Source organism: Parapedobacter tibetensis, from assembly GCF_024704835.1.
GTDB lineage: Bacteria > Bacteroidota > Bacteroidia > Sphingobacteriales > Sphingobacteriaceae > Parapedobacter > Parapedobacter tibetensis.
In genome coordinates, this window is record NZ_JAMXBE010000001.1 from 403,701 (window position 1) to 519,043 (window position 115,343).

Genomic DNA, 115,343 nt, shown 5'->3' on the forward strand with positions numbered 1-115,343 from the left:
CGGTCAGTTTGTCGGGCTCAACGAAAACAGGGAAAGACCAGTTGCCCGGTTCAATGGTGAGTGTAAGCAACTCGGGCTGCGTGATGGTGCCCTGCAGCGTAAATCGGCCACCTTCAAAGGCCACGCTGTCTACGGTATGGCTGCTGCGGTCCGTGGGGTCCGAGCGGATCAGTTTGACGCTTCCTTCGGGAATGCCCTCCAGCTTGCCGGTCAGTATGTATGTGTCATTCGGTGTGTTTGACGCGCAGCCATAGCCTAGCCATAGCACCAGTGCGCAGTAAAATGGGGTATTCTTCATTTGTCTAAAATTTCTGCAAGTGTTTCTTCCAATGCTTCGCCTCGAAGGTTTTTTGCAACGATCTTACCGTTGGGATCGACCAGGAAGTTGGCCGGGATCGATCCCACGGCGTATTGCTTGGACACAGCATTGTTCCATCCCTGCAGGTCGGATACCTGCGTCCAGGGCAAGCCGTCCTTTTCGATGGCTGCCAGCCAGTCGGCTTTCTTGCCGGGATTGTCGAGCGAAACACCAAGCACCGTGAAGTTCTTGTCCTGGAATTTTTTGTAAGCGGCCACTACATGCGGATTTTCCTTGCGGCAGGGTACGCACCAACTCGCCCAGAAGTCGATCAGCACGTATTGGCCGCGGAAGTCGCGCAGGGATACCGGCTTGCCGTCGGGATCGTTTTGCGTGAAATCGGGTGCGGACTGGCCTACGGCAGTCGCTTTAATGCCCGCGATGCGTTGGGCCAGGTCCCTGGCAGGCGTGTTGTTTTTGGCCGTCTCATCCAGCCCATCCAGTAGCTTTTCCTGCTCATCGATATCCAGCTGCCGGAGTTCCATGCGGATAGCCCATGCGCTGATGGGAGACGCGGGATGGCCTTTAATCCATTGAATGGTTTTTTCCTGCCGCTTGGCCGAGAAGCGATCAAGCTCGGGCTGGAGGGCTTTCAGCGCTACTGTGTCCTGCTCGCTGTATAGTTCATTCGCCTTCTGGTATATTGCCTCGGCTTCTTTGTCGCGGGTGGTGGCAACGAAATCGCTATACGCTTCCACCCAAGGACTTCCGGACAGTGCTGCGTCCTTAAACAACGGGCCGTCGCCGTTGATGCTCAGGTTGCCCGGATCCAGGTAAAGGCTGAGCGTTGAATTCGGGTCTCGGTAGTTGCGCCCGATGCTGAACAAGTACATATTGCCTTCGCCGGGGGCGATCGGGATGGACAGAGAAAATCCGCCCAGTTCGGTTTTCACCGAATCGCGCCGATCGTTGCCGCCCTGTTCGCGGTAGTACACCCATTGGTCTGCGGGCAGGTTTTTAATGTGCGCCGTGACGGTAAGGCCCGGCTGCTGCCCCGAACCCGATAGGGCTACGGCGAGCAACGTGATTGATAGGATTGTCTTTTTCATGGTATCGATCAATTAAAAAGTTCTGCTAGTTTTTTCTGGAGCATTTCCCCCCGTAGGTTCTTTGCAATGATTTTTCCCTCGGGATTGACCAGCAACGTGCTGGGGATGCCCTGTATCCCATAATAGGTAGACACTTCGTTACGGAAGCCTTTCAGGTCAGAGACCTGCGCCCAGGGCATGCCGTCCTCCTGGATGGCTTTTTTCCATTTTTCACCATCTTCGTCCAAAGATATGCCAACCACGGTGAAGTTCTTGTCCTTATACCGGTCATAGGCTTTCAGGACGTTGGGATTTTCAGCACGGCAAGGCCCACACCAGCTGGCCCAGAAATCCACCAGCACATACTTGCCCTTGAAGTCCGAAAAGCGTACGGGTTCACCTGAGGTATCGGGCAGGGTAAAATCGAGCATCGTGGAACCTATCGAGCTGCGCTTCAGTACGTCCAGTCGTTCGGTAAGCTGCTTGCCGGCCGCCGTCTGGATGGCGGAAGCGTCCAAGAGACCGTACATTGATTTTATATCTTCATAATCGCCCATCACTGCACGGTCTGCCACGAGACTAGTGCTGAAGGCGCTTTTCGGATGAGCCGCAATGTATTGTTGAGTCCTTTCACGCCGTTGGGCGCGGATGGCTTCCAATTTCTCCTCGATTGCAAGCTGTTCTTCCGGGCTGACCTTTCCGTACTGCCGGTAGAGCGGCGATTGCTGGTCGGTCAGGTCCTTCAGCGAACGCGCAAATGCATCGGCTTCGTCCTGTACGCTGGATCCACTGACTTTCAGTTCGTTGATCGCATCGGCCTTTCCTTTGATCTTGATTGCACCTTGCTCGGCGAAGAACTCGAAATACCGAGCAGGGAACTTCAGGTATACTTTCTGCGGCTCCGGCATTTCGGCCTGCCAGGTAAACCGCCCCCCCTTCGTGTATACCGTATCCGATTTGGTGGTATCACCTTGCCGGTAACTGACGGTAATCTGCGTGTCTTCCAGCCCGTCGATATTGCCTTTCACGCGGGTTTTCTGGGCATGGGCTCCAACTACTGCAAACAGCGAGAGCAGGACACAAAAAATCGATTTCTTATTGTTATACATCATCATGTTTTTGATTAGGGATATAAGTGAATATTTTAGTTAATTATCAAATTACGACCCGAATAGCTCGGCCAGTTTTTTGTCCATCGCTTCATCATCCTGGCTTCCGCTACCATATCGACCGATGATGATGCCATTGGGGTCTACCAGTATCTTAGTAGGCAGCGTGGAAATCCCATATCGGTCCGAAATCGATGCGCTGCGATCAAAACCACCATCCGAGGTCCTTTTCAAGCCACGCAGCACATGTTTCCACACGCCGATTTTATCTTCGTCTACGGCTTTTTTCCATGCCGCCTGGTTGCTGTCGTCATCCGATATACCGATGATCTCAAAGCCTTTGTCTTTGTATGTTGAATATAACTCCAACAGGTGTGGATTGCCCCTGCGGCAGGGGACACACCAGGAGGCCCAGAAGTCAAGCAGCACATACTTGCCGCGGTAGTCTGCAAGGCTCAGCTTCCCGCCGCTCAACTCCTCGGATGAAAATACATAGGCCTCGGCTCCCGGGGATCCAGCCTGTAGCTCATCCAACTCCTTTTTGATGTCTTTACCCAGCGCGCTATTCTTTACGCCGTCCGCCAGTTTGGCGTAACGATCCTTTCCCTCGTTTAAGGGCATACGGGCGATTTGGAAGCGCAATATGGAAGCGGTTACATAAGAAGAAGGGTATTTGTCCATAAACTCCCGCTCCACTTCGCTTAGTTGTGCAAAGTAGGGATTCATCGCTTCCCTTTCTCTTTCGGCGACCGCCTTCAGTGTCTCCAGCGTGGCTTCGTCCTTGCCGACTCTCCGGGCCTCGATATAGGCGCCGTTGGCTTTATCATAGGCTTCCCGCAGCGGTTTCAGTTTCGCCATGATGGGTGCTTTGGCCTTGTTGAGCATATCCGCTTCCACCTGTACGGAAGAGCCCGTAAGTACGATGCCCTCATCCGTGAAGTCGTTATAGTCCACCGAAACCTGCATCTTACTTGGCTCGATGTATAGCTGGGCATATTTGTCATAGCTACGACCGTTTTTGTCAATCATGACAGTAGCCTGAGCAGGCCCATCTAACATTCCATCGAACACAAACTCCCCATTTTTGATCAGTGCGCTATCTATAACGCGATTGCCTACATTTCCATACATCAGATAAATGTAAGTAGCTGTTTTTCCCGTGATATGTCCGTTGATAGTAAAAGGCTTTTCTTGTGCATTGAGCATGCAGGTGGCTGTCAAAAAGCCGATAGCGGCGATTAGTTTCTTTCTCATGACTGTGCAGAACCATTTGATGTTCATATTCGTTACTTTCTTCGTAAAAAATTCCATTCTTGTATTACAAGCGACAATTTCTAAAATTCCCGTTCATACCCCGGGTTTTGCTCGCCAAATTCCAGATTATACCGGAACTCATCAGGCGGAACCGGCAGGATGTACTGTATATCGCTCACGATACCGGGTCTTAGTTGCTGAACCGTTGCAAATGGCAGACGCAACAGGGCAAGCCATTCCTGCCCATCCTCGGCGAGGAGCGATTTGACGGTTTCATAATACGTATACAGCAACAGGTCTTCCGGATCATCCATGCTGTCCAACTCGCTGAAATCCGTCAGACCTGCATGTTGTCCAATCAGTCTGAGTATCGTCTTCGCGCTTTCCGGATCTCCACCCGAACGCAAAATTGCCTCGGCCTTCAGCAAGTACACCTCGGTGAGCCGCAGCGCGTAGCTTGTTTCTGAGACTTCCGTAGGCACGCCCTCTTCAGGGATATACTTGGTAAACCAATAATTGGCATTGGCTTCACGAAAAGAACCAACCATCCAATCCCTTGGGTCGTCTGCCAAAAGCTCATGAAAGGCTCCGGTAGCGCAGTACAATGCCGATGCGCCGGGATAGAACTGCCTGCTTCGGTTATAAGGATACTCCACCTGATTGGGTTGCGGCTGAATACCCAGGATCACCTCACTGCTGTTTAGCCCTTTGCTGCGGAAGAGGTCTTGTACTTGGGGTTCCAACACATAGGGGCTTGTGGTGATGATTTCATCGGCGAGTCGGATAGCTTCCTGATAGTCGCCCGCCTGTGCGCGGCACATCAATACCCGTATTTTCAGCGCCTTGGCTGCCCACTTATTGGCATAATAGGCCGCCAGTTCATCGGGCGCCTCAGCGGCCGCCGCATCCAGATCGGCAAGGATAAAAGCATAGCTATCCGCCACACTGCTGCGTGCTTTGGGTATATTGCCCAATAGGGTAGGCTCCTCGCGGATCAGCACCCCGTAGGGGCTGGCATGATCAAACCATTGTCCGTAATAGCTCAGCAACTTGAAATGCCCGTAAGCCCGCAGGAAGCGGGCTTCACCTGTGATAGACACCCGGGCATGCTGCTCAATCTGACCTCCCGCCAATTGTTCAACTCCTTGGATAACGGCGTTCGCAGTGTTGATGATCTGGTAGGCATAAGACCAATAGGTTGTGTAAGATCCCAGCATGTTGTTACCCTCAGGCGAACTGGCGCCTGTTCCGTATCCATAGATCAGGTAGCCCGCCAACTGACCGGGCAACCGTTCATTAACGGACCAGGTGGTGGTATTGGAACCGGCCACATTGGCAAACCGATAGTATGCACCATTCAGTGCTGCCCGGGCGGTAACTTCGTCCCTGACGGCATTGGCATCCACCAAGGCATTTTCGGGCAATGCGTTCAATTCCCTGTTGCAGGATTGGAGGCTCGATAAAAGTACCGATGCATTGAGTATGATGATGTAATGTAAACGCTTCATATGATTCATTAGTTTTAAAGTCCAAACCGAAAACCGATAGTATACTGACGTACAGCCGGATAGGTTCCCGGATCATTTGTTCCATTGATCAAGCTATACGGATCGTTGCTCACTTCCGGATCTGCACCGGGATAATTCGTGATGGTAAACACATTGGTGGCGGATCCATAAACCGTCGCATTTGGCAATCTCCACTGCTGCAGTATCCTGCTCGGAAGCTGATAAGTCAGGGTCATCGTCCGGAGTTTGAAGAACGAAGCATCGTACACCGCACTGCTACTGGTGTAGGTCGTCGAATTTCCACCGTAGATCAGGCGCGGACGGGTTGCCGACGGATTGTCGGGTGTCCAGCGTTTCAGGACGTCTGTGGTTTTGTTGGCACGGTTGCCCACACTCTGATTTTGGATATCTCCGAGGTACAATACATCACCACCATAGGCGAATGTAAAAAGGGTAATCAAGCTCAGCCCTTTATAGCGCAACGTATTGGAATAGCCACCATAAAACTTCGGTTCGGCATAGCCGATCACATTATTGTCGTGGAAATTTTCCCCCTCCGAAATCCGGTACATCGGGTCGCCGACTCCCAAATACGGATCGAAATAGGTATGAAGCACATATCGCTCACGATAATCTTCAGCTTGTTCTTCATTTTGAATGATCCCCTCAAACACTTTTCCATACAGCAGTCCTATTGGCTGTTCCTCGCGGATGATGGCGTTGCCTAGGTTGAACTCGTTCGCGTTTGCCGGATTGGTGAAATCGCGGTTGACATTCGTGACCAGCGACCGATTGAACGACATGTTGTAGGCGCCTATCCAGGAAAATGCCGGTTTGTCTACAAATGTGGTACGAAAATCGATTTCCAATCCCCGATTGCGGATACTCGCCAAATTGGCAATGACGCTGTTATATGCCGAACTCGGTGCCACATTCGTAGTGAAAAGGATATCATTGGTCTGCTTCTCGTAAAGCCCGACACTCAACATGAAGCGGGAGTGGAAGAGCGAAAGGTCGATACCGACATCCTTTTGTAAGGTAGACTCCCATTTGATATTGCTATTCCCCAGCTGGGTGGGAACCATGGCATTTGCGCCTCCGTAGGCGTAGGGGCTGAAAAGAGTATAGAACATGTAATCGCCGATGTTCTGTGTGCCGGTATAACCGGCACTGGCACGCAGTTTCAGTTCGTTCAGCCATTCGGCCGACTGCATGAACGGCTCATCCGATATGCGCCAGGCAATACCCCCCGAAGGGAAATACCCTGTACGGTTTTGCAGCGGAAACTTGGATGACGCGTCCGAACGTCCTGTAAACGTAAACAGGTAACGCTCCTTGAAGGCATAGTTGGCACGCAGGTAAAAACTGAGGAGCGAATTTTGACCGCTGACGCCTTCAGCTGCAGTCACCAAACTGGCAGACGACAGATTGTTCAGCACATTATCATCGGGATACCCTTGCGCAGTCACCCCAAAACGCTGCATTCGTGTCTTCTGCCACGTGGTACCTACTACTGCATTGATGCGATGCTCGGTGCCTAGCTCCTGTTCCCAAGTGAGTGTATTCTCGAAAAAAGCATCCGTATCTTCGGATTGCGCCTGGAAGCCGGTACCAAAGTTAGAACTCCCCACGCCGTTCGAAGCCGTGATCAGGACATCGCTGGGCGCATAGTTGCGCTGGTGCACGCTATTGTAGTTAATGGATGCGATGCTTCTGAACGTGAGGGAGGGAAGTATTCGATATTCAGCGGATACGGATCCCAACAATGCGTTTGTACGGGCTCGATTGATGCCATTGAGTAAAACCAACGGGTTTTGGAAACCTTGATAGTCGGATCCACCCAGCGTGCTTCCCGAATAACGGAAAATACCACCTTCCTCGTTGTAAGCCGGGTAGGTGGGCGGCGCAAACAGGGATTGGGTATACAAACCATTGGTGATATTATTAACGGTATAACCATAATTAAGTGTACCCAGAATACGTAGCTTATCAGTTATGTCGTTGTCTAAACTTATTTTTCCCGTCATCCGGGTAAAATCTGTGCCCTCCACCGTACCTTTGGTTCCGTTATAGCCCAGCGAGATGAAATACCGCGAGGCGTTGCCACCACCACGGATAGAAAGGTCAGCATTATCTGCCTGGCCGGTGCGGGTCACGTAGTCAAGCCAGCTTGTATTGGCCGTCCCGTAATAATTAGGGTCATTCAACCGGTTATTAAAGTCCTGATGCTGCTCCTCAGTGATTGGATTGCCGGAGGCGAGCATGGCATTATAAAGGTTTTGATTGGCCTCGCGCATCACCATCAGGTATTGATCGCGGCTGAGCACTTGCAGCGGCTGTTCCACGCTGAAGCCATGGTAGTAATTGGCTTCCAGCGTTGGTTTCTGGTCTTTCTTGCCCCGTTTGGTGGTGATGATCACCACACCATTAGCTGCCCGAGAACCATAGATGGCCGTTGCCGACGCATCTTTGAGGATATCGATCGACTCGATGTCGTTGATATTGAGTCCGGCGAGGCTATTCAATCCACGGGCAAATGACCCGGATACCGCACTGTTTCGGCTATCACTGCCAAAATTATCAATCGGGTTTACCAGTTCAGCCGAACTCTCCGCATACCGGTTTTGCACCGTTACCTGCACACCGTCGATAATATACAGCGGGTCGTTTCCTCCCATCAACGATGTGCCGCCCCGAATACGTATCTTCGCCACCCCTCCCGGAGAACCATCGGCCTGTACCACCTGTACGCCGGCCGCTTGTCCGGTAAGGGCCTGGTCAATACTGGTAAAAGGGACGTCCCTGACTTTTTCCATGTTTACTGAAGCCACAGAGCCCGTCAAGTCCCTGCGTTTAACGGTGCCGTAGCCAACAGCGACAACTTCTTCCAGCGTTTGATCCTGCGGTTCCAGGCGGATGATGATGCCGTCCGATGCAGCGAGTTCCTTGGTCTTGTAGCCGAGATAGGTGACCACCAGGGTCGCCGTTTGCTCATTTGGCGCGGTAAGCCGAAACCGGCCATCTGATGATGTCTTCGCGGCGATTTGCGTATGCTTTATACGCACTGAGGCACCTTCCAGCAGTGCTCCAGCTTCATTTAATACCGTTCCTGTCAGCATACGCTGCTGATTGCTGTTGCTTCTGCCTGCCGGATCGGTCTTGCCAGAAATGATAATGTCTTTGTCGGCCAGCTCATAGGTCAAAAGCGGTTGATCGGCAAAAATCAAGTCCAGTACTTCTTTAAGCGATTTACCTTCGCTCTTTATGGTAACAGGCCGAGATTTGGTCAAGAGGTCGCCGGTTAATATGAAATCATATCCTGTCTGCTTCTTGATTTCCCGCAGGACTCCAGCCAGGTTTGAGTTTTTGACATCAAGCTGAACGGTCTGTCCATAACCGGCGAACAGTTGAATATTGATGCAGAGCACGAATGTGCAAATTAGTTTAATCGGTTTGCCGATCAGACACAGCTTTCGTGGGCACCTTAACGGTTTGTAAGGTAAAATTCTGTACATTTGAATTCCTTTAATTGATCGGATTAGCGCCAACTAATCCGGCGGTTAATTAATAGCTTAATTTTAAGTTATTTACATTGTACTTGGAGTTATCCCATTCCATTGGGATAACTCTTTTTTGTTTTCATTTAGGTCATTACGATTACCCTCCTTCCCTCAATTTTGAACCTGAAAATGCCTGTTCTTTGTAACGTTTTCAGTGCATCCTCAATGTTTTTCTTCTTGGAAATAGTGCCAATTATTTTCTCTTGGCTGATGGTCCCGTCGTATTCCACCTCGCAGTCATACCACCGGCTCAGCTTTGCCATAACGTCTTGGATGGAACTGCCGTTGAATGTAAAATACCCGTCCTTCCAGGAAACAAATTCTTCCGTATCGACCCCCTCGATGGCGATGGCGCCTTCAGCATTGCGTGTGGATTGTTGGCCGGGATGTAGGATCGTGTCATCTATTTTGATAACGCCATGCACCAGCGTGGAAACTATGTTTTGATTTTCGGGGTAAGCCGATACGTTAAACCGGGTACCCAAAACCAACAACTCTTGGTGATTGCTGATGACCTTGAAGGGCTTGTCTTTGTTGGATGTGACATCGAAATACCCTTCGCCCGTGAGGTAGACTTCGCGGTACCCTTGGTTCAAAAAATCAGCATTGAACCGGATTTCAGACTCAGCATTGAGCCATACCCGCGAGCCGTCTGCTAATTCGATCATCAGCTCTTCACCTTTTTCTGTCCGGAAGACATTGAATTGAGCCGACGGACTCTCCTCAACAACCAAATAAACATCCCCTGTGGAATCCTTTTTGACAATGACTCCTTTTTCGGCGATGATTTCTGGATTCGGAAGCTCATCCAATATAATTTCGTCTCCACCATCCAATACAAACCGGCCGTTCTTCTTGCCGATGGTGATGGTGTTATCTCCTACGGTTGGATTGGGATGGTCCGCCGGGGTGGGGAAATAGTAGACGCCAATCGCCAAAAGGACCGATGCCGCGACGGCATAAGGGATAAACCGGATCAGGTTGTTGGTCCTGCGGCCGGAGGTCGCCCGATCAATCCGATCCCAGATATGAGATTGAAGCTCCTCCGTGGTTTCCTGCGTAGGTTCCGCGCTGTTTTTATTGGCATATTCCAGAAACCATGCTTCCACGAGCGCTTTCTCTACTTCTGTACAATGCCCGTTGTTGTATTTGTGAAGTAGCTCTTCGGCTTTTTTACGATTCATATCGTTCTTTTTCTTCTTATAAGAACGATACCGTAGTAAAAAGTAGTAGGTGGTAAGGAGATTTATAGAAAAATAGTGAAGAAGGAGCTTAATTTTGCTTTTAGTGTTCTCCTAGCATTGTTTAGCTGTTTGCGGACGGTATTCTCAGAAATGCTTAGTAGGTCGCTTATTTCTTTATATGAATATTCTTGCTCGCGAAGCGTATAAATTTCCCGCATTTTTTCCGGCAACAACGATTTTTCTTTTTCGAATGCTCGTTCCAGTTCATTGGCAAGAATTTCGAGGTCCAAGGAAGGTGTCGCTGTTTCAAGAAACGACGAAAAGCTGTCGATATAGTTCGTGCGGCTTTTAGATTTCTCAAAATACTTCAATATCCGATTGCGGGTGCATTTATATAGAAAGGCAGAAAGATTCAATATCTCCGATTCCAGGTTTTTTTTCCAGAGGATAATAAACACGTCCTGAATGATGTCTTCTGACTCCTGCTCATCGCAGACAAGTCGGAGCGAAAAGGAATATAAAGTAAGCCAGTACTTATCATAAATGAACTTGAAAGCAGACCTGTCACCCGACTTACACAAATCGAGTAATTCTTTATCGTTTAATGGACTGCTCACTTTAAAATCCATGTCTAGGGTAGGATAATGGATGGATATTAAATTATGTTAGTTATTAAGCAAATGTAAAAATTAAATTAATATTTAATGCGGACATTCAATATTCTGTAATTTTTTTGTTATTTAAGCTGCATGGCCGAATAAAAGTCGGTTATGCAGCCGTGGTTATGCTGAAATACGAACGATATTTGGGCGTGGGTTAGGGATACTCAACCATAGATTGGATGCATAAATAGGCAATCCATTATCCATTACCATCGTAGCATCGGCCATAAATTTAAAATCAGTTTAATAGTAAGTCAATGTGCAACGGGAATAAACTCGTTATTTAGGAACGGCTATAATCAAAATCGTTGGTAGGTATACAAGGGATGAATTAGTCAATAATCAACAACCGTTAATCTTTTTGATAAACCCTTACATAGTCGATTTCATAGCTTGCAGGCAATAAGCTATCATCGATAACACCACCATTTATGCCCCCCAATGCAAAATTCAGCAAGATGTAATGCGGCTGTTTGAATGGATTTATACCGGTTCCATCTTTATTGACCAAGTTGGCTAAAGGCGCCTTATTTAACAGCACGTCATCCATGTATAAGGCTATCGCCTCTTCATCCCAGTCCATCCGCCAAGTGTGAAACTGCGATGCCCATTCAGCCCCACCTAAATCAGCCACCGCCCTCGTTTCGCTATACCATGCTGCTTTCCACCGCTCTTGGGTACCACACGCAATATTGGCCAAAATCTTTCCATCATAATACTCCATGATGTCGATTTCCCCATTGGATGGCCATTGCCCATTAACCCCCAAGGTCCAAAAGGCCGGCCATAAGCCATCGCCTATGGGTATCCGCGCCCGCATTTCAAAACGCCCGTATTGCCAGCTGTGTTTGCCTCGCGTATTAATGGATGCCCCGGTATATGCTATATCCGGGCGTGAGCGCCCCCAATGGGCGCTACCTCGCTCATAAGTGGGGTTGGGCTTGCCTTCCTTCCTCGCTTCGATGATGAGCTGGCCGTCCTTGCAATATGCATTGTCCTCTTGGTACCATTGGTCTTCTTCGTTGCGTACGAAACCTTTTTCAAAACCCCAGCTTGATAGGTCAACTGGTCCATCGACATTGAATTCGTCGGACCATACCAATCGGTATCCTTCGTTCGTGTATTTTCTTACTTGATCACGTTGTTCGTGCTGGGCTGAAACGATTAAAACACATACTGTCAATACGCTTACTAAAAATGGAATGTCCTTGTTCATGGGCAATTTTTATATCCTTTATGGGTTAATTAAGGGTTGGCTCCGAAGCCAACTCCAAGCGGACTCGCGCACAGGGCGAAACTTATTAGCGATAAAAAGCAGCCTCTTTAAGGTATGTAAGTCCCGCTATGCGTCAACCCATCTTTACGCATGGCCTCAATGATTAAACAATTATATACAAAATCCCAACTAGAAGTTACTTCGGAATTTTGATTTAGGCCATAAGGCCACCAATGGTGGCTATCCCCGCTTAATATAGCGGCATCATCATTGGTAATGCGCTTCAACACTGCGTTGGCGTTAACCGGTTGATACTTCCCCGCTGAAATGGCCGTATTCCACCACCAACTGGTGGTGCCTGTGCCAAAGGTATGGTTCATCTCATGCAGCATGGTTCGCAGGTTTTGGAAACCGGCATTGGCGCCGAACCGCATCCAGCCTTCGTTGTTGGCATCGGCGGTCGGTACATTGGGGTCATAGTTGACCCATACATGCTTGGTAGCTGAGGTGTAATTGTTGGCATACCATACGGCACTATCGATGGCTATTTGCAATCGTGCATAGGCCTCCAGCTGCGCCGGTGTGGGATTAGCTGCCTGATTAAAGGTATAGGTCACATTTCCTTGACCGATAGTGCGAAACGGGATGTTATCGCTGTAGCTCACCCCGGCAGCGTCGATGGCATAGGCCCGGATGTAATAGTCGGTTCGTTCGGAAAGTCCGGTGATGTTACACCTATATTTGCCCATACCGGCCTGGCCATGTGTTATTTTTGGCCCGTCAACGGTCGGATCAGGTGCTTGCCCCCAACAGATGCCCCGCTCGGTAATGCTACCCCCACCATTGCCGGTAATCTCCACATCATACGAAGCCCGGGATGATCCAATGATGAATACAGGCTGGGTATCGAAAATGACCGACTGCATCGCCTCGGTTGTGAGGGTTGCGGCATTAAGGTGCGTTGTATCCACTAGCTCCGTGCTGTCTTGCTTGCTGCACGAAGCCAGGGAGAACGCGCCCAATAACAGGGCTCCAGCAATGGATTGATACTTCTTTTTTCTGTTCATGTTACATAGGGTTAAATGTTATTTAAAAAATTGATTAAATGACTTTACTCAAGTTCCTCCCGCGAGTAAGCGATCCCCCGTACGTTGAAAAATTGATCGGCATCACTAGCATAATTGCATACAAACCCAACAGACACCTGCTTCGTTTCTGTTATTGTGAACTCGAAACGCCTGATGCGGTACTGTGAGGGTTCCACAAAATTCAGCTCTTCAAAAGCAATGGATTCCGCAGGCACCTCCGCGGCATTAGGCAAGGTATCCCCTTCAGCTGCCAAGAAATACACCACGTTATTGGCAGGATTAGCCACGTCGCCGGCATTCCGGTTAAACTCGATATCGAAAATATATTTACCAGGAGGCAAAATTACCGTTTGATAGATTTTGCCATTGTGGATCTGCGGCGTACCCCAACCCGCCTCGAAAGAAAGGACCCCCGTGCCGGTATTGGTGTCGTGTCCGCCGTATCCATTGACGTTCTTTGCCGCATCATTGGTTATCCAGTCGGATAGGATACCCCAGCGACCGCTATTGGATGAACGCTGAAAAGGATACCCCAGGTTGCGAAAGAAATTGATATTGGGGCGCACTGTGGCGTATTCGGTATAAAACGTATCGATACATAGCGTATCGGGCAGAAACCAGCTCCGGTGTTTAAAGGGCGTCCCTATCTTGTAATCTGTGGTCAAGACGCTATCCCTGGAAATAGGCAATATAACGGTTTGTTCGGCATTATCCACGTCTGTATAGACCAACTCGGTGGCAAACACGCCACTGGTCAAGTCCATTTTGCCATATATGACCGAAAATACGGTATCCCAAGCAGTTAGCAAATGCTGGTTGATTGGCCGGTTGTATAGAGATGCTTGATAACGTTCCCCATATACCGTTCCAATCCTATTCACGGTAATCGATTTGTTGCCTTCGCGATCATAGGTCACGACTTCGAAATTGTGGACGTTTTCTTCTATGTTTTCAATCAACACCCGCAGCGTATCGATGTTTCCTGACCGGGTAATCGGTACAGATATCGAGTCATTCCGGCTGTTCCAAAAGATACGGCATTCGATTATTTTAGGGTCGGCGGACAACAAACCCTCCACTAGCACTCGGTTCTTGCCGGAATAGATTTTCAGCGAATCCACTTTGCCGGTATAGGAAACCTCTCCCTCTACCGTGTACTTCTTGTAATCATCCATTTTGGAGCAGGCTAGGAATCCGCCTGCTGCCATTGCCACCAGAATCGCCCAAACTGGAGCTATCCTTGTGATCAGTTTATATAAGTTCATAGTCTCTTGCTTAAATAAATCCATCATCTAATTATCTAGGGTCGCCATAGACCTGAATCTCCGAGATGGCCATATAGGTGGTACCACCCCAGTTTCTGGTGCTCCGAACACGTAGGTACCGCACTTTAGGCGCATCAACATCAAACTCCCAACTGAGACCGGCATTGGCTGTCTGGTAATCTTCGTCGTTCTGTATTCCAAAAGGCAACCCCGAGGGTTTGACGGCATTGTAACGACCCAATAGATGCCAGTTATTAAAGCTACCGTCGGTGGGTGGGTCATTCGATCCCCATATTTCGAACTCCTTGAGATTACCGAGATAGTAATACGTCCGACCATAACCTCCACTACTATAATATTCGGGATAATCCCAAACAACAATGCGACTAAGCTTGGCCAATTGCCCTACATCAAAAGTAATGACGTGGGGTCCGGGATGGGCATTCTGCGTCATGTATAGACCAGACCAGTTGATAAATTCGCCATCCCACATACCTGTCATCGCGGTGGAGGGATGGTGCGGTGCATCACCGGGGAGGTTTCTTCCTGCATAGCCCGACTTCGGAATGGTGGTCTCATACAACGGCTTGATGTTGGTATATAACGTATCGGTATAATTGAGCCAGCGATCACGCACGACAAAGGCAAATGGCCGATCTAACGTATCCATACCGCGGATGGTGTGGGCAATGGAATCTGTAGCCGTGTAGACGCTATTCTGATGGATTTCCCATTCGTCATATTCATTTTTTCCCATCACCAAAATCGCGACATCCTCGCGTGTCGGATTATCGGCATCCACGCGTATGCCGCCAAACGCGGGGCGCGTACTAACGCTCCGGAAAATTTCCCAAATGGGAGACTCCTGCGGCCTGATGGTCACTGTTATTGGTGCGGAAGCCACCTCACTCCGGTTCACGGCATACAAGGTGACCTCGTGCTCAGCTTCATCGGAAAAGCCTTCCACCAGTAGCGAACTGTTGTAATAGGATGCTCTGACCTCCATTTCCCTGCCTGTGGCGAGGGTGTAGGTGGCCTTCACATAGAGCAGATCCTGCTGGCCGGGCAACGTGTAGGATATGCGGGCTTTTCCCGGCAGGTTTTCTATGTGGACGTTGCTCACTGCATCCGGTGCCTCGGTATTGTGTTCCAAGGGTTGTCGCAGCCCGTCTTCCGCGCAGGAAACGAGGAGCATGGTGGCAACCGTTATAAAAAATATGTAGCTATATGTCTTCATGATCATATCATTATGTAAACTATTAATCGATTACCATCCCGGTGCTTGTACCAGATTCTGGTTCTGTATAACCGCGTTCTCGGACAATGGCCAGAAATAATCACGTGGAGCAACAAACTGCTGCTGGTATACTGTGCTGATTTGGTAGTACGACACCGCATTTTCGCCCAGCATATTCCAACCTGTAATAGGCGCATTCAGGTAGGCTGCGGCTTTTTTCCAACGGCGCAAGTCCCAAAACCGATGCCCTTCAAAAGCCAGCTCGATAAGCCGCTCCTGGTGGATAATTTCGCGAAAGCCATCTTTTGTCGCAAATTTGGATGGGTTATTGGAGAAATTCATCCACGACTCCTTCACTCCTTCCAAACCGGCCCGGGCGCGTACTTTATCGAGGTAAACAAATGCCTCGGCATTGTCCGGCCCATTTAACTCATTAAGGGCTTCTGCATACATCAGGTAGAGGTCGGCCAAGCGCACCTGTGGCCAAGCATAGGCTTTGTAGGTAGCTCCAGAGGAGCTCATCGTTTGGTTCCAATCGATTAGTTTCTTGATGAAATATCCGGTTACATTATGGTGGAATGCATGGGTACTGCCTGCATAGTCGATCCGTTTACTCCGTACCACAAACGTATTTTCGTCCGAATTGCCGGGACTGTCGTATTTATACCATACCGCCCCGTCAAAAGCCAGGCTGGAATAGAAACGCGGCTCCCGATCAAAATGCAGGCGCGAAGTCTGGAAACCCTCGGCGATATAGAAACGTTCCTCATAGGTGGCAGTGCGCAACTCCGTGTCATCCAAGAAGCTCATCGTCTTATCTTCATTGATAGGTACGCCATTACGCGTGTAGAATTGCCGAGCAATCTTCAATGGAGGGGATAATATCTTTCGGGCATTGTTGTGGTTATGATCAGCGGCCAGTGGAGGCATGGCTTGGAGCTGTAAGTCGACCGTTGTGCTGTTCGAATTGGCCCAGATTTGCTCGGGGTTCCATCGCTCGCATATCGCTTGGCGAAGGCCAAGCTCAATCATGGTCGTATCCGAAAGGCCAAATGAGGTCGTAGGCATAAAAAAGAGTGCATGTCCAGCCTGTTCTGCAACATCAATTGCCGCCTTGGCTGCTTGCGCTGCGTGTTCCCATTTGGCCTCATCATACGTAGGGTTAAACAGCTGCTCCCCATCCTTGTTGCGGAAGTTGGCATAATCGGTATTGCCATTGAAAAGCGGGCTGGCCGCCATCAATAACAATTTGGCCTTTATGGCCAATGCCGTAGGCCGGGTAATCCGCCCCATTTCCGTGGTCCGGTCAGCGATTTGAACTGGCAACTTTTCCGCAGCAACATCCAACAGGTCTGCGATATAATCCACACATTCATCCACCGGATCGCGCGGCACAGCGATTTCCTCTTTATTGGCATCAATGCCTAGGTTTTCACGGATAAGCGGGATCGGCCCATACATTCGCAGTAGGTAATAATGGAAATAGGCTTTAAGAAATTCAGCCTCGCCCAACCAACGCCTGCGCTCAGTGTCCTGCATGTCGCGCACTTTAGTCGGATCGCTTACGTTTTCCAAAAATATATTGCAGTGCCTGATACCTTGGTACATTCGCGTCCAAGATCCCATAAAAGGGTTTGTGACCTGCTGGCTACCCCGGGCGATATCAAAGCCTAGGTTAATTAGGCTGGTTCGGTAGGGTATCCAGATCTCATCGCCAGCCAACATGCCGATATTGCTGTTGGTCCCTTGCACACTTCCATCCGCGGGCAAATAAGAATACAGGGTAAAGAGGTATTTCTCTGCCTCATTGCGTAGCCTGAAGGCATGCTCAATCGTGGATACATTATCGGGCACCACATCTAAATAGCTATCACAGGATTGCCCGGCAAACATCGCCAATGCGATAAACACGGCCGCAGCTTTCCTTGTTATCTTTTGTTTCATCATCTTCGATTCTCCTTTATTTGTTTGAATCATCTGCTCCATTATAAATCTACCCGTACGCCCATGTTGTACACCGACTGTACGGGATATCCAATCCCTCTATCACCCATTTCCGGATCCCACATCTTAAATTTACTCCATACCCACAGGTTGGATCCACTCAGATACACCCGCAGCCTGCCCAATCCCCAGCGGGAAGCGGTTTTCGTAGGGATATTGTATCCTATCTCGACATTTTTCAGCCGCAGGAACGCTCCATCACGCATCCACCAGGTGGAGGTTAGGTAGTTATTTTCGATAAATCGATCGCTCAACCTCGGCCAAAAGGCATAAATATCCCGGTTCTCCTCGGACCAATGGCTATTGGCCACTACATCCAGTAAACCGTTTTGCGCCCTTCCATTGATGACAAAAGGCGAAATATTATCTGGCCTGATAAAGAATGAAGAACGGGCCGATCCCTGAAAAAATACACTGATGTCAAAGTCCTTGTAGCCTACTGTACCGCCAAAACCATAAGTGATTTCAGGTGTGGTAGGATACCCTAGGGCAACCATATCATTGGTAGTGATCACCCCATCGCCATTCATATCGCGGTATTTGATATCCCCACCCATATATTCTCCGAATTGCTGGGGAGCATTGGCCACCTCGATATCGTCCACAAACAAGCGCTCCGCAATAAGGCCGAAGACCTGCTTGACTGGATAACCTCTACGATAGAGATAGGACATGTGCTCTGGATAGTCGAGTTCATCTTTCTTAAGCATCTTACTGGTGGCATATGTAAAAGTGCCCCGCAGGGTGGTCCACCAATTGCTGGAAAAACTGTTGTTGTAATTGATGGAGGCATCCACCCCCCGGCTTTCGGCCTCGCCCGTATTGGCTTGGGGTATAGCCATTAGCCCCATGGTGGAGCTGATCTCCGAGCGCCATTCCAAGATGTTGTACCTCCGCTGCCGGAAGGCATCCACAATCAGCTCGGTCGATCTATTGAATAATGTCAAATCCATACCCAGGTTAATCTGCTCGGATTTTTCCCAGGTAATCAAAGGATTGGCATAGCGCGAGATGGATACCCCCGGACGGCCATAGCGAAACTCTTCACCAAATACTGCTCCATAGCCGCCATCATTGAGATTCACATTGGACAGGTAGAAAAAGCGGTCAGACCGCTCTCCAATCTGGTCGTTGCCCACCCAGCCAAAGGTAGCCCGTAGCTTGAAATCGTCAATGACATTACGTAGGGGCTCAAAATATTTTTCATTGGATATCCGGTAAGCTAAGCCAAACGATGGAAAAAAACCAAAACGGTAGCCACTGGCAAAACGCTCGGAACCGTTGTACCCAAAATTGGCCTCGACTAGGTAGCGATCGTCATATCCATAGGTGAAACGACCGGAAATCCCTTGGTTGCGCTGCTCCAGGGAAGATTGTACGCTCCCTGCATTGCCTGTTTGATAGCTTGAGAGGATGGTAATCAGCATACCCGATACATCATGCTTGTCGCCGAACCGCCGGGCATAATTGACGGCGGCCTCCATGTACAGCCGCGAATCCAGGTTCTTGTCGCCCTCACCGTAATTGAGATACTCCGACCCAGTAGCGCCTATGGAATTGGTACCGCCATCATTCAGTACCCGCAACTCTATTTCGTCGGATACCGGATTTCGAAAAGCCGAATAATAGAAGGGGTTATATTGCCGCACCACATTGAAATAGGAATATCGTTTCAGGTAACCCATGGCCCTAGCCGACAGCCCTTCCGTGAGGAAACCCAAGTCCTGCTTGATTTCCAGTTGGGGTTGTAGCGTGGAGGTCTTGTATACTTCGTACCCCCGCACCATTTCGGCATAGGGGTTGGACAGCAAGGTGGTACTACCATAACCGGTGATTGCCCCGCCAAAAAGTGGGTGCTCCGTATAAGGCGAAAAAGACGCCGGATAAACGGCTGGGAACATGACCGGATTGGACCATATCGCCCGCTCGAAAATATGCCTTCCCCCATGGATGCGGTTTCCGTCGTTGTCGTAACTTCCCACCGGTCCGCTGTAGTCGTCAAACTGTCCATACACCTTGATGCTGGCTTCCGTTGTACTGGTGAGTGTGAGATCGATGTTGGTACGGATGGAATAATTAAGCAACTTGATGTTGTTGTTAAAATTGTTCAGTCCATCTACCTTGAGTACGCCATTATCTACATTATAGGTGCCGGCAACGTAATACCGCGCCCGTTCCCCTCCTCCACTCGCACTGAGGTTGTAGCCCTGGTTGTATGTGTAATCCTTGATGAGCTGGTCAATCCAATTGTTGCTTGGATACAACAACGGATTATCGCCCATCGCGGTACGATCAATCTTAGTCTGCGTATAAGGCAACAGCGCATGCGGATTACGGGTCAAGGCGGCTTCGTTAGCCAAGTTCATGTACGTGATGTTGTCGGCAAATTTAAAATTACGGGTATTGGATGATACTCGGTTTTCGGCCCGGAAGCTAAACTTGGTTTTGCCTGCGGCACCTGATTTGGTGGTCACGAGAATGACCCCATTGGCTCCCCGCGCCCCATAGACCGCAGCGGCCGTGGCATCTTTCAACACGGAAAAAGCTGCAATGTCATCGGGCTGCAAGCGGGCCAGATCTGTAGGTGACGATTCGATGCCATCCATCAGGATCAATGGATCGACTTTACCCGCCCCGAACGAGCCGAGGCCTCGAATAAAAAATTCGGCGTTATCCGCTCCCGGCTCACCGCTTTGTTGGTAAGCTATCATCCCAGATATCCGCCCGGCCATCATGGTGGTCAGGTTGCTGGTTGGCCCTTTTAGTTCACCGGGGTTGACGGAGGTGATGGAGCTCACTAGACTGGCCTTGCGCTGGGTACCAAAGCCCACCACCACGGTCTCATCCAACATACCAGCTTCCGTGCTTAATTCTACGTTAACCGTATAAACCCCATCGGCATTGGGTCGGCGGCCCGATAATGTAATCTCCTGAGGCGTATAGCCTACCGAACTAAAGGTAATCACGGCATTTTGCGACGCATTCAATCGGTACTGTCCTTCTGCATCGGTCATCACTTGTGCGCCGCCGCGTACCGATACCGTGACACCGGGGATGGGGCCTTGCTCATCCCTGACTACGCCTTCTACGCGGGTGTCTTGCGCCCAAGCCTGATACATCAGGCAAAATGACAGCAAGCATAGTATTGCCCCGCTTCGAAGAAATGTAAAGTTTCTTGTCATAGTAAAGTTTGTTGCTTTAAGTTATTAATTGAGTTGGTTAATAATTCAGGTTATTAAAACCGTTGCGTCACTGGTTGCTTATCCTACTCTATCGGCTTATGCTAAGAAAGGTGTAGTTACGGCTTATGGTTAAGCACCATGATTCACGGTACAATTATCGCTACTTGTATGGTAACCCATGAGGGGGATATTCATCCAATGAAAGGGTGAAATTGGTCGTATGGGGTATTCTAGGATATATCTTATCCTTTATTCAGGTTGTAATGCTGTCCGAACGTGTCCCGGTATTTCTTTTTATACTCCGAAGGCCTCACCCCGAACAGTTTAAAAAATTGCTCCCTGAAATACTTCATGTCATTGAATCCTGCAGTAAAAGCCGCTTCGCTGATGTTGAGGTCGGTACTGATCAGCAACTGTGCCACTTTACGCAACCGGATATACCGGACAAATTCATTTGCCGTTTTCCCCGAAATGGATTTAACCCGCTTGTATAAAGCGGAATGGCTCATGCCCACCTCGTCGGCCAGCAGCTTGATGGTAAAATCGGGATTATCCAGGTGTTGCTCAACGGTTTGTATACATAGCTGCAGGAAATCGCTGTACTCCGACGATATTTTATAATCATTGTGCTGAAGGGTCACTTCGTTATAAAAATAGCGCTGCAATTGGTTTCGGCTTTTGAGGATGTTGGATACTCGGGCTACCAATATTTCGTTGTCAAAAGGTTTGGTGATGTAATCGTCTGCCCCCCCTTCAATACCCTTGAGTTTGATCTCATCCGAGGAACTTGCGGTCAATAGGATTACGGGGATGTGGCTTAGGCTTTCATCTTGCTTTACCCTTGCGCAAAGCTCAATACCGGATATGCCTTTCATCATCACATCACTTAACACGATATCAGGTTGATAAGTACGTATCATTTCCAATCCTCCTTCGCCGGTATCCGCTTCGTATATGGCATAGCCATCCTCGAAAATTTTCTGGATATACTGCCTAATCTGAGCATTGTCATCCACCACAAGCATCACGGGGAGGTCGGAGACCACTTCCGTTACTTTTTTTATTTGATCATAACCGGTTTCACCAATTCCATTTCCCCCTAAGAGCTCGTCGGACGCCAGCTCATCCAGGAATATGGATCGTTCGCTGAGATCCTCAAACACAAATTGTCCATCAAACTGCCCCTTGCCCTTGCATAATGTAAGCGTGAATAGGCTACCTTTATTTGGAGTGCTGCAATAGATGATAGTACCCCCATGAGCATCGACAAACTTTTTCACCAGATACAGTCCTATGCCAAATCCTGCCACCCCTTTTCCGTTTCCTTCGAAATCTCGGTAAAACTTCGCAAATAAATGATCTCCCACCTGCTCGGGAATGCCACAGCCTGTATCTTCCACCTGTATTTCCACCCCATCGGGGGTTTCTTGGATCTGGATGCTGACCTTTCCGCCATCGGGTGTGAATTTAATGGCATTGCTAAGCAGGTTGAATAGGGTAATCTCCAGTTTTTCCCGATCACCGTATAGTTCTACAAACTCCCCGACACTTGCAAATTGATAATTCAAATGCTTTGATTCAGCCTGCTGTTTGAAGCAAAGGAATACCTCATGGCACAGCTCCACGATATTCAGCCGCACCAGCCTTAGCTTATCAGCTTCGCTGTCTGCCTTGCGAAAAAGCAGCAATTGGTCGACTAGGCTAAGCAGTCTTTTGGAATTGCGATACACCACGGTCAGTTCCTCACTGTCCACCATCTTATCCTTGCTGTATAACAACTCTTTGATGGGATTGACAATAAGTGTGAGCGGTGTTCGGAATTCATGAGAAATGTGGGTAAAAAACGAGAGTTTCCGTTCATTTAATTCCTTTTCTTTCTCCACTTCCATATGGGCCAGTTCAACCTCATATTTCAACCTGGTCCGCCGCCGGACATCGTACACATAACTATAGATACCCGCAAAAAATAACACCGCGTATATGCCATAGGCCCAAAAAGTACGCCACCAAGGGGGCAGTACCTTAATGGACAAGGTACGCTCGAAAGGCGACCATGTTCCGTCTGCATTGGTGGATTTTATCCGCAACACATAATTTCCTTCATTCAGTCGGGAATAATGTGCATTCCGCTGATTTTCTATATAGTTCCAATCCTTATCCCATCCTTCTAGGAGATAAGCATACCGGATATTTCCGGGAGAAGAAAATTCCAATGCGGCAAATCCAAAGGACAATACGGCATCCTGATAGGGGATGGTCAACTCTTCAATCGTCAGCAAGTCGCCCATCCCATTAAACCGCTGATCATGCTCATAAGATTTATTATTTATCCGCAAATCCGTAAGTACAACATGAGGAAGCAAAATATCGCGTCTGATGCTGTCTGCGAAAAAGATGTTGAAGCCTTTAATGCCGCCAAAAGCAAATTCGCCGGATGCCAATCGGAGCGCGGCATTGTAATTGAATTGATTGCTTTGCAAACCATCAGATTCATGATAGTTAAGGATTTGGTTGGTCCGGGGATTGAACTTAGCCAGACCATTAAAGGTAGACATCCAGAAATTGCCCGAATTATCTTCTAGTAAATTCAATACGGTATTACTGGGCAACCCTTCGGATTCAGTCCATCCGCGGTAATTTCCTGACTGTTTATCAATACGGAGCAACCCCTTCCCTTCAGTACCCAACCAAAGGCTATCGGTTTTTCCCGCACGTATGTCGCGGACGGCTTGGCCTATGTAGTGCCGGGATACGGTATGAAGCTTGGTATCCAATCTAATCAACGCATCAAATGTACCTAGCCAAAATATCCCCTCCTCATCTTCCATCATCGATAATACATTCTGGATAGCTGCATCGTATAGCTCAAAAGCGGTCCGTTCTGCATTAAGCCGATATAATCCACCGGATGATAGCGTACTGGCCCAAATGCTGCCTTGACTATCCTCAAATAATTTCCAAACGTTCCGATGTTCATAATTTGCAGCGTGATTAAAACAAGCATACCGCTTAAACGTGCCTTTCTGGCGTTCGAGCCGGTTTATTCCTCCTCCATATGTGGCTGCCCAGATATCACCATTGCGGTCACATAATAAGCTTGCTACGTTGTTGCAGCTCAAGGAACCTGGATTATTCGGCTGATGTTTGTAATGCTTAAATGTATTGTTTACCCTGTCCCAATGGGTTAACCCTTCGCCATCTGTACCTATCCATAAAGAACCATCACCATCTTCTGCGAAAGATAAAATGAAATCTTGAGGAAAAATAGCCTCTGTTGATTTATTTTGCCGGATCAACTGGAATCGCCCCTGATGCGGATCGATGATATTGATGCCACCTCGTAAGGTGCCAATCCATTGGCGCGATTCTGCATCTTCATAAGCTGCGAATACCGCGCTACTGGTTAAAGCTCCTCCATGCTGGCTGCCTTTTACATAAGTAAATTCACCGGAAGGGAGGTGTATTTTGGTCATACCGCCCCCGTCGGTACAGACCATCAAGGTATGATCACTCCCCAAACTCAGCGAAGCAATGATATTACCGGATAAGCCGTTTCCTTGGTTGTAATGCTGATAGCGGTCGCTGCCTATATGATAGGCATACAGCCCTTGGTCGGTGCCTAACCAAATATTGCCCAAATCATCCGTAGTCATGCAGGTTGCTGATTTTATAGCTGGCGATTTTAACCTCAGCACCGCTGCCGCTTGGTCATAAAAACAGAGCCCTACCCCATGCACCAAGGACCATAGTACGCCGTCATAATCTACGGCAATGGCCTGTACATTGTAATTGATTTTTACGCCATTGGATTGAACTAAAGGGGTTTGTTTAGCGTGGGTGATTTCTTGGGATCCTGTTGGAACCCTAAGTAGACCTGCACGTTCAGAAGCTGCAAATATGTCACCCTTGGGATGGGATACCAAATGATGAATCGAAAAATCTATGGCATGTATGGTGTTGTCATTGATATCTACGTATTCCAAGTGAGAAAAATTGCCCCGACCATCCATGACGGATGCGCCTTTCTTGGTCGACACCCAAATAAGCCCCTGACCATCTTCCACGATACCGGTTATCCGATTGTCCAGCAATGATTGGGTATGGCCAGGCTGGTTTTTATATACCTTGAACTGATACCCATCGAAACGGTTAAGCCCATCATAGGTACCAAACCACATAAACCCATGGCTATCTTGAAAAATTTTGGTCACCGAATTATTGGATAGCCCATGCTCGATTCCTAAATACCGCACTCGAATAATAGATGTCGAATATACACTTATTGAACTAAACAATAGAACTATTGCGGTAATAATCAATGACTTACTTTTCATCGCTATGGGGAAAACGTGTTTATAATTAAGTATTAACCAGTAAATATAGTAAAAAGTTGCAGACTTAATAGCGGTGCAATTTATTAAAAATTAATACCTATTTTAATGGAGATTACAAGTAAGCCGCTCCGTAATGAGAATTAAGGTAAGGCTACCGGTAAAAAAAAGGGATGCTCATGATGAACATCCCTAATAGTTGGCCTAATGGAATTATCCTAAGGCTTGCTTTATTTCAGTTTTTCAATAGCCTGGATTCTGCACCAGCTGATTGTTCCGGTTGATTTCATCACGATGAATTGGGATGAAATACATTTTATCCAACCACTGCCTGTTTTCGATACCCGGATCGATGGTGCTTACCGTGTAGGTATAGTTATAATGCTCAGGATCATATCGATACACCGATACAGAGCTTCCGTTTTTCAGTCGCCCAAATACGCGAATGATGCCCACTTTACGGCCCAGTGTTTCTGCAGCAATCATCCATCTACGGGCATCGTGAAAGCGATGTTCCTCGTAGGCCAGTTCAATACGCCGCTCTTTCCGATAGGCCTGCATGAGGGCTGTACCGGAAGCCGTAATAGCGGGTAATCCGGCCCGAAAACGGATTCGGTTGAGCCACGTCCTCGCCTCAGCGTCTTCACCCAATTCGATGCAGGCTTCGATGTAATTCAGTACAACCTCCGTGTACCGCAATACCGGCCAGGGAATAAACTGCCGAGTATTCTGATCAACCACAGCCGGATCAGGATCTATAAATTTGCGCATGTAGTAGCCGGTATACGAGCCATTCCAATCCTCTACGCTACTATTACGCGTATCCAATCCATAGTGGATGACCTTGTTTCCGCCTTGCGTCACCTCATATTGACCGGTTTGGATTTGATTGGCGGGATCCCGACCTGCCACATCGGCTGTACGAGGTTTCCAATCGGCACCATCATAGAGAATCGTTGCATAAAAACGGGGATCGCGGTTTTCATATGGTGCCGCCGCATGCTCAGGATTATTCCAATCGAAAGTGGCCCCATCTATCATGCCATAGTCATCTACCAATAGCTGTGTCGGAGTGTTTCCGGCCCAATTGTGGTAACCATTCGGACCATTATTTCGGCCTACGTAATTGCCCCCTTCGTCTTTCAAGTCAATAAAAAATCGCCCGAGTATCAAATCCGCTTTACCATCGGAAGAGACAGCTTGACTACCACCGCCCAAGGAAATGGATAGGTAATTTTGGGTACCTTCTTCGGGTGTAACAGGTGCCGTAAGATCCATCATGTACCCTGGGCCATGCATATCAAGGACATCCTTGGCTGCTTGCTGCGCCCTTTCCCAGCGTGCTTGCTGATTGCCGTTGGTATATCCTAAATACGCTGGGTTCGAATATCCCGCTATAGTTGCTGAATTGGCCGAGGCCGTCGGGATATCATGCAGGTCGCTGGCGGCCTTGGTTAATACCCGGCTCTTCAAAACCAACGCAGCGGCTACAGAGGCCCGGCCATCCACTACCGGTGCATCTGCCAACAATTCGGCTGCCCGGTCGCAATCCGCCGCGATAAATTCCACATGCTCTTCAAATGTATTTCTTGCGATCGTGTAATCTTCCTCGCCCAATCCATAGATGCTATCGATCAGGGGGACGGCTCCATAATACCTCATCAGTTCGGTATAGAAAAAGGCACGGAGGAAATGGGCTTCCCCCATCAATTGGTCCGCAATGTTTGTGGAGTTGTCAAACTGCGGGTTCGCAAGATTCTGAATGGCGATGTTGGCTGCCCGGACACGCTGGTACAAGCTGCCCCAGTTGTGGGTTCCAGCACTAATTTGACTATTCCAACCTTGATCGGCATCGTTCGATCGGGCCTCTGTGATGATATTAATTCCCCGGCCTGGGTGCGTAAACATTGCCTCGTCTGATAACGAAGCCAACATTTCCTCGTCGAACCCACCTTGACCAAATCCATTGTAAATCTCGGTTACGAAGGCTTCGGCGAGCCCGGCGTCCTGCCATGTATCTTCCTGGGGAACCTCATCAAGTGGTCTGGTGTTTACGAAATCATCATTACATCCAGCCACACACACGAATAACAACAATGCGAACGGCACTATTGTTATGCTATATTTTCTTGTCATTTTCATCTGTATATAATTTGTTTTTAAAAGGCGATGAAGCTATCAGATTTTTCACAACTGTTTACTAAATGGGTGTTCAAGAGCTCGCAAGCTCGGTTTATTCATCCCACTGTGTGGTCTGAAAAATCATGATGGTTTCATTTCTCTTCAATCTTAAAAGGTTACAGCCAATCCAGTATTGATAAGTCGGGCTTGCGGATAATATTGCCCCAATTGGTTCAATGATTCAGGGTCATAGACACCAATTTTGCTCCAAGTAAATAAATTAAACCCGCTTACATAAACCCGCAGACTCTTGATGCCGGCAGGTTCCATCCATTGCCCGGGAAACGTATATCCTAATTCCAGGTTCTTCAATCGGATATAATCTGTACTCCTAAGCCAATAGGTATTACCGGAAGAGTAATACTGGTCGCTACGGTCTGTAATTCTTGGATGCTGGTCGCTCGGACTATCCACTCGCCAACGGTTTTCGTAAAAATCAAGGAGGTAATTGCCGATAGCACCTGATTCATCGGTTCCGACACGCAATTCACCCCCAGTAGCCCCTTGGAAGAGCACTGTTAGGTCAAAGCCCTTATACTGCAAGCCAATATTCAGTCCGCCTTGAAATGTAGGTATGGTATTCTTGTCGCGCCGCACACGGTCATCCGATGTAATGGCACCATCGCCGTCGTAGTCCACATACCTCATGTCTCCTGGCCTCAATGAATTGGTTACCGCACTATAATCCAATGTATTTGCTGAAATCTCGGCCTCGTCCCTGAAAACACCGTCATAGATGTAATACAGTTCAGAATTGATCGTTCTGCCCGTGGACTGTTGCCATTCCGGTGCTCCCGGTGCCTCATCCCAAAAGATAATTTTGTTCTTGGCATAGCCACCATTCAAACTTACATTTAAGTTGAAGTCGCCAAACTGATCGGTATATCCCACATTGAAGTCCCAGCCGCTATTCTCTACGATGCCAATATTTTCAGCAGGCAGTGTCATGCCGGTAGTTTGCGGGATAGATGCGTTGCGTCTCCATAGGATACTTTCACGTCTGTTTTTAAACCACTCCAATACAAAGTTGAACTTTCCGTCCATCAGTTGTCCATCGAGCCCAATATTGTAGTTGTTGGCTACCTCCCAAGTGATGAACATATTCGGTACGCGGCTCTCATACAGGGTTTTGACCAGCTCATTGCTGATAACGTAAGTCCCGAAGCCGTATGTGGGAAAGTACTGGTATTCTTGCAACGTTGCTTCTCCGTTATTATCGTGATCATAGAAAATATTGTCGTTTCCCATCTGGCCATATGAACCTCGTAGCTTCAGGTAATTGACAAAAGGCACACCATCCTTCCAAAAATCCTCTTCTGAAATCATCCATCCTGCCATAATGCCTGGAAAGAAACCGTAGCGGCTATCTTCGGGAAACATATACGAGCCATCATACCGCCATAAGAACTCGGCAATGTATTTACTTTTGTAATTATATCCTACGCGCCCGAAATAGTTGAGCCTTGCCCGCTCCCAAGCTCCACCGTTATTATCCTTTTCAGCTTCGCCTCCTGCAAACAAGTAATCGATTGCCGAAGAGACAAAATACCTGCGGAATGCTTCGAAGTTATCGTTGCGAATCGTTTCCCGGTTAACGCCGGCCAATAGATTAACGGTATGGTCGCCAAATGTACGGTCATACGTTAATACCCCGCCGAGCAGCACATTCATTTGATCCTCATCACTCTGAGTGAGGCGTGGATCCGCAGGACCCCGCTCGCCCCGCACTAATAGTGGAGTTACACCGTCGTCTTCATAATCGCCTTGCCAAGTATATAGGTACCAAGGGATTTCCCAGCGCTTTGTTTTAGCGACATATTTATCTATTGACGCCGTACCGCTGAACTTGAGTCCTTCCACCCAAGGTATGGTGATGTCGACTTGCCCATTCGTTTGGAAATAATAACGTTTGTCTCTATCATAACCTGTCTGGTCAGTTGTAATGACCACCGGATTTTCCCCGTATTCGATGTCTGGACCGGGCAACCCATTTGGCCAAAAGGCCGGTTCTGTAGGGATGCCTCGCATCAGCATCCGGAAAATCGTGCCCGCTGATTTCGTGGGGAATTCGCGATCTTCCTGCCTTCCCAAAACACCGATTTTCGTGCTGACGTATTTATTAATATTCGCATCCAGATTGATCCGGATATCGTATTGCGAGTACCCGGTAGCCGAATTTTTATAATAGGCGTCCTGATTTTGATATCCGATGGAGGTCATGTATTTGATGTCTTCCGTACCGCCACTGATTTGAAGGTTATGTTGCGATTGCGGCGACCATGTTTTTAGCGTGGCATCATACCAATCGGTATTGGGGTGGCCCCAGGGGTCCGAGCCATCGGCGAATAACTGCAAATCTTCGGGCGAGAACGGAGCAGTAAGCACGGTGTTGTCTGGTCGGGTGTATGATCCGGATTCCTGAAATGCCATTTGGGCTGCCGACCATTCCGATACAGACAGCTTGAAAATCTCCAGCTCATTACGCATCTCTGCATATTGTCCCGCATCCGCTAAATCGGGGATTACCGTTGGCTGTGAAAAAGCTTGGTTGAACGTATATTGCAGCAATGGCTTTCCGGAATGGCCACGTTTAGTGGTAATGAGGATAACGCCATTAGCGGCCCGCGCACCATATATGGCTGCGGAAGCGTCTTTCAACACGGATATGTTATCGATATCCGCTGGGTTAAGGCGCTCAAAACCGCCGACACGGGCCGGGATACCATCAATGACAACCAACGGATCACTATTCCCGAGCGTATTTGTACCCCGGATACGAATCTGGGCGCCGTCATAGCCAGGTTCAGCGCTACCTTGCGTGGCAACCACACCTGGCAAACGACCCGCCAACGCATTGGACAGGTTTACTGTGGGCGACTTCATGAGTTCGGCGCTTTTTACCGAGGTGACTGATCCGGTGATGTTTTCCCGACGTTGGGTACCATAGCCTACAACGACCACTTCTTCTAGGTTGGACATGGTGGCATCAAGTTCCAGTTGCACATCTATCCGTTCGCGATCTGCCGTATGTGTTTGGGAAACATACCCGATGTACGAATAGACCAATGACGCTCCTTTTGTCGCTTCAATCGTGTAATTGCCTTCGTCATTGGTGGTTGTGCCGAGCGTGCTTCCAGCAACAGCTACACTCGCTCCTGCAATTGGCTCTCCCTGCGCATCGGCAACCTTTCCTTGCACCACAATGGCGCCTTCTTGGGCAAACAAAGCGTTACTTGGAAACAATGTGGTCATCCATAAGACCACAAAAGATACCCTAAACAGGGTACGGCAAAAATAATTCAGTTTGTCTTGAAATCGTAGCGATTTCATTGCTCCCATCCAAGAATCGCTTTGGATAAAAGCATTTGGCATTTGCATCATAATTGTGTGTTTTTTAGTGATGTAAAAGATTAATTGTGGTTGTTTTGTCTACCTGCGACAGGCATTAACGAATCATAAATAGCTCATAAAAATCTAATTTGGTTAAACATTTGGTTTCTAACTTCCTAAGTAATCCCTTAAAGCATATACGATAAGCAAGTCATATAGCATGTTGTACGAGCCTGAATTGCCAATCCCGTTGGAAAACAAGCACAGCGAGGACTGTAAAAGAGTGAGTTATCCGAATCCTAATGTGAAGCCAATATTAGTCGGGCATGCGCCGACTAACACCATGACTGATGTCAAAAAAATAGGCTTCACCAGAACGACTACTATGCAAGCATGTCCCTTGCTGCACTAGGGCAAAACAAAGCAACACGATAGTTATTTATCGTTAAATAAACACTTATTACTTCCCTAAGAAAAAAAAGCATGATGACTCCAATCACCTCCTTCATCTGTTCTAACGATGTGCGCTCGACGTTAACACTCCAGAAAAGGCTTATGAATTAGTTACGATGGTAAATGCGTGTGTGTGTGTTTTTAATTTGCATAACATGGTTCATAAGTAAGGCAATGATAATCGATTCTCTCCAAATAATCAAATTCTGTAAGCAAACAATTATTTATTTAATCGATAAAATACTGACAATCAATAAAATGAAAAGTAATTTAGTCGTTACAGAAAGTAACAACTCGTCGCCTTCATTGGCCTTATCCAATGTTTTCCAACCCACGGGTTTATCCACTGTCACCGTCAATACCTTGTTTTGGGCATAAGACGCAAGCATACCGGAAACGGTTACTCCAATTCAAGCACCACCACCGAAAACGGCGGCAACGCTACCGAGAGCTTGTCGCCCTTGAGCGATGCACCGTCAAATACAGAAGGTTTTATCTTATCAGGATTATCGAATGAATTGAAGTCGCGCAGGTTGGCCGATGTTAATATCCGTCCCGCGGCTTTGCCATATACTTTGTCAAGCGATAACTCAACCGCTTGGGTGGTATTGGGGTGTATATTTGTCAATGACACATGTGTTTTACCTAGTGAATCCACTGATGCGGAGACTGATACCGCTGGCAACTTTTCTTCCCCAAACACATAATCGCTACAATTGACCGTTACAGGGATGAGTGTAGCATCTTGGTGTACCTTGTACATTTCCATCACATGGTAAGTAGGCGTCAGTAATAGTTTGTTCCCTTCGGTAAGGATAACAGCTTGCAACACATTGATGGTTTGGGCCAGGTTGGCCATACGTACCCGTTCGGCGTGGTTATGGAAAATGTTGAGCGTTATTCCGGCAATCATGGCATCACGCATGGTGTTCTGTTGGAAAAGGAATCCTGGATTGGTTTCTGGCTCCACATCATACCAACCACCCCACTCGTCAACCACAAGTGCAACTTTTTTCTCCGTGTCGTATTTGTCCATAATGGCTGAATGCTTGGTCACCAGTTCTTCCATATGCCACGCAGACTTCATCGTCTTGAAATATTCCTCATCCGAAAACGTGGTGGAGGGGCCCTTTTCTTGCCAATCAATAACAGCATAATGGTGTAAAGCCACCCCCTCCAGCAACTGATGGGGAATTTTCTTCATCAACGTTTCCGTCCAGTTGTAATCACTACTGTTGGCACCGGATGCGATGCGAAATACACCGCCGGAATTATTCCAATTGGCCATAAATGTGGCATACCTCCGGTATACATCGGCGTAATAATCCGGCGTCATATTACCCCCACATCCCCATGCTTCGTTCCCTACGCCCCAGTATGTTACATTCCACGGCTTTTCCCGGCCGTTTTCCCGACGCAGATCGGCCATAGGGCTTTTGCCAGCATGATTTACATATTGCACCCAATCTGCCAGTTCCTGTACTTCCACACTGGCCACATTTCCGGCCAAATAAGGTTCGGTTCCCAGCAATTCGCACATGTTCAGGAAATCATGGGTGCCAAAGCTGTTGTCTTCGGTTACCCCACCCCACCAGGTATTCACGATGGTTGGGCGATTATCCTTTGGACCGATGCCATCCTTCCAATGGTAGGTATCTGCAAAGCATCCGCCGGGCCAACGCAGGTTGGGGATGTTGAGTTTTTTGAGGGCTTCTATTACATCATTGCGTATACCTTCCGTATGCGGTACGCTGGTATTGCCCTCACCCACATAAAACCCGTCGTAGATGCAGCGGCCGAGGTGTTCGGCAAAATGCCCATAAATGTGTTTGCTAATCGTGATATCCGAGCGTGTTGGTGCAAGTTGCACCGTATTGGCTTGCTGGGCAACTGCAACATGCCCGACTACCATGAAGGCAATACCCAATTTTGCTAATTTCCTTGTCTGATTTCCTGAGAACAAATACATCATATTTCGATTTTTAATTATTCCAATACCATGATAAAGCCGCCATTGGGCTTCAGGTTTAGCGTGGTCTCCGCCAATGGGACGATCGATTGGCTGAATGTGCCAAATTCTTGACCATCTGTTAATAACTTCGCCTTGATCATTCCATCAAACTGTCGTAGGTCGATCGTCATTTCTTTTTCCTTGGCCTCGCCGTTGATGCCTGCAATGTACCAGCGATTATCGGCACGACGAGCAATGACGACATCCTTGCCGGGGAAACCACTCACGAAGCGTACATCATCCCATGAATTAGGCAAGGCACGAAGAAAATCCTGAATATTTTCAGGAATATGCTCCATTCCTTCTGGTGACTCCGCGTAGTGTTGTATGCCTGATAGGAACAGCACGCTAGTGGCCAATTCGAAAGCAGGTGTGGTTCGTCGTTTTACATGTGTATATATTTTGTGGAGGTTCATGGGTGTGAAGTCCATGGGGTCAAATGCATTCCGCGTAAACGGTAGGATGGTAGCATGGGAGGCTTGCTTATCAGCATCTTCCTGTCCAAATGTAACCATCTCAAAACCACGGACGGCCTCCACCGTCATTAGGTGGGGATAAGTACGTGACCAGCCACGGGGAAGGGTGGCCCCATGGAAATTGACCAACAAGCCATGTTTAGCCGCATCTTCCAAAATGGCGATGTAGTATTGGATCACCGATTTCCCATCGCCCCCAAAAAAATCAATCTTTACGCCTTTGATCCCCATCGCTTTGATCCGCTTAAACTCTTCGTTTCGGCTTTCGGAAGTGAGGAATTTGTCTTTGGGTGTATAGTTCACCGTATTCCAACTGCCTGCGGAATTGTACCATAAAAGCAGACCCACATTTTTTGTGGCAGCATAATCAGCAAGCTCCTTGATTTTTTCATATCCAATATTACGATCCCAATTGACGTCGATAAGGCAATATTGCCAGTTCATATCCGCAGCAAAATCGATGTATTTCTTTTGCTCTTCATACACGATGAAATCATCCTTCGAGTTGATCCAGCTCCACGCAGATTTGCCGGGTTTTAGCACATCTTCATCTATCACTATCGCCTTCTCTGCTAAATCAAGCCCTAATGTTGATTCCACAATCGTAGCCAATGAACCAATGGTGAGAACCCGCCATGGCGAATAGAATGGCCCGTCTGACACGGGGAGTAAACCCCCTGATGGCATCACTTCCTTGGGGTCGGGGAATCCTATACGGTATTCGCCGTCAGGCGATTCCGGTCTTAGTCGGGTTGCACAATAACGACCGTCCAGCCCGGATTCCGTGAGGAGTAACCATGTACTATCCACCTGAAACAAGGCCGGGTATATCCAACCTGTATTAGTCGATTCAGGTGTACCTACCGGTATACCTTGCTCATAATGCTCTTCATAAGAGGGATTGGTCTGCTCCCAGCCGGATTTGGCAGGAGCTACGGGCTGTAGCCAAGCTTTGGCCGTTATTGGCAACCGAAAAGATGTAAGCTCTTCCTTAATGATGATTCCTTGATTATCAGGGCCAATGAAATGATAGCGGAAAGCTATGCCATCATCCGAAACCTGAAAAACAAGATCGAACCCCTTGTCATCAGCATTCCGTAAGCGGAATACACGCTGATTGGCAGAATACCGATTCAGTCTTCGCTTTGCATTCAGCGTCTCGTATGTGTCCACCACCTTTTCCGTTGATGATACACCAACTATGGTAAGTCCTGATGATAAATCCGCCTCTTCTTGGATAATGCCCAAGGATGAGTGCGCTATTATCGTTTGCCCGTCCCTGGTCACTGAATACCAAAGGGCACCAATTGTATCTTCCCATATCGTTACACGTAGCCGGTTGCCTGGGCTCGATACGGCATATTCCGTACTGGTTCTGGAAGTACAAGCTAATGCAATCATCCCACAAACTAGGATTGACAACCATTTATATTTTAATCTCAGCAAATGTGTCAACATATATGACATTTAATTGGTTTATAACTATCCTGCATTCTAGCAGGCATTAATCGGGACGACTAAATTCGGGGAACTTTAGTTAATTGTCAAGAAAACAATTAAAAAAAATCACCCAACACTGTTTATATCAGCATAAAAACTTCATTTACAAATACTTAAAATTTAATATTCATCCATGTTTTGAACGCCCAGTTAATTGGGATGACAAAATAATGTCACTACATGATAATTTACAACCATAAATAAAAGCAAAATCTGGTGCTTATTAGCTAATTTAGGGCAGATAATCCGCCCAGAATCGATTATTTTTGTGTTGACACCTATTAATTAGCCCGTTGTTATCCTTATTTATTGTATCCTATTTGGAGAGCCGAATGACATGATGACACTGAATTTTTTCATAAATAATTGTAACGTATCCATTTATCCATTATCATTGTAAGATAGAATTATGACAAAATACATAAAACAGACCCGCATCCTGGTCGCAGTAGACTGCATCATCTTTGGATTTGATGGCTACGACCTCAAATTATTATTAATTAAAAGGGGATTTGACCCCGAAAAAGACAAGTGGAGCCTCATGGGTGGGTTCGTGCAATCCGATGAAAACCCCGAGGATGCTGCGTCCCGTGTGCTTAAGCAGCTTACCGGGTTGAAAAACGTATACATGGAGCAGATGCTGGTTTTTGGCGAACCCGAACGCGACCCTATCGAAAGAACGGTCAGCATTACTTACTTCGCCCTTGTTGATATTAAAAAATATGAAAAACAACTCAGTGATGATTATCGCGCTGAATGGTTTTCGTTGAAACGTGTGCCAAAGCTCATCTTTGACCATGACCAAATGGTGGACCATGCCAAGCAAAAATTACGTTACAAAGCAGCCCTACATCCTATCTTGTTTGAATTGCTACCTGAAAAATTCACCATTCCCCAAATCATGACACTTTATGAACAGGTGTATGATGTGGAATTGGATAAACGTAACTTCACACGGAAGTTGCGTTCGACGGAGCTGCTGATCAAACAAATTGACAAGGACAAAGAAAACTCCAAGAAAGGCGCGTTTTATTATAAATTGGATAAAACTACCTACAAAGAAAAATTCACCAAGTTTCTGAACTTTGTGTCTAATCCTTGACGTTAGGAGACACACGAAATAGATAATAAATCCGATATTGTTTCGTTTTGAAAACGTATACGTTACACGTGAATAATATGCTTATGCATTTTCAATACTCATTCAAAAGACCAATCCAAGCTTACCATAACAGAGGTTTTACCGGTAGATAATTTTTTATTAGCTGATTATCCTTTTAAATCTAAAAAATTAAATGTTATTTTGACACGAACAACCAAGTAAACGATGAATACCAACTATGTAATCGGGGTGGATTTTGGGACGGACTCTGTCCGTTCTGTAATGGTGAATACAGCAAATGGAAAAGAAATTGCCACCGCCGTGTTTGATTACCCACGTTGGCAAAACGGCCTATTTTGCAATCCAACTAAAAACCAATTCAGGCAGCATCCGCTCGACTACATCGAAGGGCTCGAACATACCATACGCTCCTGTGTGGAACAAGCTGGGCCCGCTATTGCAGCCAATGTAGTAGGAATTTCCGTGGATACTACCGGCTCTACCCCCGTGGCTGTTGATGGACAGGGGGTTCCCTTGGCTTTGCTTCCCGAATTTTCAGACAACCCCAATGCCATGTTTGTGCTTTGGAAGGACCACACTTCGGTGAATGAAGCGGAAAACATCAATTCCCATGCCCAAAAATTCGAAACGAATTACCTCCAGTATGTAGGTGGGATTTATTCCTCAGAGTGGTTTTGGGCCAAACTCCTGCACATCTTTAGGCAGGATGAGCAGGTGCGTCTTGCTACCCATTCATGGGTGGAGCACTGCGATTGGATACCTTTTCTTTTAACTGGAGGTGGGCATGTAGCTGGAATCAAACGGGGTGTTTGTTCCGCCGGACATAAATCGCTATGGGCAGCCGAATTTGGTGGGTTCCCGCCCAATGATTTCTTTGCATCGCTGGATCCGTTATTGGATGGATTCACGGCCAAATTGCCCCAAGAAACCTATACGGCAGATCAGGCAGCAGGGACACTAAGCGCCGAATGGGCAGGCAAATTGGGCTTAACCACCGATGTCGTGGTAGGCATTGGGGCTTTTGATTGCCACATGGGCGCCGTGGGGGGACAGATTGAACCTTATTACCTCAGTAAAATCATTGGCACCTCCACCTGCGATATCTTGGTGGCGCCCAAGGATGAAATGCAAGATAAATTGGTCAAAGGGATCTGTGGGCAAGTGGATGGTTCGGTTATCCCCGGCATGATTGGGCTTGAAGCGGGGCAATCGGCTTTCGGCGATTGCTACGCCTGGTTCAAAGACCTGTTGGCATGGCCACTGGATACATTATTGGACATCATCCCCGGCCTAGATCAGGAGAAGATGGTGCAATTACGTACGCAAGTGGAAAATGGGATACTTACTGAGCTCAGCAAGCAAGCCGAACAGCTCCCCGTGTCAGAAGACAGTGAATTGGCCATCGATTGGCTAAACGGAAGGCGTACACCGGATGCCAACCAATTCCTCAAAGGTGCCATCACAGGGCTTAACCTTGGCTCCGATGCTCCGCAGCTATTCCGGGCATTGGCAGAAGCCACTGCCTTCGGTGCCAAGAAAATCGTAGATAGGTTCATTGACCAAGGCATTCCCGTAAAAGGGGTGATTGCCTTGGGTGGGATACCCCGGAAATCACCTTTCATCATGCAACTCATGGCCGATGTTATCGGTATGCCCATCAAAGTGCATGGATCCGAACAAACCTGCGCTATTGGAGCCGCCATGTTTGCCGCGACAGCCGCAGGTGTTTTTGAGCGTGTGGAGGATGCGATGCATCAGATGGGACAAGGGTTTGATATGGAGTATATACCAAATCCCCAGCGCGTGGACATATATGCCAAGCGATACGTCCAATACACGCTACTTGGAAATTTCATTGAAGAACAGATTAACCCATAGTCCGTCACCATGAGCAACTATCAAGAAATCAAGCAAGCGGCTTACGAAAACAATATGCAATTACCCCAACTCGGCCTCGTGTTATTCACCTTTGGCAATGCCAGCGTAGCTGACGCTGACGCGGGAGTATTCGCCATCAAACCGAGCGGGGTGGCTTATGAAGACCTTACGCCCGAAAAAATGGTTATCGTAGATTTTGATGGCAACGTCGTTGAGGGTGCGCTACGTCCTTCTTCAGATACCAAAACCCATGCCGTATTGTATAAACATTGGCCGAAAATTGGGGGTGTTGTACACACGCATTCTACCTATGCTACCGCGTGGGCACAAAGCCAGCGCGACATCCCCATTTTCGGCACTACACATGCCGATCACCTAACTATAGATGTTCCTTGTGCCCCACCCATGGACGATGAGCGGATTACAGGCAACTACGAATATGAAACGGGGTTTCAAATACTCAACCATTTTGAAGAGCACCACCTCAATTATGAGGAAGTAGAAATGGTTTTGGTAGGTAACCATGCTCCCTTCACCTGGGGAAAAACGGGCGAAAAGGCCGTCTACAACAGCGCCGTATTGGAATATGTAGCTAAAATGGCATTGCTTACGGAACAAATCAATCCGAATGCACCACGGCTCAAGGATTCCTTGGTCAAAAAGCATTTTGAACGGAAGCATGGACCGGATTCCTATTATGGACAACGCTAACCGCGGATTTGCAGATTCGCAGATTTGCAATAAGCGAATTAACGAATTAACGAATCAGCAAATTGGCGAATAAGCGAATTAACGAAACCCGACTTAGGAGGGTTCATTGATACCTTTAAAGGCAAACAGGAAATCAATAATTAGCAAAAAAAATGATCGATCTTAAGAATTTAGAAGTATGGTTCCTCACGGGAAGCCAACACCTTTATGGGGAAGAAACCCTACGGCAGGCCGCTGCACATGCAGAAGAAATAGCAAAATACCTTGACCAATCACCCCAATTTCCGGTGAAGGTAATTTTTAAGCCCATCGTCAAGACACCGGAAGAAATCTATGCCGCCCTTGCAGACGCAAACCATTCATCTGATTGCATCGGCGTCATCACGTGGATGCACACCTTCTCTCCTGCCAAGATGTGGATTAGGGGGTTGAATATCCTCCATAAACCCCTATTGCACTTCCATACCCAATACAATAGAGACATCCCGTGGGAACGTATCGATATGGATTTCATGAACCTCAACCAAAGCGCACATGGCGACCGTGAATTTGGCCACATTGTTTCCAAATTGCGCATCAACCGCAAGGTAGTCACCGGTTTTTGGCAGGATGAAGACGTGATTGACCAAATCAATGTATGGACACGTGCCGCAGCAGCATGGCACGATTGGCAAGGGGCCCGCTTTGCCCGCTTCGGCGACAATATGCGTAATGTGGCCGTCACCGATGGCGACAAAACCGATGCAGAAGCCAAATTCGGGTTTGCTGTCAACACCTATGCCGTAGGAGATTTAGTGAACGTGATAAACACGGTCACGGAATCACAAATCGATACCTTGATAGCGGAATACGAACAGACATATACCTTGGCTCCTAACATCTTGGCAAGTGGTGATAAGCGCCAAAACCTGCGCGATGCCGCCCAAATCGAAATCGGTTTACGGAAATTCCTAATCGATGGAGGGTTCAAAGGCTTTTCCAATACCTTTGAAGATTTACATGGCATGAAACAGCTGCCGGGTATTGCTACCCAACGGCTCATGCAAGCAGGGTACGGTTATGCGGGGGAAGGCGATTGGAAAACGGCAGCCTTGGTACGTGCCAGTAAAGTGATGGCTGCTGGACTACCTGGAGGCAATGCATTTATGGAAGATTATACCTATCATTTTAACCCTACAAATTCCTTGGTCCTGGGTGCTCATATGCTGGAGGTAGATCCTGCTTTAGCCAACGGGAAACCATCATTGGAAGTGCATCCTTTAGGCATTGGTGGCAAGGACGATCCCGCCCGTTTGGTCTTTAATGTCGGCGGTGGCCCCGCACTCAATGCCAGCCTTGTAGATATGGGCGATCGGTTTAGGCTGCTCCTCAACGAGGTGGAAGCACAAGAGCCCGAGCAAGATATGCCCAGGCTGCCCGTAGCCCGGGTATTGTGGAAACCACTCCCCGATATGAAGACAGGGTGCACCGCATGGATTTATGCTGGAGGGGCCCACCATACCGTATACAGTCAGAACCTTTCTGCGGAGCATTTTCAGGATTTTGCAAGCATGGCCAACATTGAACTGCTCTGCATAGGCAAAGACACACGCCTGGATGATTTCCGAAAAGAACTATTGTGGAATGAAGGATATTACAATAATAGACGTTAAATTTACCCGATTTATAAAACCTAATGTTATAAAAATAGATTATGAAATTGCTTGAAACACTCGATTGGTTCGTCATCGCCATCTATTTTCTATTGATAGCTGGCATTGCCGCCTGGACGATGCGGAAGAAAAAAGATTCGGCACAGGAATATTTTCTGGCTGGCAAAAGCCTTGGCTGGTTTGTCATTGGCGCATCCATCTTCGCATCCAATATCGGCTCCGAACACTTAGTCGGCTTGGCAGGGTCAGGGGCTACCGACGGTGTAGCGATGGCCCATTACGAGTTGCACGCCTGGTGCCTGCTGGTCCTAGCTTGGATATTGGTGCCTTTTTATATGCGTTCGAAGGTATTTACCATGCCAGAATTTCTAGAAAGAAGATTTTCCCCAACCGCAAGGACCGTACTTTCGGCCATTTCGCTGGTCGCCTATGTGCTCACTAAGCTCGCCGTAGGTGTCTACGCAGGAGGAATGGTCTTCACGGTGCTCCTTCCTGAAGTAAGTTTCATGGGGCTGGATAGTTTCTGGGTGGGTTCGGTACTGATTATCATCCTTACTGGCATCTATACCGTATTGGGGGGCATGAAAGCGGTAGCCTATACCGAGGCTTTCCAAACCGTTGTCCTCATCCTTGGGTCGGCATTGGTGACCATCCTAGGGCTGCAAGCCATCGGTGGCTGGAGTGAGCTGAAATTGACGGTTGGCGACGAGATGTTTAACCTGTGGAAGCCATTGGTGCCTGAGGGTGTAGAAAGCACCTGGAGCCCAGTAAGGGAAACCGGGAAAATGGCATGGTACTTCAATGACAACTACCCTTGGGTGGGCATGCTTTTTTGTGCACCCATTATCGGTCTTTGGTACTGGACAACCGACCAGTACATTGTTCAGCGGGTGCTCGGTGCACCCGATGAAAAGACCGCACGGCGGGGCGCCATCGCTGCTGCATTTTTCAAATTGTTCCCTGTATTTATCTTCATCATCCCCGGTATCATTTGCTACGCCTTGGCTACCAGTGGCAAGCTACCGGCGCTCACCGCACAGCTGATTGGTCCCGATGGCGAAATCATCCGCGAAAGCGCCCAGCAGGCATTTCCTTTGATGGTAGCACATGTGCTCCCCGTCGGAATCCGTGGGCTGGTGGTGGCAGGGCTGTTGGCAGCTCTGATGAGCTCCCTGGCTGGAGCTTTCAATGCTTCTTCTACCCTATTTACCATCGATTTCTATTCGAGGCTTCGCCCCAATGTTTCACAGAAAAGGCTAGTCTGGGTAGGACGATTAGCCACCGTTATCATGATTATCATTGGCTTGCTCTGGATTCCGGTCATACGTGGTGGCAAAGGCTTGTATGATTACCTCCAAGGTGTACAGGCCTATCTCGCTCCCCCAATTGCGGTGGTATTTTTCGCTGGGGTTTTTCACAAGCGGCTAAATTCAAAAGGGTGCTTGGCGGCGCTTTACACCGGCTTTCTTTTAGGCCTCATTAGGTTGGCCGTGGATACACCGGTGAAATTGTATAGTGATTTTACCTATTCGCAAGGTTCGTTTTTATGGATCCTGAATAATATGTTTTTCCAATACTACAGTTTGGGCATTTTCTTGGTCAGCCTTGTGGTCATGTTCATTGTCAGCTACGCTACTGCAGCACCATCATATGCGAAAATAGAAGGGTTGACCTACGGTACCATTACCGATGAACACCGGAAGGAAAGCAAGGCCAGCTGGAGCAAATGGGAGGTATTAGCCTCTATACTTATCATTGTCCTTATTATAGCGGCATATGTGTATTTTAGCGGTTAACAACTGCTATGCTGTTTTGACAACGACCAGAGGTACGGTTTTACCGTATCCTCTGGTTCACTTTTTTTGAATCAAACGACTACTTTCGAGAATCAAAAATCCAAACATGAACACCGATAGAAGAATTTTCCTAAAGCAAGCCAGTGCAGCCCTTGCAACAGCTTACTTTGCCCCCTCCTTACTCTCCTGCTCCTCTCCAACACCAAAAGGAGGGACTTCATTGCCCAGCGGCATCGGTATCCAACTCTATACCCTGCGCGATGTGTTGGATACAGACGTACAAAACACGATTGCTCGTGTGGCTGAAATCGGCTATGATCATGTGGAAACTTTTGGTCTGGAAATCAATGGACAAGGTGAACCCACGTTTTGGGGGACATCGCGTTCGGATCTGCGCAGCCTATTGGAGCAATCTAGCTTGAAAACCTATAGTGGGCATTACGACCTTTCTGAATTCCTTACGCCGGGTGACGGCAACGAAGAGGCACTCAACATCTACATCGATACTGCTGCAGAGCTGGGTCAACAGTACCTGATAGCACCCGTCCCGCCCATGATGCTCATCGATAGCCTTACAAGCGATGATTATCGCTTCATGGCCGATCAGCTTAACAAAGCTGGGGAGCTCGCGGCCAAATCGGGTCTGAAAGTTGGTTACCATAACCATTTTTGGGAGTTTAGGACATTTGATGACGGGAGTAAAGGGATGGACATCTTGATCGAAAACACCGATGAAGAGCTGGTCGTGTTTGAGCTGGATTTGTTTTGGAGCGAGAAATCAGGCATAGATAGTACAACCTATTTCAAGAAGTATCCCGGCCGTTTCCCGCTATGGCATATCAAGGATATGGACAAACGCAATACGGTTCCGGTCACAGGCCCCGAGTACGATAAGAAACCCATCATGGAACTCCTACCCGCGATTACCTATACAGAAGTGGGCACGGGGGCCATTGATTTCAAGAAAATCCTATCAGAACAAGAAACGGCTGGTTTGCAATATGCTTTCGTTGAGCAAGACATCATCACCATTGACCCCTTTGAGAGTGTCAAGAAAAGCTACCAGTACGTCAATCAGGAATTGTTGGTTGGGCCTTAAACGAATGGCACACCCCTTTTAGTTCTTCCTTTTGAAGGACTCGACCTTTTCGTTGATATATGATATGGCCGTGCCGAATGTGGCGATTCCACAGAAGATGAGCACAGATGCCAACGCCTTCCCAGTGGTAGTCACCGGATAAAAATCGCCGTACCCTACCGTGGTGATGGTGATGTAACTCCACCATAATGCATTTTCGGCAGTAGTGATATTGCCCACACCCTGCTCCACGTATAATACTGCCGTTGTGCAAAGCACAAGGGTTGTATAGGAAGTGAATACCACGAAACCATATAATGTTGCCGCTCTATTGTGCTGGATAAATGCAATCAACAATTTAAAAGATTTGATGATCCGCAGCACCCGGAACACCCGGAAAATTCGGATGTAGCGGAACTCGGAAACCATGGGAATGGATGACAGCAAGTCAAGCCAACCCGTTGTATAAAGGTATCTCACTTTATTCGGGGCTTGAAAAACCTGCCTGAAAAAATCAATCAGAAAAATGGCGCAAAGTGAAAAATCAAAGTATCCGATAAGCCGGTAGACTTCCGATGTTTCAGGGATGAAAAATGTAGCGGACAACAGAATGATGCTAAAAATCGACAATAATGCAATGACAATATTGAAAACACTCATCAATAGCTGTTCTATTCGCTTTTACACTAATTTCTCCTAAATTTATATACCGTTCTGGTGCGATATTCCGCCTTCGGTTCCAGTACCGTAGAAGGGAAATCCGGTTTGTTCGGTGCATCAGGAAAATGCTGGGTCTCCAAACAAAACGCCGACCGATAGCTGTAGGTTTTGCCTCCCTTCGCATGCTGTACATTGTCCATGAAATTGCCGCTATAAAACTGCAAACCTGGCTCTTCCGTCAAAATATCCATTACGATACCTGTCTTTGGACTTTCCACGGTAGCCACCAATTGCAGGCCAACATCTTTTTTCAGTACAAAATTATGGTCATACCCTTTCCCAAGCAATAGCTGGGCGTCTGTCGTGTCAATGCGCTGCCCGATGGCCGTAGGCTGGCGGAAATCAAATGGGGTGTTTTCCACCGGAGTAATTTCGCCAGTAGGGATCAGTGTTTCATCAACGGATGTATACCCATCAGCCCGGATGGTGAGTATGTGATCAAGTATGGTGCTGTCGCCTTCGCCACTGAGGTTGAAATAAGCATGGTTGGTCAGGTTCACAATGGTCGCTTTATCCGTTGTGGCGTAGTAACTGATGTCAAGGGCATTATCCTTGGTCAACGTATAAACCACTGTAGTTTCCAACTTTCCTGGGTAGCCAGCATCGCCGTCGGGAGAGACGTATTGCAATTCCAAACTGCTATCGGTAACGCTCTTCACTTCCCATACTTTGGCAAAGAATCCATTAGTGCCCCCATGCAAGGTGTTGGTACCGTCGTTTAATTCCAATTGGTGTTGTTGACCTTCCAGCTCAAACTGCCCTTTGGCAATGCGGTTGCCATAGCGCCCCACAATGGCCCCATAGAACCCTTCTCCTGGCTGCCGATAGGCCGCCAAATCAGTATATCCCAACACGACGTCCACCAAATCAGCATGCTTGTCCGGTACATGAAGGCTTACTACACGCGCACCATAATTCGTAATGGTCGCAACAGCCACACCATTCGTGAGGGTGTAAAGTTTCACGGAATCCCCATCGATTTCGGCTTCGAAATCAGCGGGAGAAACGGTCAAAACAGCTATTCCTTCGGTGTCTGCGGTCTGTTCTTGAGGGGGATTGCAAGCTGACATTCCGGCTACCGCCAAGATCGCGGCCAATGATTTATTTGCTTTGTTCTTCATTATCTTAAAGTAGGTTTATCCTTTAATTGTTATGTTGACAAAGTTAAAAGGAAAATCCATATAACATAGGCTAAATTTAAATCGCTTTTTCCGCACCGCATTCATCCTTACCAAAAGCCACACACTCTTTCCAATCATTTTTATTTATATTAGCCGACGTTTAGTAGAGAAATGAGCAAACATCCCCCGATTTTTAACGAAAGAGACGCACTAATTCGATCCTCAACGGGAGATTCTCGCGCTTTCAAGCTCATTTTCGATCATTATAACTCCCGAGTTTACACATTTGCGTTAAAATACCTGAAATCAACCCAGCAAGCCGAAGAAGCAACACAAGAAATCTTCCTGAAACTATGGGAAAAGGGCGAATCACTGAGCGACATTGTAGATTTGGACAACTATATTTTCACTATCTCCCGTAATCATTCGTTCGATCAACTGCGAAGAATGAAAATCCGATCGAAATTGATGGTTGCCTTACCCAATCATGATGATTATACGAACGAAACCGAGGAGACCATCATGCTCCACGACACACGCCGTATCCTAGAGGAAGCCATTGTGCAACTGCCCCCGCAACAAAAGCGTGTATATCAGCTTTGCCATCAGCAGGGCCTCAAATACGAGCAAGCCGCCGCGCAAATGAATCTATCGGCTCAAACTGTCCATCGCCACATGAAATTGGCGCTCCGTTTTTTGCGAAACTATCTCAAACAACATACGGAACTGGGTATCCTGATTGTCTTTCTTAAACTTTTTTAAAAAATTTCATCATCTCATTGCCCCTAACCTGCGGCTGGTACGTCTTTATATAAAAAGACCCCCATGGAGATTGACCAACGCATTATTTACTTGCACCGTCGTTACCTCACCGACTCCCTGTCAACGTCGGAAGCGCGGGAATGGGAACGGATCTTGTCAGATCCAAACTGCGAAGGGAAAATCAAAGCAATCATGCAGTCCACTTGGGCGGCTATTGACACCAAAAATCAGGAAGAACTTCCAACCGAGAAAGCCGGCACAATTTTCAGGGACATTACCCACTCACCTTCCGTGAAAAGCCGATTCCCATGGCTACGAGTGGCTGCGGTTTTTGTAGCCCTGCTTACCATCGGCTATTTCTTCTTGGACAACAAGACCGACAACGACCATCAAGCAGCTATACAATCAGATGTCCTTCCAGGAGGCCCTAAAGCTATGCTTACACTCACGGATGGACGGATGATCAATTTAAGTTCAAGCCATGAAGGAATTGTCGTAGGCGATGACATTACCTATGTAGACGGAACCTTTGTGATCAGTCCGGAGTCAGACACTCGGATTCCGGACTCCCGACTTGTGACATTATCTACCCCCAAAGGCGGCACCTACAAGATCACCCTCGCCGACGGAACCAACGTTTGGCTGAATTCAGCAAGTACATTGAGGTACCCATCGCGGTTTAACGGCAATGAACGCGTTGTTGAGCTCGAAGGGGAAGCGTATTTTGAAGTCGCTGCACAGGCCAAAAAAGCGAATAATCTGCGGATTAGCGAATCTGCGGATTCGCCTAGCGTGCCGTTCCGGGTAGTGAGTAAAGGCCAGCATGTGGAGGTTCTGGGCACTCAATTCAATATCGCCGCCTATCCGGATGAGCCGAACACCAAAACCACCTTGGTGGAAGGCAGTGTGCGGGTAACACCCTTGTCTGACCACCCCTTACCGAACACCATATTAAAGCCCGGACAGCAGAGCGTATCGTCAACCAAACGGCTCGATGTGATTGACGTTGATCCCCAAACGGAGTTAGCTTGGCGGAATGGTCGATTCAATTTTGACGGCAAGGACTTACGTCAAGTCATGGGCGAATTGGAACGTTGGTATGATATCGAAGTACACTATGAAGGCAGGATCCCAGCCATTGAATTCTTCGGCGGTGTCCATCGCAACAACAACCTCTCTACCGTCATGCATATTCTCGAAACCAATGGAATACGATACCGCCTCGAAAATGGGCAGAAACTGACCATATTATCACACATCGAAACAAATAGGAAGGAGGACTAATATACAGCAAACGTTACACAGTTTATATTACGGATAACATCATGTATCCCTTAGGTCAAATAAACAAATCAATAATCCAAACCGCCCAAACTTAGGTAAAAGTGCTGTTAAAAGCAATTTTACCGGTCTCGCATCGGCTATGAGTTTGCGGAAAACAAACGATGTAACTTAATGAATAAAAACCATGATTTCAGCGTCACCAAATGCGCTGTACTATGCTGTCTAATGGCGCTTTTCCAGTGGAGCTTTGCGGGCTATTCCCAAAGCATCACCTACCACGGAGAAAACAAACCACTACATCACGTGCTGCAAGCCATCAAGCAGCAAACCGATTACGAGGTCCTTGGCAGCAAGACCTTGATAGACAATGCCAAGCCGGTGAGCATCCAGGCCCAAGGCATGCCCTTGATTGAATTCCTCGGTCTCGTATTGCAAGATCAGCAATTGACTTATCGCATGGTCGAAAAAACCATCATGTTGGAATTCCATCCCACACAGCCTGGAAACTCCACGCCTCGACAGGCACAGCAGCAACGCATCACCGGCATAGTCTTGGGGAAAGACCAATTACCCCTTGCTGGTGCTACCATTGCCGTAAAAGGCGGACGCACCGTTACCTCTGACAAGGAAGGCAGGTTTACCCTTCAGGGGATACCCGAAGACAAAACCATTACCATCAGCTTTGTGGGATACGAAAAAACAGTCATCAAGATCCGCGATGGCGAAACCGATTACACGGTTGTGCTCATTGAAGAATCCAAAGAAATGGATGAGGTGGTTGTCACCGGTTACCAGATCATCAACCGCGACACCTACACCGGCACAGCCGTCACCAAAACCGGTGAAGAGCTACAACAGGTCAATCCGCAGAATATCCTGCAAGCCATTCAGGTGTTCGATCCCTCGTTCCGATTGGCGGAAAACAACCTAGCTGGATCGAATCCGAATGCACTGCCTAACATTACCGTAAGGGGATCATCAGCCCTCCCTGCCGGAACGGATAGTGACGTATTAAGGCGCGACAACATCACCAGTACGGTAAACCTGCCTGCTTTTATCCTGGACGGATATGAGGTAAATGTCCAAAAAATCCTTGATCTGGACATGAACCGAGTCGCTTCCGTGACGCTCCTAAAAGATGCAGCCGCCACAGCCGTCTACGGATCCCGCGCGGCAAACGGCGTGATGGTCATCACTACTAAAGCTCCCAAAGACGGCAAGCTACGCGTGACCTACAGCCATGAAACCAACATCAACGGACCGGATCTGAGCGACTACCAGGTATTGAACGCCGCTGAAAAGCTGGAATATGAGCTCCTTGCGGGTTTATACGAGGCAACCACGGAAAATAGCCTCCCGCAAGATATGCTGGACCAAATGTACTACCGAAGAAAGGCCTACGTGGTCGGCGGCGTAGACACCTATTGGTTATCCCAACCGGTGCGCACTGCGGTAGGTCAGAAGCACGGGCTTTTCGTGGAAGGCGGTTCGGAAGTGTTCCGCTATGGCGTGGACCTCCGCTACCAAACCCGTCCAGGTGTCATGAGGGGGTCGCACCGCAACCAATATTCGGGGAGCATGAACTTCAGCTACAGCCCAAACTCCAAAATCCGGTTTCAAAATGAGCTAGCCATCACGGTAGTAGATGCGCAGGAATCGCCTTATGGGAGCTTCGCCGAATACGTCCGGATGAATCCCTATTACCGGATGGCCGATGATCATGGCAACATCGTTCAGGTGCCCGACATGTGGGATAGATACAGCAGCAGCGAAGGCGTCGTCTCGGACAATATCCTAAACCCCCTATACAACGCCACGTTAAGCAGTTTCAACCGCACTGGTTACAACGAAATCATCGACAACCTCTCCGGCGAATTCGAATTGGCTTCCGGCTTGCGGCTCCGTGGCCAGCTCAGTTTCACCAAGCGGCTCCACCAATTGGATGACTATCGCTCACCCTTAGCCAATGAGTTCTATCATTACGAAGCTTCGCGGACCGACGAAAAGGGAAGCTATACGAGTGGCAATATTGACGAACTATTCTGGGATGGCAACGTCCGCCTGAACTACATTAAGCAAATCGACGACCACAACATCAACTTTGTGGCAGGTGCCAACATCCGCACCGAACGGATGGATGAACGCTCGTTTATCGCCATTGGCTTTCCGAACGATCGCTTCAGCAGCGTCGGCTTCGCCAGGGGATATGCCGAAGACGCTAGTCCGCGCAGCACCTTGGACGAATCCAGATTATTTGGCGTATTCGCAAGCACCAACTACGCTTTCCGTAACCGGTACCTGCTTGACGCGACCATCCGCACCGATGGGTCGTCCAAATTCGGCAGCAATAACCGCACTGCACCTTTCTGGTCATTCGGGCTGGGCTGGAACGTTCACCAAGAACCCTGGTTCCAATCCAATGTGGTGAGCCTCTTGCGTCTGCGCTTTACCACCGGTCTGACCGGTTCCGTCCAGTTCTCACCCTATATGTCACGGACCACGTACGAATACCAGCAAGAAAACTGGTATTCTTCGGGTATCGGCGCCATCGTGTCCAATTTCGGTAACAACAACCTGTCTTGGCAAAAGACACAGAACAGCGACATTGGGTTTGACCTTGGCCTCTTTCACGACAGGCTGATGTTGACTCCGCGCATTTACCGCCGACTCACCCGGGATATTCTGGCAGACATCAGCATTGCGCCTTCCTCCGGCTTCTCCTCCTACAAAGAGAACCTGGGCGATATGGAAAACCGCGGAGCGGAACTCAACCTGAGCTGGACAGCTGTCAGCAATCCAACATGGACGGTAACATTGATGGGCAACTTCGCCCACAACACCAACAAAATCGTACGGATTTCCAATGCGTTAAAGGCCTACAATGACCGGGTAAACGACGCACAGCAGCAAGTGCCGGAAACCGATGACGACGAAGACCTGCGTGGTGTCCCGCTATTGCGTTATAACGAAGGGCAATCGGTTGACGCCATCTACGCGGTGCCATCTTTGGGAATCGATCCGGAAAACGGACGGGAAATCTACGTGAAAAGGGACGGCTCGCTCACGTACGATTGGGATGCCCGTGACATTACCGTGGTCGGCAATGCGACCCCAAAAGCAACGGGTTCCTTCGGAGGTACCGTGCGTTATAAACAGTTCATGGTTGTCGCTTACTTCCAGACCCGTTTCGGAGGCGACCTATACAACCAAACACTGGTGGACCGTGTAGAGAATGCCGATCCGCGCTACAACGTAGACCATCGTGTCTTCGAGGAAAAGTGGCAACAATCGGGCGACCACACCTTTTATAAGAACATTGCCGACCTGGGGGAAACCCGCGTTTCGTCGCGCTTCATCATGCCGGATAATGTGCTGACCCTGCAGTCGGTATTTTTATCCTACGACGTGGACCAAACGCTTGCCACAAAACTGTCATTGTCACGATTGCGCGTAGGGCTAACTGCCAACGATCTCTTCCGCTGGTCTTCAGTAGCACTCGAGCGTGGTATCAACTACCCATTCGCGCGTAGTGTAACGCTCTCCTTACAAGCTGCGTTTTAAGAACTTTTGGCTCAACTTGATTTGAAAACGATGAACAAAATTACCATATCACTACTCGTAGTATTCCTCGCCAGCTTGGCATCTTGCAGTAAATGGCTGGACATCCAGCCTGAAACCCAGGTGGATCAGGAAGTGCTCTTTTCCACACCGGAGGGATTCGAAGAAGCACTACTTGGCGTCTATAGCCGCTGTGCGCAAGACAATCTTTACGGCAAGGAACTGACGATTGGCACACCGGAAGTACTGGCCCAGAATTATACCATCCGCGCCGATGATCCGCTCAGATACCTCCGGACACGCAACTTTGAATACAACAATGCGAACTTCATCCAGCGCAAGGACGGTATCTGGAAAGGGCTATATCATGCTGTTGCTAACTGCAACTTGATCCTGGAACATATGGATGAAAAGGTCACGCTGTTCGCTCCTGGGCTTCATGATCTGATCAAAGGTGAAACACTCGCCCTACGCGCTTACCTGCATTTCGACGCGCTACGGTTATTCGCTCCTTCATTTGCCAATAGCCCGAATGCTGCGGGAATTCCTTACGTGACCGCATATTCCAACCAGACGACGGTTATGTCAACCGTTACCGCGGCGCTTGACTCGGCCTTGCGTGACCTGGAAGCGGCCAAAGCCCTGTTGGCAAACGACCCCATCCGCGATGCGGGTTACATTGTGGGTTATCCCACACAAACGGACTCAACCCTTAACACCGAAGAAAACAACCGGAACCTTTTCCTGCAGAACCGGCGGCACCGGATGAATTACTATGCCGTATGTGGAGCGCTGGCTAGGGTTTACCTCTACAAGAATGATAAGTCCAATGCCCTGCTGAACGCCCGGGAAGTGATCCAATCCGAAAAAATCCCTTGGACAGCCATGGCCAATTTCTTAGCGGTGGACCAAGACAAGAAGGACCGCATCCTGTATAAGGAACTCGTATTTGGCTGGTATATCCCCAATATGGGCGATGCATATAATCGTGATTGGTTCCGGGAAAACACAAGCGGCATGTACCTTAGCCAAGCTGTGACCCAAGCGATTTATGAAACAGCCGGTGTGGGCAGCACTGATCAGCGCTACCGGCAATGGTATACGACCCGGTCCCAAAACAACGACTTCATCTCCATCATCGACAAATACCGGAGGAACACATTGAGCGATGCGGAAAATGCCAACATCCACTACCTGATGGCACCGGCCATCCGGTTGAGCGAGTTATATTACATCGCTGCAGAGTGTACCTACCCGACCGATCCGGAAGTGGCATTGGCATATATCGATGCGGTACGCCAGCACCGCGGTATCGGCGAAACGTTATCCGTGGCTAATGAGTCGGCATTCAAAACCGAATTGCTGAAAGAGTACCGCAAAGAACTGTTGGCGGAAGGCCAGCTGTTTTATACCTATAAAAGGATGAACCAACCCATCCCCACCCAAAGTGGCAACGCGATACCGGCATCTAACGCCATTTTCGTTCTGCCGCTTCCCGACGATGAAATCATTTATGGAAACCGTTAAATCCAGCACAACATGTATAACCACTCGATAAAGATATTTTTATACGCACTGGCCGGATTGCTCGTGTTCGGTTCCAGCTGTGAAAAAGCGGAACTTTACACCTATGACCATTCGGCTAATATTTATTTTGACTTTACAGACTCAATTACAGGCGAGTACGTAGACAGCATCACCTACACCTTTGCCTATGACATGACCAAGGCTCAGGACACGGTGTATATCCTCACCCGGTTATCGGGCATCCGCGTAGACCAGACACGATATTACACCGCGTACGTAGACCAAGACTCCTCCTCGGCCATAGCAGGAGAACACTATGAACCATTACAAGTTCAGTACCCGTTGCAAGCCAACATAGGCTGGGCTTATTTACCCCTGATTATTTATAACACCGCTGATCTAGAGGGAACTACCGTTTCCCTGATTATTAAACTGAAAGCATCCGATGATTTCGGTATCGAAAACCCCGATCTCATCCGTGCCAAGGTGGTCTTTTCCGCTCGGCTGGAGGAACCGGGATGGTGGAATATGTGGTTAGGTGCGTACACCCGGATCAAACATCAACTTTTTCTTCTCGTGACAGAACAGATCGAGCTGTCCACTGTCGGACAAGATGCTCCCAAAAACTTGTATTTCGTGAATCTGTTGACCATGATGCTGAACAATCCGGTTACCTGGGTCGCTAACAATCCCGAGAAAGGCTATGTGCTGGATCCGGTTACGGAAGGCTCCACGGCAGCATACCATTTTTACCATGTAGACAACCCTGCCCGGACGATACTGCTGCGATTTAATGCCGCTGCCGGTAGGTATTATTTTATTGACGAAAACGGAGAGGAGGTTAGATAATATGAGATATATTCTTTCCATTAGTATAGTAGCGTTGCTGTTCGCAAGCTGTTATAAAGACAAAGGCAATTACGACATCAACATGCCGGAAATCCCGGTCGTAGGCAACCTCGACACGCTCTACGAAGCCATCGTGGGCGACAGCCTCATTATCGAACCCCAGGTGACAGCAGCTGCCGACGCAGATATTGAGCTGGAATGGAGTATTGGCGTACCGGAAGCGCCAGCGGGCGCTTACGAATTTCTGGGGTCGTCGCTCCGCATTGTATTCGGATTGCAAGCCAACCGATATACCGCCCGTCTAACGGTACATAACAAAACCAACGGCATGCGGTATTTCCATACTTTTGTGATACAAGGAATTACAGAGTTTGTCCGGGGCACTACGGTCCTTAGCGTTGAAGATGGCATCACCCGGTTTTCCTTTATCAAGCCAGATAGTACCGTACAGCCGCGCATCTACGAAGCAATCAATGGCAAACAGCTTCTGGACGAGCCCATTCATCTCTTCTACATGAGCGACCTCGGTACGGGCGGTATGCCACTGGGTTATTGGCTCATCAGCCGGCACGGCGGTGTACGACTCAATGTAAGTACGATGCAGGAAGATCCGCTCTACCCAAACACCTTGGCGACCAACTTCTTTTCCCCTCCCGCCAACATGACGGTGGGTTCATTCCAGCAGTTTGAACGGGGCGTACTGATGGGTATCGTCAATGGAAAGTTTTACGGGGGCACCACGAACACCTGGAACCAAGCGGCCACGTATGGCATGTTTGGTGGTTATGCCGACGGCGATTATGAACTGGCTCCCACTTTCGTCATGAGTACCGTTGATAACAACACTAGCTTCATTGCCTTCGACCGCGAAAGACAGCAATTCCTACGGTTCAACCTCTATAACGGACCCACCTATTTCGGCACCCAATACAGCGTAATTAATCCGGAAATCTTTGACCCGCTCCATGTGGGTATGGACCTGATCGATATGGTGCAAATCAATAACGCCGACACCTATGCTTATGTCTCGGGTGAAGATGGAACGGTCTATGAGCTCCTATTCAACGTGAACTTTAACGGCCCATTCACCTTTACCCCCGGGCATGAAAGGCCCTTTGTACGTCAGGAGTTGTTTGGTGAAAACACCAAACTATTAGCAGCGAGAAACGGGGTGATCTACATCGCCTCAGGCAGCAAGGTATACCAGTACAACCCATTGAATGAAGAAGTGCGGGAGTTGAATACGCAATTCAATACACCAGTTACCATGATCAAGTTTACCGATGGAGAAAACACCCTCGTGGTCGGCTCAGGCACCAGCCTGTATTACCTCGCCATCCAAACCGGGCGTTTCGGCGACCTTACCGGGCAAATCGACGACATACCGGGGTATCCGGTAGATATAGCTTTTAGGAATTGAATCAAAAATTATAAAGTAACCAATAAATAATGAAGATGAATAGTAAATTATTAAATATGTTGCTGGTCGCATTCGCAGCCGGTACTGCCGTAGCCCAGGCACAGGAGGGCTTCAAGATTGCAGGCACGACACCTACTGCAAAAGATGGTTGCATGGTGTACTTTGATTACCAAGGTCTGGACGGCAGTCACAGCGACTCGACCATTGTTAAAGATGGTAAATTCGCCTTTGGGGGTGCGGTGACAGAACCCAATTTTGCCCGTATGATCCTAGACCATGAAGGGAAAGGAAAATACATGATCCAGAACATCGGTGACCGGTTGTATTTTTTCGTCGGTAACGAAAATTACCACATGGTCATTGCTGATTCCTTGAAGCGTGCCGACATTACCGGATCGCCCCTACACGACGAGTATGTTGCCTTCCTTGATGAGATCGGGGGATGTTTTATGGCTATTATGGATGAAGCCGGCAAAACCGCCGCTTCCATATCCAATGATGATCCTAAGTTTAACGAAAAAATGAATGCGCTGCGGACAAAGTATGACACCATCTTGGAGAATCGCAGGCAAAAGGAACTCGCGTACGCGAAGAATAACCCCAGCTCCATTTTCGCTGCCGAGGCCCTGCGTGATGTAGCCAACACCCATCCACTCAGTGAGATCGAGCCAATCCTGGCTAACCTGTCGGAAGAGGTACGCAACCTGAGCATGGCAAAAGGGTTGGCCAGCCGCATCGAAGCTGAAAAAACCATTCAAATCGGCAACATCGCTCCGGATTTCACGCAGTCGGATGTCGATGGCAACCCAATCAGCCTTTCAGACTTCCGCGGCCGCTATGTGCTGGTAGATTTTTGGGCAAGCTGGTGCGCCCCCTGCCGCGCCGAAAATCCCAACCTGAAAAAGGCGTATGAAAACCATAAAGACAAAGGGCTGGAAGTGCTGGCTGTTTCCTTGGATGACCAGAATACCAGGGGGGCTTGGTTGAAAGCCATCGAAACAGATGGGTTACCCTGGATCCATGTCTCCGATCTCAAAGGATGGAACAATGCCGTTGCCGTTCAATATGGCGTACGTGGCGTACCCCAAAACTACCTGGTAGATCCCGAAGGTAAAATCGTAGCTTCCAACCTGCGAGACGAACGGCTTCACACTGTGCTGGAAGAAGTATTTGGCAATCCCTAAACCTTGGTTTGCGATGCCCCCGCTTCAAACTTCTCTCGATGCTGCCATGTGTTCGGGGTTGTGGGACGCATCAATATCCAAGTAATATTAGCCAATATGTTATCGTTAAAATAAAAGCGCCTTAGCTACATTTGTTGTTCAGAAACATCACGATCATGTATATACTGAACACCAACTTTCTCCGACCTCTTTCTTTAACAGGCCTGGTATTTTGCATCACACTTTTGCTTCAGCTGCCATGCCTTGCCCAGTCACCATGGGAGCGTATTGCCCAGCGTCCGTCTACGTTGGGATTGGAACAAGGTATCGACGAACTCACCATACCGCCTTTCAAACTCAAGCTCGTAAAAGCCTCCCAAACAGTGGCAGGGCTTATCCCCGTAGCCGATACGGCTTTCGACTATACCCCTGATGAGCGGCTGGAGATGCGGGCAAAGGATGGCCTTTACCATTTGGGCGATATCAATTTCCGAATCAAAACCAATCAGAGCGAAGCATGGAAATCTTATTCCACCGCGACCAAAAGATCGCCGGTAGGCCCATTAGCCACTGCGGGCAATACCTTGGCCGCAGCTGATCTGGGGCCAACGTTACCTCCGGATGCTCCAATTAGCGTGACACGTTTTTGGGAATCGGTGGATGGTCAGCTGGTGCTACGCTTTGAATTGACGAACAAGACAGGTGGAGAAATCGAGATTGGATCATTGGGTATCCCTATGATTTTCAATAATATTCTGCAAGACAAACACCTGGATGAAGCCCATGCCGACAACGTGTTTTTCGATCCTTATATTGGTCAGGATGCCGGTTACCTACAAATCAATCGACTGCATGGTAATGGCCCCGTATTGTTGGTGCTACCCCATGAGAATGCGCCCTTCGAAGCTTACAATCCCTTGAACGACGATCCTACTCCCCGCAGCATTGTATTCGAAGGTTTCCACGAGTGGATGATCCATAGCAAGGCCCACGCGGAAGCCGAATGGAAGGGTGTGGAACAATGGAATGAATCGACTTCCACCCACCTCAAGGCCGGTGAATCCAAGAGCTTTGCCCTCAAGTTTGTCATGGCGCCTAGCATTCGCGAAATCGAGGGAACCCTCGCTACCCAAAAGCGCCCTGTGGCTGTTGGTATACCCGGCTATGTTGTTCCCCAGGATGTCCCTGCCAAGCTCTTCCTTCGTCACACCCATAAGGTAACGTCAATAACCGCGTACCCAGCAGATGCGCTGATCATCGAAAAAGGTAAGCAGGCCAAAAGTGGCTGGGCGAACTATACCGTCAGGGGGAAAAATTGGGGAAGGGCAAGGCTCACCGTCACCTATGCTGATGGCCTCAAACAAACCATCAGCTACAAGGTCATCAAATCCGAGGCGGAAGTGGTGGCTGATTTGGGTCATTTCCTTACCACTACACAATGGTATGAAAACGACAATGACCTCTTCGGCCGTTCCCCGTCCGTCATCAACTATGATTACGAGGCCAAGAAGCACCTCACCCAAGAGTCACGCGCATGGTATGCAGGGCTGAGCGATGAAGCAGGAGCCGGTAGTTGGCTTGCGGCCATCATGAAGCAGGTGCTGCAGCCCAACAAGACCGAGGTAGAAAAATTGAAACGCTTCGTCAATGAAACCCTTTGGGGCGGTATCCAGTACAACGAGGGCGAATTGCAATATGGTGTCAAAAAAAGTCTGTTTTTCTACGAACCCGATTCCATGCCTGCGGGCACCTACAGCGATACCATCAACTACCGTGGCTGGTCGGCCTGGCCTAAGAAGGAGGCAGACAACCCCGGACGATCTTATAACTACCCACACGTCACGGCAGCACACTGGACGATGTACAGGCTGGCTCGCAACTATGTGGGCTTGGTCACTGAAACACCTTGGCAAACCTCCCTAGAACGGGCATACCACACCGCCATGGCCATGGTGAAACATGCGCCGTACTATGCGCAGTTCGGCCAGATGGAAGGCTCCATTTTCCTGTTGGTGCTCAACGATCTTAAAGCGGAAGGACTTACCGACATGGCCAGCCAATTGGAAGCGGCCATGCGCAAACGTGCCGAGCATTGGCGTACACTGGCCTATCCCTTCGGCAGCGAGATGCCCTGGGATTCTACCGGGCAGGAAGAAGTATACTTATGGTCGCGCTACTTCGGTATTGACGACAAAGCGTTGGTGACTCTCAATGCCATCCTAGCCTACATGCCCACCCTACCCCATTGGGGGTACAACGGCAGTGCCCGCCGGTATTGGGATTTCGTGTATGGTGGCAAGCTTTCGCGCATCGAGCGGCAGCTGCACCATTATGGCTCGGCGCTCAACTCCATACCGGTGCTTACCCATTACCGAGACAACCCAGACGATTTTTACCTGCTCCGTGTGGGCCATGCAGGAGCCATGGGCGCACTAGCCAATATCACCGAAGATGGTTTCGGCCCGGCGGCGTTCCACTCTTACCCTGCTACATTGGCCATTGATGGGTATGCGGGCGACTATGGCAGCGGTTTTTACGGCTACACGGTAAACGCTGGCACGTACATCACCCAGCATCCCGAATTTGGTTGGGTGGCCTTTAGTGGCATCCTCACGCAAAAAGGCGCGTGGATAACCACCAAGGTAACCACCGCTTCGCAAGCCAAAATCTTCATCGCTCCTATCGGCCTATGGATTACCGCGGATGCCGGCCGTATCGAGGAGGTGGCCTACAACGAAAAAACAGGTGAGGTGCGCATCACCTTCGCCGGGGCCGATGCGCATACGTCAAGCGCTTATCTCCAGTTGGCCGCTACGTCCGAACATGCGAAATATTCCCTAGCTGGTTATGAAATAGACCAACGTGGACGGTATGAGGTGCCATTAACCGCAGCAAAGCAACTCATAACGGCATCCGCAGCATTATAAGCTGCGGATGTAATCACTCGTTTTAAACCGCGGGCGGCCAAGCAAGTTTTCCAATTGGTCGTCCACTGCGGAAAACTCACCGATGCGAATACTTGCCGCCATACTTGCTATGAAATCAATCTCGCTTTGGGGGAGCCCGGTTTTCCCTAACTCCTCTTTATACGCTTCAGAAGGGATATCATGATGAGTAGCATCCAAGCGTTTTTCCGATCTAAGCAGGGTCGCTATATCTGCGAAGGAAAAAGCTTCGTCACCAGTAATCCGGTAAGTCGCCTTATGATGCCCATCACCCGTGAGTACATTCGCTAATGCCTCGGCCATATCCGTCCGGGCAGCAAAACTGACCTTGCCTTCACCACTGGGGTAATAAATCTGGCCATCTTGTACGGCGCTGCCAATGAACATCGGAATGGTTTCCTGGTACATGCTGTTCCTAAAAAAGGTGTAGTCCAGCCCGCTGTCCTTGATCGCTTGTTCGGTAGTCGAGCAGATGCGGCCGGCACCGAACACCGCGTTGGGGCTAGGTGTCAGCGTGCTTGTATAGATAATCTTCTCCACGCCCGCCGCCTTAGCCGCTTTCACCACATTTAATTCATGTTGTTGCCCCAATGCCCCCGTAGCGGACGCTGAAATCTGCAGTAGCTTTTCCACACCCGAAAATGCCCGAACCAAAGACTCAGGATCATCGTAATCGGCCTGCCGAATTGCGATACCGCTGTCGCGATACGACGTCAATTTTTTCGGATCCCTTACCACGGCTACTACCCGGTTTGGATCCATTTTCTTTGTTAAATGGGAAAGGGTCAATTGCCCTAGATTTCCACTTGCTCCAGTTATTGCTATCATTTTTAAATAATTTATCCAGCAAAAATAAGGGTGATAAAGTGAGCAAAATTGAACAAAACCGACAACCACGTGTCAACGGATCGATAAACAATAGCCGTTTTTTTAATCCACGGGCGGCGAGTGAGATAAATCGCCATAGGCACAGTTCAAAACATGGCTTACGGCTTTTTGAATCCGTTTGAAGCCATCCGGTTCGTTGATATCAATTTCACAGAAAAGACTATCGGTTGCCTTAGCATGCAGTACCAAGTAGTATATACCACCCACCAATAAAGCTGCAATCGCCCGCAGGTCTACATCCTTTCCATCCAACTCCTTATCGGATAATGCGAAAAACGCCTTGCTTAGCTTTTCCCGTTCTTCGCAGACGTCGTACATGATTTCCGTACGCTCGCTGATTTGCCATAAAACGATTTTCTGCATTTCTTCATTATCATAGAAATACCGGAATTGGTTTAGGAGCAGCGTCTCCAATAGCTCTTTGGTGCCTTTACCACCGATTTCCTCTGCAAGGGTAGGTGCATTGCCAGCAGCAGCAACCCAATAGTCCTTTCCCTTGACATAGATTTCTATAAGGTTGTCTACCGTACCGAAGTATAGGGAGATTGCCCGGCGGCTCATCCCGGCAGCCTCTGCGATATTGGTTGCTGTCAATCCGGTGTATCCCTTGGTTTGGATGACCGTACCAACGGCATTTATAAGTTTGAGTTTCGATCGTTCCTTATCGTTGATTTTGCCCTGATATCTTTTCCTTGCCATAGCATTATAGTTTAGTAAGTGCATAAAGTTATGCATTACCATCTATTTTTTAACGATGGCTTATGGTTAAAGGTATGCCTAGGGGAGAAAAAAATGCTAAGCGTTTTTGGCAACCTCCCAGTATCCGCCTTTGTCAGGTCCGATTCTTTTGATAAGCCCTCCACGTTTTAGTTTATCCAGATCACGTTTTATGGTACTTCTGCTCACTCCCAAGCGCTCCCCTAAAGCCGCCCCTGAAATATAGGGGTCAGAAGCTATAAACGAAAGTATTTCATTGAGGCGTCTTTCTGGTTCATTTTCTGGTTCATTTTCTGGTTCATTTTCTGGTTCATTCGACAAAAAAGCAGGATGAATTGGCAACGTCGCTAAAAAACTCACCCGATTGACATCGGTTTCAAAAACCGGCTCAGGAGACCCGTTGTTCTTCATTTCGCGGTATATTTTCGGAAAACCTGTTCCCCGTCCTTCCGTCAGGTCTAACTCTTTCAGGAAATCCCCAATACGGCGATTCCTGTAATCCCGGCTTACCACTCGCCCCGATTTAAGCGTTTCATTGGTAATGGGAGGCAGCGGACCGGGGAAACTGAGTATTTCAATTTTATCGGGGTGTATATTGATTTCAATGCTGCTTTGGTGCTCATAGCTGCGATGATAATAGGCGTTAACAAGCGTTTCTTCTACGACCTCAAAGGGGAAATTATAAAACCGGTTGGCCTCAGCCCTACCTTTCACTTTCACCACTTTTTCAGCGATTACATTACTCTTGAGAAAATCCAGTGTAGTCCTTATCTGGCGATGAATGGGGCCTTTAAACGTATGCTCAGTAAATTCTGTTCCTGTATCGTCTCTGAACTGGATAACTTCTGTGATTGCTCCGCGAAAGAACTGATTGGGATTTGGGTTAAAGAACAGCAGGCCGGCATTTATTGGCCTTAGATATTCGGCCGGACCTTCAGCAATACGCATCCTGCGGCACAGGTCACCAAAAGGCATGGTAGTCGAAAGCTCAAACAAGTCGCTTTTTATTTCTTGCAGAAACTCTCTTATCAATCCCAGATCAAGGTCTTGCAGTGTGGCATGATGATTCACGCGATCGTCAAAGGGAACAGTAGCTGCCAATTCCATTAATTGTTTGACCTCGACATGATTCGCCTTTACGGTTGTCGATCCTCGGCGAATATAATACTGCTTAGTTCCTTTCACTGACCACGAAACGGGAGCTTTGTAAGGTCTTGTTTGCCCTCCAGGCACCCATATGATAAAAATGGTTTTACCATTAAATTCAACAGGTTCGGTGACTGGGGAATAAAATGGATCAAGGGTATTAGTAAGCCTGACCAGCTCCTTTTGTATTCTGTCAATCTGGTTAGCTTTTAATCCAACAGGGGGAAATACGGGCACACCCTCCTGCTCAGCAATTCCGATAATGATATAGCCTCCGCCCCAATTGTTGACATCGTTTGCGAAAGCACACATGGTATGCAATACATCCTCTGGATTCCAGCCTGTTTTGAATTCTATCCGGTCCCACTCGACGGTTTTACCGGTAATTAAATCGCGTATATTGATTGGGAGCGCCATCAGGTTCAAAAAATAAGCTACGCAGCAAATATGCGTATTTTTTCTCCGTAACAACGGCTTTTTTAACGGATTTAGCGCTTCGCTTAAATTTATTTCGCAGGGATAGCCGGAAGCTTATCAAAAGAAATTTGACGAAGGTGCAGCCAAAAAGAGACATAAAAAACTTATTCGATAAATCTTAAACAGGCTCTAAGCGTCTTTGGCTATTTTAAGTTTCCGGTTTACGTAATCGAATGCGTTGAGGGCCTTGTCCAAATGCTCGCGGGTATGCGTGGCCATAAGGCTTGTCCGTATACGGGCATCCTTTCGGGAAACTCCGGGATAGACGATGCAGTTGGCATATACCCCCGCATTGAATAACAACCGTGCAACTTTTTCAGTTTTATGGGCATCCCCTATTTTTATGGGTATTATTGGGGAAGCTGTAATGCCGATGTCCAATTTCATATCCAACAGGCCCTGTTTGTAATATGCGACATTATCCGCAAGTTTCTTGCGCCATTCGGGTTCCTCGTCTATCAGGTCAATGGCTTTAAGCAACCCCACAGCGGCGGGTGTGGATGTGGACGAAAAGACCTGCTGCCGCGATTGGAATCTAAGGTAGTTTACCATTTCAGGTTTGGCGACTATGAACCCACCGATGTGGGCAAAGGCTTTGCTCAGTGTGCCGGAGATAATATCTACTTCATCAAGCAGGTCGAAAAGCTCGATACACCCCCTACCCCGCTCCCCAATAACACCTATGCCATGCGCATCATCCACCATAAGATATGCGCCGTACTGTTTTGTCAGGGCATGGATTTCATCCATTTTCGCAAAGTCGCCATCCTGTGAATATACCCCGTCTATAATCACGAGACGCGTCAGGTACTTCGCTTGTGCATCGGCCAATGCTCTTTCAAGATGAACGAGGCTGTTGTGCGGAAACCGCTTGGTGTTCGTACCCATCAACCCTTCATACACTGAGGCGTGAACGGCCATATCCACGATGGCGCAATCATCACTTTTCATCAGAGCCAAGAGGGTTGAGCTATTGGCGGTATAGCCCGTGGTGTACACCAAGCAAGAGCCTGTTGGCCGACCGAAAAAATGTGACAGACTGTCTTCGAGTTGCACATGATATTCATGGTGACCACCTATAAGCGGGGATGCTCCCGCACCAGCGCCATATTTTTTGATTCCCTCAATGGCGGCAGCCTTGACTTTCGGATGTTGCGTGAAGTTAAGGTAATCATTCGACACCAAGCTGACACAGGTTTTCCATTCGTAGTAGTATGGCGACAGTACTTCCACAACAGGGCCGCAGCCTTTGGTGATAAAACGGAAGTTCATCTGGTCGTGTCCAAGCATGTGGTCGGTAAAATCTGCAAAAATTTATGCCCTCTGGAATGCGTCAAGGCCATGGATTTCTTCAAAATCCTTGAAACTTGCCTTTGTAAAATCAATGTTGTGGGTGGTCGGCATAAAACAGCAAATTAACTGATAATCAAATATGGCATAATATTCCCATTAGCGGGAATAATTTAAACCATTATATTTTTCGGTAACAGACAAATTACGACTACAATATCCCACAAGCGGGAATATTGTTTAAATTAGTGGCGTATATTATCAGTTGTTTTAATATCAAATTAATTATAGGCTTAAATAATAGCCACAACCAAGAATTACAGTGATTAATCACCAATAACAATCAAATCCTATGAAAAAAATTTATCACCGTAAGGCCATTATGAATTATAAGAAATTACTTTCCTTGCTTGCTTTAATAAATGTTGCCGAAATTTGTTGCGCTCAGATAGAATGGGATGTAAGAGCCGGCTTGAATTATTCCAATATTTCCGCCAAAGACCAGGACGGGAGGAAAGCAAGCACATCATCCGTGCCGGGAATATATCTGGGACTTGGCGCAGCCATCCATTTTTCCGAAGAGTTTACCCTTAGTCCCGCCCTTGTATACGCAAAACGGGGTTTTAAGCAGAAAGGATCATCACATATTGGTTGGGGCGATGATTTTGAAGCCAAGGTTTCGTATATTGAATTGCCTGTTGATTTCTTATACAGTCCGAAAATCGGCCCCGGTATGCTTTTGCTGGCGGTGGGGCCGTATGTGGGCTACGGAGCCGGAGGCAGATGGACAACGAGCGGAACCGTGCTGATTGGCGATGTCGTGATAGAGGGAAAAGGCGATATAGCTTTCCAAAACGACGCATCCCATAGCGCCGACATGAACACTCATGTTTTTGCGAAACCTTGGGATTATGGAGCACATTTCAAGATCGGATACGCACTTTTCAACCAATATTCCGTATCGTTTGATATGCAACAGGGCATAGCAGATCTACAGCCAAGATGGGCAGATTATAGACCCGAAAGTACGGTAAGAAACAGATCTTTCGGTGTGTCAGTCGGCTATAGGTTTTAGCTTGGTGGAATCGTTTAAATTGTCAGGGCTAGGTTGGTTGTCAGAACGTAAAGTTTGCCCCCAATTGACATTTAATTCACATTCCCATGTATAGATACTTTTTATCATTTGTTGTCTTAATTTCTTTCAGTTTTGTAAGTTGCGAAAGCGACCCGGCAGAACCCCTGGATCGGGAAGTCCATATTGAGGAAGTTACCCCAATGTATATGGCGGAAGGGGGAACGATTACCGTGAAAGGATATGGGTTTACCTCAATAGAATCGGAAAACAAAATCGAGATCAACGGAATACCGGCAGATTTCAGAATCCGTGTGGGTGAGGCCGAAGTGACTGTTCCTGACGGAACATTCACCGTAAACCCGTATGAGGCGACAATTGTGTTTGAAAATATCAGCGGTAACCGGGATACTGCGGTTTTTTATTACGAAAAGTATCCACGGGTATATGAATTCCATCCGGCACGGGCTTATGTCGGCGAGACCATCACCATCGAGGGAGACTACCTGGACACAAATACGAACAACACAGAGATATTGTTTTCCTCAAGTACCTCAGAACTTATCAGCGCAGAGATTGTAAGCATGGATAATTACACCATCGATGTCAGGGTGCCGGCCGGGGCTGAGTCAGGTTCGGTCTATTATGTTACCCGAATGATCGGGGAAGAAAAAGTGGTGTTAAGAGACCTCGGTTCACTGACGGTCAAAGAATAAGCGCAGTATAATACACCGCAAAGTTTCTACCGAGGTGCGACGGCCATGTGCATTTCCAGTTTGGCGACAATGAATCTCCAAACTGCGACTATCCGATGCGTTGGGGAAAATTCGGCAATGTTTCGATGAGTGTTTTGCGGTATTGCTTCGGCGAAAGGTCGGTAAAGGCTCTAAAGGTGCGGATGAAGTGCGATTGGTCTGCATAGCCATGGGCAAAGGCCACTTCGGTGAGGCTGTCAAACCGGCCGGTGCGGATGTGTTCGAGGGCCGACTGGAATTGACATATACGCGAGAACAATTTAGGGGCGATACCGACCGCTTGCTGGAACTTGCGTTCGATACCCCGTTCAGAAATGCGCAAGTCACCCCGTAATTCCCGCAGGCTCAGCAGCCCATCTGCCCGCTGTATCTGCTTCATTGCATAAACGGCTTCCGCATCTTGCTTGGCCTGATTTCGTAACACGCACTCATACAGATAGTCGCCCAGCAGTGCCACCCGTGCATCCATACGCCCGGTGTTCAACAGGCATTCCACCAGTGCTTTTCCTTTAAAGCTATCCAATAGGCAGAGATCTACACAGCCATCCGTAAGCTCATGGGCATCAAGTCCGAATATCGCTTGCAGGGCATTCGGAAAGAAAAATATCCCGACAGTGCGAAAGCGGGCCGACATTGCGATTTGGGTTGGCTTCACCGACTGTCCGTAGATATAGGCTGTTGGCAAATTGCGCTCCCCCTGCTGGGCTTGTACACCATCGATCTGTTGAAATATCAGCCCGGGTGAACCATCTGCCACCGTTGTGAATGCCACGTTCCGTTGCGGATCGCCATTGCTTTCCAGCGACCAGAAGTACTGGACATAGGGCGTCAAGACCAAGGGCGGGGCGATTATCCTGTACTCCATTTTCCAAAGATAATGAGAATCTGAGGAATGTTACTATTTGTAAATCACTCCTTATTAATAGTGACTATCTACCGTTGAAAGGCACAAACAAGGTCGGGGCATGGCTGTAGATGCCCCGACTGTATGCTATTTCGTCACCGTCATCACCCCGTGCATGATGCGCCAATGTCCTGGGAACGTACACACATACGGATATTCCCCCGGTGTGGATGGCACCGTAAACGTCAGTTCGTATCGTTCTTCCGGATTAATCAGTGGCGTACTAAACAACACGTCTGGCGTACTGGGGATATATTGCATTTCCACACCGTTCGGTTGCTTGGCCAAATCGTCCGCGGCCTGTCCTACTTTCTCTAAGGTTCCTGGTTTCAAGATCAAGAGGTTGTGCTGCATATGGTCGGGGTTTTCAAATATGATTTTCAGCGTTTTGCCAGCCTTAGCGGTAAAATTGGTGACATCATACTTCATCTCTCCCACGATCGCCTTTATGGTGATCTCTTCATCGGCCACCAATGCCTCGCCTTTCTCTTCCATCTTCGTGTTTACGATGACCAAGCGTACATTCTCCAATCTTCCGGAGAAATGGAAATCATCTGGATAATCCCCCACATTTTGGATTCGTGGCGCATTCCGATCCCACTGCCGTTGTCTATTGTGTCCTACACGGATAAAGCCCCCCGGCAGTTCGGGAAACAAACCCGCGCTTTTACCTTCCGCAACTTGTTTGCCATCGATGGACAAGGTCATGTTTCCTTCCGCGAGCAGGGAAGCTTTCACCTTAAATTCCGATGGCAACGAGTCTACGGAATTGATGATGGTTTTCCTTCCTTTTTGGTTTACTTGAAAATATACCTTACCATCTTTGAGAAATACCGCATATCCATCGCGGTTATCCCCATGTGACATCAGCACACCTTCCGATAAAATACGGCGCATTTCGGGTCTTTTTACATCGGCTACAAAACTGATCTCTTGATTGGTGAAATCCGGTATCTGCCGGCCCCCTATCGTGCCTCCGCGTTCGGTACTTAATGGTAGGACCACCATCTTGTCTCCTGCAACAATACGTTCAACCAATGATCCATCAGTGTTCGACAAATCGGGATGCCCATATTTTTGGTGGTATTCGCCAAGGAACGATTGCCGATGTACGGCACCTGCAATCAGCAATGCATGGGAAACCCATTTATCTCCCACATTTTCCGCTTGCTGTACGGCATCAAAAATCACTTTTCCAGTTTCCACAGTGGGTGCGGCATCTGAAAGGGCTAAGAAGCCTGCCAAAAGGACGCGCAAATCGTCGTCGCTCATGACGCCCGATGAAATAAGTTGTTGGATGACTTCCGGTTTGCCGGTAGGCAATACCTGAATGGCTGCCTTCCTCACCCCGGGAGCAGGATGCTTCAAGGCATCAATGACCACAGCGAGACTTTTTTCATCTGAGCCATCGAGCAGACCTAAACCATGCAGTGCCCAAATCGCATGCATGGCCGCTCCATTAACGTTCACTTCATCTGTTGATTGGTCAGCGATCAGTTTGTGTAAACCGTTGGCTGCATTTTTATCGGCCGACTCAACCAGCAACCGCTGTGCTGTCAACCGCCAAAACATATTATCGCTTTTCAGCGCGCTGACCAACGTGCTTGATTTATCTGCATTTAATGTATAGGGCTTGTATCGCTTGGCATCCTCGTGTACCAACCGGTATATACGTCCCCGTGTATTATCCCGCAAGGGATCGATGTAAGCGTTGCCTTCCCCATTTTCAAAGCCTTCAGGAGTGGGGTTATGCTGGATGATGAAGTTATACCAATCAAGCACCCAAAGCGAGCCATCTGGCCCAACCTTGGCGTCTACTGGCCCAAACCAATTGTCCGAGCTGGCAATCACATTCCAGCCGTCTCCCTTTTCCTTAAATCCGGCGCCCACTTGCTCCAAAATATGGCGGTGCACCAGCCTTCCCGTAGGTTCGGAAATGAACGCCACCCTGTTCCAGTATTCCTTGGGGAAAGACCGTGCAGTATAGAGGCTATGGCCGGCCGCGGCGGTAAATCCACCGTGCACATCCACTTGGCGAAGTTCCTTGGTAAGCACATGCATGCCATAATGGGCGTCAATCTTTTCGATACCTCGCTCATTGAGGTTCGCCTTTTCGTAATAACGAGCAGGTATGGCAAAAAAGTCGCTATGCTCGTTATTAGCCGTAGAAATGAACACATCAAATTCTTCCGAAAACCCAAGCCCCCATGTATTGTTGGAAGTAGGCCCGAGGTATTCGAAATGCTTCGCTCCGGAATCAAAGTGGTATACACCTGCCCCAAATTTGAATTGCTTTCCACCGACTACGCCTTCAAATCCAGAGTAACCTACGGTACCCCAAATTTTGTTATCCAGCCCATACCGCAGATTAGATGGACCGGCATGCGTATCAAAGGTACCCCATCCGTCGATTAATACTTCGCGCACATCAGCCTTGTCATCCCCGTCGGTATCCTTGAAGAACAAAAAATGTGGCGCTTGGGCTACGATGATACCCCCATTGGCAAACGTAAACGCTGTAGGGATATTCAGCCCATCCGCAAATACGGTAAACTTATCCGCTTTGCCATCATTGTCGGTATCTTCACAGATCGTAATCCGGTCGTCGCCTTCTCCCTTATCATTCCTTATGGTATTCGGGTAATCAACGGTTTCGACAATCCACAACCTTCCTTTTTCATCCCAATCCATTGCAATGGGCTTCCTGATATCCGGCTCACTGGCAAAAAGTTCCAGTTTGAACCCTACGGGTACCTGCACCAATGTTTGGGATTCTTCTGGGGTAAGGGGCAATTGATATTTCGGAGCGGGATCACGCCGCTCATAATTAGGCATTTTGGCCTCTTCGTAGGTAGGTTGTGCAATGCTGAAGCCTTCCAACTTCTTTACGGCCTCATCACCTATCGCCCACATGATGCCATTCTTTACCAGCTTCAAGAATCCCGGATTTCTAAATGTCCGTTCATCATGGCCGAATGCGGTGTAAAATACCCTTCCTTTGCCATATTCCTTTACCCATGTATAGGGTTCCCGATGGGTGCTATCTACGCGTTCCATCAATACCTCGATGTCGTCGGCAATAAGATCATGTACGTAGGTTTCATCCCATTCGGTTTCGAAAGGCTCCACCCCCTCCATTGCGGGATGGTCAGGCTTTACGATCTCAGCGGAAAACGCACCGCCGCCATGGCTCTTGAATTGCCCACCGATAAGGGCGACCACTTCCGGCGAATTGCGGAAGCAGAACGAGGCGGAATGCAGGGGAATGAAGCCCTTGCCCGAAGCCACATAGTCCAGCAACGCTTTCTCCTGTCCTGGAGAAATGGTATCGTGGTTGGCATAGAGTATCAAGCCATCGTATCGATGCAAATCATCCCTCATAAGGTCGTCAGGATCGGTCGAATAGGTAATGTTTATACCTTCTGGAAAATATTCCTGTGCGAATATTTCAGCCAGTTTTTCTGAATCATGGTGCTTGCTCTCATGGCCTAGGAAAAAGATCTCTAGCCTTCTAGGCCCTTCATCCTTGCGCTTTTGGCTATTGCAGCTCAAAAGGAACAAAGGAACCATCAATAGCAGCAAGTAGTTGAATAGCTTGTTCATTTTATTGTTTGATTGACGTTTATCGATTTAAAAAATAGTAGCCCATCATTTATTCCCCAACGTAAAATCCGGCAACCGGATGATTTCACCACCTTTCAGTGCAGATTCATGGGCCAAAATACCGACACACGTGATGTTGGCGGATTGGCGGGCATTCGGGAACGGTTGACGACCAGCCACTAACGCGCTGATAAATTCATGAACCAGATGGGGATGGGAGCCTCCGTGGCCAGCTCCTTGCGTAAAGGAAAGGTGTTGGTTATCATCCTCATCATAAACCCCGCCAGTAGTAAACCGTTGAATGGGTTCCGGCAATAAATGGGCATAATCCGGGCATTCGACTTCTTGCGGGATTTCGGACTCTGGCTTCTTGGCCGTATGGACAATCAGGGGCTGGCCTTCAATCAAAGGCCATTCTACAGCTTTCTTTGAACCGTATACCTCGAAGCTCTCCCGATACTGCCGGGCTGTGTCAAACAACGAACGGTACACATGGGCGCTTAAATCTGAATCCTTGAATTTGATATGAGCCGTTTCTACGGCAAAAGGCGAATTATAGTGATGATGTAGCGCTTCGCTAATGGTGCCGGATCCAAAGCACGATACATATTCGGCTTCATTGCGGGTGAGCCCCAACACCGGCCCCACACAATGCGTGGCATAATGCATGGGCGGCAAACCTGGCCAATAGTTAGGCCATCCGTCCATATCCTGCTGGTGGCTTGCCTTCAGGAACTGAACCTTGCCCAATTCCCCATTCTCATACATCTCCTTCATGAAGAGAAATTCTCGGGCATATACCACGGTTTCCATCATCATGTAGGTCAACCCCGTCTCTTCCACCGCTTCAACCAATTGCCGGCATTCTTCCACGGTGGTGGCCATCGGCACCGTACAGGCCACGTGCTTGCCGGCCCTCAATGCCTTCAGGGATTGTTCCGCATGGTTGGGGATGGGTGTATTGATGTGTACCGCATCAACTTGCTCGTCCTTCAGCAATTCATCGTAGTCTTGGTAACGTTTTTCGATGCCAAACTCATCACCAATTTTATTCAGGCTGTCTGCATTCCGTTGGCAAATGGCATACATATTGGCATTCGGATGTTTTTGGTAGATCGGGATAAATTCTGCACCGAAACCAAGCCCGATAATCGCCACATTAATCTTTTTTTCATTCATAGTTATTACTTACTTTTTGTTGTTGAACGCGGATGACACGGATTAAACTGATGATCACTGATTTATCTGTGTCGTCTGCGTTCCATTAATTACCTGTTATCCATTTTTTCAAAAAAACATTCCCGTCACGTGCGAATGCGTCCTGGTCATCAGCCAAGTTACGCCAAATACACACCGCGCCTGCCAATTCCTTATTTTCAGGTGTGAAGCTTTCTATCGATACCGTACCGGTATAGCCAATGCCCGTCAAACCACCGTAGTAAGCATCCCAGCTCGCATTTCCTGTGCCTGGCGTTCCTCGGTAATTTTCAGACACCTGTACATGGATGAGCTTATCACCTGCTTTACGGATGGCCTGTTCGGGATCGGGTTCCTCGATATTCATGTGGAACATATCTAAGCATACCTTCGCCGCCGGGTGGTCGATGTCATTGATAAGGCGAAGCACATCGTCGACGTTGTTCACCAAATCCGATTCAAAACGGTTCAACGGCTCCAATGCGATGTCAAGTCCTTTCGAAGCTGCCATGTCACAGACCGTGCGGAGGTTCGTTACCGCCCGCTGCCATTCGATGGCCCGCTGATCGGGCGAAACCATACGCGCTTTTCCCACGGCCGAATACATGGGGCCTGCGAAAAACCCAGCGCCAAGCGCCGCCGTGATCTCCAGGCATTCCGCGATGTATTCCAACGCATTTCTTTGCAGGCTTTCATCATCGCTCGTCAAATCCCTGGTACTACCAAATGCCCCGCAGATAACCACCTCCAGGTTGTTTTTCTGTAATTCCTGCTTGATTGCTTGCACATCTAGCAACTTCGGGTCTTCCACCGCGATCTCTATGGTATCATACCCGAATGCTGCAGCTTTGCGAAACAACTCCGCGGCCTCTCCCGTATGAAATGGCGATGTCCAAAGCCAGGTGCTTACGCCTAGTTTTACGTTTAATGTCATATAAAGAATAAAGTTAACTAATGGGCACCCTAATTTATGTATCTGAAGCCGTGTAATCCAATACTTTGGCCTTATATCCACCCTTTCGTTTGAAATAGAGGATCAGCAACAAATAAGCGATAAGCATGATGATCGGAAACACGACGATATCCCGCAATGCAACCTTTTTTGAAGTCTCCTGTATAGCTCCTATTGTCTCTTTATCGTCCTGAGGGGCTTTCTCGTATTTGTCAAAATCAAGCGCTCGGTAATCGCCAAATAAACTTGTTTTCTCTTCTGTCAGGTAAGTATCATACAGGGAAGTCTGATGCTCCACGTCATACTTGGCGATATTGGTATCTGCCCGTTTATCCTGCAGGAATCCCAACACTCCTGCGCCAATCACCCCCGCACTGATCATGCCCAATCCAGCGATGACATTCAGCGTAAGTGCTCCGCCTTTCGGGAATTGCTCAGACACAACACCTAGCATCAGTGGCCACAAGTAGGATTTGCCAAAGGCATAGATGGTGGCCGCTATCAAAATTGAAACGCCCACCGAAAAGGATAAATAATACAGGCCTATCGAAGCGACGAAAGCACTTAAGGCCAACAAGCCCAAAGGCGAAATACGGTGGATGATGGAACCTGAAAACAGCCTCATGACTAACATGATGGCCGATGTGTAAACCAGTACCCAACCACCTTGCAGTCCCAGCTTTTCCATTTCTGAAGCCATCAAACTACTGATCCAGCTATCTGTACCCAGTTCTGTAATGGCCAAAGGTATCATCACCAATAATAAAACAATAAATAGTGGACGTCCCCAACTTTTCACATACAATCCATAGCCTATGGCGATAATCAACGTGGCGATAATGCTTACCCAAGTTCCCCATCCGAATACTTCACCCAACTGGAATACCACCAAGGCCGTAATCAACAGTGCACCGATACCCCCCATTTCCTTTAACATCTCCAGGTAAGATACCCCGGCTTGCACCCGTTCGTTGGCGGCAAACTTTCGTGTAACCATCATTCCCCCATATAACAGGGTAGGGATGAATATCAATCCAATTTTCAGCTCCCAAGCGGTTTCAGGGCCCCAAGCCAAGGCTAGCAATCCGCCCAATACCAAACCTCCTGGCCATCCTGCATGTAAGATGCTCAGCCATTTCGTTTTCTGCTTCGGGAACATCGTGGCAACAACGGGATTCACAACGGCTTCTACAATACCATTGCCCAGCGCCATCATGAATGTGCCGACGTACAACATCCAATACCCCGTGGCGAAGATGGTAAGTAAAGCCGAAGCCACGTGGAAAATAAATGCGAAAGCCATGGAAGTTTTGTAACCTATCTTATCTACGATCAAGCTGAACAACACAATGCTGATGGCGAAAGGCCATAAGCCTACACCTGCTATCTCACCCAATTGGGTCTGTGTCAACTGGAACTCTGCGCCCCAATCGGTAAGTACAAATGCGCGTAGCACAAACCCAAAGGAAGTGGCTACCAATGCAAAGACACAGGCATAAAATAACAGCATATCCGGCTTATCTTTGGATATTTTTGCAGCTTTGGGAATCTCTTCTGACATAACTTGATAAATTGTTTATAATATTTGGTTGTATTGCATGGCTAAGATAGGTTTTTTAATCCTCACCGCCACACCTATTAATTAACAAATGCTGACTGTATATTATCTTATTTATGGTCGTTTTCTTAAATTAATGGAATAATAGTCTGGTTTTCCCAAGATAATCGGACTATAATCCAAACCTCTTCCTCACCGTCACCCCATAGGTAACAGGCCGTCCAAGATGCACCGCACCGAAATCATACGCATAATCGGCATAGCGTTTATCCGCAAGATTCTGCCCCCAGAGGATGAGCTCATAACCTTGTCGACTATATCCCACATTGGCGTTAAGCAAGCTATAGCCCCCTTGTTCCAAGGTGTTTTCCACGTCAAAATATTGATGGCCTAAGAATTTACCATAAACCCCCAGTTGGATGTTTTGCCCACCGGACATTCCCAAGGGGATGGTGTATTGCCCGCCTAAAAAGCCCGTCCATTCCGGGGTGAATACCGGACGGTTGCCTTCCAACTGCACATTCCCATCTTCGCCAACGGTATTCAAGTCCAGGTAGCGTGCATGAGTAAACGCGGTGTTTCCCCATAAGCTCAAATTGGGCACGATACGTACTGCGACCTCCAATTCAACGCCCATGCTTTCCATGCGGCCTGTATTTTGGGTCACGGTAATGGCATCCGGCAACAGCAGTGTGGGCACCTGCGCGTCATTTACTTTGGTATAAAAGGCTGCGAGGTTGAGCTGGATACGCTGGTCAAGGAACGTATTCTTGGAGCCGATTTCAAAGTTATTGCTGTACTCCGGATCAAACGACCGCAGGGGTGCCTCTCCGGGATCGGAGGACAGCTGGGAAATGCCTCCCGCGCGGAAACCCCTGGCATAACTTCCGTAAACATGATGCGTTTCATCAAATGCATACTTAAGGCTGGCGCTTGGTGTAATCGCATTGAAATCGGCCGATGCCGAAGTATCTGCCTGGGTGACCATGAGCGGCCCACCATCCGGCTGGAATTCGCCCTTACCTTGCTGCTTTACGTACTCGTAATCATACCTCAGCCCTATCTGCAGCTCCAGCCCATCCACGATGTGATAACCCGCTTGCCCAAACACGGCAAGGCCTTTGCTCTCCCCGGTATTCGTCAATATACTGGTCGCATTGGGAGGCGCGCCCATGAGAGCGGCATCCGCCCCAAAATGCGTTCCCTGTTTTACCGGGCTGTCTTGGTGAAATAAATAAGCTCCTGCGGCCCAGTTAAACGGCGATTCCTTAGCGGTCGCGGATGACAGCCTTAGCTCCTGCGTGAAGACCTTCACGTTGTTCCAGTCTTTGCCGTAGTCATTGATTACGGATATCGCGTCTAAAGGCGAGAAGTCCCCATCGATAGGGTCTTCATAATATCGGTAATTGGATTGGAAGGTTGTTTGTGAGCTAAAATTAAGCGCATCGCCAAAGTGGTTGATGGAGAGTGATGCATTACGCGATTCGTCCTTCATTTTAGTCTTGGCATTCTGGTTCAAGTGGAATGGTGTTTCAAAAGCATTGTCCATTCCCATGACCAATGGGAATGCGCCTTGATTACGGTTGGAAACGTGTTTGAAGTTCAATGTCATGGCCCACTTGGGATTAAGCAGGTATTTTAGGTAGTAGTTGCCAAACACGTTGTGCTGCTGGTCGTAATGCGTGTCGTCAAAATCGTTGGTATAGAATCCATCCAGCTTGTTGAACACACCCGAGGCACCAAAAAACAGCTTATCCGCAACGATGGGTGCACGAACGCCCAACACGTATCGCTGTTGACCATGGTTTCCTAAATTCGCCTCTGCGACTCCATTAACGTTGTTCGTCGGCTGTTTGGTGATGATGTTAATCACACCCGCCATGGCATTGCGCCCATACAATGTGCCCTGCGGACCGCGCAGCACCTCTATCCGTTCCACATCCTGCAAATATGGGATGTAAGTGTCCAATCCGAATTGGTTTACCCCATCCAGGTAGGTAGCCACCGCTTGGTTGTAGGAGGTGGTGGCTATCCCACGTATGGAAGTCACGTTCCGGTTGTCGCCGGGGTTGGCAATATTCACGTTGGGCACCAAAGCTGTTATGTCCATGACGTTCCAGATGTATTGATCTTCGACCTGCTTGGCATTTACAACGGATAGGCTAGCGGGAATATCTTGCGGATCGCTTTCCATTTTGTGGGCCGTAACAATGGCCTCATCCAATCGGTTGCTGATGCCCGATAGCTGAATATCAAGGGAGATATCCTGGTTCAGTACGACTGTCCGGTTTTCAGTGGCATACCCGAGGGCGCTTATCCGGATTATATGCGAACCATATGGGACACGCTCAACTAAAAAATTACCCTCCTCATCGGTTGACGTAGCCAGGTTGGAATTTAACAATTGTATACTGGCACCAGAAATGCCTACACCCCCTTGATTGGCGACCTTCCCTTTAATGGCCGCATATTGTGCCATGGTTGTGGACGAACAGATTAAGAGCATGAGAAACAACAAATAACGAAAGGTAATCTTCGGGCAAATGAGATGCATGGATATGGTTATTGAACGTGAATGAGTGAACGCTAGTTAATTTAATCAATGTAATCACTATGATAATGGGGCCGAATTTACTACAAAAAAAGCTTGAAACCAACAAGGCCATACTGTGGATTTCAATATGGCCTTGTCATTTTTTTGAGACATGCTGTACTCAATAACCCGCATTCTGCGTCAAGTTGGGATTTTTGGTCAGCTCCGCAAAAGGAATGGGAAAAAGTGTGCGTGTTTGCGCTTGCGCATGTGGTCGGTGATTAAACCATGTTTTGGTTTGGAATACCCCGAATCGGATCAGGTCCTGCCGGCGGCGGGCCTCTGCGGCAAACTCCCAGCCCAATTCATCCAGAAACCTGCCGTATTGGATGTCCGCACCACCATTCATGCCATCCACCGAGCCATCTTTATTCTGCCAACCGTAATTATAGCTGCTACCTAGTAAAAGCTGTGGGCCGGTGACTGTCGCTTTCGCCGGGTTATCTTTGAATGCCCGTTGCCGAACTTCGGTGACCAATGTAGCCGCAGCAATGGCGTTGCCTGTGCGTAGCAGTGCCTCGGCCTTCATCATCAATACATCGGCATACCGAAACATCGGATAATCATTATCCAGGTTATTCGTTGCGCCTCGTTTGATTTCGTATTTGCCTATTCGATACCCTGCATTGCTCGGGGCGACAGTACCGTCGCCACCGATCCCCGGCACCGGTTTTACATAATTGATCACTTCATTGCCTGTTGTTGCGTGGTACTGCGGACCTTGTATCCACGTATCATAAAGCCTCATATCATCCGGGTCATAGGTATCGATAAATTGCGGGACGGCACAATTTCCGCCCCAAGGGCCCGCAGACATACTATATACCAGCCTGCTTAGCGGATCAAGGGTTTTCATATGGATTTGGCTACCTGTACCATAAATCTCGTCATACGGCACAGCAAACATGATTTCACCAGAATTTTCATTGGTGTATGTGAATACGTCTGAATAATTCATATCCAATGAGTATGCGTCGCTATCGATGATGTCATTGGCTTCTTGGATGACCTTTTCCCATTGTGGTGAGCCGGTATATACCGCTGCATTCAGATAGATCTTGGTCAACAAGGCCTTCGCTGCCCAGCGGTTCATCCGCCCGTACATCGGCCCGACATCTTCTGACAATAGCGGCAACGCTTCTGTCAATTCCATAACGATAAAATCATATACCTCCTGCCGTGTACTTTGCTCGGGTAACGACGCATCTCGATAATCCGTTACAATGGGAACATTACCGTGATTGTCCAACAGCAGGTAGTAGGCCAATGCACGTGCAGCCCTCAATTCGGCGATGGCATTCCTTCCCACTTCCTCCGGCAGCGGCAATGCACCATCTTCGATTTGCATGATCACGCGGTTTGCCCGGCTGATTGCTGAATACGCCTGGTTCCAGGTATTGGTGGGCTGCCACTGCTCGGATGTCCAATTGTGCTGGTGCATCCGACGGAAAGTTCCCCCATCATCCCATCCATTTGGCCGCACCGGCGTAATGATGATGTCGGCAGATTCTTCCTGCAGGTCGAAATACCCTTGCCAGCCAAACATCAGTGTTCTGAATGGCGCATATACGGGAGCCAAAATAAAAGGCAAGTCCCGTTCCGTGGGGTTAAAATTCTTTTCCAGTATTTCTGAATAAACTTCTTCATCCAAGTTTGTACACGAACTGATACCAGCTCCAAAGGCAATCGTCGATGCCAAAGTAAAAGCAATTATTTTAGTCTTCATGAGTAATTCTTTTTAACGTTCAACCATGGGTTAGAAAACGAGATTCAATCCTACTGTATATGTACGGGTATTGGGGTACTTGTCACGATGGTCAATGCCCGGTGAAAACGTGAAGTTCTGGTTGCCGATTGTCCCCATATTTACGGCTTCGGGATCAATCCCTTTATATCCCGTAAACGTATATAAGTTAAGTCCCGAAACATAAACCCTGAGGTTACTGACTCCTTTAATCATATTGGGTCTGAAGGTATAGCCCAATGTCACATTATCGATTTTCAGGTAATCGGCATCTTCAATGTAGTGTGAAACATAGACCAGGTCATTGTCCAGCTGTTTGCCATATACTGGATCATACGCCGTTTTCAGGACATTATACGCCTTATTTACAGGGTTTTCATAGTACAGTCGCTGCATGTTAAGCACCTGATGGCCAAAAGCCCCCCGGAAGTTCACTGCAAAATCAAACCGTTGAATATTGATGGAGTTATTCCAGCCCAAGTTATACTTCGGGATACCATTACCATAATATTGGCGGTCTTCCGGGGTGGCATCGCCGATCGGAATGGTTTCCCCATCTTTGTTTTCCACCAACCATTTGCCATTGTCATCTACGCCCACGCTCTTCAACACAAAAAACTGCCCGATAGGTCCGCCAACCCGAACACGGTGTGTGCTCACCTGTATCGGCTCGCCGGTATGCCCCCAGTCAAAGAATTCCTGCGTCACGTTAAACTGGTCATTAGATAAATTCACCAACTCATTTTTATTGGTGGAAAAGGTCACATTCGTATTCCACTTTATGGTTTCCGTATCCACGGCTTTTACATTCACCAACGCTTCAAATCCCGAGTTTTTCATGGTTCCAGCGTTCAACATCATGCTACTGTATAAGTAGGGTGGTGTTGGCACGCCAAAGCTATACAGCAGATCTTTCACTGTGCGCGTATAGTAGTCAAGGGCACCTGTCAAGCGGTCGTTAAAGAATCCAAAATCCAACCCCACATTCCACTCCTCCTTTTTCTCCCAGCGCAGATCGGGATTGAAATTGCGTGCCGGCACAAAGCCCGGTACCCATTCGCCATTGATGAACGCACCTTGTGTGATATCGAAATTATAACTGGTTTGTGACTGGTAAGAGCTGGATGCGATGGTACCCGTCACCCCAAATCCCGCGCGCAGTTTAAAGTTAGATACAAATTCCACTGGTTGCATAAACTCTTCATTGGCCAAGTTCCAACCCACCGAAAACGCTGGGAAGGTACCCCACTGGTAGTTTTCTCCAAAGGTGGATGAACCCTCCCGTCGTACGCTAGCCATTGCCATGTAGCGATTTTTCCATACGTAGTTAACCCTTCCAAAAAAACCAGCCAATTGCCATTTATTCTTGTCGCTTTCCATCGTGGCCAGCCCCTCTCTCAGTCCCATACCCGTTTGCAACCGGTTATAGGTATAATCGTCATTGGGGAAATTGAAATTATATACGCTAAACGATTCCCCAACGTTATGCTGCCAGCTGTATCCACCCAAAAGCGTCAGGTGATGGTCACCAAAATTCTTATTGTAATTGGCCGTGAGCTCCAGCAGGTTTTCTTCGTTTGAAGCGGTAGCGCGATTGGCTGTTCCGTTCAAGCTATTCTTCGTTGTATTCACGTGTTGAAAACTCGTGGCATCACCCGTAAGGTTGTTGCTCAACACACGCGACAGCAACATCTTCAAACTCAAATCGCCGATGGGTCGATAATCCAACGATCCGCTGAAACGGGTTTCACGGAATATCCGATCGTCTATCGTTTCATGAATGATGCCCAATGGATTATCATACATATAGGCATTGCCTTCTTTCCAAGTCCCATCTGGATTCTTGATGGGTTCTGTCGGATTACGGATCATTGCCTGACGCCAAGCCCAGCCACCAGCGCCCCCTTGTTTCGATGTCAAACTTTGGTTGATTACCTGCAAGTTAGTTCTAAGCTTACCATCAAACATATCGTGGTTGAGATCAGCCCTGAAATTTAGCCGCTCTTGGCCCGATTTCAGGAAAATACCTTCCCAATTCCGGTAATTCAGCGAGCCCGTGAAATTAGTGCGCGAACTTCCGCCAAAAAACGTCAAATTATGGTTATGGCTTATGGGGTTTTGCAACACCTCATCGATCCAGTTTGTATTACCACTGGAATCTCCATAAGCATATCCCTCCGCAATCAACCGCCGATAGTCATTGGCATCCATCATCTCAGGCTTCCTGAAAATGGTCTGCACATTCGCATAGTTATTGTATTCGATGGAGGTACGGGGTTCGGCACTACGGTTTTTTCGGGTAGTAATCAGTACCACCCCTCCCGTTGCCCGTGTGCCGTAGATAGCCGCAGCGGAACCATCTTTGAGCACATCGACGGATTCGATGTCCTCTGGAGCAACCGTAGCGATATTACCCGGAATACCGTCGATAAGCACCAGTGGGTTCTGGGAGCCATTGATTGAATTGAGGCCTCTCAGGTTAATCTGTGTGGTAGCGTTCGGGTCGCCATTCGGTGTGGTTATCCGAAGGCCGGCTACTTTACCTTGTATCAACTGAGCCGCATCGCGCACCGTACCTTTGGTAAAATCCTCGGCATTTACCCGAGCGATGGCGCTCGTCACCTCACCCTTTCGTTGCGTACCATACCCTACCACCACCACTTCTTCCAAGGTTTCCTCACTCGGCATCAACCGGATGGTCAGTGTGGTTTGGTCAGTGAGATTAAACGTTTGTGATACAAATCCTAATGCGGTTGCTTCGAGGACGGCGGGCGACGCGTATTGAATGGTAAAATCGCCCGACTCATTGGTGGACGTAATGCTTTGTGTATCCTTTATAGCAATGGATACCCCAGCCAACGGAATACCTGTTTCATCCAATACTTTCCCCCGTAGGGTTATGCTTTGCTGGGCCATGCCCTCATAGCAGCATAGCATGCATAACATGAAATAATAGATTGGTAACTTTTTCATATCTATCAGATTTGATTTAAAATTAAATGAAGCCAAAGCATCGCTGCTCACCACCCTCAATATGCTATTGACTAGCTATAATTGGTTCTTTAATTGTCTTTATGACAACATATATGCAAATTTAGGCAGGCTCACGGAACCAGACTAACCACATATTGGCGGATGTAAACCATAAATTAACATGGGTGGTTTTGCTGATGTAGGAAAGGTAAGCTGTGGTATGAATGGGGGTGCACGGTTTTCTGTTTTCTCGCGAAGGCGCAAAGTCGCCAAGCTTGCCTTTTTGACACAAGAGGGATTGGCTGGCGATCAAACACTGCTCCAATACGGACAATATACCTATACCACACTAATTGAAACGTGGCTAATACGTGGATAAAGGGTGGATAAACCGTGGCCTATCCCTATCTTAATACCCACTCAACACCAACCGGATATTCCTCATTAACCGTTGCAGCAACGAGGCGTCTCCCGTAATGATCTCAGCGGTTCCCAGCATCCCTACGGTCAGTTGGATGTATTTAGTCGAAAGATGCTTTTTGTAATATGCTTTCTCTATTCTATGTTAACATTGAATACAAACGTAGCCTGAACCGTGCTACCCGATTCGTATTCATAGACCAATGCCTGCTTGATTATGTAAGTTGTTCCGGCTGTTGTTTGACCGGGGTATTGCCCGATGGAGAACATAAAATTAGATTCATTGTATTCCGAGAAAACCCTTGCCTCGCTTCCCCAATTGACGACGTCGCCATTGGCATCAAACCAATGGCCATAACCATTGGCGGTGGCGGTGGCATTGAGGGCCCCATTGCTTTCCACGGCATAAAACTGGATACTGCTGCCCAACAGCTCCGCTATTTGGCTGGGCTGGAGCACAAAGGCCGTTGCTAATTGGCTCTGGCTGACACTCACTGACGCACCGGTATAATTCGCCGCATCAAACGGGAAACTAACGTCATACGTAAACGTGACATCCTGCGGCTCATCGTCCTCATCAAAGGAAAGGTAGCCCACCACGTTCGTATTAGTCACCTTGATTTTGTATGGCCATTGCTCATCGTTGGTTTCATCATCGTCCCAAGGGTGCGGTGCATAGGTGGTGGGGGCACCGGTGACGATAAACCACAGCTTGCTGCAATTTTGCGGCACGGTGAATGGTACGTTATTATTGGTGCCACTCATCATATTGCCATACACGCGGGTGCCATTTTCCAGCAATGCGATATAACCATGGCGCCACCCCGCCCTACTGGGATTGCTTATCGGGTTAAAACCTGCTTCATTGACCAATCCGGTAAAGGCAATGGAGACTTCCGTTCCTGCTGCGGGTACTTCCAGTGGGATGACATTATACCCCGTGGTTCCAGGGCAACGGTCGTACGTCACCCGCAAGCTCCCGTCCGTAAGCGCATCGAATTTATAGGTATGCACACCAATGTAGTTTTGTCCAATGCTCCGGATGGCGTCCAAATCCCACGTCGCCAATTTGCTGGCGGCATCATAGATTTCGTCATTCAATTGTGCATTGGAAATACCCGTGATGCGCATGTAAGCCTGCATCGGGTCTTCGGGTTGCTGGGCTTCCCGCCAAATCCTTCCCACGATATCGATGCCATGCTTATCCGCCCAGTAATGGTGGATGAAATAATTGGCATAGCGGTACCACTCGTGGATTTGATGCCGATGGCAGTTTTGGGTATAGACCGAGAAATGGTGGGACGCAAAATTTTCCTGGGGATAGCTTTGGTAAGCCTGCCACTGGGCGGTCTGTTCCCAAAACCCATTACCCCCGTTGCCGCCGAATCCGTAACGGAAGCCATGGGCACTACCCAAGTCGCAACGTACCTGATACTGGAAACTGTGCCCGATCTCGTGGGCAATGGTAGCGCCTACTGGCTGGGCGGTATTCGGACTGATCCACAGGGCCCCGATAACATCGTCATATCCCGCACCGAACGCCATCCATTCCGTGGTGTAATGCAAGAAAATCATCATTTTATACTGGTCGAGCTTTGACTGTCCCACACCCCTTTCGGCAAACTTGAGCGTGTCCACATTCAGGGCATAGAACCCTTCGGCCTTTTCGAGTAAATCATCGATATCCACGCGATAGGCCGAAGGCACACCTTCCGTATTGGGATCATGGTTGCCATAACCCGCGCCCCAAAACACGATGAAATGGTCGGATTGTCGGCTCCGGTGATAGCTCCATATACTGGTGCTGTCGTCAAAGTCCATGTTTTGGAATTCCTGTGGGATGTAGATGGCCAGGGTGTCTTCCAATGTTTCTTCCAGAGGGGTCTTGGGGCCCATATTCGTTTCCTTACAGGACATAAAGAACAGTAAAGAAGCCATGGCAGTTATGACTGTAAATAAAAATAAATTTAATATGCCGGCAGCATATGACTTGTTGTAGCGTATTGTTTCCATGGTGGATATATTTGTTTTCACATTATAGCAGCATATATTCTTTTATAAGGGTTTCCTGACCACATTTTTCAACCGGTAGGTAACGGTATAAGTACCACTCAAAAAATAGGTAATGGTACTTACCGGATTCAGGTTTCTGCCTATATCCGTTGCATTACCTACCACGCGGTAGTAGGTGATGCCATCATTCCAAGTAGCGTTCGCAACATTGATCTGCTTAAGCAGCGGATAATTCAGCCCTGTAAACGGATATTGATATTCGATGGACGTATCGGTCACTTCCTCAGAAAAGTAAGGCGACCAATTCGAAAACGTGGGTCTATCGCCTCTTTTGATGATCTCACCTGCTTGGGGATTGAACGGTCGGCCGTTTTTATCTACCCATTTGAAAATAATCTTGTTCTCCGTGGTCGCTTCCCGCTCGACCACAATTTCAAGGGATTGGTCAGCACCCACAAAGTTATCCTCAATCCCGAAGGTTGAAGTGGTCATTGCTTGATACGAAATCGAATGCGTAGCTGCCGACCGTAAGCGGATATCCAAGGCCTCATTGATTACTCGGGCGCCCCTGCTATTCGTTACTTCAACATCAATCGTATACAAGCCGGTATCGATATTGGTGGTGGCCCTCGTCAAGCCTACCCTGCCACCTATTTCATTGATCATGATGGCGGGCGATTTACCTACGTCAATCTTCTCCATTACCTTTTCCAAGGTGTTATCGTCATTCGTAATCTCTGCCAAATAAACAGGCACGTCATACTCCTGCAAAAATTCGGTGGCTTCACGCCCTGTTTTTTTATCGCGTATACTGAGGAGCTTGACCTGAACCGGAGAAGTACTCCCATCCAAAATAAGGGATCCAGTATAGAGCACCTGACCTTGCGTAGCTTCCAACGTCCGCAAATTATAGGTGATATAGTCACTGATATAGCCGGATTCGACTTTGGAACAACTTCCGACAGCCGCCACTAAACCTATTAGGCTTATGAGCGGAAACAACTTATTTATCTTCTGCATATGCTTTGCTTTTTATTCATTCTATCGTTATGTTAAACACAAACGTCACCCGGATCATCTCAAAACCCGCCTCATACGCCATGGCCTGTTTGATGGTATATTCATTCCCCGCTGCAGTCTGCCCGGGAAATTGCCCGATATTGAAGGTGAAGTTGGCTTCATCATACTCGCAAAATAACCGGGCATCGGCACCCCAATTGATCACATTTCCATTGGCATCAAACCAATGTCCGTAACCGTTTGCTGTTGTGGTGGCATTGAGTTCTCCGTTACTTTCCACGGCGTAGAACTTAATGGTATTACCCAAAAGGTCGGGTATTTCACTGGCTTCGAGCCCAAAGGCCGTGGCCAACTCATTTTGGTCAATGCTTACCGATGCACCCGAATAGTTGGCGGCATCAAAAGGAAAGGCTACGTCGTAGTTCCATGTCGAGTTCTGGACACTAAGCGGCGGATAAAAATCGGCTATAAAATTATGGCTATTGGCCAACACATTGATCACCGTTCCGGTGGAGGTAATGATACCTGAAGTCTGACACCTAATCCGCAAATCGGTCTCGTCACCCTCAGGCGTTGTGACCACCCCATCGCTATTTACCTGGTCTTGTTCGCCCCGGATCTGTACATAATATAGGTAATAGATGGGTTGGAAGGACCATTGGCCTGGTGGCTGAAGTTGCCTATGATAGCTAAAACCCGGAATTCCAGAGGCATTGGCTATCGGGGTATACTGCGTATTGGCGGTCGTGGGGCCATGGTTCCCGTCGTTGTAAATATAAGTCCGCAGTGAATCGACGTTAACCGCTTCCAGCATTTGTGCCAATGAATAGGTGGCATTTTCATCCCTAATCAATAATTCCGCCCATTTCCGGTTGTAAAACCGCTTGATGGAATAGTTGGTTGGAGCAAAGAAAGTCGATGCATTGTTAATCTCATCTTTCAGTCCAAAATGGTCAATCACAATGATGAGGGTATCGAACAGCCCTGCAGGGTGCTGCGCCAGATAATCGTAAGTGGTTAGGTTTACCCTGGCCTCGTGCACGCCCTCATCCGTCAGGTAGCTTTCCTTCTTGCAGGAATACAAGCATAGCATTCCTGATAGGGAAATTAATAAAATAAAAAATAGCTTTCTCATATCATTCGTTCAAATGGTCAATTACATATTCACAGTACTCCAGTAAGGGGTCTGCCGTAGTTGTTTGTTTAGGCTGAGCAAGCTGGGGTCAAACGGCCAATAATGCTTTCCAGCTTCGAACTGACTGGAAGTCATCTTAGCTCCGAACTTCATGGTTCCGTTGTACCGTGCCAAACGAACCAAGTCGAAAAAACGATGTCCCTCCAGGAACAATTCTCTTCCGCGCTCCTCGATAATGGCTTCAAACAGGTCGCCGCTGTTGTCCCAAACGTCCAGCCCTGCCTTTTCGCGCACTTCATTGAGTATGATCACGGCTGCGGATTCATTACCGGTAGCCGCCAGTGCTTCGGCTTCCAGTAGCCGGATATCCGCATAGCGGAAAATGATGATGTTGTTTTTGAAGATGGCTATGGCAGATCCCGTCTCATTGGTATAGGTCACGTTGGCATATTTCGTGCAAATGACCGCCTCCGTACTCAACGTTCGGTTGAAAACGCTCCGCAGACGCAGGTCATCATCTCCATACAGCTCACCCATCCGGGTATGGGAAATCACCAATCCCGGCAATCCCGTCCTTCCCCGCAGATACGGCGCCATCAGCGTGAAATTACCAATGCCCTGGATCGTACCTTCGTTGGCCGCGTTTTGGGAAACCTCGAATATCCCTTCTGTCGACTGTCCCTTGTAGATGCCGTGATAGCTGGCGCTGTCTCTTGATACATACGTGTAGTTTCCTTGCTGCGCTACCATGTTGGCGGCCGTAGCACAGGAGGCATAATCCCCTTGCCAGGCATACACATGCGCTGCCAACGCATACAATGCCCCTAAATTGGCACGAATAGCCCGGTCACGGGCTGAAGCATAGCCCCAGCTCAGCAGGCCACTAGCCGCTTCAATATCCGAAAGACATTGGGCCAGGATTTGACTGGTGGTTGCAGCAGGAAAATCTTCGGCATCCACCACATTCACGGAACGGGTCACCAAGGGAACCCCTCCCCATACCCTCGCCATATAAAAATAGGTGAACGCCCGCATGTAGTATGCCTCGCCAAGGTATCGACCCCGTACTTCTTCGCTCGAAAAAGCATCGGCTGGCATCTCCGCTACATAGTGCAACACCCTATTGGCCTGGTCAATGACCCGATAGAATAGATCATATCGTCGCAGGCGAAGCATAGGATTCCACGTTTCCGATGCAGGGACTGCAAGTGACCAAGTCATATTGGCGACAAAGCTATAAGGCCAAGCGGTTACTGTACTGAATTCATCCGAAGGCAAATCGCCATAAGCATAATGCGTCATGCCATCGGAATAATTCAAGGCTTGCCGCAACAGGGCATAGGTGGCTGTCACGGCCGAATTGGCATCGGCTTCCGTCTTCCAAAAACTATCATCAATCGGATAGCTTTGAGGCTCCAAATCCAAAAAATCACTGCACGAGCTACATAAGTATAAGGTAGCTATACAGCTATATAGTGCTAATATTTTTCTTATCATGGTCTGTGGTATTAAAATGATAAATCGACTCCAAACGTGAATTTCTTTGGTATGGGGTATCCGTTCCCTGTGGAATAGCCATTTGGCTGGACCGCTTCGGGGTCTGGTGTATCAGACCAAGAGCGGATATAGAGGTTATCCAGCATGCCGAAAAATCGAATAGATCGGCATTTCAGATTGTCGACCCATTGCTGTGGCAGGTTATAACCCAATTGGACGTTTTTCAGCCTCACGAAGCTGGCATTCTCTACAAAATAGCTTTGCGCGATATGCCAATTATCCACCGTATTGGAAAATAAGTTTGGGTAACGAGTCTGGTCGCCCGGCTGTAACCAAAAATCGGAAACGCTGAAGTCTCCTGCAATAGCAGAATTGCTTCCCCAGGTCCCAAATAAATTGGAAGATCCGGCATCTTGAAGCCGGTCCGACAGGTACCCGTTCCAGAGGTTCCTTCCCTCAATGAACGTAATCAATACCTGCAGGGTAAACCCTTTGTAGGCAAAATTATTGGTCAACCCGCCGGTAATCCTGGGATTGGGATCGCCCATCGACACCTTATCCAAGTAGTCAATGATGTAATCCCCATTCACATCCACGGGGTCTGGATCACCCGCCTTATAAAATTGCCCCGTCAGTCCGCTTCGTAACCGGTCGCCAGTAAGGGGGTCAATGGGCACATCGGCATCGGCAGCAAAAACACCGTTCACCTGCCAGACCTGGAAGGGGAACATCGGTTGCCCCACATTGAGGGTACGCTCCATCCAAGGCGGCCCTACACGGAACTCCCGGCCGTCATTGGGCAACTTGACCACCTTATTTTTATTGTACGCGATGTTGAAATTGGTATACCATTGGAAAGCCGACTGGGGGTTCATGTTCACGGAATTGATGGTTAACTCCACCCCGCTATTGCGGATATCCACAAAATTGCTGATAATGTTCGAAAAGCCTGTAATGATTGGGGCCGGCGCTTCGAATACCATGCTTCTAGACTCCCGCATGTAATAATCTGCGGTGATCGTCAATCTGTCCCGGATAAAATTGGCATCCAGGCCGATATTGAACTGCGGTGTACGTTCCCATTTGATATTAGCCGCTGATGCCGGGTTGTTGTAATTCGGATAGGTTACTAAGGTGCCATTGTATGTGGAACCAGACACATTGTCCCCATTGTCCAATCGGGAGCCTACATAACCGGCGTTGAAGCCCAAGTTGGTATATTGGGCATAATAACTGCCCGGGTCAAGCCCGGTGAGGCCGTAGCTCGACCTGACTTTAAGAAAGGAAACTACATCAGTCAACGGTTCGAAAAACGGCTCTTCGGACAAAACCCATCCAGCGGAGATAGCTGGGAATATACCCCATCGATTATCGCGGCTGTAACGTGAGGATGCATCCTGCCGATAACTTGCCTGCAGCAAATAACGTCCTTTATAGTCATAACCCAGGCGGCCAAACAACGACACCCTTGCCCGTTCTTCCAAGCTTGTCCAACCATATAAATCCGGCCCAGATGGAATCCCAGATATAGTCTTGATGATGGTGCTGTTATCGCTCCATCCTTGCTGGTATCGATCATTTCTATTGTTCTTTTCCATACCGTATCCCAATACGCCTGACAGGTTATGGTTTTCTTTCAAGGTTTTATAATAATTGAAGAAACTCTCCAATTCCCAGCGTTGGTTTTGGTATACCCAACTTTGGGCACGGTTACGACCATTCCCTGTAATCAGTCCGGGCTGGAAAAGATCGCGGGTATTGTTATTAATGTTGTAGGAGAACTGCGTGCGGAACGACAACTCCGGCACAAACAGCTGCTTGATGGTCACCGCGGTATTCCCATTGATGCTCGTCGTCTTGTCATCGTCCATCAAATCGTCGTACCGACCGGTGTGAACAGCCCGTTCCGCATCGGTTATTTGCCAGAAAGAAGATGGGAATCCCCATGTCGTAAAGGGGAATTTACTCCCAAAAACACCTTCGCCTGAACCATGTTTAGCCTTCGTCAGCCCTGCAAACAAGTTGGTTTCAATCTGGACATTCTTGGTCGGATTGGCTTGCAGGAAAATACGTGGTGTGACATTGTCATTTTCATAACCAATCATTACGCCTTCTTCATAATACCGTTGGACGGAGAGCCTATAGATGAAGGTTTCCGTGGATGCTCCAACACTCGCGTTGATGTTATTCACGCGGGCTGCACGCAGAAACATGCCCTGCCAATCGGTATTGTTATTGAAAGCTGTATTCAAGCTATCCGTCAGCATCATGCTGATTTGGTCATTATTAAACCAATTGTATTGGCCTCCTCCATACAGCAATGCCATTTTGAGGCGCCGTTCTTCCGCCCCTACTTGGATGGGTTTCATGGCAGGCCTATTGGCCACACCCATATAAGCCGAAACACGGACTTCCGGCTTAGCACCCATTGGCCGTTTGGTCTTTACGATAATCACCCCATTGGCTGCACGTGCCCCATAGATTGCTGATGCCGACGCATCTTTCAGAATATCCACGGATTCGATATCGTTGGGGTTGATGGATTGCAAGGGGTTAGCCCCATAAGCCGACCTGAAGTCATTCACGTCATAGATAATGTTATCGATCACATATAGGGGAGCAGTGATGGCATTATCGGCTAATCTAACGTTGCTGCTTCCGCGGATGTTGACCAAGTTGTTTGTTCCTGGCTCACCCGAAGTACTCAACACGGTCATTCCCGCTACACGGCCTTGTAACATCGCATCAAAAGTGGCATAGGGTGTGTTTTCAAACTCCTTGCCTTTTACCGAGGCAATGGCACCTGTTGTTTTCCGCCGCTGGATGTCTTGGTAGCCAATCACCACCACTTCATCGAGACCACTGAGGCTTTCTTGCAACACAATCACGTACGAAGGTTGGTCGGTTATCTTAATCGATATTCGCTCAAACCCAACCAATGAAACTTCAATTACCTCTCCAGTTGACGCTTGAATATTAAATACGCCTCTATCGTCGGTCTGGGTTACCCGGTTTGTTCCTTTAACCTGTACCGTCGCGGACGATAAGGGCTCACCTCGGTCATCCTTCACCTCACCGGTCTTGATCTGCGCCATAAGCGCAAACGGTATTAGGATGACACATAATAAAATAGTGAATTTTCTCTCCATATTGCTTAATTTAGTTAGTACATAAATGATCGGTTAATATTCATATAATGTCTATTCGACAATTATTGTATTATAGTGCTTGATCAACAGCATTCTCGCGATAAAAACCTCCGCTTATGCTAGATTTTAATTGGTCGTTAGTTTAAGTTGCTAAATTGCGTCGTTTTGTTTCACCATCCTAAACATATTTTCGCCAGTGATAACCAAAAATTGACGTAATAATTAAGCCTTTGGCAAGACCAGATGGGCAAATGGTTAATGATTGAATTCGGAATCGCTGAATGCTAATAATGGATTATGAAGTATCGCGTTTTATATTTAAAGTAGCTATTACCCATTGAATCAATTACCAAAAAGCTACCGCTTCACCGTCCTCGCTGCAAAGAGTGGCCCTCCGCGACTACCGGTATGGGGTGCGATTTTCACGTTAATGTGTTGCTTGTCTTTCGTCAGGTCTTCCGGGATATCGTATTGGATGGAAAGGAACGATCCGTCCTTGATACCACTGATATTCTGCGTGGCTATGGTCTGCCCATCTACTTGGATATCGAACGTCTTGCTTCCTGTATATCCACCCCAATATTCAAACACCAGTGCCATGGGTTGCGCTGGGAGGACTTTCATGTCAAAGCCAAACCATCCGCCACGCTCGGCCTGCCGGGCTTTTCGATCCTGCATCTGCACAACATGCGCATCCCCCCCTTCGTAATGGTGATCACGCTCCGGCTGCATCTCACCCAGTTGGAAAAAATCATAGGTGATGGATTCGATCCGTGCATATGCTGTCTTCTCGGCTTCATAGGTAGCCTGTAATTCCTTCCACTCTTGTTGGTTGAACACATCCCAATATACTGAATACCGCTTGTCATGTGTCACATAAAAAGGCTTCATCTCCACGTCCCGCGGTTTGCCCACACCTTGGGTACTAAAGGTGTTCGGGCCGTCAGCAGTCTCTATCCAAGCTTTGGGATTACGATCTTCCGTAAAAAATACCGGTACGAAATCCGAATCTTTTGCCTTGGGGTCGTCTACTTCGCCCAACTCTCCGGCCATCACCACCGGTCCATATAACACCGCAAGCCGCGTATGGTCATCGGGCATTTCCTCGGTACGTAACGTGAAGGGCAATTCCACTTCTACATGATCACCGTCCTTCCATGTACGCGATAACGTGACGAAACTTCCCGGTGTTTCCCCATGTTGGTACTCCTCACCATTCACCCGTATTGTTATACCTTGCTCTGCCCAATAGGGATAACGGATTTTTACGTCGAAGCGCTGCGATTCTTCCAAATTAAAGGTAAACGCTGTTCCCTGCTGTTGGGGATAAGCTGTTTCCTGACGTAACGTTAGTCCCTTATCCTCCCATGAAAGTTCGGACGCCATATACTGGGTGATGTAGAGTTCGTCATCATTATGGTAATAGATATGCCCGGCATATTTGGCGTGATTTTCCATCCCTGTACCTACACAGCAGGTAAAACCAAACGGATTCTGGTAATGCTTATGGCCGCCCATCTCCAGGGAAAGGTTGTAAATGACGTGACCAGTCAACGGATGCTGCGACGCTAGAATCTGGTTGAATAACGCCCGTTCGTAGTAATCCGCAACTTCGGCGCTTGGCTCCCATTGGAAAATCCTATCCGAGAGCTTCAGCATGTTGTATACATTGCAGGTCTCCGTGGTTTCATCGCTCAGCCGCTTACTGAGCTTATCCGGTTGCCCGAAATACTCGTGGTTGGCATTTCCTCCCGTTACATAAGAGTGATGGTGAACTACCCGATCCCAAAAGAATTTTGCAGCCTGGTAGTCTTCTTCGTTTCCAGTGGCCTGATAACGCTTCACCAACCCAATTACTTTGGGTATCTGCGTATTGGCATGTAGCCCGGCCAGTGAATCCCGGCCCTGGACCAAGTTATCCAACACAGCCTTGTGATAGAAGGCGCCAGCCATATCGAGGTATTTTTTATCTTGCGTATGGTTATATAAATCCACCAATGACTCATTCATCCCGCCATGCTCACAATGCAATACCTGCTGCATCTGCTCGTCCGTCAAGGGTTCGATGACCGTACCTATCCAATCGGCAAAGCGGGTGGCTACGGTAAGCGCCTTTTCGTTGTCCAACAACGTATATGCATCATGGAGACCTGCCAGTACTTTATGATGCGTATAGAACGGTGCCCAGATGCCATTAAGGTCAAAACCCTGTGAGCGGATATCCCCCTTGGCTATTTCGTTCTCAAAAACCTCCTTGCCATTGTCAAACGCACCGAGGTAGCCGTCGCCGTCTGCTTCTTGGCATAAGGCGAGTTCATCCACGATGTAGTTGGCACGGATCCTAAACTCCTCGTTTCCCGTACTTAAGTACATCAATGCACAAGCTGATAGGTAATGCCCCAAGCTATGTCCAGCCAGTGATTGAGCCTCCCAGCCCCCGTAATGTTCCGCCTTGGGTTCCAATCCCGCATTCTTCCGAAACCGCGCCAGAAAACGGTCGGGCTCATAGGCCAATAGGATTCTCTCATTCAGTTCGGTGGCATCCTTAAAGGGGCCGTCAAGTAACTTCACTGCCGTCAGTGGGAAGCTTGTGACTTCTTTCAGGTTTTCATTCGTGTTTGAACAAGCTGCGGCCACCACCGCAGCCGCTACGATTATCATTTTAGTCAATATGTTCATAGTAATAGCAATCTTGCCTACCCTTAATATACAAAGGTAGTACGGCCAACACGTTGAAACTAACCGTATATTGGCGGATGCAGTTCGGAATTTAACAGAGAGTTAATCCGTAGCCCCAAGAGGAAAGGAATTACCTTCGGTGAGCTCACTTCGTTCGGTTTCGCAGGGATAGCCGGAAGCTATCGCGAGAAATTTAACGAAGGTGCAGCCAAAAAGAGGCATAAAATACCGAGCCGCCAAAATGCGGCGAGCTCCCATCAACCATTAAAAATGAAAATGCTGATGGAATTATTAGATAAATTTTAAACGGGCTCTTAGACGTTTTGGTGTTGGTTGCAAACAGGAAAGCCTAAACACTATTCATTTAAAAGAACAGAATAACATTTAGGCTTTTCCGAATAGATATTACGGTTTATCGTTCTCCAACCCAATGTGGATAAATGGAGGTTGGGGCTGTGATTGCATTCAATTCATTAAGATGTTCCATCGAGAGAGACCAACCGACAGCATCTAAATTTTCTATCAGTTGCTGTTCGTTCCTTGCACCAATGACAATATTGGAAACAGTATCTTGTTGTACCAACCAGTTGAGCGCAACCTGCGAAATGGTCTTGCCTGTTTCGTTGGCTATCCGTTCCAAAGCATCCACGACCGTATATAGATATTCGTCATCCACGGGTGGTGAGCCTACTGCTCCGCCTGATTGTATTCGTCCATCGGCAAGTGGTTGGTTTCTTCTTATTTTTCCTGTCAGCCTGCCCCAACCGAGTGGGCTCCATACCATTAAGCCCATATCCTGGTCTTTTATCAACGGCATCAATTCCTGTTCGTAATCACGTCCGATTAACGAATAGTAGCCCTGATAAATAACATATTTCTCCAAGTTGTGCTTTTCCGAAACGGATAACGATTTCATCAGTTGCCATGCAGTAAAATTGGAACAACCAATATACCTAACCTTTCCACTCGACACCAAATTGTCCAGTGTTCTCAACGTTTCTTCGAGAGGTGTATGGCTGTCAAAACCGTGCATAAAGTACACATCAATATAATCCGTACCCAAACGTTTAAGGCTGTCATTTACGGCATTTGTGATATGAAAACGTGACGAACCCCTATCGTTCACCTTATCGCTCATGGTATATGTTGCTTTAGTGGCGACGATAGTTTCATGTCTTCTTCCTTTTAGAGCCTCTCCAAGCACTTCTTCAGAAGCACCCTGCGAATACACATTAGCCGTGTCGAAGAAATTGATGCCGCTGTCCAAACAGATGTCAACCAATCGTGAAGCTTCTTTTACATCCGTCTGCCCCCAACGTTGAAAGAACTCGTTCGTACCGCCAAATGTGCCTGTACCTAAACTTAAAACAGGAACTTGCAATCCTGAATTTCCTAATTTTCTGTATTCCATAATACTTGTCGTTTTTTACTTATTTTGTCTGTAATGTTATCCAATCCTTTATAGAAATAGCATCGGGTTTCCATCCCAATAGCTTTCTTGCGTGAACGGCTCTTACACGGCTGTTTGAACCCAAAGCGTATTTAGCCCAATCGCCTAATTCCGCCAATGCTTCATCGGCATCCCACGAAATAATTTTTCCGTCAAACCCCAACGCTTTACTGACATAAACCGCAATTTCCTTATAAGAAGCCTCTCCGTTTTCGACATAGAAATAGGAAGCAGTCGGGGCTTTTTCCAAAGCAAGGGCATAGAGATGTGCCAAATCTTCAATATGCACATTTGACCACCTGTTTACACCTTTGCCCACGTAAACACCCGCATTCATTTCTTTTGATTTTCGGAAGACAACGGGTAATTGGTCGCTTTCCTCATTCAGACCTAAACAGTCGCCGTATATCATGGACGGAGCGATGACGATGGTTCGTATTCCTTTAGTGATGCCTGCTATCCGTATATCATTGTTAATGCTTACCCGTTCCTTACGTACATCCATTGGTGTAAACAACGTTTCCTCATCGAATACCTGTAAATTTTCGGTATCGCCCATTACATCATCAGCCACTACGCTTGACCCCGATGTGTGTATGAACGTTTTTCCCGTTCCGGCTAAAGCACTGATAAACGTGTCAACCGAAAAACGATGGTCTGAATTGGCTGTATTGATTACCGCATCTGTTTTTTGTGCGCACTCGGTAAGCAACTCCCTGTCTTCCAATGTTCCAATTACCGGAATGATGCCCAATGCCTTTACTTCGTCTGTTTTGCTTTTATCCCTTACCAGACCATAAACCTGATGACCCTGCTTTGTTAAATATGTTGCAACCGAACTGCCGATATAGCCCGTTGCTCCTGTTAAAAATATTCTCATTTGTTCCATGTCTTAAAATTCCCTGATAATAGTTTTGTCCTGCAATGCCAATTCCGCAATCACATCCTTGCGTTTAAATGAAACACCCTTGTGGCTTTGAATATACTTCATCAAATCGGAAGTTGCTTTTACCATTTGCGGTGTTCCACCGATACGGTCATGGAAGCTAATGGAAAGCTGTCTTCGCTTAAATTCGCTTTCGGCATACAGTTGGTCAAATTCAGCTTTGACCTGATTGAAGAACTGGTCAACGGAAAAGTTTTTGCCCTCTATCAATAGTATATCATTGCACCGTAGCGTATAAGGCACAACCACAAAATCCTTTTGGTTGACCTCTATGATAAATGGCTCGTCACGGCTCAAATCGTCAATGTGGTACTTAAAGCCGAGTTCCTGCAAAATCTTCAACGTATTTTCACCCCTGCGAAGCCAGTTGGCATTGTACCCGACAGGAATAAAACCCGTGGCATTCTTCACGGCATCCGCCCCGTCTTTGATAAATTTCTTTTCCTCATCGTAGGGCAGGTGATACTGTGCGCTCCAACCCATACCGTGGGCAGATGCTTCGTGTCCTCTCTCCACGATTTCTTTTGCCAATTCGGGATTGGCGAGTACAGCAGACCCCACCATGTGGGAAGTAACTTTGATACCCAATTTATCCCAATTGTCCAACATTCGTGGAATGCCTTCTTTATAACCGTATTGATACCACGTATCGGCAGGCAGGTCTTTGTAACCCCTTTCCATATTTTGGGAAAAAGGGCTTTCCGCATTGTCCGGTTGACCGCCTGCCTCAAACTGCATGGAAATGGAAACCACCAGCCGTGAACCGTCCGACCATTTTGTCCTTTCAGTTTGAGCGGGGCTTACCTGCCGGACACCTGCCAGAGTTTCCAAAGGACTTATTGCTCCTGCCAACCCCGCCAAACTGCTCTGTTTAATAAAATCTCGTCTTGAACCCATAATGTATTATTTCTTTTGTTGGTAATCCAATACGAGAATATCCTCCAATACGGGTCTGATATGTGTCACAATCAACTGTTGGTGGTATTCAGATGTATTGAAGTCTTCCAAAGATTTTCTGTTTTTAAAAACCGCTACTTCCGCATGGGTATAGCCTTTTGCCCTGCCTGTGAAGTCTTCGCCAAAAGAAATTTCCAGTAGTCCGGGAATAGTGCCTTTCTGTTTCAGGATTTCATTTTTCAGGCTTTGTATCTGTTCGGCTGTCGTTCCATCCTTAAATTTGAACAATACGATATGGACGGCTTTTTCTTTACCTGTTTTCTCCAAATTTTGTCCGTTTACCGGAATAGCAATATAGGTAAATAACAGGACAAACAATGTGATGATGATATTTTTCATTTTACTGATTTTTTGGGTTATAAATTCGTATTACCTGCAAGACCGCTTTTTTCTGCAACTTCACGCTTTACAAGCGGTGTAATATCGGGAGTAGCCAAAGCATGTTTTGCAATTTCGCCTTTGGTCGCATACCATATACCATCGTGTTGTGCCACATAGTTGAGGAAACGCGCTATCACACGTACGCGTGAGGCATGACCGGAAATACGGTCATGGAAACTGATTAGCATCATGCGCCTGCGTATTTTCGCTTCTCCATACAGCTGGTCAAACTCGTCTTTCAGTTGTTGCTCATAGTCCGCAGGTGAAAATCCGGGGAAGTCATACGAACCGATGTCGTTCATGTGTATGGTGTACGGCATGGTCACAAAAGGCTTTCCGTTCAACTCCTGTACATACGGCTCATCCCTGCTCAAATCGTTGTTATGATAGATAAAGCCCAATTCTTGGAGCAGGCTCAATGTATGTACACTTCCACGCATCCAGTAACAGTCATATCCCAATGGTGTAACGCCTGTTGCTTTTTCAATGGACTGCTTCACACTCCGTATCCATTCCCTTTCCTCGTCTTTCGATAGATGGTATTGCCAAGCCCATTCCTTGCCATGAGCCGCAGGCTCATGTCCACGCCTCACTATTTCACGTGCTAATTCGGGATTGTTGTCAACTGCCTTGCCGACCATGAATGAAGTAGCCTTGACACCGTATTTGTCAAACAAATCCAATAGCCTCGGAATGCCCTCCTGTACGCCGTAATCGAAATAGGAATTGGTCGCAAGGTCGGGGTAGCCTTTCTTAATCGGTTCGGGTATCAACCCGCCTGCTCCCGAAATGGGCTGTCCGCCTGCTTCAAATTGCAGGGCAATGGAAATAGCTAACCTTGCACCGTTCGGCCAAAAGCCATTGGCTGAACCCGATGCCTGTTCTTCTTTTGTCTTTACTGTTGCTCCGACCCAACCGGGGATTGCCAATGCGGATGCCCCTAAAGAGGTCTTTGTAATGAAATCTCGTCTGTCCATATTGATAATTGTTAAAAATGTTATCCGTCTTAAATTATTATGGAACAAATTTCGGGAGCATTTTTTTATTATTAAAATAACTTAAATTGTATATTTGTATCATAAAAGTGATAGATATGCAATGGAATTTGGAATGGCTTAGAACATTTAGAGCCATATATGAAACGGGAACACTGTCTGCTGCGGCGCAGGAATTGTTTATTTCGCAACCGGGTGTTAGCCTCCACCTCAATTCCTTGGAAGCCTATGCAGGGTATAAATTGTTTGACCGTTCGCCCCGTAAGATGGTTCCTACCGAAAAAGGCAAGATACTTTACAACTTCATCCTCGAACCGCTCCAAAAACTGGAAAGTGCCGAACAGCATTTCCACCGCCGTTCGCAACCGGAAAGGGCGACCATCAGTGTGGGGATGTGCTTTGAAACATTCCAGTACACATTGGAGGAACACGTGGCAAGCCTGCCGTTTAATCTGATTATCAAATTCGGTCTTTATCCGCAGATGCAGATGGACTTAGACAACGGGTTGCTGGATATGATTGTCACGCCACAAAAAGGCAACCAACAAAATCTCGTTTACGAACCGTTTTCCAAAGAAAGGATAGTGCTGATTGCTGGAAGCAATACGGATATTTCCGAACTGATGCCATTGTTGGAAAATGGTGATATTTCAGGTGCAAGGGATTTTCTCAAACAACAGCTTTGGTACAGCACGGCAGGTGATATGGAACACCTGAAAAACTTTTGGTCAAAGAATTTTAACGAACATCCCGATTTCAGCCCTAACTATATTGTACCCAATATCAGTTCCATTATCCGTTGCCTTAGTGATAACGAGGGCTTTTCCATTGTGCCGGATTTCCTTTGCCATGAGGCGTTGGATGTAGGAAAAATCAAATTGGTCTGGCAAGGAAACCAACCGTGGGAAAACACGCTCTACTTCGGTACAAGGAAAAATACCATGTACAAAAATGAGTTAGAACAATTGAAAAAACTATTTGAGGAAAAGTGGGAAAGGGAAATGGTGTGAAGTGACACCATTTCTACTTCTCATCTTGTTCATCCATTTTCCGTATAAGCCCCTCCCGGAGTGCATCAAGGAATTTAGTACGGTTCACCTTTCTGTTTCTAAGTTCCAAATACGTCTGATAGAAATTACCCAAATCAACATTTAACGCAGTTTCAAAATACTTGGCCATTGACCGTATGTCGCCGTTCCCATTATCGAAAACAGCCTGATAGTGCAACGCATAAATCAGTTCTATCAGTGAAGCCTTACTGCCCGTCCAATTCAACTTTGGCAGGTCTGTTAATATATCTCCCTGTTCCGTATTCTTATATGGCTGGTCTTCGATATAGACCTGTATCAAATCGTTCGCCATTATCTTGGCAACCTTGTAATCGTGAGAGGTGGAAAAGGTTTGGTCAGACTGGAAATAATAGGTATCTAACCATAGCTTTATATCGTGGTTGCCCCGTAAAAACATTTTCTCGTCAAGGAAAGAGTTGTTGCTACGGTAATACTTATAAAAATCAAGGTTGTTGTCAAAGAACTTATGGCGTCGAACGGCTTTACCAATACCAGAAACAGCGATTATATCAACAAATCATTAGGTATTATTGCTGAAGATCTGCATGATGAGAACGTGTTGAACAATAATGGCGTGTTGTTTTTTATAGATACGGTATTCTTCCTCACTCCGGATTTTTAAAACACCGGCTTCTGTCCTTCCCACACCGGGGGCTCCACACCCAGCAAATGCTTCACAAAGAAGTCCCGGCGCTTCTTCTCGCCGTATTCCCCGCCTGACGTGTGGCCTGCACCGGGAATGACCACCAATTCGTGTTCTTTATTTGCTTTGATCAGCGCGTCCACCACCTGCATGGTAGATGCAGGGTCTACATTGTCATCCACCTCACCCACGATGAGCATCAATTTGCCTTCCAACTTATGGGCATTGACCACATTGGAGCATTCCGCATATTGCGGGCCAATGGGATAACCCATCCATTGTTCATTCCACCACATCTTGTCCATCCGGTTGTCATGGCAGCCGCACGACGACACCGCAACTTTATAAAACTCCGGATGGAACAGTACCGCACCTGCTGAATTTTGCCCACCAGCAGAAGTTCCATAGATACCTAAACGGTCCAAATCCATATAGGAATATTTTTCGGCAGCAGCTTTCATCCACAAGATACGATCGGGAAAACCGGCATCTTTCAGGTCTTTCCAACACACATCGTGGAATGCCTTGGAACGCTTAGATGTACCCATACCATCAATCTGTACGACGATGAAGCCCAGTTCGGCCAATGCAGCCATCCCCTGTTGCGTACCGAAATTCTTGGGCACGAACGATCCCTGTGGCCCGGCATAAATGTTTTCGATAATGGGATACGATTTGCTGGGATCGAAATTCGAAGGTCGAATAATGACACCCCAGATATCCGTCGTCCCATCGCGCCCCTTAGCGTGGAACACTTCGGGGTATTTCCAGCCGGTTGCCAATAGGGCAGTATTATCCGCCTTTTCCAACTCCAGTAATATCTCGCCGTCTGTTGCACTGCGGAGCACAGACACCGGCGGCGCATCGACCCGTGAATAGGTGTCTACGAATGTCGAGAAATCCGAAGAAAATGAAGCCCGGTGGTTGCCGTCTTCCGTCGTTAACGATGTAAAGCCCGAACCATCGAAATTGACACGGTAGTATTGGGTGAAGTAGGGATCCTGCCCTGCATCCTTACCGCTTCCCGCAAAAATGAGATACCGCTCGTCTTCGTCCACATGCACGACGTCTCGCACCACCCACTCGCCCTTGGTAATCTGGTTTTTCATCTTGCCGGTCTGCCCGTCGTAGCGGTATAGATGGTTCCAGCCATCGCGCTCCGATGCCCAGATAATTTCCGCACCATCATGGACATCCTTACGGTATTTTTTACCACTGTATTCGACAAAGGTTTTGCTGGTTTCCGTAATCAAGGTCCGCACCGCGCCATTGGTCGCATCAACAGAAAATACCTCGTAGCGCTGGTGCCCGCGCTGGTTGTATTCAAACGTAAAGGCCCGGCTATCTTCTCGCCACTCAAGACGTGATAAGCTGTATTGGTTGGGAATCAGCTCAGGGTTTACCACAAAGGATTGCTTGCTTTCCAACAAGAAAAGTACCGGTTGGTTTTGCGGCAATGCATCGCCCGGCTTCAGGTAGTTCCGTTCCTGGAGGATGGGTTGCAACTGCGTACTCGGCGAAGAGGCTACGAAATAAACTTTCCGTTGGGTGTTGGGCCGTACCTTGTTGACCGCAAGCTTTTTGGAATCCGGCGACCAGGAAATAGATGAAGAATACGCATGTCCCAATGCGCCGTCGTAACTCAGCTGGATTTCTTCGGCGTCACGCTTATCCCTAGGACGAAGATAGACATTGTAATTCTTGATATAAGCCACCCAATTGCTATCCGGCGATGGAATCTCCTTTACCTCATCGCCATCCCTGTCGCCCCAATAACCTTGTCTCCCTCGTCGCCTTGGTTCGGGCTTTCTTCCCGTATCATTGACCTTATAATCATCAAGGCTTGCAGCCCATACCTTTCCAAAGGCACTGAATTCGATTTTATCGGCCGATTTATAATCGATCGCATTGAAAGGGAGACTATCCGCATCGACCTTTTCGCCACTGGCCAGCGCAAGCGCCGCTGCTAGCTTTGCATGGTCAAATGCTTCCTTCTTCTGTTTTTTTGATGCATCCACCAACATGAACCGCCTTCCTTCCGGCGTGTTGTTTACATACCAGAATTGCTGTTGGCCCTCCAGCCAAGAAAATGCTGTGGGTGCATAAAACACTTTATTCCGGGTCGTTTCCGCGAATGCGCTTGCCCGTTTGTAGTCTGTTGCAGTACCTTGTGCGTATACCATAGAGCCGAGTACCAGCAAGACAATGGTAAACAGCTGATGTAATTTTATTTCCCCTGCCATTTTTCTTGATAATTTTAGATGATCTGTATCTATAGTCCAGCAATTCACTCCTTCTCGTAATCGAACGCTTTTAGGTGTTTTCTGGTAGCGATTTTTTACGGATCAAATAATACACGGGGATCCCCAATAAAGCGATGATGATTCCCGGCCATGTGTAATTGGGTTTATAGATAATCATCAACACAATAAAAGCAATACCCATAAAGATATAAATCATCGGTAGCACCGGATAGCCAAAGGCCTTATAGGGCCGCGGTACATCCGGCCGCGATCTACGCAATCGGAAAATACCGATAATGGCCAATACGTAGAAGATGACCACCACACTGGAGATCATGTCCAGCAGGTCGCCATACTTACCACTTAAGCACCACAATGAAGCAATGATACATTGCAACCAAAGGGCTACACCGGGAACGGCAGATTTATTGAGCTGCCCGACTTTCTTGAAGAAAAGCCCATCCTGTGCCATCGAATAGTAAACCCTTGCTCCGGCTAGGATGAGCCCATTGTTGCATCCGAACGTGGAAACCATGATCATGACCGCAATGATGGTAATACCGACGGGGCCGAAAATCTCCTGGGCGGCAGTCATCGCCACCCGATCTTTATCAGATGCCGCCATTTGCTCCATGGTCAGTACACCGGTGTACATGAGATTGGTCAGGAGGTAAACGATGGTAACGATGATGGTACCTAAAGCCAAACTCAGCCCCACATTACGGCTCGGATTCTTGATTTCGCCGGCCACGGAAGACGAAGCATGCCACGAGTCACTACTGAATATGGCCCCCACCATCCCTGCGGCAATGGCTCCTAATGCGGCAAATGTCGTGTAATCGGCCAAGGAGCCATCAACATTCAGCCTACGAAGATTCCAAGCATCGCCTGATAGCCAATTGGCTTGCCACACCTCGCTATTGAAGGCAAATAGGCCGAAAAGCACCAACCCCGACAGGCTCACGATTTTCACGACGGTGATAGACGTCTGCACGGCCTTACCGCTGTTGACCCCACGGGTGTTGATAATAGTAAGGAGCAAAATAACCACAATGGAAACCAGCTGGGCGGACGACAGCTGTAAAAAGCCGAGATCCATAAGGATGACATCCTCGTCCAACTGCGGGAGGAGGTAAGCCGTGAATTTGGCGAATGCCACCCCTACAGCGGCAATCGTGGCGGTCTGTATTACCGTGAAAAACGTCCACCCAAAAACAAAGCTGACCAGGGGATTGTACGCTTCCCGCAAATAAATGTACTGCCCACCGGCTTTAGGGAACATCGCACTCAACTCTCCGTAGCTCAACGCGGCGGTCAGCGTCATAAATCCGGTAATCAGCCATACGGCCATCAACCAGCCGGCGCTTCCGGTATTCCGTGCAATATCCGCACTTACAATAAAAATACCCGAACCGATCATGCTCCCCGCTACCAGCATGGTGGCATCCATCAATCCCAAGGACGATTTGAACCCTACATCTTCTCCTTTCATCTGTTGAGGTTGATTATTGTTCATTTATTGAAATCATAAAACTTCCAGGTTGATTGGTAGTTCCGCTCAAGCCGTTGGTTGATGAGTGTCGCCCGTAACAACTCCATCGGCAGATAATTTTCTTTGATGACCGCATCATGGAATTGTTTATGGGTCATTTTTCCGCTATCTACCAATTCATTTTTGATACTCATCAATTGCAGGCCGCCCACCAGATAAGCCAGTTGGTACAGCGGACTGTAGTTGGCCTCAAACGAACGTTTCACCTCACCATGGGCATTGGCGGGTTCATGGCCAACGCGGTCTACCAGGTAATCGATACATTGCTGAGGCGTCCATTCACCTAGGTGGTATTTGATGGAAAACGTGATGCGCGCACAACGATGCATCCGCCAAAAAAGCATGCCTATACGCTCTTCGGGTGTTTTAGCAAATCCCTTATCGTACAGGAGTAATTCCCAATATAAGGTCCACCCTTCCGTCCAAAAAGGCGTATTGAACGCTTCCCGACGGTAAGGCTTGTATCTACTGTTCATAAAATATTGCAGGTGGTGGCCAGGTACGAGTTCGTGCTGCACGGTACCCCTTGAGAAATACGGGTTGTTGCCGCGCATGCTCATCAGTTTTTGCGGATGCGACATGGTATTGGTGGGGTATGATACGCTTATCTCGCGACCGCCAGTAAAGAATGGGTTCACCAGTTGGCGCTCGGGCGTCATCATAATCATTCCCCATGTTTCTTCGGCCAATGGTGGCAAATCCATCAGTTCATTGGCCTTGATGAAGTTGATGGCGTCGTCATTGAGCTTGATGATAAGCTCAGGTTGCTTGCCTGCCGGGACGTAACTATTTTTTACTTTCTCCTGTGCAGCTTTCCAGTCGTCGCCAAACCCCATTTCTCGAGATGCCTTGAGCAACTCGGCTTCACACCAGGCAAATTCCTGATCGGCTAGCTTCAGCAATTCATCGGCTGAATAGGCAATCATTTCATCCTTTAGCCGCCGGTTGAGCTCTTCTCGGCCAATCGGTTGTCCCCCGATGTTACTGCCGTCGTCAAACACCTTGGCATCGCTCTTGGATCGAATCGATTTCGCATATTCTCCAAGCGCTTCATCAAATGCTTTATAAGGTTCGGGAACCCACCAGGTGAACACTGGGTCATAACCGTTGTAAAAGTCAAATGCGTTTTTTAACCGTGCTTTCAAGCCATCTACAGCATCACCCGCAAAGTTCGCGTCATTTTGACTAAGCTTATCCACACCTTCCAATGTAGTTTTGGCATCCTGCAGTTGGGTGAGTGCATCATGTAGGAGCTGCGCCACCTGTTCCCCTTGAACCGTAGTCCCCCGTCTGCGTTGCGCCTCAAAATCATAGACAGCGTTGGCAAATGGCAGGTGATTAGCTATCCCTTGGTATTGTGTTGCTTCGTCCTTTAGGTTTTTCTGGCTGGCTTCTATCTTGCGTTTGAGTAAAATGTAGTCTACTTGACCATAAATACTCATCCCATCGAAATCTAGCTTTGCCAACTTATCCAAGTATTCATTATTCAGCTTAATCAGCCTTTCTCGTTCTGCCGGTGAATTGGCTACCGCCGTACCACCCCATCGACCACCAGCACCTGATGACATGGGTCCATAAAAATATTGGATCGCCCGTACATCATGTCCGTACTGCACGACCAATCCAGAGCTTTCGCTGGCTTGTTCGTATAGGCTAGCCAATTGGCTACTTGACTGCGCCGATGCCAAAAACGGCGCTATCAACATCAATAACAAAAAAACAGGGTAGTTAAGTGATTTATACTTCATGAATCAACATTCGTTTAAAAAATATGTAACAAAACAATCGTTCCAAACCATTTCCTGGACAACACCATACCTCCTCAAACAAGTTGCAACAGGTTTTTCTCAAATTGGATTAGCTAAACGATGCTTACACGGTGATAAGTCATCATATCGGCAAATATAGGTAAGATGACCTTATGTAGATAGTCACATATTAACCATTCTTACCCCGATTTGCACAGGGCTTTGTAACATCATGAATATAATTTAAGGGGAATTTATGGATAGGCGCCCTAACCTCAGTCTTTGAGCACTTCTCTTGAAATGACCATCCTTTGAATCTCAGACGTGCCTTCATAGATTTGGGTGATCTTGGCATCACGCATCAAACGCTCCACATGGTATTCCTTTACAAAACCGTAACCACCATGGATTTGTACGGCTTCCACCGTGGTGTTCATCGCCACTTCGGATGCATAGAGTTTGGCCATGGATGAAGCTTGCACATAAGGCAGGTCATTGTCTTTGAGCCATGCGGCCTTAAGGCATAATAGACGTGCTGCCTCTATTTGTGTAGCCATATCGGCCAATTTGAATTGGATGGCTTGGTGCTCGGCAATGGGCTTGCCAAAGGTTTGGCGTTCCTTGGCGTAATTTAAAGCGAGCTCATAGGCCCCTGAAGCGATACCCAGTGCTTGCGCGGCAATGCCTATGCGGCCACCTTCCAGTGTTTTCATCGCGAATTTGAAACCAAATCCATCTTCGCCAATACGGTTTTCCTTGGGGACTTTCACATCGCTGAACATTAAGGAATGGGTATCTGAGCCTCGGATGCCCAATTTATTCTCTTTCGGCCCTATGGTAAACCCTTCCATCCCTTTCTCCACGATGAGGGCATTGATGCCGCGGTGCCCTTTGTCTGGGTAGGTTTGCGCAATCACCAAATAGGTGGAGGCCGTGCCGCCATTGGTTATCCAGTTTTTGGTGCCGTTGAGTAAGTAATGGTCACCTTTATCTTCGGCCGTGGTGCGCTGTGAGGTAGCATCAGAGCCTGCTTCGGGCTCTGATAGGCAGAAAGCTCCGATGTGTTCGCCTGCTGCCAAGGGTTTGAGGTATTTTTCTTTTTGGGCTTCGGTAGCATATTTTTCAAGGCCATAGCATACCAAGGAATTGTTGACGGATACCACCACCGATGCAGAGGCATCTATTTTGGATAATTCTTCCATCACCAGTACATACGATACGGTATCCAACCCCGCCCCATTGTATTTGGGGTCGACCATCATGCCCAAGAAACCTAGCTCACCAAGTTTTTTGACCTGTTCGGTAGGAAATTTCTGATGCTCGTCGCGTTCGATGACACCGGGTTTCAGTTCGCTTTGTGCAAAATCACGAGCGGCATCCCGGATCATTTGTTGTTCTTCGGTGAGTTCGAATATCATAATTAAGCGGTTTTTACTAGCACAACAGTGGTTCGGAACAAAGATAGCAAAAAATACTATGCAAGCATAGTGTTTTACACGGCCTTATTGCCCTTTTATACCGATTACTCATTACCAACTACCGCCTACTAATTTTTCACAACATCACCTTTACATCCGATGTAACTTCGGATATAAATTTTAATTTTTTGATTATGAAATTAGTACACTTCTTCTACTTAATGGCTTGGGTAATTTTTATACCCGGAGCTTGCAAAAGGGACCACAACCCCTCTCCGGCACCGGAAAAAGAAACAGTGCTCAGTAAAATATACAAGAATGGTGTTCTGTATATGGAATATAGCTATGATGCTAACATGAAGGCAATTAATCGGATAAATACTTACAAGTCCGACGGGCAGCTGCAGAATGCAGTGGAATTTGCGTACGATTCGAATGGTTTGTTGGGAAGCTATACCAACTATGACGATTCCGGAGAGCCGACTACAAAAATGCTTTTCACTAAAGATGAAAACGGACATTTTCAAGAGGGTGAGTTGGTTTCCTTAAGCGGAGCCAACACGGGGCAGGTCGTTAACCGGCACAAATATTCCTACAATGCCGATGGGCTTATCAACAGAGAAGCATGGCTCAGCCTCTCCACTGGGGCCGAGAAATCGGCCAGGGAATACACCTATTACCCCAACGGGAACCTGAAAGCCTATCACTACTACGAGAAGCTTCAACCCATGGCCATGCTGTCGCACAAAGCTGAATTCTCGCCAGCGGGAAGCCCCTTGCCGGAAACCATCGCCAAACACAAAGGGTACCCCATCAATTTTCTGATTTATGAATTTGTGGCGGAAAAAATACATTACACCATCTATGACAATTCCGGTTCAGGAGATGATACGGAATATGCTTATCATTTTACCGACAGGGAATATAATGAGCAAGGATTCGTTATCAGCCAAAACAATACGCTTTTTGACCCACCTCCCCCCCCGTCTGAAATATTGACTATAGGTGTAAAAACAACCTATAGGTATGAATATATAGAACTATGAGAAGGGCCAAAAATGAAAATCATGAAAAAGCCATATTTAATCATTGCAGCGTTGTTTATTGCAGCAGTTTTCACGCACTGCGAAAAAGAAAACACGGCCACGCCACGGGATACCGAAGGGACAACATGCGTAGCTCCCATCGATGCCATAGCGCAATTCCTTGAACTTGAGACCACCGAGGAGAAAGTTACCCTTGAAATATTTCTCAAGTTAAAAAATGTTGATGGTGAAGTAACAGATGATAGCCATAAAGGTGAAATTAACATCCTTTCGCTTGATTGGGACACGGGTATCCAACTAGCTGATGAAATCGGCGGCCGTGAGTCCATAGGAAAAAAAGTACAATCATTTAATTTCAAAAAATATAAGGATAAAACAACCCCTGTATTGAAGGAAGCGCTTTCCTCACAAAAAATATTCCCGGAAGTCCTGCTCTCGATCCGCAAGATCACCGATGGACAGCAGCAGAAGGAAATGAAGATCAAATTAAGAGACGTGGTCATCTCCTCTATTTCGGCCGTGGATACCCAAGGAGATGACGTAATGCCCATTGAACAAATAGATTTAGGAAGTTGGTCAAAGGTAGAAGGATTGGATGTTAGTTGGGGTAAGTCTGGTTTCTAAAAGGATAAACGCAAAACATTTACTTTTAATTATAACTAAAAATTTAAAATTATGACAACCCTTGCAGATTATCTTATTATCCGTGATAACCCGTTCGAAATAGGAACAGGTAATCTCACGCAGCCCAGCGCTTTTGATTTTGAGTTACCTAGCGACTATGTAAAGGGTACTAATGTAGCCAAGCCCATTTTGCAATTTATAGTAAGGGGTATCTTGGATGACGACTATTTTTTCCAGATCGGCTTCAATGACCCTCAACAGCTTCAGAGCAAATCTGAAGTTCGGTATAAGTTCAAAGATGTATCCAAAAGCAGGATTTTTACCATGCATGAAGCCATCGACGGCAGTAAGCTAAAACCGGGAAAGAACCGGGTTTACTTCAGGATTATTGAAGGCAAAGTAGGCTTTTCTGACGTAGTGCTTTGGTTTCAGCGAAAAAGAAATTAACCCTCCAGCGCATACCGATTTAAGTCGACAGTTGTCGCGACACAGTAGTCAACACGCTAACATACCGGAATAGTTATGCATAGCAAACGGCGAACTCGTAAACAAAACAATAATTATGAAAAATTCAATCAAATTCCTGATCAAACACCTATTGCTAGCCACTATGGCGACGGCATCGTTCAATATGATCTCCTGCGAAAAAGCCATGGAGAAACCGGCTGAATCACAAGCACTCTCGGGCTCACAACCTGATCGGATGATTGATGAGCTTGCCCTTGCCTCAATGCTTGCTAAAAAAAAAGGCGGACGAATTGCGTTCGAGAGTAACCGGGACGGCAATAGTGAACTATACAGCATGAATGCAGACGGCGGCAATCTATTACGCCTTACCGTTGAACCGAGTGTTGATGCCTCCCCGGATTGGACACATCATGGCAAGCAAATAGCCTTTGTAAGCCGCCGCGATGGAAACTTCGAAATTTATGTGATGGACGCTGATGGCAGTAATCCCACCAACCTGACCAATCACCCCGGCCATGACGCCACCCCCGCTTGGTCGCCCCAAAGTAAACAAATTGCTTTTTCAAGCGCCCGTGACGGTGGCAGCGACGTCTATGTGATGAATGCAGATGGTACCGATGTTACACGCCTTACTTACGCGCCTGCCAGCGATTCCTATCCCGTTTGGTCGCATCAGGGTAAACAGATCTTCTTCAACAGCTTCCGCGACGTAAATTGGGAGATTTATGTAATGGATGCGGACGGCTCCAACCCGGTAAACCTAACCAATCACCCAGCTAATGACAGGGAACCCGCTCTATCGAACAATGGCAAAAAAATTGCTTTCTCAAGCAATCGCGGTGGCAATTACGATATTTATGTGATGAATACAGATGGTACGGGTTTGACACAGCTTACCGACCATTTTGCCGCTGATGTAGAACCTGCTTGGTCGCCGAATAACAAGCAAATCACCTTTACGACTTATCGTGACGGGGTTTTCCCCGAAGTTTATGTGATGAACGCGGATGGTACAGGTCAGGTCAACCTCACCAACCATCCGGATTATGACCACATGCCTGCATGGGGTAAATAGTGAAGCAAAGCCTAACGCTGACGGTTCGGATCAGGTTGTCCCTAGTAAAACTAAAAACAAAATGTCATGAAACGCTTTCTATTTTTTCTCTGTGCTACTGCATGGGTCTGCGGTATAACAAACTCCTGTAAAAAGGATACTGCATCTCCAACACCAGATAAGCCTCTGCTTGTCAGCATTTCCAGAAACGGCATCACCGATTTCGAGCTGACTTATGATACCGATAAAAAGCTGATCCGTCTGAATTACTATTTCAATGGAACATTTTCCAGCTATACGTTGTATGAATATGACGAAAAAGGGATACACGAAACGAGGCGCTACAACGCAAACAATCATGCGCTTCAGTACCGGAACGTATATACCCTGGATAATTTCGGACGCCTGATAAAAGCCAATAATTATTCCTCAGCAGACCCCGATGAGGTTAACAGCATAAATGAATACGAGTACAATGTATCAGACCAATTAATCAGTGAGGAGTTCAGGATACCCGGTAATCCGGTATATAGCCGCCAGGAATATGCGTACGACCAGCAGGGCAATTTAACAATAAACGAACGAACCCTTTACCCCGGCGGCCCCGGAGAATACCTGACTAGCCGACTGACATATACACCGGGAAGCACCCCCTTTCCCGTTGAGTGGAACAGCTACTTGTTCCTGCTTTTCATATCCGGCCTCGACGATCGGATGAGGGATATGTTCAACGCTGGTAGCGGCTATACCTCCTGGGATAACCAAGGGGAAATTTCCGCCGAGTACGAATATACCGCAGCCGAACAGCAGTATAATTCCCAGGGCTATCCGACCAGTCAGGTAATAACTCGCCAAGATCTCCTGGACGATGATCCGGATGTAGTACGTGTACTTACCTATTCCTATACACAATAGCATACCGTTAATGTTTTGTAACTTAGTACATGTAATTAACGGTTTAATCTTATCAAAACGCAAATCAAATATCTATGGCTTCCCCTGATTGCAGGGTTGGTTATATCAGGTAGCGCGGTGGCTCAAGAATTACGGTTCTTCCATATCGACAAAAGCAACGGCCTGAGCAACAACACGGTTACGAGTGCCGTAAGGGATAAGCAGGGCTTATTGTGGATCGGCACGCGTAACGGGTTGAACACTTATGACGGATACACCGTTAAACATTTTTTCAGTAGGGACCATCCCGGTTTACAGAATGACCGGATTGTACGGATGGTCTGTGATGATTGGAACAGGATATGGATACAATGCGATGAAGGGAAACTTACTTTATTGGATGAAAAAAGGCAGTTCCACGCGGTACCCTTAATGGAAAAGGGTAAAAAAATGGAAGTAGCGTACTTATTGCCTGTTAAAGATAAAATAATGTTTCTGAGCGGGGGGCGACTATACGGATTGAAAGGCACACATTCCCTTACTTTTACCCGTGTGGACATGGAAGACCAACCCCTGCTCGGGAATAAATTTCAGCGAATTAATGTATGGAATACAGATACGCTGGTATTCAGCGGTGATAGCCTCCTCTTTTTATTTGATTTGAAAAAGTTGAACATAGCACAAGCCATACAGGTTGCCGACATCACTGCCGCCGTCCGGTTTGGACGCAATAACGCCTTAGCTACTGTTGCAAACAAAGACAAATTAGTTAAGATAGATCTTTCTTCGAAAAAAATCGTTCAAAAATACACCGCCCTGAAAGATCAGCATGGCCAATATATGCACAACTACCCCGAAAGCATTTATCATTTGCAAGACCAGCAGTATTTGATTACCTCTCCCACTGCAGGGGTTTACATTTTTGATGCGCAAAATGAAACCCTAATCAGGCACCCTCATGATGCCACCGATGACCGATCCATCTCTGCCAACCAGGCATCTTATATTTTTTCGGATACCAGTGGTTTTTTTTTCGTGGCCACCGCCATCGCGGGGCTTAATTATTTCAAGCCCTCAAGCCCACCGGCCTACACAAAACCGCTGTTCCATAATAAAATAACTGGCCGGATATATGATGCCCATATCAACGCCATCGAAGAAGATGCCAAGGGGAATCTCTGGCTGGCTACACAAAGTGATTTAATCGAATGGAAACGCAAAACCGGGGACGTCTTTTTTCATTCATACGACCGTGCCAAAGCAAAAAGAAAAATTGGTGCAATCAGAACGCTCTACCTGGATAACCAAGATAACATGTGGCTGGGATCCGCGAACGGGATTGCGGTACTTGATCACAAAAGGCAACCGGTAAAGTATTTCTATGCAACTAGCGAAAACGGCAGCAGCTTACCCGCCAATATCATCAATGAAATAATCCCTTCACCTGACGGCACGCTATGGATAAGCACAGCTAGGGGAATCTGTTTTATAGACCCTGTAACCTTTCAGGTAAGTTTCCCTGACGATAATTCTCCGCTTAATGCGTTACAAGATAAAAACTGCAAAACAATCTGGTTCCGTTCGGATTCAGACGTTTGGATTGCTACCCAGGATGGGGCTTATAACATCAATCTATCAAATGGAGACATCAACACGTACACCAAAGAAAACGGGCTGGTTTTTAACGAGGTGACCGGTTTTGCCGGGGATAATAACCATAATATTTACATAGGCACCAGATTTGGTTTTCATCTACTGGAGCCGGGGAAACCCTTAGCCGCTTACGAAGAAATGGCCCCAGGGCAGCTGATAGACTGCTATGCGTTACTTAAAGACCGGACGGGTGGTATCTGGCTGGTGAACAGTGATTACCTGGCCTATTATTCCCCCGAAGAAAAAAAATTTAAAATATATGACGAAGGGTCGGGCATCAGTAATGCCGGATTTCGTTTCTACGCTGCACTGGAAACTAGAGACGGAGAATTGGTCTTTGGCACAAACAAAGGGATTACCTATTTCAGGCCGGAACAGATTCATACCCATGATATTCCGTTTTCCGTTGTCATCCACGAAATGGAAACCATTGATAGCAGCTATTATTTTTCACCAAACTCATCCATTAAGCTGCCCTATTATACCAATACCGTCAGTTTTTCTTATTCGGTGGTAAATTTATTGAGAAACAAAAACATCCTTTATCAATATCAGCTAATGGGTGTGGATAAAAACTGGGTAAAAACCTCCACTGGACAGCGGATTACATACGATAGGCTCAAGCCCGGCAAGTATCTATTTAAGGTAAAAGCGAGCAGTGATGGAGTCCGGTGGGTGGAAGCCCGTAATCCGGTCTTATTCTATATCCATACACCTTGGTGGCAACGCAGTTGGTTTGTGGCCAGTTGCCTACTAATCAGCATTGGCATCATTATCCTCATTACCTGGCAACGGAACCGCAAAATACGTTACCAACAGGAGCAGCTGGAAACCGAACAAGCCATTAATTACCTTGCTACTTCCTTACATGAGCAACGTACCATGGAGGCCATCCTTTGGGATGTGGCCAAAAATTGCATTGGCCGCCTGAAGTTTGTGGATTGCGTCATTTATTTACTGGATGAAAAAAGAAATATGCTCCTTCAAAAGGCAGCCTGGGGCCCCAAAACATCCGATGGAAACAAAATCATCGACCCCATCGAGATACCCCTAGGCAAAGGCATTGTAGGCAGTGTGGCAAAAAGTGGAGCGGCAGAAATCGTTTCGGATACCTCTAAAGACAATCGCTATATTGCCGATGATGCCAGGCGTCTGTCTGAAATCACTGTACCTATCACCTATAATGGCCAAGTTTTGGGTATCATTGACAGTGAACACCCAAAAAAACATTTCTTCACTCAGAAACACCTTGCTATTCTCACCACCATTGCCGCACTTTGCGCCAATAAGATGGTCCGGATAAAAGCAGAGGAAGACCAGCGGCGGGCACAGCTGGAGTTGCTGGAGCACGAAAGAAAATCAGTGGAAGCCCAATTGAAAAGCCTGCGGCTGCAAATGAATCCGCATTTCCTTTTCAATTCACTCAATTCCATCCAGCAAATGATCTTGGCTGGCGAAGATACCGCCGCTACCCGCTACCTATCCAAATTCTCCCGCTTGCTGCGGCTGGTATTATTACACAGCGACAGGGAAATGGTCATGTTGAAAGAAGAATTGGAAACATTGCACCTGTATATCGAACTGGAATCTCTGCGTTTCAAGGAAACTTTTGATTATGACCTTATATGCGAAGAAGTAATCGATCCAGAAGAAATAAAAATACCGGCCATGCTCATACAGCCATTTATCGAAAATGCCATATGGCACGGGTTGCTCCATAAAAAGGGAGATCGATGCCTGAAAATACACTTTTCCGAGGACTCCGAGGAAAACCTCCTTTGCGTCATCGAGGACAATGGGATTGGTAGGGAAGCTGCAAGAAAAGGGGATAAAAACAACCACACCGGCAAAGGGATTGCGGCAGCGACGGAGCGATTGAAAGCACACAATGAACACCATACCCTGCAAAGCAGGGTGTGGATACACGACATGAAGGATGCAAAGGGCAATGCCGCTGGAACACGGGTAACCCTTGTATTGCCATTATTATAAACGACCATAAGATGACCAAGGCATTATTAATAGATGATGAAGAGCGGGCCACGGATTCCTTAAGGTTGATGATCGAGAAATTCATCCCGGAAATTGATCAGGTATGGAGCTGCAACGATGCCCGGAAGGGCGCACAGCTTATCCACAAGATTTGCCCCGACCTTGTGTTCCTCGATATCCGTATGCCCCACCTCTCGGGATTTGACTTGCTCAATGCAATCCCAAATAAACGTTTCAAAGTTATCTTTACCACCGCATATGATGAATATGCAATCAAATCCATTCGCTTTAGTGCATTTGATTACCTGTTGAAACCCATTGATGCCGAGGAGCTGATCAGTGCCGTAAAGCGATACTTCCAATCCAGTGATGATTGGTCGCAACAACCGGCGCTTTTCAAGAATATTACCCATAATATGCACTTGCAAGCACGGGATGAATTCCGCTTGGCCCTGCCTTCCAAAGAAGGGATTCATTTTCTGATGCCCCATGAGATTATTCGTTGCGAAGCCGCCAGCAATTACACGACATTTTATATAGACGGCGGTAAGCAACACATTACGTCAAAAACACTAGGAGAATACGACGAATTATTGAGCCCTTACCATTTCATCCGCACCCATAAATCGCATCTGGTCAACCGGGATTTCATTTCCTTCATTGATCATGATGGCTTCATTGTATTGAAAGATGCCACGAAGGTTGAAATATCTCGCCGACGAAAGGGAGATGTAATGGCTGCCCTATCCAGTCCTTCATCCAACTAATTACTCTTGTTGAAGCTCTAAAGACCGCTTACCGTATAGTTACTCCAAATAATGAACTGCTACTTGCTTTTCCAAAAAATGCCCGAAAGCCTCCGCTTTTTTGTCAATGGCTTTCTTCGCCGCTTGGCTATGCGGTTTAAACAGGGTGATGTCCATGATGACGTTATCCTTTTTTAATGTTCTTTTCCATACACCTGTCACGACACCATCAATCGCCACTACGGGGCGAAAAATCCCATTGATCATAACGGTCTTTTTGAAATGCGCATCGGGCACAGATGCCGACCTATCGGTATAACCGATGATAAATTCGTCAAAAGCGGGGAGCAAATGGATCTGGGTGCCTTGATCACCCATTGGTAAGGACGCATCAAACCAATATATTTTGCTGTCGATTGTCTCTGCAATAAATTGTGATTTCACTAAATCCAACGCTTTCCTGGCATCGGTGATGGAAAGCCCAGACCACCAAGCAAAATCATACACCGTAGCAGGACCATGGCTAATGAAATACCGTTTGGCGAGGGTACTCAGCGCTTCTTCCCTGGTGAGCATCCGTTTATGAGGTACCCGCTCGGGGAGCAGGGCATAGGTTGGCTTAGTCCCTTTAGAAGCGCCACTGCAAATGATTCCATCCAATTCGGCTCGAAGAAATAAGTAGGCTGCACGGTTATCTTCATTGGCAATGCCGGCCTGTTCGAATACAGCAACCAACTCCTCCCTGGTTAGGTGTTCACCATTTGATAGGCTTTCTTCAATGAGGCGGTTGCTTTTCCTGAATATCACTTCAGAAAGCTCCAGTTCCTTATGCCTGGATTTGGCCAGTGCATTGATTTGCGGACGAGACAGTTCAAGCATCCAGTAAATATCATCAGGCGAGACTAAGTGCCAGGTGGGGCGGAGGACATGGGTACGGATAATTTCCCCACTGTTAATGGCGGTTTGGATGCTTGCTGCTGAGGTGCTGGGCAACCTAACACCAACCGCACGTTGGGACATGGCAAAATCTTGTGCTTGCATGGCACCCATGTGGCCGACAAGCTCCTTAGCCGTACCAAAATCGTGGTGGTTTAACTGTTGGTTGGATAAACGGGCTTTCGCAATATCATTGGGTGTCATTTCCAGTCTTTGATTTA

The 115,343-nt window shown here is 47.7% G+C and carries 77 protein-coding genes (2 of these 77 cut by a window edge); 26 read left to right on the forward strand and 51 right to left on the reverse strand.

From position 1 onward, the window contains the following. The 20 genes from NF543_RS01595 to NF543_RS01690 form a co-directional block, all read right to left on the reverse strand. Positions 1 to 298 carry the 5' end (the start) of a TlpA disulfide reductase family protein gene (locus NF543_RS01595; protein ID WP_257666332.1) on the reverse strand. The gene continues 887 nt to the left of window position 1, outside the view, so the window shows 298 of its 1,185 coding nt (coding positions 1–298); it begins with the start codon at positions 296 to 298; its stop codon lies beyond the left edge, outside the window. After that, a complete protein-coding gene (locus NF543_RS01600; protein ID WP_257666333.1) occupies positions 295 to 1,407 on the reverse strand; it encodes an AhpC/TSA family protein in 1,113 nt (370 codons plus the stop codon). Before NF543_RS01600 ends, NF543_RS01595 begins: the two co-directional genes overlap by 4 nt. Positions 1,408 to 1,415: 8 nt before the next feature. After that, complete coding sequence (locus tag NF543_RS01605; RefSeq protein WP_257957422.1) at positions 1,416 to 2,498, reverse strand: TlpA disulfide reductase family protein; 1,083 nt, start codon at positions 2,496 to 2,498, stop codon at positions 1,416 to 1,418. 48 nt (positions 2,499 to 2,546) lie between these two features. After that, the gene (locus NF543_RS01610; protein ID WP_257666335.1) at positions 2,547 to 3,749 is read right to left on the reverse strand and encodes a TlpA disulfide reductase family protein; all 1,203 of its coding nucleotides are present in this window, start codon (positions 3,747 to 3,749) and stop codon (positions 2,547 to 2,549) included. 80 nt (positions 3,750 to 3,829) lie between these two features. Next, positions 3,830 to 5,257, reverse strand: a complete 1,428-nt coding sequence (locus tag NF543_RS01615) for a RagB/SusD family nutrient uptake outer membrane protein (RefSeq protein ID WP_257666336.1) — start codon at positions 5,255 to 5,257, stop codon at positions 3,830 to 3,832. Positions 5,258 to 5,271: 14 nt separating this feature from the next. Further along, on the reverse strand, positions 5,272 to 8,772 hold the full coding sequence (locus NF543_RS01620; protein WP_257957423.1) for a SusC/RagA family TonB-linked outer membrane protein: 3,501 nt from the start codon (positions 8,770 to 8,772) through the stop codon (positions 5,272 to 5,274). A 128-nt stretch (positions 8,773 to 8,900) separates the two neighbouring features. Beyond that, the gene (locus NF543_RS01625) at positions 8,901 to 10,001 is read right to left on the reverse strand and encodes a FecR family protein (RefSeq protein ID WP_257666338.1); all 1,101 of its coding nucleotides are present in this window, start codon (positions 9,999 to 10,001) and stop codon (positions 8,901 to 8,903) included. 62 nt (positions 10,002 to 10,063) lie between these two features. Next, positions 10,064 to 10,630, reverse strand: a complete 567-nt coding sequence (locus tag NF543_RS01630; protein WP_257666339.1) for an RNA polymerase sigma factor — start codon at positions 10,628 to 10,630, stop codon at positions 10,064 to 10,066. 385 nt (positions 10,631 to 11,015) lie between these two features. Next, entirely contained in the window at positions 11,016 to 11,879 is an 864-nt protein-coding gene (locus NF543_RS01635; protein ID WP_257666340.1) for a glycoside hydrolase family 16 protein, read from the reverse strand. Positions 11,880 to 11,986: 107 nt separating this feature from the next. Next, positions 11,987 to 12,946, reverse strand: a complete 960-nt coding sequence (locus tag NF543_RS01640; protein ID WP_257666341.1) for a hypothetical protein — start codon at positions 12,944 to 12,946, stop codon at positions 11,987 to 11,989. Positions 12,947 to 12,990: 44 nt separating this feature from the next. Then, positions 12,991 to 14,232 (reverse strand): DUF4998 domain-containing protein, encoded by a 1,242-nt coding sequence (locus tag NF543_RS01645; protein ID WP_257666342.1) that lies wholly within the window; start codon positions 14,230 to 14,232, stop codon positions 12,991 to 12,993. A 31-nt stretch (positions 14,233 to 14,263) separates the two neighbouring features. Further along, a complete protein-coding gene (locus NF543_RS01650; RefSeq protein WP_257666343.1) occupies positions 14,264 to 15,469 on the reverse strand; it encodes a DUF5000 domain-containing lipoprotein in 1,206 nt (401 codons plus the stop codon). A gap of 30 nt (positions 15,470 to 15,499) precedes the next feature. Beyond that, positions 15,500 to 17,413 carry a RagB/SusD family nutrient uptake outer membrane protein gene (locus NF543_RS01655; RefSeq protein WP_257957424.1) on the reverse strand — a complete coding sequence of 638 codons (1,914 nt, stop codon included), beginning with the start codon at positions 17,411 to 17,413 and terminating at the stop codon, positions 15,500 to 15,502. A gap of 41 nt (positions 17,414 to 17,454) precedes the next feature. Beyond that, positions 17,455 to 20,655: a SusC/RagA family TonB-linked outer membrane protein gene (locus NF543_RS01660; protein ID WP_257666345.1), complete on the reverse strand. Its 3,201-nt coding sequence runs from the start codon at positions 20,653 to 20,655 to the stop codon at positions 17,455 to 17,457. Positions 20,656 to 20,897: 242 nt separating this feature from the next. Next, entirely contained in the window at positions 20,898 to 24,908 is a 4,011-nt protein-coding gene (locus NF543_RS01665; protein WP_257666346.1) for a hybrid sensor histidine kinase/response regulator, read from the reverse strand. Positions 24,909 to 25,229: 321 nt separating this feature from the next. Then, positions 25,230 to 27,122 (reverse strand): RagB/SusD family nutrient uptake outer membrane protein, encoded by a 1,893-nt coding sequence (locus NF543_RS01670; protein WP_257666347.1) that lies wholly within the window; start codon positions 27,120 to 27,122, stop codon positions 25,230 to 25,232. A 153-nt stretch (positions 27,123 to 27,275) separates the two neighbouring features. Beyond that, positions 27,276 to 30,548 carry a SusC/RagA family TonB-linked outer membrane protein gene (locus NF543_RS01675; protein WP_257666348.1) on the reverse strand — a complete coding sequence of 1,091 codons (3,273 nt, stop codon included), beginning with the start codon at positions 30,546 to 30,548 and terminating at the stop codon, positions 27,276 to 27,278. Between the two features lie 626 nt (positions 30,549 to 31,174). Then, complete coding sequence (locus tag NF543_RS01680) at positions 31,175 to 31,339, reverse strand: hypothetical protein (RefSeq protein ID WP_257957425.1); 165 nt, start codon at positions 31,337 to 31,339, stop codon at positions 31,175 to 31,177. A gap of 11 nt (positions 31,340 to 31,350) precedes the next feature. Continuing rightward, the gene (locus tag NF543_RS01685) at positions 31,351 to 32,922 is read right to left on the reverse strand and encodes an alpha-N-arabinofuranosidase (protein WP_257666349.1); all 1,572 of its coding nucleotides are present in this window, start codon (positions 32,920 to 32,922) and stop codon (positions 31,351 to 31,353) included. A 14-nt stretch (positions 32,923 to 32,936) separates the two neighbouring features. Beyond that, the gene (locus tag NF543_RS01690) at positions 32,937 to 34,838 is read right to left on the reverse strand and encodes a glycoside hydrolase family 97 protein (protein ID WP_257666350.1); all 1,902 of its coding nucleotides are present in this window, start codon (positions 34,836 to 34,838) and stop codon (positions 32,937 to 32,939) included. A 508-nt stretch (positions 34,839 to 35,346) separates the two neighbouring features. Here NF543_RS01690 and NF543_RS01695 point away from each other — a divergent pair. The 6 genes from NF543_RS01695 to NF543_RS01720 all read left to right on the forward strand — a co-directional run bounded on the left by NF543_RS01695 (position 35,347) and on the right by NF543_RS01720 (position 43,196). Next, positions 35,347 to 36,039 (forward strand): NUDIX hydrolase, encoded by a 693-nt coding sequence (locus NF543_RS01695; protein WP_257666351.1) that lies wholly within the window; start codon positions 35,347 to 35,349, stop codon positions 36,037 to 36,039. 225 nt (positions 36,040 to 36,264) lie between these two features. Continuing rightward, the gene (locus NF543_RS01700) at positions 36,265 to 37,938 is read left to right on the forward strand and encodes a ribulokinase (protein WP_257666352.1); all 1,674 of its coding nucleotides are present in this window, start codon (positions 36,265 to 36,267) and stop codon (positions 37,936 to 37,938) included. Positions 37,939 to 37,947: 9 nt separating this feature from the next. Continuing rightward, complete coding sequence (locus NF543_RS01705; protein ID WP_257666353.1) at positions 37,948 to 38,649, forward strand: L-ribulose-5-phosphate 4-epimerase; 702 nt, start codon at positions 37,948 to 37,950, stop codon at positions 38,647 to 38,649. A 152-nt stretch (positions 38,650 to 38,801) separates the two neighbouring features. Then, positions 38,802 to 40,301 carry an L-arabinose isomerase gene (gene araA / locus NF543_RS01710; RefSeq protein WP_257666354.1) on the forward strand — a complete coding sequence of 500 codons (1,500 nt, stop codon included), beginning with the start codon at positions 38,802 to 38,804 and terminating at the stop codon, positions 40,299 to 40,301. A 41-nt stretch (positions 40,302 to 40,342) separates the two neighbouring features. Continuing rightward, a complete protein-coding gene (locus NF543_RS01715; protein WP_257666355.1) occupies positions 40,343 to 42,097 on the forward strand; it encodes a sodium:solute symporter in 1,755 nt (584 codons plus the stop codon). Between the two features lie 106 nt (positions 42,098 to 42,203). Continuing rightward, positions 42,204 to 43,196, forward strand: a complete 993-nt coding sequence (locus NF543_RS01720; RefSeq protein WP_257666356.1) for a sugar phosphate isomerase/epimerase family protein — start codon at positions 42,204 to 42,206, stop codon at positions 43,194 to 43,196. A gap of 18 nt (positions 43,197 to 43,214) precedes the next feature. On the opposite strand, the gene NF543_RS01725 is transcribed toward NF543_RS01720, so the two are convergent. Together NF543_RS01725 and NF543_RS01730 are read right to left on the reverse strand one after the other, a co-directional pair. After that, the gene (locus NF543_RS01725) at positions 43,215 to 43,835 is read right to left on the reverse strand and encodes an ion transporter (RefSeq protein WP_257666357.1); all 621 of its coding nucleotides are present in this window, start codon (positions 43,833 to 43,835) and stop codon (positions 43,215 to 43,217) included. Positions 43,836 to 43,861: 26 nt separating this feature from the next. Continuing rightward, positions 43,862 to 45,016, reverse strand: a complete 1,155-nt coding sequence (locus NF543_RS01730; protein WP_257666358.1) for an aldose epimerase family protein — start codon at positions 45,014 to 45,016, stop codon at positions 43,862 to 43,864. A 171-nt stretch (positions 45,017 to 45,187) separates the two neighbouring features. Here NF543_RS01730 and NF543_RS01735 point away from each other — a divergent pair, with 171 nt between their 5' ends. From NF543_RS01735 to NF543_RS01770, 8 genes are all read left to right on the forward strand, one after another. Then, positions 45,188 to 45,778 (forward strand): RNA polymerase sigma factor, encoded by a 591-nt coding sequence (locus NF543_RS01735; RefSeq protein WP_257666359.1) that lies wholly within the window; start codon positions 45,188 to 45,190, stop codon positions 45,776 to 45,778. A gap of 63 nt (positions 45,779 to 45,841) precedes the next feature. Beyond that, positions 45,842 to 47,062 carry a FecR family protein gene (locus NF543_RS01740; protein WP_257666360.1) on the forward strand — a complete coding sequence of 407 codons (1,221 nt, stop codon included), beginning with the start codon at positions 45,842 to 45,844 and terminating at the stop codon, positions 47,060 to 47,062. A 171-nt stretch (positions 47,063 to 47,233) separates the two neighbouring features. Continuing rightward, the gene (locus NF543_RS01745) at positions 47,234 to 50,623 is read left to right on the forward strand and encodes a SusC/RagA family TonB-linked outer membrane protein (RefSeq protein ID WP_257666361.1); all 3,390 of its coding nucleotides are present in this window, start codon (positions 47,234 to 47,236) and stop codon (positions 50,621 to 50,623) included. A 30-nt stretch (positions 50,624 to 50,653) separates the two neighbouring features. Further along, complete coding sequence (locus NF543_RS01750; RefSeq protein ID WP_257666362.1) at positions 50,654 to 52,147, forward strand: RagB/SusD family nutrient uptake outer membrane protein; 1,494 nt, start codon at positions 50,654 to 50,656, stop codon at positions 52,145 to 52,147. Between the two features lie 12 nt (positions 52,148 to 52,159). Further along, positions 52,160 to 52,996, forward strand: a complete 837-nt coding sequence (locus tag NF543_RS01755) for a DUF4843 domain-containing protein (protein WP_257666363.1) — start codon at positions 52,160 to 52,162, stop codon at positions 52,994 to 52,996. Between the two features lies 1 nt (position 52,997). Next, positions 52,998 to 54,416 (forward strand): PKD-like family lipoprotein, encoded by a 1,419-nt coding sequence (locus NF543_RS01760; protein WP_257666364.1) that lies wholly within the window; start codon positions 52,998 to 53,000, stop codon positions 54,414 to 54,416. A gap of 35 nt (positions 54,417 to 54,451) precedes the next feature. Beyond that, positions 54,452 to 55,600: a TlpA disulfide reductase family protein gene (locus NF543_RS01765; RefSeq protein ID WP_257666365.1), complete on the forward strand. Its 1,149-nt coding sequence runs from the start codon at positions 54,452 to 54,454 to the stop codon at positions 55,598 to 55,600. A gap of 155 nt (positions 55,601 to 55,755) precedes the next feature. Next, the gene (locus NF543_RS01770; protein WP_257666366.1) at positions 55,756 to 58,506 is read left to right on the forward strand and encodes a DUF5695 domain-containing protein; all 2,751 of its coding nucleotides are present in this window, start codon (positions 55,756 to 55,758) and stop codon (positions 58,504 to 58,506) included. On the opposite strand, the gene NF543_RS01775 is transcribed toward NF543_RS01770, so the two are convergent. The 4 genes from NF543_RS01775 to NF543_RS01790 form a co-directional block, all read right to left on the reverse strand. Next, positions 58,501 to 59,352 carry an SDR family oxidoreductase gene (locus NF543_RS01775; protein ID WP_257666367.1) on the reverse strand — a complete coding sequence of 284 codons (852 nt, stop codon included), beginning with the start codon at positions 59,350 to 59,352 and terminating at the stop codon, positions 58,501 to 58,503. The two genes, NF543_RS01770 and NF543_RS01775, sit on opposite strands and share 6 nt — an antisense overlap. 102 nt (positions 59,353 to 59,454) lie before the next feature. After that, entirely contained in the window at positions 59,455 to 60,111 is a 657-nt protein-coding gene (locus tag NF543_RS01780; RefSeq protein WP_257666368.1) for a TetR/AcrR family transcriptional regulator, read from the reverse strand. Between the two features lie 96 nt (positions 60,112 to 60,207). Beyond that, positions 60,208 to 61,692, reverse strand: coding sequence for an RNA-binding domain-containing protein (locus tag NF543_RS01785; RefSeq protein ID WP_257666369.1), 1,485 nt, complete (start codon positions 61,690 to 61,692; stop codon positions 60,208 to 60,210). Between the two features lie 189 nt (positions 61,693 to 61,881). Next, positions 61,882 to 63,024 (reverse strand): aminotransferase class I/II-fold pyridoxal phosphate-dependent enzyme, encoded by a 1,143-nt coding sequence (locus NF543_RS01790; RefSeq protein ID WP_257666370.1) that lies wholly within the window; start codon positions 63,022 to 63,024, stop codon positions 61,882 to 61,884. A 370-nt stretch (positions 63,025 to 63,394) separates the two neighbouring features. On the opposite strand from NF543_RS01790, the gene NF543_RS01795 reads away from it, so the two are divergent. Further along, positions 63,395 to 64,117, forward strand: a complete 723-nt coding sequence (locus NF543_RS01795; RefSeq protein ID WP_257666371.1) for a porin family protein — start codon at positions 63,395 to 63,397, stop codon at positions 64,115 to 64,117. Between the two features lie 86 nt (positions 64,118 to 64,203). Further along, a complete protein-coding gene (locus NF543_RS01800) occupies positions 64,204 to 64,830 on the forward strand; it encodes an IPT/TIG domain-containing protein (protein ID WP_257666372.1) in 627 nt (208 codons plus the stop codon). Between the two features lie 88 nt (positions 64,831 to 64,918). Here the strand turns inward: NF543_RS01800 and NF543_RS01805 are convergent, their stop codons facing one another. The 8 genes from NF543_RS01805 to NF543_RS01840 all read right to left on the reverse strand — a co-directional run bounded on the left by NF543_RS01805 (position 64,919) and on the right by NF543_RS01840 (position 80,393). Next, positions 64,919 to 65,734 carry a helix-turn-helix transcriptional regulator gene (locus tag NF543_RS01805; RefSeq protein ID WP_257666373.1) on the reverse strand — a complete coding sequence of 272 codons (816 nt, stop codon included), beginning with the start codon at positions 65,732 to 65,734 and terminating at the stop codon, positions 64,919 to 64,921. Positions 65,735 to 65,860: 126 nt separating this feature from the next. Next, the gene (locus tag NF543_RS01810; RefSeq protein WP_257666374.1) at positions 65,861 to 69,376 is read right to left on the reverse strand and encodes a PVC-type heme-binding CxxCH protein; all 3,516 of its coding nucleotides are present in this window, start codon (positions 69,374 to 69,376) and stop codon (positions 65,861 to 65,863) included. A gap of 45 nt (positions 69,377 to 69,421) precedes the next feature. Next, positions 69,422 to 70,555, reverse strand: coding sequence for a Gfo/Idh/MocA family protein (locus NF543_RS01815; RefSeq protein WP_257666375.1), 1,134 nt, complete (start codon positions 70,553 to 70,555; stop codon positions 69,422 to 69,424). Between the two features lie 85 nt (positions 70,556 to 70,640). After that, positions 70,641 to 71,507 (reverse strand): sugar phosphate isomerase/epimerase family protein, encoded by an 867-nt coding sequence (locus tag NF543_RS01820; RefSeq protein ID WP_257666376.1) that lies wholly within the window; start codon positions 71,505 to 71,507, stop codon positions 70,641 to 70,643. Between the two features lie 34 nt (positions 71,508 to 71,541). Continuing rightward, entirely contained in the window at positions 71,542 to 73,086 is a 1,545-nt protein-coding gene (locus NF543_RS01825) for an MFS transporter (RefSeq protein ID WP_257666377.1), read from the reverse strand. 169 nt (positions 73,087 to 73,255) lie between these two features. Further along, positions 73,256 to 75,562, reverse strand: a complete 2,307-nt coding sequence (locus tag NF543_RS01830) for a TonB-dependent receptor (RefSeq protein ID WP_257666378.1) — start codon at positions 75,560 to 75,562, stop codon at positions 73,256 to 73,258. A 235-nt stretch (positions 75,563 to 75,797) separates the two neighbouring features. Beyond that, a complete protein-coding gene (locus NF543_RS01835; protein WP_257666379.1) occupies positions 75,798 to 77,402 on the reverse strand; it encodes a RagB/SusD family nutrient uptake outer membrane protein in 1,605 nt (534 codons plus the stop codon). Between the two features lie 30 nt (positions 77,403 to 77,432). Next, positions 77,433 to 80,393 carry a SusC/RagA family TonB-linked outer membrane protein gene (locus tag NF543_RS01840; RefSeq protein WP_257666380.1) on the reverse strand — a complete coding sequence of 987 codons (2,961 nt, stop codon included), beginning with the start codon at positions 80,391 to 80,393 and terminating at the stop codon, positions 77,433 to 77,435. 181 nt (positions 80,394 to 80,574) lie between these two features. On the opposite strand from NF543_RS01840, the gene NF543_RS01845 reads away from it, so the two are divergent. After that, positions 80,575 to 80,772: a hypothetical protein gene (locus tag NF543_RS01845; RefSeq protein ID WP_257666381.1), complete on the forward strand. Its 198-nt coding sequence runs from the start codon at positions 80,575 to 80,577 to the stop codon at positions 80,770 to 80,772. A gap of 176 nt (positions 80,773 to 80,948) precedes the next feature. On the opposite strand, the gene NF543_RS01850 is transcribed toward NF543_RS01845, so the two are convergent. The 11 genes from NF543_RS01850 to NF543_RS01900 form a co-directional block, all read right to left on the reverse strand. Further along, entirely contained in the window at positions 80,949 to 82,826 is a 1,878-nt protein-coding gene (locus NF543_RS01850) for a DUF4859 domain-containing protein (RefSeq protein WP_257666382.1), read from the reverse strand. Positions 82,827 to 82,868: 42 nt separating this feature from the next. Continuing rightward, entirely contained in the window at positions 82,869 to 83,846 is a 978-nt protein-coding gene (locus tag NF543_RS01855; RefSeq protein ID WP_257666383.1) for a DUF5007 domain-containing protein, read from the reverse strand. A 16-nt stretch (positions 83,847 to 83,862) separates the two neighbouring features. Beyond that, on the reverse strand, positions 83,863 to 84,981 hold the full coding sequence (locus tag NF543_RS01860) for a DUF4859 domain-containing protein (RefSeq protein ID WP_257666384.1): 1,119 nt from the start codon (positions 84,979 to 84,981) through the stop codon (positions 83,863 to 83,865). Between the two features lie 21 nt (positions 84,982 to 85,002). Next, positions 85,003 to 86,478: a RagB/SusD family nutrient uptake outer membrane protein gene (locus NF543_RS01865; RefSeq protein WP_257666385.1), complete on the reverse strand. Its 1,476-nt coding sequence runs from the start codon at positions 86,476 to 86,478 to the stop codon at positions 85,003 to 85,005. Between the two features lie 11 nt (positions 86,479 to 86,489). After that, a complete protein-coding gene (locus tag NF543_RS01870; protein ID WP_257666386.1) occupies positions 86,490 to 89,627 on the reverse strand; it encodes a SusC/RagA family TonB-linked outer membrane protein in 3,138 nt (1,045 codons plus the stop codon). Between the two features lie 357 nt (positions 89,628 to 89,984). Further along, positions 89,985 to 92,306 carry a glycoside hydrolase family 127 protein gene (locus tag NF543_RS01875; RefSeq protein WP_257666387.1) on the reverse strand — a complete coding sequence of 774 codons (2,322 nt, stop codon included), beginning with the start codon at positions 92,304 to 92,306 and terminating at the stop codon, positions 89,985 to 89,987. A 412-nt stretch (positions 92,307 to 92,718) separates the two neighbouring features. Beyond that, complete coding sequence (locus NF543_RS01880; RefSeq protein WP_257666388.1) at positions 92,719 to 93,717, reverse strand: aldo/keto reductase; 999 nt, start codon at positions 93,715 to 93,717, stop codon at positions 92,719 to 92,721. 19 nt (positions 93,718 to 93,736) lie between these two features. Beyond that, positions 93,737 to 94,636 carry an NAD-dependent epimerase/dehydratase family protein gene (locus tag NF543_RS01885; protein ID WP_257666389.1) on the reverse strand — a complete coding sequence of 300 codons (900 nt, stop codon included), beginning with the start codon at positions 94,634 to 94,636 and terminating at the stop codon, positions 93,737 to 93,739. A 12-nt stretch (positions 94,637 to 94,648) separates the two neighbouring features. Beyond that, positions 94,649 to 95,599 (reverse strand): polysaccharide deacetylase family protein, encoded by a 951-nt coding sequence (locus tag NF543_RS01890; RefSeq protein ID WP_257666390.1) that lies wholly within the window; start codon positions 95,597 to 95,599, stop codon positions 94,649 to 94,651. Between the two features lie 6 nt (positions 95,600 to 95,605). Then, on the reverse strand, positions 95,606 to 95,998 hold the full coding sequence (locus NF543_RS01895) for a Dabb family protein (protein ID WP_257666391.1): 393 nt from the start codon (positions 95,996 to 95,998) through the stop codon (positions 95,606 to 95,608). A 17-nt stretch (positions 95,999 to 96,015) separates the two neighbouring features. Continuing rightward, complete coding sequence (locus NF543_RS01900; protein ID WP_257666392.1) at positions 96,016 to 97,017, reverse strand: polysaccharide deacetylase family protein; 1,002 nt, start codon at positions 97,015 to 97,017, stop codon at positions 96,016 to 96,018. 116 nt (positions 97,018 to 97,133) lie between these two features. On the opposite strand from NF543_RS01900, the gene NF543_RS01905 reads away from it, so the two are divergent. Further along, entirely contained in the window at positions 97,134 to 98,045 is a 912-nt protein-coding gene (locus NF543_RS01905; RefSeq protein WP_257666393.1) for a LysR family transcriptional regulator, read from the forward strand. A 13-nt stretch (positions 98,046 to 98,058) separates the two neighbouring features. Here NF543_RS01905 and NF543_RS01910 read toward each other — a convergent pair whose 3' ends face one another. Continuing rightward, on the reverse strand, positions 98,059 to 98,613 hold the full coding sequence (locus NF543_RS01910; RefSeq protein ID WP_444511708.1) for an RteC domain-containing protein: 555 nt from the start codon (positions 98,611 to 98,613) through the stop codon (positions 98,059 to 98,061). Here NF543_RS01910 and NF543_RS01915 point away from each other — a divergent pair. After that, positions 98,572 to 98,727 (forward strand): putative polyvalent protein kinase domain-containing protein, encoded by a 156-nt coding sequence (locus tag NF543_RS01915; RefSeq protein WP_257666394.1) that lies wholly within the window; start codon positions 98,572 to 98,574, stop codon positions 98,725 to 98,727. The genes NF543_RS01910 and NF543_RS01915 overlap by 42 nt on opposite strands. Here NF543_RS01915 and NF543_RS01920 read toward each other — a convergent pair. The 4 genes from NF543_RS01920 to NF543_RS01935 all read right to left on the reverse strand — a co-directional run bounded on the left by NF543_RS01920 (position 98,724) and on the right by NF543_RS01935 (position 105,709). Then, positions 98,724 to 100,991, reverse strand: a complete 2,268-nt coding sequence (locus NF543_RS01920; RefSeq protein ID WP_257666395.1) for a S9 family peptidase — start codon at positions 100,989 to 100,991, stop codon at positions 98,724 to 98,726. The two genes, NF543_RS01915 and NF543_RS01920, sit on opposite strands and share 4 nt — an antisense overlap. Positions 100,992 to 101,061: 70 nt before the next feature. Continuing rightward, on the reverse strand, positions 101,062 to 102,507 hold the full coding sequence (locus tag NF543_RS01925; RefSeq protein WP_257666396.1) for an APC family permease: 1,446 nt from the start codon (positions 102,505 to 102,507) through the stop codon (positions 101,062 to 101,064). Continuing rightward, complete coding sequence (locus NF543_RS01930) at positions 102,504 to 104,291, reverse strand: DUF885 family protein (RefSeq protein ID WP_257666397.1); 1,788 nt, start codon at positions 104,289 to 104,291, stop codon at positions 102,504 to 102,506. Before NF543_RS01930 ends, NF543_RS01925 begins: the two co-directional genes overlap by 4 nt. Before the next feature lie 275 nt (positions 104,292 to 104,566). Next, complete coding sequence (locus tag NF543_RS01935) at positions 104,567 to 105,709, reverse strand: acyl-CoA dehydrogenase (RefSeq protein ID WP_257666398.1); 1,143 nt, start codon at positions 105,707 to 105,709, stop codon at positions 104,567 to 104,569. Positions 105,710 to 105,903: 194 nt separating this feature from the next. On the opposite strand from NF543_RS01935, the gene NF543_RS01940 reads away from it, so the two are divergent. The 7 genes from NF543_RS01940 to NF543_RS01970 all read left to right on the forward strand — a co-directional run bounded on the left by NF543_RS01940 (position 105,904) and on the right by NF543_RS01970 (position 114,207). Then, positions 105,904 to 106,755, forward strand: a complete 852-nt coding sequence (locus NF543_RS01940) for a hypothetical protein (RefSeq protein WP_257666399.1) — start codon at positions 105,904 to 105,906, stop codon at positions 106,753 to 106,755. 21 nt (positions 106,756 to 106,776) lie between these two features. Further along, a complete protein-coding gene (locus NF543_RS01945) occupies positions 106,777 to 107,379 on the forward strand; it encodes an Hcp family type VI secretion system effector (protein ID WP_257666400.1) in 603 nt (200 codons plus the stop codon). Between the two features lie 51 nt (positions 107,380 to 107,430). Then, complete coding sequence (locus tag NF543_RS01950; protein WP_257666401.1) at positions 107,431 to 107,826, forward strand: hypothetical protein; 396 nt, start codon at positions 107,431 to 107,433, stop codon at positions 107,824 to 107,826. Positions 107,827 to 107,941: 115 nt separating this feature from the next. Continuing rightward, on the forward strand, positions 107,942 to 108,922 hold the full coding sequence (locus NF543_RS01955) for a TolB family protein (RefSeq protein WP_257666402.1): 981 nt from the start codon (positions 107,942 to 107,944) through the stop codon (positions 108,920 to 108,922). Positions 108,923 to 108,988: 66 nt separating this feature from the next. After that, positions 108,989 to 109,816, forward strand: coding sequence for a hypothetical protein (locus tag NF543_RS01960; RefSeq protein WP_257666403.1), 828 nt, complete (start codon positions 108,989 to 108,991; stop codon positions 109,814 to 109,816). 117 nt (positions 109,817 to 109,933) lie between these two features. Beyond that, positions 109,934 to 113,440 (forward strand): sensor histidine kinase, encoded by a 3,507-nt coding sequence (locus NF543_RS01965; protein WP_257666404.1) that lies wholly within the window; start codon positions 109,934 to 109,936, stop codon positions 113,438 to 113,440. 11 nt (positions 113,441 to 113,451) lie between these two features. Further along, complete coding sequence (locus tag NF543_RS01970) at positions 113,452 to 114,207, forward strand: LytR/AlgR family response regulator transcription factor (protein ID WP_257666405.1); 756 nt, start codon at positions 113,452 to 113,454, stop codon at positions 114,205 to 114,207. A 39-nt stretch (positions 114,208 to 114,246) separates the two neighbouring features. Here the strand turns inward: NF543_RS01970 and NF543_RS01975 are convergent, their stop codons facing one another. Next, positions 114,247 to 115,343 carry the 3' portion of a winged helix DNA-binding domain-containing protein gene (locus tag NF543_RS01975; RefSeq protein WP_257666406.1) on the reverse strand. Its footprint extends 67 nt past the window's final position, so the window shows 1,097 of its 1,164 coding nt (coding positions 68–1,164); its start codon lies beyond the right edge, outside the window; it ends in the stop codon at positions 114,247 to 114,249.

What these genes read in the sequence shown, in the direction of transcription:
- NF543_RS01750 (WP_257666362.1), top strand. Translation starts at nt 50,654, where the DNA reads ATGAACAAAATTACCATATCACTACTCGTAGTATTCCTCGCCAGCTTG.
- NF543_RS01630 (WP_257666339.1), bottom strand. Translation starts at nt 10,630, where the DNA reads ATGGATTTTAAAGTGAGCAGTCCATTAAACGATAAAGAATTACTCGAT.
- NF543_RS01895 (WP_257666391.1), bottom strand. Translation starts at nt 95,998, where the DNA reads ATGAAAAATATCATCATCACATTGTTTGTCCTGTTATTTACCTATATT.
- NF543_RS01615 (WP_257666336.1), bottom strand. Translation starts at nt 5,257, where the DNA reads ATGAAGCGTTTACATTACATCATCATACTCAATGCATCGGTACTTTTA.
- NF543_RS01605 (WP_257957422.1), bottom strand. Translation starts at nt 2,498, where the DNA reads ATGATGTATAACAATAAGAAATCGATTTTTTGTGTCCTGCTCTCGCTG.
- NF543_RS01920 (WP_257666395.1), bottom strand. Translation starts at nt 100,991, where the DNA reads ATGGCAGGGGAAATAAAATTACATCAGCTGTTTACCATTGTCTTGCTG.
- NF543_RS01760 (WP_257666364.1), top strand. Translation starts at nt 52,998, where the DNA reads ATGAGATATATTCTTTCCATTAGTATAGTAGCGTTGCTGTTCGCAAGC.
- NF543_RS01890 (WP_257666390.1), bottom strand. Translation starts at nt 95,599, where the DNA reads ATGGGTTCAAGACGAGATTTTATTAAACAGAGCAGTTTGGCGGGGTTG.
- NF543_RS01885 (WP_257666389.1), bottom strand. Translation starts at nt 94,636, where the DNA reads ATGAGAATATTTTTAACAGGAGCAACGGGCTATATCGGCAGTTCGGTT.
- NF543_RS01745 (WP_257666361.1), top strand. Translation starts at nt 47,234, where the DNA reads ATGAATAAAAACCATGATTTCAGCGTCACCAAATGCGCTGTACTATGC.
- NF543_RS01620 (WP_257957423.1), bottom strand. Translation starts at nt 8,772, where the DNA reads ATGTACAGAATTTTACCTTACAAACCGTTAAGGTGCCCACGAAAGCTG.
- NF543_RS01645 (WP_257666342.1), bottom strand. Translation starts at nt 14,232, where the DNA reads ATGAACTTATATAAACTGATCACAAGGATAGCTCCAGTTTGGGCGATT.
- NF543_RS01650 (WP_257666343.1), bottom strand. Translation starts at nt 15,469, where the DNA reads ATGAAGACATATAGCTACATATTTTTTATAACGGTTGCCACCATGCTC.
- NF543_RS01900 (WP_257666392.1), bottom strand. Translation starts at nt 97,017, where the DNA reads ATGGACAGACGAGATTTCATTACAAAGACCTCTTTAGGGGCATCCGCA.
- NF543_RS01950 (WP_257666401.1), top strand. Translation starts at nt 107,431, where the DNA reads ATGACAACCCTTGCAGATTATCTTATTATCCGTGATAACCCGTTCGAA.
- NF543_RS01660 (WP_257666345.1), bottom strand. Translation starts at nt 20,655, where the DNA reads ATGACAAGAAACTTTACATTTCTTCGAAGCGGGGCAATACTATGCTTG.
- NF543_RS01865 (WP_257666385.1), bottom strand. Translation starts at nt 86,478, where the DNA reads ATGATAAGAAAAATATTAGCACTATATAGCTGTATAGCTACCTTATAC.
- NF543_RS01610 (WP_257666335.1), bottom strand. Translation starts at nt 3,749, where the DNA reads ATGAGAAAGAAACTAATCGCCGCTATCGGCTTTTTGACAGCCACCTGC.
- NF543_RS01815 (WP_257666375.1), bottom strand. Translation starts at nt 70,555, where the DNA reads ATGAATGAAAAAAAGATTAATGTGGCGATTATCGGGCTTGGTTTCGGT.
- NF543_RS01945 (WP_257666400.1), top strand. Translation starts at nt 106,777, where the DNA reads ATGAAAAAGCCATATTTAATCATTGCAGCGTTGTTTATTGCAGCAGTT.
- NF543_RS01725 (WP_257666357.1), bottom strand. Translation starts at nt 43,835, where the DNA reads ATGAGTGTTTTCAATATTGTCATTGCATTATTGTCGATTTTTAGCATC.
- NF543_RS01680 (WP_257957425.1), bottom strand. Translation starts at nt 31,339, where the DNA reads ATGCTTGCGTCTTATGCCCAAAACAAGGTATTGACGGTGACAGTGGAT.
- NF543_RS01755 (WP_257666363.1), top strand. Translation starts at nt 52,160, where the DNA reads ATGTATAACCACTCGATAAAGATATTTTTATACGCACTGGCCGGATTG.
- NF543_RS01705 (WP_257666353.1), top strand. Translation starts at nt 37,948, where the DNA reads ATGAGCAACTATCAAGAAATCAAGCAAGCGGCTTACGAAAACAATATG.
- NF543_RS01685 (WP_257666349.1), bottom strand. Translation starts at nt 32,922, where the DNA reads ATGATGTATTTGTTCTCAGGAAATCAGACAAGGAAATTAGCAAAATTG.
- NF543_RS01940 (WP_257666399.1), top strand. Translation starts at nt 105,904, where the DNA reads ATGAAATTAGTACACTTCTTCTACTTAATGGCTTGGGTAATTTTTATA.
- NF543_RS01700 (WP_257666352.1), top strand. Translation starts at nt 36,265, where the DNA reads ATGAATACCAACTATGTAATCGGGGTGGATTTTGGGACGGACTCTGTC.
- NF543_RS01860 (WP_257666384.1), bottom strand. Translation starts at nt 84,981, where the DNA reads ATGAGAAAGCTATTTTTTATTTTATTAATTTCCCTATCAGGAATGCTA.
- NF543_RS01735 (WP_257666359.1), top strand. Translation starts at nt 45,188, where the DNA reads ATGAGCAAACATCCCCCGATTTTTAACGAAAGAGACGCACTAATTCGA.
- NF543_RS01780 (WP_257666368.1), bottom strand. Translation starts at nt 60,111, where the DNA reads ATGGCAAGGAAAAGATATCAGGGCAAAATCAACGATAAGGAACGATCG.
- araA (WP_257666354.1), top strand. Translation starts at nt 38,802, where the DNA reads ATGATCGATCTTAAGAATTTAGAAGTATGGTTCCTCACGGGAAGCCAA.
- NF543_RS01915 (WP_257666394.1), top strand. Translation starts at nt 98,572, where the DNA reads ATGGCGTCGAACGGCTTTACCAATACCAGAAACAGCGATTATATCAAC.
- NF543_RS01695 (WP_257666351.1), top strand. Translation starts at nt 35,347, where the DNA reads ATGACAAAATACATAAAACAGACCCGCATCCTGGTCGCAGTAGACTGC.
- NF543_RS01720 (WP_257666356.1), top strand. Translation starts at nt 42,204, where the DNA reads ATGAACACCGATAGAAGAATTTTCCTAAAGCAAGCCAGTGCAGCCCTT.
- NF543_RS01655 (WP_257957424.1), bottom strand. Translation starts at nt 17,413, where the DNA reads ATGAAACAAAAGATAACAAGGAAAGCTGCGGCCGTGTTTATCGCATTG.
- NF543_RS01835 (WP_257666379.1), bottom strand. Translation starts at nt 77,402, where the DNA reads ATGAAGACTAAAATAATTGCTTTTACTTTGGCATCGACGATTGCCTTT.
- NF543_RS01880 (WP_257666388.1), bottom strand. Translation starts at nt 93,717, where the DNA reads ATGGAATACAGAAAATTAGGAAATTCAGGATTGCAAGTTCCTGTTTTA.
- NF543_RS01830 (WP_257666378.1), bottom strand. Translation starts at nt 75,562, where the DNA reads ATGGCACAATATGCGGCCATTAAAGGGAAGGTCGCCAATCAAGGGGGT.
- NF543_RS01690 (WP_257666350.1), bottom strand. Translation starts at nt 34,838, where the DNA reads ATGATTGCATTAGCTTGTACTTCCAGAACCAGTACGGAATATGCCGTA.
- NF543_RS01930 (WP_257666397.1), bottom strand. Translation starts at nt 104,291, where the DNA reads ATGAAGTATAAATCACTTAACTACCCTGTTTTTTTGTTATTGATGTTG.
- NF543_RS01675 (WP_257666348.1), bottom strand. Translation starts at nt 30,548, where the DNA reads ATGATGCAAATGCCAAATGCTTTTATCCAAAGCGATTCTTGGATGGGA.
- NF543_RS01845 (WP_257666381.1), top strand. Translation starts at nt 80,575, where the DNA reads ATGGGTGGTTTTGCTGATGTAGGAAAGGTAAGCTGTGGTATGAATGGG.
- NF543_RS01715 (WP_257666355.1), top strand. Translation starts at nt 40,343, where the DNA reads ATGAAATTGCTTGAAACACTCGATTGGTTCGTCATCGCCATCTATTTT.
- NF543_RS01800 (WP_257666372.1), top strand. Translation starts at nt 64,204, where the DNA reads ATGTATAGATACTTTTTATCATTTGTTGTCTTAATTTCTTTCAGTTTT.
- NF543_RS01775 (WP_257666367.1), bottom strand. Translation starts at nt 59,352, where the DNA reads ATGATAGCAATAACTGGAGCAAGTGGAAATCTAGGGCAATTGACCCTT.
- NF543_RS01640 (WP_257666341.1), bottom strand. Translation starts at nt 12,946, where the DNA reads ATGAACAGAAAAAAGAAGTATCAATCCATTGCTGGAGCCCTGTTATTG.
- NF543_RS01955 (WP_257666402.1), top strand. Translation starts at nt 107,942, where the DNA reads ATGAAAAATTCAATCAAATTCCTGATCAAACACCTATTGCTAGCCACT.
- NF543_RS01625 (WP_257666338.1), bottom strand. Translation starts at nt 10,001, where the DNA reads ATGAATCGTAAAAAAGCCGAAGAGCTACTTCACAAATACAACAACGGG.
- NF543_RS01855 (WP_257666383.1), bottom strand. Translation starts at nt 83,846, where the DNA reads ATGCAGAAGATAAATAAGTTGTTTCCGCTCATAAGCCTAATAGGTTTA.
- NF543_RS01820 (WP_257666376.1), bottom strand. Translation starts at nt 71,507, where the DNA reads ATGACATTAAACGTAAAACTAGGCGTAAGCACCTGGCTTTGGACATCG.
- NF543_RS01740 (WP_257666360.1), top strand. Translation starts at nt 45,842, where the DNA reads ATGGAGATTGACCAACGCATTATTTACTTGCACCGTCGTTACCTCACC.
- NF543_RS01825 (WP_257666377.1), bottom strand. Translation starts at nt 73,086, where the DNA reads ATGTCAGAAGAGATTCCCAAAGCTGCAAAAATATCCAAAGATAAGCCG.
- NF543_RS01785 (WP_257666369.1), bottom strand. Translation starts at nt 61,692, where the DNA reads ATGGCGCTCCCAATCAATATACGCGATTTAATTACCGGTAAAACCGTC.
- NF543_RS01770 (WP_257666366.1), top strand. Translation starts at nt 55,756, where the DNA reads ATGTATATACTGAACACCAACTTTCTCCGACCTCTTTCTTTAACAGGC.
- NF543_RS01810 (WP_257666374.1), bottom strand. Translation starts at nt 69,376, where the DNA reads ATGAACAAGCTATTCAACTACTTGCTGCTATTGATGGTTCCTTTGTTC.
- NF543_RS01670 (WP_257666347.1), bottom strand. Translation starts at nt 27,122, where the DNA reads ATGACAAGAAAATATAGCATAACAATAGTGCCGTTCGCATTGTTGTTA.
- NF543_RS01925 (WP_257666396.1), bottom strand. Translation starts at nt 102,507, where the DNA reads ATGAACAATAATCAACCTCAACAGATGAAAGGAGAAGATGTAGGGTTC.
- NF543_RS01850 (WP_257666382.1), bottom strand. Translation starts at nt 82,826, where the DNA reads ATGGAAACAATACGCTACAACAAGTCATATGCTGCCGGCATATTAAAT.
- NF543_RS01765 (WP_257666365.1), top strand. Translation starts at nt 54,452, where the DNA reads ATGAATAGTAAATTATTAAATATGTTGCTGGTCGCATTCGCAGCCGGT.
- NF543_RS01905 (WP_257666393.1), top strand. Translation starts at nt 97,134, where the DNA reads ATGCAATGGAATTTGGAATGGCTTAGAACATTTAGAGCCATATATGAA.
- NF543_RS01960 (WP_257666403.1), top strand. Translation starts at nt 108,989, where the DNA reads ATGAAACGCTTTCTATTTTTTCTCTGTGCTACTGCATGGGTCTGCGGT.
- NF543_RS01790 (WP_257666370.1), bottom strand. Translation starts at nt 63,024, where the DNA reads ATGAACTTCCGTTTTATCACCAAAGGCTGCGGCCCTGTTGTGGAAGTA.
- NF543_RS01805 (WP_257666373.1), bottom strand. Translation starts at nt 65,734, where the DNA reads ATGGAGTACAGGATAATCGCCCCGCCCTTGGTCTTGACGCCCTATGTC.
- NF543_RS01970 (WP_257666405.1), top strand. Translation starts at nt 113,452, where the DNA reads ATGACCAAGGCATTATTAATAGATGATGAAGAGCGGGCCACGGATTCC.
- NF543_RS01935 (WP_257666398.1), bottom strand. Translation starts at nt 105,709, where the DNA reads ATGATATTCGAACTCACCGAAGAACAACAAATGATCCGGGATGCCGCT.
- NF543_RS01600 (WP_257666333.1), bottom strand. Translation starts at nt 1,407, where the DNA reads ATGAAAAAGACAATCCTATCAATCACGTTGCTCGCCGTAGCCCTATCG.
- NF543_RS01870 (WP_257666386.1), bottom strand. Translation starts at nt 89,627, where the DNA reads ATGGAGAGAAAATTCACTATTTTATTATGTGTCATCCTAATACCGTTT.
- NF543_RS01795 (WP_257666371.1), top strand. Translation starts at nt 63,395, where the DNA reads ATGAAAAAAATTTATCACCGTAAGGCCATTATGAATTATAAGAAATTA.
- NF543_RS01875 (WP_257666387.1), bottom strand. Translation starts at nt 92,306, where the DNA reads ATGAACATATTGACTAAAATGATAATCGTAGCGGCTGCGGTGGTGGCC.
- NF543_RS01635 (WP_257666340.1), bottom strand. Translation starts at nt 11,879, where the DNA reads ATGAACAAGGACATTCCATTTTTAGTAAGCGTATTGACAGTATGTGTT.
- NF543_RS01730 (WP_257666358.1), bottom strand. Translation starts at nt 45,016, where the DNA reads ATGAAGAACAAAGCAAATAAATCATTGGCCGCGATCTTGGCGGTAGCC.
- NF543_RS01840 (WP_257666380.1), bottom strand. Translation starts at nt 80,393, where the DNA reads ATGAAAAAGTTACCAATCTATTATTTCATGTTATGCATGCTATGCTGC.